This is a genomic window from Lysobacter sp. Root916 (assembly GCF_001429785.1).
In the GTDB taxonomy this organism is placed as follows: domain Bacteria; phylum Pseudomonadota; class Gammaproteobacteria; order Xanthomonadales; family Xanthomonadaceae; genus Lysobacter.
Genome location: NZ_LMJF01000015.1, coordinates 1 through 115,343, shown reverse-complemented (window position 1 = coordinate 115,343; position 115,343 = coordinate 1). Strand labels below are relative to the sequence as shown.

The window sequence follows — 115,343 nt, the reverse complement described above, 5'->3', positions numbered from 1 at the left end:
ACCTGCACGCCCGAGGTGTGGGTACGCAGCAGACGCGCCACGCCGGCCTGGTCGGGCGGGAAATAGAAGGTGTCGTGCATCGCCCGCGCCGGATGGTGCGGCGGGAAATTCAGCGCCTCGAAGTTGTGCCAGTCGTCCTCGATCTCGGGGCCGTCGCTGAGCGCGAAACCGAGCCGGCCGAAGATGTCGGCGATGCGCTCCATGGTGCGGCTGACCGGGTGCAGGCCGCCGACGCTGACGTCCAGGCCCGGCAGGGTCACGTCGATCGATTCGGAGGCCAGGCGCGCGTCGAGCGCGGCGTTGTCCAGGGCCTGCTTGCGCTCGTTGAGCGCGGCGGTCAGCTCGTCGCGCGCGCGGTTGATCGCCTCGCCCGCGGTCTTGCGTTGCTCCGGCGGCAAAGCGCCCAGCTGCTTGAGCTGCGCGGTGACGCTGCCGGACTTGCCCAGCAGGGCGATGCGCAAGGCCTCGACCGCGTCGGAACTGGTGGCCGCCGCGATCTGCGCGAGCGAGTGCTGGCTGAGTTGCTCGATTTCACCCATGGGGGTCTGCTTCCTGGTTCGCTTACGCAGCAACGGATTACGGGAGCCCAAAAACGGCAATGGGGAAGGACTTGCGCCCTTCCCCATGCCTTAACCACGTTGTCCCTCGCACCGAACCAGTGCGGGGCACGTGGCTCGGGACGGGGATGGAAACAGGTTACGCCGCGAGCGCGCTCTTCGCCTTTTCAGCCAGCGCCGCAAAACCCGTCGCATCGTGCACGGCGATGTCCGCCAGCACCTTGCGGTCCAGGGTGATGCCGGACTTGAGCAGGCCGTTCATGAAACGGCTGTAGCTCAGGCCGTTGATGCGGGCCGCCGCGTTGATGCGGGTGATCCACAGCGAACGGAAATTGCGCTTCTTCTGCTTACGACCGATGTAGGCGTACTGCAGCGCCTTCGTGACCGCCTGCTTGGCGACGCGGAAGACTTTGCGGCGGGCGTGATAGTAGCCCTTGGCCTGCTTCAGGATTTTCTTGTGACGGCGGCGCGCCGTAACACCACGCTTAACTCGTGCCATTGTTCAGTCCTCCTCAGAGATACGGCAGCATGCGAACCAGACGGCCCGCGTCCTCGGGACGAACATGGTTCGTCTGCCGCAGGTTGCGCTTCCGCTTGGTGGCCTTCTTGGTGAGGATGTGGCTCTTGTTGGCGTGGCCGCACTTGAACTTGCCGGAAGCGGTCTTCCGGAAGCGCTTGGCTGCCGCCCGATTGGTCTTGATCTTGGGCATTGCGATGTCCTTTCGGAGTTATGTCACTGGCCTGGGCGGTGGCATGGCCACTCTTTCCGTCCTGCCCTTGCCGGCTTGTAAGTCATTGATCTGAAACGAGATCAGCAACAGGTCCTGGGTAGTGCGCACAACAAACCCGGCGAACCGGGCCGCACATTATGCAGACCCGCGGATTCCGATGCAAATCAGCGGTTTAGTCGGCGCCGGGCGAGAGCCGCCCGGGCGCGGGCTCAGCGGCCGCGGGCGGCGCTGAGCTGGGGTTCCAGGGCCGGCGCGGCCGCGGCCGTGCGCTGCGCCAGCTGCAGGGACTGCTCGCTGCTCTGGGCCAGCGGCTGTTCGCGCCCGCTGGCGACGTCGACATGGGCGACCCGCTGCGATTCGGGGCGCTGGCCCTCGACCGCGAATGCGCGCCGGCCGTCCTCGCCGAACACCACCTGGTCGATGCGGTTGAGGCCGCCGCGCTGGGCTTCCAGCGCCAACGCCCCGGCCAGCTGCTCGGTCTGCGCGCCGTTGAGGCCGCGCGCCGCGGCATGGCCCTGCACGCCGTCGTAGGACTGGCGATACAGCGGATTGGCCGGATGCGCGGGATCGTTCATGCGCGCGTTGCGGGTTTCGAAATCCTTGCCGAACACCTTCTCCTGGGCCTCGATCACCGAGTCGATGTAGTGCATCTCGACGCCGTGCTTGATCGACTTCACCGGGTTGAGCTTCTGCCAGAAACTCAGCGGATCCGGATCGGGCAACTCGATCTTGTGACCGAGCGCGTCCGGCATCAGGTGGCGGATGATCGGCTTGTTCTCCTGCAGCTCGGTCAGGATTTCGTTGTCCACCGCGTAACGGCGGATCAGCCCCTGCCCAGCTTCGCGCTTGACCGCGTCCGGGTCCAGGCCCACGCGCTCCAAGGTCTTGTCGTGCACGCCCGAGGCGTTGAAGGTCACCGCCGGGGTGTCGGTGGCCACGGCCGCGGCGGCGGCGAGGCCTCCGCCCAGCGAGTGACCGGTGATCACCATGTCCTGGCCGAAGGCGACCTTGGCCTGGCGCGCGAGCGCCATTGCCTGGTTGTACTGCGAAGTCTCGAAGCCCAGGCCCTGGCCGAAGTTGGTCAGCCAGTCCTTGGCCTCGTCGGTGCCGCTGTAGGCCAGTACATGGCGGCCCTGGCCGTCGCCGTAGACCACCGCCAGGAAACCGCTGCTCTGGTTCTTCAGCAGGGTCGGATCGATGCCGACCTTGCGCAGCTCGTCCTCGCCCAGCGGCTTCCACGGGCCCACGCCTTCCTGGCCGCCGCTGCGGTCGTAGTCGTAGACGTCGCGCATCAGCTTGGCCAGGGTCATGTCCACCGGCAGCGCGCCCTGCCCGCGCACCTCATCGGCGAACGAAGGCCGCTGGGCCTGTCCGCGCACGCGGTCCGGATCGATCTGTGCATTCATCCTTGACGCTCCCCTAACCCCTCACCCCGGATATGGCCGGCCGCGGTCGGCCGACGCCCTGTCCTGCTCTCACGCGCTCAGCGCGCGCCTTCCAATGCAATGCCATGCGCGCTCAGCCAGGCCTCGACCGCCTCGCGCTGCTTGCGCGTGGGCGCGTTCAACAGCGAGGCGCGGGTCATGAACAGATAGCGCTGGAACGTCTGTCCCTGGGCGTTGCGCGCGTTCGCGTCGGCACCGGCCTGGAGCAGATCGAGCGCGCGCTCGGGATCGTTGATCTGGCCGGCGATATGCAACGGCGTATTGCCAACGCGGTCGGCCAGGTTCGGATCCGCGCCTGCGGCCACCAGCGCGCGGAACTGGACCTCGCGCTCGCCCATCAGCGCCGAGCGCAGCGGGCCGGCGCCGGATTCGGGATTGCGCACGTTCGCATCGACGCCGCGCGCGAGCAGCTCGGTCAGATAGGACGCATCGTTGGCGGCCGCGGCCATGTGCACCACGGTGTCGCCGTCCACGCCGGGCTGCTTGGGATCCGCGCCCGCGTCCAACAGCGCCTTCAGGCTGTCCAGGCGCTGATTGAGCAGCGCCCACTGCAGCAGGGTCACCTGCTTGTCGCCGCGCGCGGACAGATCGGCGCCAGGCGCCAGCGTGCGGATGCGCGCGGTATCGCCCTCGGCGACAGCTTCGGCCAGGACCGCGACCGCCGGGTCGGCGAAGATGTCTTGTGCGCGCGGGCGCGCTTGGGTTGCGAGCATTGCGTTCTTCTCCATGGCGCAAGTCGTACATGCCGCGCATGCGGCGATCGTCAGCAGGATGGTCGTCGCCATCCTTCGGGCCTTCGCGCGATCCAGTCGCATCAGCACCTCTGTGGCGCGCGCAGTGCGCACCTACCCCACCGCATGGTGCCGTGTAGGGATGACCGGGACAAGTCGTGGCCCGGGGCGGCGGGCGCCGACTGCGCCACCGATCACAATTCCGGCGGCCCGCCCCTGCCGTCTCGCCGCGCGGCGCGACGGGCGGCGCGGAGGGGCCGGGGTCAAACAAAAACCCCCGCGCGAGGCAGGGGCTTTCGGACCGACCCGGCGGCGGCCGGGGATCAGGTCTTCTTCTTCGGCGCGATCATCATGACCATCTGCCGCCCTTCCAGGCGCGGACGCGACTCGATCACGATGTCCTCGCCCAGGTCGGCCTCGATCCGGGCCGCCATCTCGCGACCCAGTTCCTGATGGCTCATCTCGCGGCCACGGAAGCGGATGTTGACCTTGACCTTGTCGCCTTCTTCCAGGAACCGGCGCATGTTGCGCAGCTTGATCTGGTAGTCGCCTTCGTCGGTCACCGGACGGAACTTGAGTTCCTTGATCTCGACCTGCTTCTGCTTCTTCTTGGCCTCGTTGGCCTTCTTCTGCTGCTCGAAGCGGAACTTGCCGAAGTCCATGATCTTGCAGACCGGCGGATCGGCGTTGGGCTGGATTTCGACCAGATCCAGGCCTTCCTCTTCGGCCTGGCGCAACGCTTCGTCGCGCGTGAGCACGCCGATCATTTCGCCATCGCTGCCGATCACGCGCACGCGCGGTACGCGGATTTCCTGGTTCTTACGGTTCGGCTTCTCGGGGGTACTGATTGTTGCAATCTCCAATGTAGACACGGCTTTCCGTGTCGGGCCGTCCCGGATCACACCGGGACGGAGTCTGAACAAGCTGGCCTGAAACTGGGTGCTGCGCGCTTAAGCGACGCTCTCGTCGTGCAAACGCGAGGCGAACTCGGCGACGGTCATCGTCCCCAGGTCCTCCCCTCCCCGAGTGCGTACCGCAATCATGCCATTTTCCTTCTCGCGATCGCCGGCCACGAGCAGGTACGGCACGCGCTGCAGCGTGTGCTCGCGAATCTTATAGCCGATCTTTTCGTTCCGCAAATCGGACTGAACCCGGAACCCTTGATTTGCAAGGAGTTTCCGGACCTCGTCCACATAATCGGCCTGGGCGTCGGTAATGTTCATCACCGTGGCCTGGATCGGGGCCAGCCAGGCCGGGAATTGGCCGGCGTGGTGCTCGATCAGGATCCCGATGAACCGCTCCATCGAGCCCACGATGGCCCGGTGCAGCATGACCGGGGTCCGGCGCTGGCTGTGCTCGTCCACGTATTCGGCGCCCAGACGGCCCGGCATCATGAAATCGACCTGCATCGTGCCCAGCTGCCAGGTCCGGCCGATCGCGTCCTTGAGGTGGTATTCGATCTTGGGGCCGTAGAAGGCGCCCTCGCCGGGTAGCTCCTGCCATTCCACCCCGCACGCGCCCAGGGCGCTGCGCAGGGCGGCCTCGGCCTTGTCCCAGGTGGCGTCGTCGCCCAGGCGCGAGTCCGGGCGCAGGGCGATCTTGATCTGGATGTCCTCGAAGCCGAAATCGCCGTAGACCGCCAGCGCCTGCTGGTGGAAGGCGGTCACTTCGGCCTCGATCTGGTCCTCCAGGCAGAAGATGTGGCCGTCGTCCTGGGTGAAGCCGCGCACGCGCAGGATGCCGTGCAGCGCGCCGGAGGGCTCGTTGCGGTGGCAGGAGCCGAACTCGCCGTAGCGGATCGGCAGGTCGCGGTAGCTGTGCAGGCCCTGGTTGAACACCTGGACGTGGCCCGGGCAGTTCATCGGCTTGACCGCGTAGGTGCGCTTCTCCGACTCGGTGAAGAACATGTTCTCCTTGTAGTTGTCCCAGTGGCCGGACTTCTGCCACAGCGACACGTCCAGGATCTGCGGGCAACGCACCTCGCCGTAGCCGCTTTCGCGGTAGACGCGGCGCATGTACTGCTCCACCACCTGCCAGATCGACCAGCCCTTGGGGTGCCAGAACACCAGGCCGGGCGCCTCTTCCTGCAGGTGGAACAGGTCCTGCTGCTTGCCGATGCGGCGATGGTCGCGCTTCTCGGCTTCCTCGATGCGCTGGATATAGGCCGACAGCTGCTTCTTGTCGGCCCAGGCCGTGCCGTAGACGCGCTGCAGCTGCTCGTTCTTGGAATCGCCGCGCCAGTAGGCGCCGGAAATGCGGGTCAGCTTGAAGGCCTTGAGGAAGCGCGTGTTCGGCACGTGCGGGCCGCGGCACATGTCGACGTATTCCTCGTGGTAGTACAGGCCCATGGCCTGCTCGTCGGGCATGTCCTCGACCAGGCGCAGCTTGTAGTCCTCGCCGCGCGAGGCGAACACGTCGATCACCTGCGCGCGCGGCGTGACCTTCTTGATCACGTCGTAGTCCTTGTCGATCAGCTCGATCATGCGCGCTTCGATCGCGGCCAGGTCCTCGGGCGTGAACGGGCGCTCGTACCAGATGTCGTAGTAGAAGCCTTCCTCGATCACCGGGCCGATCACCATCTTCGCGCTCGGATACAGCTGCTTGACCGCGTGGCCGACCAGGTGGGCGCAGGAGTGGCGGATGATCTCGACGCCTTCCGGATCCTTGGGCGTGATGATGCGCAGCGTGGCGTCGTGGTCGATGCGGTCGCTGGCGTCGACCAGCTTGCCGTCGACTTCGCCGGCGACGGTGGCCTTGGCCAGGCCGGCGCCGATCGAGGCGGCGACCTCCATGACGGATACGGGCTGTTCGAATTCGCGGCGGCTGCCGTCGGGGAGGGTAATGGCGATCATGGCGTTCGGGATCTGGATTCTTGTAGGGAAGCGGCGCCGGTGGCGCCCGGGAGATGCGGGGGCCGTCGCCTGGACGGCGGGGGCGCGACCCGGGTCGCGGGCGCCCTGACGTTCAGGGAAGGCGGTTCAAAGCGGTTCGGGAGCGGCGGCAAGAAAAAAGCGCCGCGAGGGCGCCTGCGTACGCAGCTGCCTCGGGCGGCTCAACGATGGGCGCGGGTAGTGTCCATGTCGCACGCTAGGCCGGCGGTTAAGCGGGCCACCTGTTCGCGGGACGCAGCCGGATGCCGCGTCGATACCGCTAATAGTTGGGGACGGAAGGGGGCCAAGTCAACGAGCGCGACGCCGGCGGCGGCGCTGGCCCGCCCTGGAGCGCAGCCGCGCGCCCGCAGCCTGCCGGAGCGCGGAAACAGAAAGGCCCGGCTCGCGCCAGGCCTTTCGTCACCGAATTGGTGGGCGATACAGGGTTCGAACCTGTGACCCCTACCATGTCAAGGTAGTGCTCTACCGCTGAGCTAATCGCCCGTCGCCGAACTTGCGTGAAACTCCCCGGCGAGGGGCGCGCAGTGTAGCCCAGCGGCGCGCGGCCGACAAGCGTCCGCGCCGCGCACGCGACCGGCGCGCGAGCCCGTCCCGGCCGCCGACCTCAGGCCGCGAAACCGGCGTCCTTGAGCTTGCGCAGCTGGTCGCGCACGGCCGCGGCCTCCTCGAATTCCAGGTCGCGGGCGTGCTGGTACATCTGCTGCTCCAACGCCTTGATCTTGGCCGAGAACTGGGCCGGGCTGAGCGCGGCGTAATCGGCCATGGACTCGGCGACCTTGCGGGTCTTGCCGCGTCCGCGCGCGGTCTCGGAAGGGTCGGCGCGCGCGCCCTCGAACAGGTCCACCACGGTCTTGGACACCGACTTCGGGGTGATGTTGTGCTCGAGGTTGTACTCGACCTGGCGCGCGCGGCGGCGGTCGGTCTCGTCGATCGCCGCCTGCATCGAGCGGGTGACCTTGTCGGCGTACAGGATCGCCTTGCCGCGCAGATTGCGCGCGGCGCGGCCGATGGTCTGGATCAGCGAACCGGTCGACCGCAGGAAGCCTTCCTTGTCGGCGTCCAGGATCGCCACCAGCGACACCTCGGGCATGTCCAGGCCCTCGCGCAGCAGGTTGATGCCGACCAATACGTCGAACTTGCCCAGGCGCAGGTCGCGGATGATCTCGACGCGCTCGACCGTGTCCACGTCCGAATGCAGATAGCGCACGCGCACGCCGTGCTCGCCGAGGTATTCGGTGAGGTTTTCGGCCATGCGCTTGGTCAGGGTGGTGATCAGCACGCGATCGCCCATCGCGACGCGCTCGTTGATCTCGCTGAGCACGTCGTCGACCTGGGTGCCGACCGGACGGATCTCGACCACCGGATCGATCAAGCCGGTCGGGCGCACCACCAGCTCGGTGATCTGCCCTTCCGACTTCTGCAGCTCGTAGGGGCCGGGCGTGGCCGAGACGAAGATCGCGCGCGGCGAACGGCCTTCCCATTCCTCGAACTTCAGCGGCCGGTTGTCCAGCGCCGACGGCAGGCGGAAGCCGAACTCGACCAGGGTTTCCTTGCGCGAGCGGTCGCCTTTGTACATCGCGCCGATCTGCGGCACGGTCACGTGCGATTCGTCCACCACCAGCAACGCGTCCGGCGCCAGATAGTCGAACAAGCACGGCGGCGGCTCGCCCGGCATGTGCCCGGTCAGATGGCGCGAGTAGTTCTCGATGCCGTTGCAGTAACCGACCTCGGCCAGCATCTCCAGATCGAACTGGGTGCGCTGGGCCAGGCGCTGCGCCTCGACCAGCTTGTTCTGCGCGTACAGCTGTTCCAGGCGCAGCCGCAACTCGTCCTTGATCGCGTCGATCGCGTCCAGTACGGTGCGGCGCGTGGTCACGTAATGCGACTTGGGATAGATGGTGTAGCGCGGCAGCTTGCGCAGGGTTTCGCCGGTGAGCGGATCGAACGCGGTCAGGTTCTCGATCTCGCCATCGAACAGCTCGATGCGCAGCGCCTCCATCTCCGATTCAGCCGGATGCACGTCGATGACCTCGCCGCGCACCCGGTAGGTGCCGCGGCGCAGCTCGGTATCGTTGCGCGCGTACTGCATCTCGGTCAGGCGGCGGATCAGCTCGCGCTGATCGATGCGCTCGCCGCGCACCATGTGCAGGACCATGCGGAAGTATTCGTTGGGATCGCCCAGGCCGTAGATCGCCGAGACCGTGCACACGATGATGGTGTCGCGACGCTCCAGCAGGGCCTTGGTCGCCGACAGGCGCATCTGCTCGATGTGCTCGTTCACCGAGCTGTCCTTCTCGATGAAGGTGTCGCTGGACGGAACGTAGGCCTCGGGCTGGTAGTAGTCGTAGTAGCTGACGAAGTACTCGACCGCGTTGTGCGGGAAGAAAGCCTTGAACTCGCCGTACAGCTGCGCGGCCAGGGTCTTGTTGGGCGCCATCACCAGGGTCGGCTTCTGCACCGACTGGATCACGTTGGCGATGGTGTAGGTCTTGCCCGAACCGGTCACGCCCAGCAGAGTCTGCTGGGCCAGGCCGTTCTCGAAACCGGCGATCAGGCTATCGATCGCGAGCGGTTGATCGCCGGCCGGCGAATACGGCGCGACCAGTTGGAAACCTGCGGGATGAATGAGCTCGTTCATGGTCATCGGCTGCGGTCGATCCTCAAGTGTACCCAGACTGCGCGAAGCGCGATCGGGCGGTTTTGCTGCACGACCCGGAGGGCCATTTCGATGGTTCTGCGCCACGCCCGCATGGATGCTGGCGTCCAGCCCGAATGTCGTCGGGCGAGATGAATGCAGGGCAACGAAGCCGCGCACGCGGCCTCGCGTCGACGGAATTTCCGCGGGTCCCGGGCCTGCTCAACGGCGGCCTGGGATTGGCCGCTGCGGCCATCAGCGACACGCCTGAGCGCAGGCTGGAGCGCCAGCAACCGGCCCGCACCCTGCAGGCGCTCGGCGCCGACGCCGCCTACGCAAGAAGTGCGGCCGCCGCCCGCCGGACTCAAGGCGTGCGGCGCCTGCGCGCCGCCGACCGACACTGTCAGTCGAATGGACCCTGGGATTCGTGCCAGCCGACCTTCGCCGACCGCGCCGGTGATCGGCGCCCAGACGTTGTCGACGCCAGATTGCGCGAGGCCTTCCACGAGCGGCGCACGCTGGGTATTCGCTCCATTCGCGGCCACCCCGCTGCGCTCGGCCACAGCGGCCTGAATCCAGCCAGCAGCCCTTGGCAGCCGGCCTGTCTCGGCGAGACCCTGCGACTCGAAGTGCGCATCGACGCCGCTGGCCGCGCTCGGACCCAGCAGCCCTATCGCTGCCCGCTGTGACCGCACCGCGCGCGAACGCGCGCCCAGGGCTTGACCCTCCGGAGGCCTCCCCCTAGGATATGCGTCCCCGCCCGAATAGCTCAGCCGGTTAGAGCACTTGACTGTTAATCAGGGGGTCGTTGGTTCGAGTCCAACTTCGGGCGCCAAGATTCGCGTTATGCACCAAGGCTCGCAGCGATGCGGGCCTTTTTGCTTTTGTACGCGGCGGTCCAAAACTATCGCGCTCGTCCAAAATCGCGCGATCTGAAGCGCTCGCAGCCGCCACCCTGCGCGGCCTGCCGCCCGCCCCCTACCCGCCCTGCCCGCTCAGGACGAGCACTGGCAGTCCCCGGCGTAGGTCTTGCAGTCCGAGGGCACCATCCATTGCTCGCGATAGCCCTCGCTGTCGCGGGTGAGCCGGATCACGCCGCGGCGCGCGCCGATGTACCAGCGCCCGCGATGCTCGACGATGCTGGACGGATTGACTCGCCACCACTGCATGTTGTTATGCAGGCGCGTGGCCTGCATCGTCTGCAGGTCCAGCCGGGTCACGCCCACCACGGTCAGCAGGTACCAACTGCCGCCGCGCGCGTAAGCCGCCAGCGGCGGCTCCTCCAGGCGCAGCACCTGCTCGACTTGCCAGCCCTTGCCGTCGACAGAACGCAGGCGATGGATGGAACCGTCGCGAAACGTGCGATTCGACAGGCCCACGACATAGACGTCGCCGCGATGCTGGGCGAAGCCGATCGGATTGACGTCGAGCAGCGTGCGCCGCTGCCGCCCGCCGTCGCTCACCCACTCCACGGAACCACCGAGCATGCCCTGATTGCGCCCCACCAGCCGACCGCGCTTACCGACCGACCACACCAGGTCGCCGTTCTTGGCGTCCTGCGCACGCGGCGCGAACATCAGCTTGTCCCCGGCCACGCGCGCGCCCCACTCCTGCTGGGCCATGCTGGTGCAATGCCAGTCCAGCTCGGTCCGCGCCGGCGCGACGACCGTCCAGGACGAAGCTGCGGCGGCCGCGACCAGTGCGATGCCGGTCAACACCTGAGACCACTCCCTGTCATGCCACGCTCCTTCTACTTATGGGTAACCGGCCGCGACCGTTCGCGGAACTTGGCTTCGTACAGTCGGTAGCTCCCCGCGTACGGAAAGAACACCAGTTCCTCCAGCTCGGCATCGGCGGGAAACTTGAACACCATGCCGATCCCCATGGTATCCGTGAGGCGCACGCTTTGGTCCGGCTCGAAACGGCGCAGGGCGGAGACCAGGCTGCGGCGGTCGCCGACCAGGGCCTGTCGCATTTCGGCATCCGGCGCGGACACGTAATCGCGATAGCGCCGGTCGATCCACAGGGTCTTGCCGTCGCGATACACCTCGACGTCCGGCCGCAGCCATGGCTCGATCCGAGCGAACTCGCCGGAAAGCACGGCGGCGCGAAACTCCTTCCAGAAATCGCCCTCGCCCTTTGGGAATCCGAGCAAATGCTCGTCGCTTTCCAGCTTGATGCTGTACAGACGCCCCGCCGCATCGATCTCGACGCTGTAGTTGCGGTCGTCGTAGGACCATTGCGTGACCTTGGGCGATTCGATCTCGCGCTTGGCGCTGGGCGGGCCCAGCGCCGCCAGCACCCGTTCGCTGCTGTCGCCCAGGCTAAGTCCCTTGAAAGGCAAGGTCGCAGCGCGGGTACCGGTCAACTGCAGGCTATCGACATAGCGTGGCCTGTCCTTGAGGACGGAAATGACGAAGTAGGCATCGTCGCCGAGCTTGTAGGCCCGATTTATGTGGCCCTCGCTCTCGAACGTCTTGAACGGCTCGCCCAGCCCGGTGTCGCCTTTCGGAAGCAACTGCTGCACGCGCCAACCGTGCAGTTCGACCTGCGGTTCCGCGGCGCACACCACGCTCGTCGCGACGACCAGCATCGCGCCCACGATCCATTTTTCCCACCTTCCGGCCATCGTCTTCCCCTCGATCCCCAGTCCATTCGCGCGCATCTTGGCAGAAGGCCGGAAAGCCGGAAGCGCCATGCGCCAGCCCGTTCGGCTAGCGCGCCGCGTCGACCTTCGGGGTCGGAATCAGCCGCACCGGCGTCGCTTCGCTGCCGCCGGATACCTCCTGCAGGTATTCGTACCACTCCCGTTGGATGGTAGCGACCGGCCCGATCCGGCGTTCGAAATCCGCCAGCGTGCCGCCGTCGCGGATCAGGGCGCGGAAGCCGGCGGCGTACTTGCCGTCCTCGTAGTGGAACAGGAAGTGGGTCAGGCTCCAGTAGCCGATGTAGTACTGGTTGAAGCGGCGGTTGAGGTCGGCGCGGTCGTTGCCGGCGATCAGGGTGCGCAGGGCGACGATGCGCCCCGCGCGGATATCGGCCTCGGGGTCGCCGCTCAGGCCCAGCTCGCCCAGCCACCAGATCGGATAGGTGTCGGGGTCGATGCTGCCGGGTCGCAGGCGTTGGCCCTCCAGGCGACTCGCTCCGAAGTAGCTGGCCAGGCCCTCGTTGACCCATTTCGCCGGCTTCAATCCCGCCAGTTCGTGGTTCAACTGGTGGGTGGCCTCGTGGACCATCCAGTGATACGGATTGGCGACGCCTTCGGCGTAGTATGCATAGCAGGTTGGGGCCAGGTAGTAGGCCTCGGCCCAGGCGCTGCTGCGGTTATGCGCGCGGAACTGCGCGCGATCGCCGTAAAGCACGAGCTGGTGCTTGGCGCGTCCGGCTTCGTCCTTCAACTCGAAGGTTTGCAGGTAAGCCGCATGCAGGGCCTCGGCTGCCGCCAGCACAGCGCGCGTCTGCTCAGGCGTGGCCGTGCTGGTCGCGCGGTAGTGCGCGCTTTCGTAGCGCGGGCCCGCGGGCAAGGGTGCGCCCGACGCCGACACTGGGCCCGCGAGCCGGTCGCGCGACCACCAATACGCGCCGCCAGCGATCGCCAGCAACGCGACCGCACTCCAGATCCACCGCGATCCCCACATCGCCGTCCTCCCAGGCCGCAGGCGCGGCCCTGAGCGCACCTTCGCCGAACCGGTAACGCGATTCAACGCCCGCAGCGCATAAACGAACGGAGCCGCGGTTTCCCGCGGCCCCGTTCGTGTCCTGGCGAGTCTTGCGCCTTACCAGCAGCGCGAGATGTCCGACGTGGCCGCCGTCTTCACGCCCGCAGCGTTCAGGCCCAGCGTGCCGCACAGCGTGTCCTGCGTCTGCGGCCCCTGCGGCGTGGCCGTGAGGGTGTAGGCATTGGCGGTCTGGTTGGCGATCGCGATGTTGTAGTAGGTCGTGCCCTGGCGTGGCGACACATCCATACCGGCCGGAAGCGCGAAACCCGCATAGGTGTTGTTGACCGAGCGGAAACGCTCGGCCAGCTGGGCGATCTCGACCAGGTCGGCCTTGGCCTGGCCGCGTCGCGCCTTGCGCACGCTGTCCTGGTACGCGGGCACCGCGATGCCGACCAGGATGCCGACGATCGCGATCGCGATCATCAGCTCGATCAGGGTAAAGCCTCGGATGGCATTGTGGCGATTCATGTCTCTGGCTTCCTGATTGCGTTAACGGACCTGGCGCCACGACTGGCGACCGCACATGCCCCACTTGTACAGCGGCGGGCCACCTGCGGCTTGGACGATGCGCGAGCAGGTCGGCATGCCCAGGCGTGCGGCGATCTCGGCCGCCGTGGCGTTGGCCGGCAGATCCGGCGGCGGCGGCGGGCTGAAGATGTTCACGTCGGTGATCGGGCCGCTGGTATCGGCCTCCAGCTTCAAGGCACCGGCGTTGCCAGACATGGGATCGGCCGTGGGCGAACCGGGCCGCACGCTGCTCATGTAGGCACTGCCGCTGAGCGCACTCAGACCGTACAGCCAGTTCGTACCGCCCGCCGCGCAACCGGTTTCGGTGGAGTTGGCCGCGGACGACGTGATCGGTTCGAAGGTCGGGAAGAAGAAGGTGCCGTCCTGGATGCGCGGGCGTCCGACCATGCGCTCGCCGGTCTGCACCGGGGCCGCAGCGCCGGTCTTCACCGCCAGGTCCAGGTACCAGCCGGACTTGGTGAGGAAGTTGACCGAGTTCTGAGTGACTTCTCGGATGCCATCGGTGTTGTCGTTGCTGAGCACCTGCTGCTGCAGGGCCGTCGCACGCGCGGCGGTGATGCGCGCGCCGTTGTCGACCACGCCGTACACCGACTGCATGTCCTTGTTGTCGGAGTCGCCGCCGAAGGAGTAGCTGCCGGTACCGAACAGGATCATCACGCCGCTGGACGGGCCGGCCACGGCATTCAGGCCGCCGGTGATGGGCTGACGCTTGCCGTTGGCGTCCTTGGCGGTGAAGAAGGGCTTGTCGGCGCCGAAGACGACGGTGTTGTCTCGCAGGTCGAACTTCCAGATATTGCCGTGCAGGTCGCCGCCGTAGACGGTGTCGACGTAGCCGTCGCTACCGGCCGTGTAGGTACCGCCGCCGGCTGCATCATAAACGTAGCGATCCAGCGCCATCACGTTGCCCATGCCGTTGGGATCGGTCGGCACGCCGGTGCCGGCGGCCTCGGCGACTTCGATCGTCGCGACCGAACCATCCGTGATGTCGACCACGAACAGCGAGGCCTTACCGCCGATGCTGCCGTAGCCATTGCCGAAGATCGCCTTCCAGCGCGTGCCGCCCGAGGTGCGCACCGGCACGATCAGCGGCTTGCCCAATACATGGCCAATGCGCTGGCCGGTAGTGCCGGTGACCTTGTCGTTGACTTCCCACATCACATTACCGGCGGTGAACAGGGTCGGATCGGTCACGTTCAGACCGAACACGCTGCGTCCGCCCGCGCCGGAACTGCCGACCAGGACCGTGGCCCAACCGCTGCCGGTATAGGCGTCCGAGACCGTGATCGGACCATCGACGAAATAGCGATGCTGGAAGATCTGGTCGCCCTTGCGGTCCGGATCGTAGGGGAATAGCAGATTGCCCATATGCCCGACCGAGGTCGCCGGGATGTAGCCGAACGATTCGCCGCCGTTGTCGCCGCGGAAGGCGTGCAGCATGCCGTCGTTGGCGCCGACGTAAACCATCGGCAGGCGGTTCTTCTTCAGCGTCAGATAGGCCTCGTAGTTGTACGGGTCGAACTCGGTGGCGTTGGCGCCGCGCAAGGTCATGTAGCCGTAGTTGTCGAACGCGGAGGACACCACCGGCGAGGAATTGATGACGTCGCCCAGGCGGGTGGTGCGGTCGCGCATCTTGCCGCCGTTCTTCTTTTCGCCCGTGTCCTGACCGGCCAGGTAGGCCACAGCCTCGGACTCGGTCACGCCCAGGGTGGTGACGGCCGCCTTGGTGCAGGTCGAGAACGTATCGGCGCAGAGCGTGGTGAACACGTCGCCCAGATTGCTGGAAGAGAACGCCTTGACCACCGGCTTGACGGCGCCACCGGTGGTGGTGCCGAACAGCAGGTTGCGCCCGGTGCGCGGCAGCTGAGCGCTAGCCTCCCACTTGGCGGTGAAAGCGATCTGGCCGGCGGTATTGACGCTGACCGAGGACGCGTTCAGACGGCTGTACCAGTCGGTATTGTTGTTCTTGGCCTCGTAGAACGGCACCACGGACAAGGAATTGCTGGAGATACGCGCGCCGCTCAGGCCGGTGCTGCCCGAGGGGCTGGCGCCGCCGGCGACCGAGGCCAGCACGCGACGCATCGCCGCGGTGATGTCGGCCGGGGTCTTGGCGTTGATGTATTCGCCGCGGGTGTTGATCGAGGCGTGCCAGATATCGTCGACCGTGGTCGGGTTGTCGTTCTGCCAACCGGGCCAGGTCGGATTGGTCACGAACGGATCCTGGGCGACGTCCGGGTTGAAGATGGTGCCGCGGGCGCCCAGCGTGATGCCGTAGAAATTGATGTGCAGACGGCGCTCGCAGTCCAGCTTATTGCTCGGCGACGGGCTCTTGCACTCGTCCGGCACCGGCACGCGGCCGGCGCCGCCGTTGAGCGCGAAGTTGCCGTCGGTGCGCAGCGGCACCACGCCGCCGGCCTCGGTGCCCAGGTAGTACTGGCTGACGATGTCGGCCATGGTGTCGCTATTGTTGTCGGCGAACGGCGCGCCCATGTTGCCGTCGATGTTGCCGGTGGTGATGGTGCCGCCGTTGCTGTAGCCGTCGGTGAACAGCATCACCGCGTTCTTCTGGCACACGCGCTGAACCGGAGCGCCGCCCTTGCCGTCGGCGACCGCGTCGGTGCGCCGGAACTGACTGGCCGCCGCGCTGACCGCCTGGCGGTTCGGCGTGCCGCCGCTGGCGCCCAGCGCGAACACCCCGTTGGTGTACAGGTCGTCGCGTCGGGCCTGCACGCTCATGTCCTGCATGTAGACGCGTTCGGCCGCGGTGTTGATCGGGTCGTTGAAGCTGCCGTTGGAGTTGATCGGGAAGAAGCCGACGCGCATATCCTTGATGTCGGCCAGCGACCGGCTCATGCCCGCGACCATCGCGCGGTTTCGGTTGCCGTAGTAGCTGAACCAGTTGACGAAGTTCTGCAGCTGGGCGTTGTAGTTGGCCGTGGTGTCGAAGTTGGCCGACGCGATGGTGTAGCGCCACATGTTGCAGCCGGTGCCGCAGGCATCGGCGATCACCGGACGCGAGACCGCGTCGGTCTTGTAGCCCACCGGCTGCTCGGCCGCCGGCGTGGTCGTCTTCATGTAGAAGGTCGCCGGGTAGTACTGCATGTAAACGGTGGTGGTGCCGCCGTTCCAGGTCTGGCCGCCCGCGGGGACGGTGAACGCGTTGCCGCCCACGATCTGGTAGTTGGTGCCGGCCGGCATGAACATGCCGTTGCGCATGGTGAAGATTTCGGCCGTGGTGTAGCGGGTGGCGGCCAGGTTGACGGTGGTACCGGCATTGCGCGGATCGACCTTGGTGGCCGTGGTCGATGCGTTGCCGTTGGGATTGCCCGCGCTGTAGTCGTACGGCACCTTGGTCGGCGGCATCGACGAGGTCAGCCAGGCCTCGTACTTGACGTTGGGATTGAAGAACGAGGGATTGAAATCCGACGAGCGCGCCGCGCCCAGCGAATCCAGCGGCGGCAGGCCGAGGAAGCCGCCGCCCGCGCGCGGGCCCGGCAGCAAATAGAAATGATCGCAGCCGCCGTCGGTGCGCGGCTTACCCGCGTTGGCGCCCGTGGTGTAGAACAGGCCGTAAGGCTGAGTGTTGCTGTCGCGGCCGAAGCAGACCTCGCCGTCCTGACCGGGGAACATGGTCTGGAACGTCATCGAGCCGGAGTCGTCCACCGCCATCATGAAGGCCGGCGGCACGCCGTCGCCGCCCAGATTCAGCGGCGCCTGCGCGAGCGTGCCGGCACCCTGGGTGGTCGTGTTCGCGACCAGGCTGGGTATGCGGACGCCGAGCACCACCAGACCGGTCGCGGCGATAGTGAGGAGAATGCGATTCGCGTTCATGGCCAGGGCCCTCAACGGCCGATGAAAATGGTGTCGACGACAGCGTCGGACGACGGTTCTGCGACGCGATCGGCGCGGTAGGCGGTGATGCGATAGCGCACGAACACCTTCTCGCTGGCCGGGATCTCGCCGATGTTTAGCTGTCCGCCGCCGATGCATTGGTCGATGTTGCGCACGCGCGCGGGCGGTTCGGGGGTACCGGCAGGCGCGATCGACGCCGCGGTGCCGAACGCCGCCGGGTCGAAGCCGCCGCAGCGCTCTTCCAGGCGGGTCGAAGCGCCGACCAGCGTTTCGGCCTGACGCGCCAGATCCTCGGCGCGCTGGAAAGCCACGTTGGTGGCCAGGTAATTGGCCGACATGCGCTCCTGCATCGTCGCCACCTGCATGCCCGTGATGCCGAGCAGCGCCAGGATGATCAGGAAGATCAGCGCCACGTAGAGCGCGGCACCTTGTTGCTTGCGCGGACCGTTGAATCCGGAACGACTCATGGGCCTGTCTCCTCAGTTCTCGAACAGGCGGTTGCGCTGGGCAACGGTGGTTTCATAGACGGAGCGGTAGAAGCCGTCGTTCTGCGGGGTCACCAAGGTGCCCAGTACCGACATCCGCTGCACAGTCGGATCCATTTGCGCGGATACCGCGCCTTCGGAGCTGCGCATCACCAAGCCGACCTGGACCGAGCCAATACGGCGCCAGAGGCTGGCGTTGTTGCCCGCCGGATTGGTGACGCCGCCACCGACCTGATTGGCGGTCCAACTGGTGGTGATATAGCCGCTCGGCGGCGCATCGGCGGCCACGACGCGGTCCTGGCCGTACAGGAGCTGCAACGATTCCACGCCCTCGACCAACTCTTCGCGCCGATCCGGCCCGACCGCATCGAGTCCACCGGCAGCGTTGCGCACGAAGCGCGCGCGGTACAGCGACGGTCCCGTCGTGCCGGTACCGCCGGTACCAGCGCCGATACCAACGAAGTACACCACCACCTCGGCGCGGTACAACGTCGCCTTGGCCGCATCGTAAAAGTCGCGATCGCCCATGAAGTTGGAGAGATTCAGCGGATCGCCCGCCGAAGAAACGGTGATCGCGCCCGTACCCGCGTTCACACCGCCAGCGAACACGCTGGCGCGCTTGCAGTCGCCGATGCCGAACAGGCCCGATCCGCCGGTGGTGACATCGGTCGTTTCCGGAGTAATGGTGCTGGTCGGATCGCCGCCGGTGAAATTGGTCATGCCGGTGCCGATCGGCCAGAAGTACCGCAGCACCAGGATGTCGCTGCCCGCCACCGGCTGCAATGCGCCTATGTCGGCCGGCAGGGCCGGATTCCACTGGTTCACGTTGCCCAGCACCGGCGCACCGCTGGCGACGTTGATGGTGTCGCCCGGCGAGGTGTTGACCGCCTCGAAACCCTGCATGCCGACGTCGAAGCGCAGCAGATAAGGCGCGTTGGCGAAGTTGTTGGCGACGCGGTCGGCCTGATTGAGGAACAGCAGGTTCAGGCCTTCCTCGGCCGGCACCGCCGCCTGCAGCAGGGCGGTATCGTTGATGCAGCCCAGGTGCCCGGCCATGCGCAGATCGCGCTCCAGCGAGTCCATCGCGAAGCGCGCGTTCTCCTGCGCGCGCCCCATGCCTTCAGCCAGACGGTAGGCCGACCTTGAGGCCGACATCACCTGCACCAGGCCCAGCATCAGCACCATGCCGATCGCCAGCGCGACCATCAGCTCGACCAGCGACAAACCCTGGGAGCGGTAACGAATATGCGAATGACGAGTCATAGCCGTGTGGTCACCACGTAGGTCGATTGGGCCTGGCCCAAGGCGGCCTGGTTGAGGTCGTCGGCCCAGCGCAGGGTCACGGTCACGACGTCGCCGTTGAACACCACCTCGCCCTGCCCGCCCGGCAGGCTGGAGCTGACTTCACAGCGCCACACGTTCATGTTGGCGTTGAAGTCGATCGCCGCGCCGCGGCCGCAACCGCCGACCGCGGGCGTGGCCGGGAAGCTGTTGAAGGTCAGCGCCGTGTATTGGCGCGACACCACGCGATTGGTACGCATCATGTCGATGACCTGATGCGACAGGTTCACCGCGGTGGTGCGATGGTTCGCACTCTGGGTGTAGCGGATGTTGAGCGTCTGCAGGAAGGCCAGGCCGAGCAGGCCGAAGGCCAGCACCAGGAGCGCGATCAGCACTTCGATCAATGAGAAACCGCCGACGGAACGCCGCGACGGCGCCCGGGCGCGCGAAGTAGACCGGCTCATGAGCAGCTTTCCTTTTGAATACGCACCTGGCCGGCGCGGCTCACAGTCAGGCGACGTTGCTTGTTGATGGCGCCGGTCGTGCAGTCCACGACGTGCGCGTTGAACACGGCATTGGCGGCCGGCGCGCTCATGCGGCCGCGACGGTCGAATACGATGTTTGGCACCGCGGCCCCGGCCGACGCCAGGGCCACCTGCGCCGCGTTGCCTTGGAAGTAGCGGATTGCCGGCTCGTCGGCGCCCTTGGCGCCGTCGGTGTTGGCGTCGTTCCAGACCAGCCAGCCCGCGCTCCAGTCGTTACCGCAGGTGGCGCCATCGGCACTGGGGCAGACGCCGCCGGCGCGATTGCTGCGCATGGCCTCGCTGCGGGCCAGGTTGACGCCGGCGATCATGGAATTGGACGCCGCGGCCAGGCGGTTATTGCTCAAGGCATCGGTGAACGACGGCCAGCCCAAAGCCAGCAGCACGCCCAGGATGGCGATCGCGATCATCAACTCCATCAGGGTAAAGCCCTGATTGGCACTCATTCTGGACATGCTCTCTCCCCAGCATTCACGAAAACGATGCTAAAGGAGTGTTCTCAAGTAGCAAGCAATGACCGGACAGGCGGTCCAGCGGTGTGGATAGGCGTGCCAGAAGGCGTCAATTTGTGACAGAAGGCGGCGCACAAATGCGACCCAAACCCAAAGCAGCGGAGCACGATGTCCGAATTGCGCGGTTCTCGACCGTTCGTCCCGACGCACACAAGCACTGCAATTGCTTGCACTGCAGGCCCGCGCATGCGGCCGCGCGAGGCATCGCTTCGGCACCTTTCGAGTGCCGAAGAAGCGAAATTTTAACGTCGTAGTCCGATCAGTGGGCTTCGCGCACCAACGATGCTCAGCGGTCGGCCGGGGTACCGCGACCCGTTGCAACCGCCTCCCCCTGCCCGCGCGCTAAGGCGGACCGGGGTCGATCACCCCGGCCGCGGCCGGCCCGGCGCGAGCCCGCCGGGCCTGGGCGCTATCAGGTCACGACCCGATAGCAGGGCCGGTACTCGCCCGCGATCTTCATACGGCGCTGCTCGACGAAGGCGCGCAGCAGCGCGTCCAGCGACTGCATCATGTCGGCGTCGCCGTGGATCTCGAACGGGCCGAACTCCTCGATGCGGCGCATGCCGTCCTCCTTCACATTGCCGGCGACGATGCCGGAGAAGGCGCGACGCAGATCCGCCGCCAGTTCGTGCGGCTTGCGGCCGTGGTGCAGGTCCAGACCCGCCATCGCCTCGTGGGTGGGCACGAAGGGGTGCTGGAACTCGACCGGGATATCGATCGACCAGTTGAAATAGAACGAGTCCTTCTGCGCGATGCGGTGCTCGCGCACCTTGCGGATGCCGATGGACATGCGCTTGGCCACCGCCTCCGGATCGCCGACGATGATTTCGTAGCGCGAGGTCGCCGCCTCGCCCAGGGTCAGACGGAGGAAGCGGTCGATCTGTTCGAAGTACGGCGCCGAGGCCACCGGGCCGGTCAGGATCAGCGGGAACGGCAGATGCGCGTTCTCCTCGCGCAGCAGGATGCCGAGCAGGTACAGAATCTCCTCGGCGGTGCCCACGCCGCCCGGGAACACGATAATGCCGTGGCCCAGACGCACGAAGGCCTCCAGGCGCTTCTCGATGTCCGGCATGATCACCAGGTGATTCACGATCGGGTTCGGCGACTCGGCCGCAATGATGCCCGGCTCGGTGATGCCGATGTAGCGCATGCGGCGCTTACGCTGCTTGGCATGGGCGATGGTCGCACCCTTCATCGGCCCCTTCATCGCGCCCGGGCCGCAGCCCGTGCAGATGTCCAGGCCGCGCAGGCCCAGCTCGTAGCCGACCTGCTTGGTGTAGATGTACTCGTCGCGCGAGATCGAATGGCCGCCCCAGCAAACCACCAGGTTCGGGTCGGCCGGGTGCAGGATGCGCGCGTTGCGCAGCAGGCCGAACACCGCGTCGGTGATGCCGTCGCTGCTCTTGAGGTCGCGGCCGCCGTCGGCCGCCAGCTCGATCGCCGTGTAGGCCAGGTCGCGGACCACCGCGAACAGCAGCTCGGCCACGCCGCGGATGATCTCGCCGTCCACGAAGGCCATGGCCGGCGCGTGGGCCAGGTCGATGCGCACGCCACGGTCCTGCTGGTGGACCTGAATATCGAAATCCGGGTACAGCTCGCGCGCCGCGCGCGGGTCGTCGGACGCCGAGCCGCTGGTCAGCACGGCCAGGGCGCAGCGGCGCAGCAGATCGTGCATGCCCGTGGAAGCGTCGCGCAGGCGCGCGACCTCGTCGCGGGACAGGACGTCCAGCCCGCCCTTGGGGTAGATACGTGCGTTCACCGTCGGCAGGGCGGTGGTGATGGTTGCGGTCATGCTTGCTTCTCTTCCTTCTTCATCGTCATATATCAACATGATTCTAGCGACTTCGATGTCGTGCTGTGGAACAGGGATGATGGGCCTAGAAACCTTACCCGCAAGCTGCGACATCCCGCCCGGTCGAACTGACCGGATCATCTCAGGAATTACGGGCAGGCCACTGGCCTACTTCACTCCTGACCCATTGCCTGAGCTGCTGAGTCGTCTCCCGCAAAGCGAGCATGGCGCCATTTCGACCGGCGACGCCGACGCGGCGTTTGCCTTAGTCCAGGCAGCCGCCCAACGGAACGCCGGCGATACAGACGTGTCTCAGGCCGTCCGATACTGCGAAGTCCTGACTGGATATCGCCACCTGAACACCGTTGCAGACATGCTGGGGACCGGGGGCGACATATCGCCCAGAGCGGCTTGCCTTAGAGAAGAAATAGTCTTCAGCGGCGGACGAACCGCTAGCTTGGCCGAGCAGATATTTGCACCTGCCCCGGTCCTCCGACACCTAATCGAATCCCTGGCCGAAGGAATGCAAGCATTGCCCGGGAGCGACACCAATGCCAACGCCATCCTATTGGCCGCGACGGTTGGCTTCTATGCGGTGCATACACACCCATTTCTCGACGCGAACGGCCGCTGGTCCCGTTTACAGAGTGCTTATGCTGCCAAGACCGTAGGCAACCCGCTGGACGGCATGATCTCCGCAACGATGCAGAGCTCCGCGAAGAATCGGCTTTCGAATGACATCTGGCCTGTGACCAGGCAAGCCGGATTCCGTGGCTACTTCAGGTTTGCCATGGAATTTGGCTGCAAGTTTTCGGCAATGATCTCACCCGCCCTCGTTGCAACAACGAAGATCAATGGAGTACTTAGAAACTCCATAACTAGTCGACGCAGTTGCAACACGGCCATCACCCAACTTCACTCGACTGGGAGTCTCGAACTTTCAGATTTACGCTCTATCGCTGGAATATCCATGAAATCTGCTTTGGGGATTAGCCAAAAGATTCGCGAAGCCGCCGGGGACTTCACCGAAACCACCTCCTCATCAATACGAATCCACACTCTGCACACGCTAATAAAAGAAGCCGCAAATCATTGTGCGACTAAACAGTACAGCGATCAATCAGAATAATGAAGACCCAGGGGAACGCATGAGCATTAACTCTTTAGGCAATGAACTACCACTAGGCGCACAAGGAAATTTAAAACTCGCCTTAATTTCGATCCTGGCAATTACGAGCGCCACACATACATTCGATGCCAATGCACAAACAACACTTGACACAGTGGTAGTGCAAGGCGTGAGGCCTCCAGAGCCGAGAACACCGGATTACTCAATCCTCACCTGGTCGATCAACCGATCGCAAAACTCGATGTCTCGTGGATACAACGACACAACGGGTCACCAGGAACTCACATACAACTACCCGAATTTCGATCACTTAATAGACGCCACACCGGGCAGTTGCGACACACTGAAGAGCAACCCGATCAATATCTCGAACGGCGCTAAAGTAGAAGATGAAATTGACTTCTCTTCAGCAGTCACCGAAATGCCTCTTTACTTCGAACGGCACTACAACTCGAGAACCTACTCGGGTGGCATCCTCGGAGAAGGCTGGACCACCAATCTCGAATACAAATTCGGATGGGACGGAATAGACAAGATTGACTTGTACAGACCTGATGGCCGCCAATTGCATTTCACGAGACAGGCGGGCTCTGATAGGTGGACAGAAGACGCCCCTGACTCCGCCGCCTACATAACCAGGGACCTGCCTACAAACACCTTTAAGCACTTCACAAGTAATGGCCTAGTTGAAACATACGCAGCAATTGGAGCCGGCTCTGGCTCATACCAGCCATATCTGATTTCAGAGATCAAAAATAAAGCTAACGTCGGCTGGACGTTTACGTATGGTCCAAATACTTATGGAAGCGGCTACCGTCAACCTATAGCGGTGACACATACCTCTGGAAAGACAATGACCCTGACGTGGCAAAACAAGCGCGTCATTGCAGTCACCGATCCCGCTGGAAACTCTTACCAGTATTCGTATCAGAATGTTTTTACGGACGCCCAGGACCCTCTTCATAATTATTTCGCACTGAGCACAATAACAATGCCGGACGGCATGGTCAAGCAGTATCACTACGCCTTCAATCAGGGTGGATTGATCGGCAAGTCTATCAATGGAATAAGGTATTCAACATTCGGATATCAGCGTTATGAGTGGATGGTATACGACGGAGCTGGAAATGGTGGCCCGGCAACCGTTTATCACGCGTCATCCTCCGAACATGCAGGTGGTGTCGAACGATCCACCTTTGAGTACACCCTAAAACTTGACGACCAGTCCGGTCGCATCATCGCGACCAAGGAAACAAACCCGCTTGGAAAACAAGCGACGTACAATTTTGTTGACGGGAAATTGATTTCCACTATTGGACACGCAAGTGGCTCCTGCCCGTCGTCGTACAAGGAAAAAACATACGATGCAAATGGGTTTCCAGATATCGTGTCCGACTTCAATGGCATCCTGACCAATTTCGATTATGCACCTGATGGGAAAATCTTACGTGAAGTAGCCGCCGCCGGAACTCCGCAGCAAAAAGTCACCGACTACATATGGAATGAGCGCCGGCTACCTTCCAAGGTTACGGTACAGGGACAGCTCGAATCGAGCTACACCTACGACGACAAGGAAAAATTAACGTCGGTAACGGCTAAAAATATTTCTACGACTGGCGTACCCGGGCAAACCCGAACCACTAGTTACACATATACCCGCCACCCTAATGGATTAATCGCCACTGTAAAGGTTGACGCTCCCGCGCCGGGGGATGGGGATAGCGAGACTTTTACCTACGATGTAGAAGGCAATTTAACGTCGCTAAAGAACTCGTTGAACCACACTATTAGCTACGCAAACTACAACGGACTTGGGCAGCCAGGCCGAGTCATCGGAGCAAACGGCGAAGTAATCGACTATGGCTATGACTCACGAGGTCGGCTCACGTTGATCAGGAACTACTTCGATGGAACCAATCCTGCCGATACGAAATTCAAGTACAACTTGAATGGCCTTCTAGAGTCCAAGACAACGCCTGACGGCATTGAGATCAAATACGTCTACGACAACGCTCGAAGATTGTTGCGTGAATATCGCCGTATCGCCGACGGCACATACATCCAGAAGCGTTATACCTACAACAACGCGTCTCTAGTGACTTCAATTGTCACCGAACGCACCACAACTATCGCTCAGTGAGGGCCAAGACCATGTTCGAACGCTCTCACCAAATCCAGACGGCTCAGACTAACGCCACGAATAGGCTAAGCCTACTAGCCCTATCCTTGATAGCGGCAATGTCGCCGGCAAATGCAGCGACGACTCCAGTTTCCAGTACCTACTTCGAGTACGACGAACTGGGCCGCGTCATCCGACAATACGGGAACAACGGCCAAAGCACTCGCTACAGCTACGATGGCAATGGCAATCTGACATCCGCCCGAGACGCGGCGAATCGGACGACGTCATACGAGTACGACGCATTGAACCGCGTCAATAAGATTCTGGCTCCCGACAACACCGCCACGACAATTACCTACGATGGGGGCGATCGAGTGTCCAGTGTCACAGACCCGCGAAGCTTGACCACCAGCTATTCGTACGATGGTTTTGGCCAGCTATGGAATCAGATGAGCCCAGACACGGGCACGACCAGCTTTCAGTATAGCGGCAGCGGTCGACGCACGAAGATGACGCGCAATGACGGCAGTGAGCTGATCTATACGTACGACGCGCTCGGTCGACTTACCTCCCAAACTGGAGGCGGTGAATCGCGGGAGTATGGTTACGACTGGTGCGGGTACGGAATTGGTCGCCTTTGTGGCGCAGTAGCACAAGGCACGATTCATTTCGGTTACACACCGGACGGCCGACTCGCCGTAACGAGGGAACTGTGGGGTGGCCACGATGATTGGATGCTCTACGACTACGACACTCTGGGGCGTGTGATTGGCGTCAACTATGGCGGAGCATACGCGAACTACACGTATGCCGACGGCCAGCTATCGGGCGTATACCTGTACGACGGAACCACCAACAACCCCATAGCAACGAATATTGTCCACCGCCCTTTTGGCGGCATTGAAAGCTGGACCTACGGCAACGGCCTAACTCGTCGATATAACTACGACCTAGACGGCCGAGTAACCGGCATAAGTGTCGGCGATTCTCATTCGGTCATTCAAAGCCTGACCTATGCGCATAACGCGAGTAACGAGATAACTGCCATCACCAATGGCATTGACGCCGGCATGAACCAGAACTTGGGATATGATTCGCTATCTCGATTGACGAACGTCGCATCCGCAAAGAACGAAACCATCACCTACGACAGCAACGGAAATCGAACGCTAACCGATTGGATTGCGCCGATCTATAACATAGTCGACGCTACGAGCAATAGAATTAGTAGCGACTACAACAATACCCCTGGAGCCGGAATCAGTTACACACACGATGCTCGCGGCAACCGATCAAGCCAGCAATGGAGCGGCTCAACCGCTACCTATTCTTACGACCTCTTCAATCGATTGCGTAGCTTGTCACGGACGGCAGACACGACATACCTGAGCCCCGGCTACGTAATGACCACGTATCCAGCAGGCACAACAACTTATGTAGTAAATGCCCTTGACCAGAGAGTAGCGAAATCTGGCCCACTCGGGACGCATCGCTTTGTGTACGGAGGCTCGGGCAATAGGTTGATGTCTGAATACACGAATGGCGCATGGCACCGTTACATCTGGCTTGGCAGCGAACCCATTGCACTACAACGCAACAATCAAATTTTCTTCATCCACAACGACCATTTGCTTCGTCCCGAACTAGTGACTGATAGCGCCAAAGCCGTGCAGTGGCGGGCAAAAAACTATCATTCTGACCGTGGCGTTGTGCTGGACAACATAGGAGGATTGAACCTTGGATTTCCTGGCCAGTACTTCGATGCGGAATCCGGCCTGTGGCACAACGGATACCGAGACTACGACAGTCGACTCGGAAGATTCGTCCAGTCAGACCCCATCGGGCTGGCAGGCGGGTTAAATACATACTCGTACGCGGGCGGGAACCCCGTTAGCTGGACTGACCCTCGCGGCCTCGACCGAGAAATAATTTTTTGGTCTCCGATACTGCGGAGCCCGGGCTCATGGTTTGGGCACGTTTCAACCGTTGGCGGCGAGGGGCAGAACTACTCGTTTGGCACACATGGATGGGATAAGACATATCCTGCCGCACAAGACTACGTCAATCGTCAAACAAGCAAAGCGGGCCCCAACCGATCTGGCACTGGGCTCGTTGTCGCTATGGATCTTGAGCAGGATGCTATCTTCGATCAATGCATGATCGATAAGAAACTTGATAATCACGCATATAACGGAACCTCCAACAATTGCACTACCGCCGCACAGCAGTGCTTGAATGCAGCCGGCATATCCATTCCGAGCACAACCATCTTCCCCCAGGACTTGCAGGAATCCCTGTGGCGATCAGGTCAAGTTATTGATGTAACCGGATATCCGGCTGAATGAGTAAGCTACGCATCTCCGCGGGACTTATTGCGTTATCTTTCCTTCTTGTCGCTTTGACGCTGGACCTCATAGTCACGACCAACAGCGACTCAGCCGTGTACGAGGATGATTCAAAGCGTCCCTTAGCCGAACGTCACTTAGTTGCGTCACTAGTGAGAGGTAGCAGGGCCAGCGTTCTCCGATGCATTGACGACAAGAGTGATCAATACATAGAGATTCTTACACCGGACAACAACCATGGGTACATATATAACCTGGACGTGACCGCTACTCTCTCCCTGTCACGCTCGCCAAAGATTGCGCGGAAAGCGCTGCCGGCATGTTTGCTTTTCTTACTCGATAAAATATCCCTCACTCCACCCTAAGGCCACACGCAGATTATCGGTGGCCGCCGAAAGAAGTTAAAAAAAAGGCCGGGAAAACCCGGCCTCTTTTTTTCAAACTAGCACAGCCATTAGAACTTGTAGCGGAAGCTGATCTGGGCGGCCCAGCGCGAGATGCCCTTGTCGTCGTAGATGTTCAGGGCGTCCGGACCGTTGTAACGGTACACGTACTTGCCGGCGTTGCCGACGCAGGTACCGGTCAGCGGAGCGCCACCGGCGCCGCAAATGCCGCCGTACTCGACGATGCCGCGATAGCCCGGGAACGACTGCTCTTCGACGCTGCCCCACTTCTTGTTCAGCAGGTTGCCGACATTGAGGATGTCCAGGGCGATTTCGGCCTTGTGGCCTTCCATGAAGCCCGGGATCTCCTGCGAGATGCGCATGTCGAACTGGTTCACCCAACGACCGTGCGCCGCGTTGCGCTCTGCGACTTCGCCCAGGTGCTGCTTGAGGTAGTCGTTTGAGTTCACGAACGCCCAGAAGCCGGCGGCTTCCGCCGCGCTGCCGAACACCACGTCGGTGAGGTCCTTGGGGATGTACAGCAGGTCGTTGGCGCGGCCGTCGCCGTTGGCATCATTGTCGAAGGTGTAGCTATACGGACGGCCCGAACGGCCTTCGTAGAACATCGACACGCTGGTGTTGTAATCGCCGAAGAAGGCGTGCTTCCAGCTGATCGCCGCGGTGAAGCGGTTCTTGATCTCGTAGCTGGAGGTGGCCGAGACTTCCTCGTTGGACTGGAACACCGCCACGTTGCCCAGCTGCGAGCCCGAGGTCGAGCTGGTCAGCGGGCTGACTTCGTTGGCGTTGGTGTAGGTGTAAGCGAGCAACCAGGACCAATCGCTGTCGTTGAACGGCTTGTTCAAGGACAGGGTCAGCTGCTGGCTTTCGCCCTTGCTGGTCGAACGGGCGATGATCGCGTCGTTGTAGCCGCGGTTACGCAGGGTACGAGCGTCCGTGCCGCTGCCGACGCAGGAGCTACCCGGCTGCACGCCGGTTTCGTTGCGGCAGGCAGCGCCCAGCGAATTCCAGCTAGCCGGGTTCAGGCCTGCATTGTTCCAGTACATCGCGCGGCCGTCCTGAGCCAGGCGGGTGGAGTTGCCCAGATTCAGCTGCTGGTAGTAGATGCCTTCCTTGACCGAGGTCAGCACGACCTCAGCGGCGCCGACGATGCCCCACCACGGCAGTTCGGTATCGAACGCCAGGTTGGCCTTCCACACCGACGGCTGGCCCAGGTCCGGATCGATGAAATCGACCGATTGCGTGCCGCCCGTGCCCGGAACGAACAAACTCAACTGATTGTTCGGATCGGCGCTGAACTCGGGAACGCCCGGACGATCCGGCAGGCCATTGCTGAAGAAGTAATCGGTGTACGACACGCCGTTGTTGGCGTACGGGTTAGCCAGCCACACGGTCGCGGCCGAGCCCTGGAACAGGCCGATACCGCCGCGCAGCTGGGTCGGACGCTCGCTGTCGAAGGTGTAATTGAAGCCGAAGCGCGGCGAGACCAGTCCGTTGCCGTCGATGGTGGCATCGTTACGGTAGCCGAAAGCGGTGGACGCGGCAGCGTTATAGGTCGGCTTCTGATCGACCATCGGCTCGTCGTAGCGCAGGCCGAAGGTCAGGGTCAGGTTGTTGTTGACCGCCCAGCTGTCCTGCACGAACAGACCCAGGTTCTTAAGCTTGAACTCGGCGGCCATGTTGTTGAGATCGCCACCGCGCGGGTAGAACAACTGATAGCGGCTGGAACGGCCGGCCTGGTAGTCGGCGATGCTGTTGAAGGTGTAGACGCCGTTCACGCGACGACCGAAGAGGTTGTAGACCTCGTTTTCTTCGTAGTCGACGCCGAACTTCAGGGTGTGATCGCCGAGGAACCAGTTACCAGCGAAGAACGCGTTCTTCGTAGTGGTTTCCAGTACGTTGGCGTGGGTGTTCTCTTCGGTACCCAGGTTCAGCGTGGCCGAACCGATACGGACCGCGATCGCCGGGAGGTCGGCGAGCGGACTGCGCACGGCCGAGTAGTCGCGGTACGAAACCTTGGCTTCGGTGGAGAAGTTGTCGGACCAGTCGCTGAACAACTGCGCGGTGTACGACTCGAGTTCGAAGTCGCGTACGTAATGGTAGGTATTCAGCGCCAGCGTGGTGTTGCCGAAGCCCTGCAGGTTGGCGGTGTTCTGCTCGGACTTGCTGTAGCGGAAGCTGGCGCGGTGATTGTCGGTGATGTTCCAGTCAATCTTGATGCCGTACTCTTCGGCTTCCGAATTCAGCGCCGGCTTGGCCAAAGTGCCCGGATCGAAGCCCCAGACGTTCTTGGAAATGTCGATGACTTGTTGAATCTGCGCCTGGGTGATGTTGACGATGTTGCTCTCGCCCGAACCCTGCGGACCGAAACCGGAGTTACCGGTGAACAGGCCCTTGCCCTTGTAGTTCTCGTAGTTGGCGAAGAAGAACAACTTGTCCTTGATCAGCGGGCCGCCGAAGGTGGCGCCGTAGGTGGTCTCGTTGTCGAACAGCTTCGGGCGGATGTTGTTGCGGTTCTTGCCCGACCAGTCGCCGTCGCGGTAGATGCCGTACAGCGAGCCGTGGAACTCGTTGGTGCCCGACTTGGTCACGGCGTTGATCACGCCGCCGGTGCCGCCGGAGATGGTGACGTCGTAGTTGGCGACGTCGACCGCCACTTCGTCGATGGTGTCCATCGAGAACGGCTGGCGCGGGGTCGGCAGGCTGTTGGATTCCAGACCGAAGGAGTCGGCGGTGCTGATGCCGTCGACGCGGACCACGTTGTAGCGCGGGTTCTGGCCGCCGACCGAGATTTCGTTACGCGACTTGTCGGTCTGGGCGACGCGCGGGTCGAGGCGGACGTAGTCCTGCAGGTTGCGGTTGATCGACGGGAACGATTCCAGCTGCTGGCGGGTCACGTTCGAGCCGGCGCCCATCTTGGTGGCGCTGAACACTTCCGAGCCGCCGTAGGACACGGCCTGCACCGATTCCAGCGTGGTGACCGAGTTGTTCAAGGACACGTCGACGTTGTTGACCTTGTCGAGGTTCAGGAACACGCCGTCCTGCGAGCCCGTGCCGGCGCCTTCCTTGGTGGTGGTGATCACGTACGGACCGCCGACGCGCAGACCGCGCGCGTTGTAGCGGCCGTCGGCATCGGTCACGGCACGGCTGACGGTGCCCGACTCGGTGTGGGTGATCGTGACTTCGGCGCCCACGACGGGTTGACCATCTGCGCCGACCACGCGACCGGCGACGCCGGCGGACGTGCTCTGCGCGAATACGGGCGCTGTGGCGAGAACGGCGAGCAGACCAAGCGTGAGCTTGGACAACCGGACGCTATTCGGATGGGTCATTACGATGGCCTCGGTAGCTTGGAAGACGTGGAATTCGTGGCGTGAGTCGGCGGGCGCTATGCGCCATACGCCGAAGACTGGTGGTGTTCCGCCCCTACCCGGGTGCAGCGCGTGCAGCCCCGCCGGGTTAACAGCAGTTTAACAGGCTAAGGGCGCTGTGTGACAGAGACGTGACCAGCGTCAAGGCTTGTCACACGGTGACGGCGGTCCAAGCTGAACGGGCTAATCGGGCAAAGTTCGGGGCTGGCGACTCGGGGACGCATACGTCACACGCCTGCCACTACGGCACTTGGGAGTCACGGCCAGAGCGCTAGCCCGCGAGCCCCAGGAAGGCATCGCCACCCTCAGATTGGCACTCCAGGCACCGAAACTGTGGACGACCCTACCCCGCCCCGAAACGCCTCAGGGCGGCGAGATCTGCAGATACGTGCCCAGACCGTCCAGGAACATCTGCACCGAGATCGCCACCAGCAGCATGCCCATCAGGCGCTCGATCGCGATCAGGGCGCGCCGGCCCAGCAGCTTGTACAGCAAGGTCGCCGAGAACAGGATCGCCGCGGTGGCGCCCCAGGCGATCATCAGGGCCAGGCTCCAGTCGCCCAGGCGGGTGGGCTCGTTGCTGCCCATCAGCATCACCGCGGCCATGCCCGAGGGGCCGGCCACCAGCGGGATCGCCATCGGCACGATGAAGGGTTCGCCCTCGGGCAGCTCACCCATCAGGCCTTCCGGCGGCGGGAAGATCATGCGGATGCCGATCAGGAACAGGACGATGCCGCCGGCGATCGAGACCGACTCCTGGCGCAGGTGCATCAGCTCCAGGGCGTACTTGCCGCCCCACAGGAACAGCATCAGCACGCCCAGGGCGATCAACAGCTCGCGCGCCAGCACGATGCGCTGGCGCTTGGGCGGCAGCCCGCGCAGCAGACTCAGGAACACCGGGATGTTGCCCAGCGGGTCCAGGATCAGGAACAGCAGCAGCGCGGCCGAGGCGATGGTCACGGCGTCGCGCGCTCCGGCAACGGATGCCAGACCTGGCCGCGATGGACCGCGCCGGCGGGCGCCAGCAGGGTCACGCAGGCGGCCGCGTAGTCGCCGGGATCGCGCGCCTCGCGGTCGTTCTCCTCGACATAGGCCTTGCCGCGCAGCGCGGTGCGCATCGGTCCCGGCTGCAGGCCGGCCACGCGCACCGGCGAGTTGCCGAGCTCGGCGTGGAGCATGCCTATCAGTGCCGTCAGCGAATGCTGGGCCAGGCCGTAGCCGCCCCAGTAGGCGCGGCCGACGCGGGCCGGATCGTCTAGGGCGAACACCAGGGCCGAGTCCGGCGCCTGCGCCAGCAGCGGCAGGCAGGCCTGCGACAGCCACCAGCGGGCGGTGAGGTTGACGTGGATGGCGCGCGCGAACGCGGCCGGATCGGTCTGCAGCAGCGGGGTCAGGCCGGGGAAGTCGGCCGCGCAATGCAGCACGCCGTCCAGGCGCCCGAACTCGTCGCCGATGCGCTGCGCCAGCTCGGCGTAGTCGTCGGGCGCGGCGCCTTCCAGGTCCAGCGGATACAGCACCGGCTCCGGCCCCAGCTTGGCGGCCGCGTCGTAAACCCGGTTCAACTTGGCCGGCTTGCGGCCCAGCAGGACGACGGTGGCGCCGGCGCGCGCGCAGGCCTGGGCCGCGGCGGCGCCGAGGCCGCCCTGCGCGCCGCTGACCAGCACGACGCGATCGGCCAGGGCCTGGTCGGCGACGGGTGCTGCGAATGCGCTCACTGGCGCTGGGTCTCGCTGATCATGCGCGCCAGCTCGCCGGACTCGAACAGCTCCAGGGTGATGTCGCAGCCGCCGATCAGCTCGCCGTGGATGAACAACTGCGGGAAGGTCGGCCAGTTCGAGTAGCGCGGCAGGTTGGCGCGGATCTCCGGATCCTCCAGCACGTTGACCGTGTGCAGCACGGTCGCGCCGGCGGCCTTGAGGGCCTGCACCGCGCGGCTGGAGAAGCCGCACATCGGGAACTGCGCGGTTCCCTTCATGAAAAGAACGATCGGATGGCCTTCGACTTCGGCCTGGATCCGCTCCATAACTGACATGTGGACAACTCCTGCAATGCTCTGTTGCGCCGTATACGTTCAGGCAACAGGGCGTGGGGATAGAATGAGCGATTGTAAGCCTTCACGGCAGCGGACACGCGACCCGGCACCGGTAAGCGGCCCGTCGCCACCCCCTAGCCAGCCCCCAGAATCCAGCAAGGAGCCCGCCAATGGCCATCGAACTGCCCGCCCTGCCCTACGACCGCACCGCGCTCGAGCCGCACATCTCCGGCGAGACCATCGACTTCCACTACGGCAAGCATCACCAGGCCTACGTGACCAACCTCAACAACATGATCCCCGGCACCGAGTTCGCCGACATGTCGCTCGAGGACATCATCCGCAAGTCGCAGGGCGGCGTGTTCAACAACGCGGCGCAGATCTGGAACCACACCTTCTACTGGAACTGCCTGTCCCCCAAGGGCGGCGGCGAGCCGACCGGCAAGCTGGCCGAGCTGATCGCCAAGTCCTTCGGCGACTTCGCCAAGTTCAAGGACGAGTTCACCAAGGTCACCATCGGCACCTTCGGTTCGGGCTGGGGCTGGCTGGTGCAGCGCCCGGACGGTTCGCTGGCCCTGGTCAGCACCTCCAACGCCGCGACCCCGCTGACCGGCGAAGACACCCCGCTGCTGACCTGCGACGTGTGGGAGCACGCCTACTACATCGACTACCGCAACGCTCGCCCGAAGTACGTCGAGTCGTTCTGGAACCTGGTCAACTGGGACTTCGTGGCTTCGAACCTGAAGTAAGCGACGGACCCATGCGGTAAGCGAAACGGCCAGGGAAACCCGGCCGTTTTCGTTGCGCATCGGCGATGTCGGCGCCGGTTCGCTCAGTCGCAGCTGAGGCCGAACTCGCGCTTGAACGCCTCGGCCTGTTCCGGCGGTTCGTGACTCAGCAAAGCGCAGCCGGTGAAGTTGCCCAGCGAGGCCTGGCGTTGGTCGTCGCGGTAGGTCCAGTCGACGATCTCGTCGCGTGCGAACGCGTAACGCTGCCCCATGCGCACCCTATCCACGCGCTCGGGCTGGTTGTCGATGATCGCGGAGTAACCGCTGGCGGTCTCTTCCAGATCGGACAGCCAGAAAAATTCGGTGTAGCCGTCCTGCTCGATGCCGACCTTGACCGAGAACGCCGACAGCTGCGGCGGCGGGTCCTTTTCGAGTTTCAGGAAGCCGTCCAGCGAGGCGCGCGCCTTGGCGAATGCGGCTTCCATGGCGGGATCGCCGGTCGCCACCTCGGTGACGTTGTCGTCCTTCGCGCGTTCCAGCACGGTCTTCGCACCGTTCGCCTCGGCGCAACCGGCCAACAGCATGACGATCAACAAAACTCTGCGCATCCATGCCTCTCCAGTGAGTGAGCGCCCGCGTACATCAGCGCAATTCGTAGGATGCGGTGAGCCGAAGGCGAACCGCATCGTCGCGCAAGCAGACACGCTGCGATTGCCACGACGGGCAATCGTCGCCGTTCGCGATCAACCTAAGCGCGTAATCACCGGCGCGACTTGTTCATCGCGCCCCAAGGCGCGACCGACGCGCTCCAACGCCGCCGCGAGCTCGCGCGCATCATCGGCGCGCAGCGTTGCGTGTCCGACCTTGCGCCCGTCGCGCGGCGACTTGCCGTAATCGTGCCAATGCCCGCCCGCTTCGTTGAGCACCGCGGTCGCGTCGGGCATCTCGCCTATCCAATTGAGCATGCAGGCCTGGCCGAGCATGCGCGTATCGCCCAGCGGCAGGCCGAGCACGGCGCGCAGGTGGTTCTGGAACTGCGAGGTCTCGCTGCCTTCGATGGTCCAGTGGCCGGAGTTGTGCACGCGCGGCGCGAGTTCGTTGGCCAGCAACTGGCCGTCGCGGCAGAACAGCTCCAGCGCGAACACGCCGACGTAGTCCAGGGCCTCGGCGAGCTTGCGCGCATAGCCGTGCGCGGTGGCCGCGAGCGCCTCGTCGGCCTGCGCGGGCGCGAGGCTGGCCGAGAGCACGCCGTCGACGTGCCAGTTCTCGGTGAGCGGCCAGGCGCGGAATTCGCCGTCGCGGCCGCGCACGGCGACCACCGACAGCTCGCGCTCGAAGCGCACGAAACCTTCCAGGATCAGCCCGACCGTGGCCGCCTGCGCGCCCAGCGCGGCCCAGGCCGCGTCGGCGTCGGCCGGCGTCTTGATGCGGAACTGGCCCTTGCCGTCGTAGCCCAGGCGGCGGGTCTTGAGGATGCAGGGCGTGCCGATCGCGGCGATCGCCGCGTCCAGCGCCGCGCGCGTGGCGACGTCGGCGAACTCGGGCACCGGAATGCCGAGCTCGCGGAACAGGGTCTTCTCGGCCAGACGGTCCTGGGCCACGGCCAGCGCGCGCGGGCTCGGGAACACCGGCACGCGCTCGGCCAGCCACTGCCCCGACTCGGCCGGCACGTTCTCGAAATCGAAGGTGGCCACGTCGATCTTGGACGCGAACTCGGCCAGCGCGGCCTGGTCGGTGTAGTCGCCCACCACCATCGGCGCGAACTGGCTGGCGCAGGCGTCGCCGGCCGCGTCCATGACCAGGAAGCGCAGGCCCAGCGGCGCGCCGGACAGTGCGAGCATGCGGGCGAGCTGCCCGCCGCCGAGGATGCCGACCGTCGTCATTTACGCGGATCGTCGTTGGCGAGCACGTCGTCGGTCTGCTTGGCGCGGAACGCATTCAACGCCTGACCGATCGCGGCGTGCTCCGGCGCCAGCAGGGCGGCCGCGAACAGGGCGGCATTGGCGGCGCCGGCGTTGCCGATCGCGAAGGTCGCCACCGGAATACCGGCCGGCATCTGCACTATGGACAGCAGCGAATCCATGCCGTTGAGCGCCTTGGACTGCACCGGCACGCCCAGTACCGGCACCGCGGTCTTGGACGCCAGCATGCCCGGCAGGTGGGCGGCGCCGCCGGCGCCAGCGATGATCGCGCGCAGGCCGCGCGCGGCCGCGGTGTCGGCGTACTCGAACAGCACGTCCGGGGTGCGATGGGCCGAGACCACGCGCACTTCATGCGGCACGCCCAGGGCCTCCAGCTTGGCGGCGGCGTGCTGCATGGTCTCCCAGTCTGAGCGCGAGCCCATGACGATGCCGACCAGCGGCGGCGCTGCGGAAGCGGACGAATCGGGTGCGGACATTGGTCGGGCCTTGGCGCAAAGACGTATTCTAACGCCCTGTCCCGTCGTATCGGCACCGCACCGTATGGATCGCAAACTGTTGGACCTGCTCGTCTGCCCCCTCACCCGCCAGCCCCTGCTGCCTCTGGACAATCGCGGCCTGCAGGCGCTGAACGCCGCGATCGCGGCCGGCGGCGTGGTCCGCGGCGACGGCAGCGCGCAAACCCAGGCGCTGCGCGAGGGCCTGATCACGCGCGACCGCAAGACCGTCTACCGCATCGACGACGGCATCCCGGTGCTGCTGACCGAGGAAGCCATCGCCACCGCCCAGCTCGACGGCTTCCCCTCGGCATGAGCGCGCCCGTCGCGCCGCCACCGGCCGAGCAGGTCGAGTCCGACGTCGCCCAGGCCCTGGCCGAGGACCTCGGCAGCGGCGACGTCACCGCCGCCCTGCTGCCCGACATGGCCGACAGCGCCTATCTGCTGTGCAAGGAAGCCGCGGTGGTCTGCGGCCGGCCCTGGTTCGACGCCTGCCACCGCGCCCTGGACCCGGATGTGCGCGTCGATTGGCGCGTGGCCGAGGGCGACCACGTCGCCGCCGGCACCGTGCTGGCCACCCTGCAGGGCCGCGCGCGCGCGCTGGTCAGCGCCGAGCGCGCCTCGCTGAACTTCATGCAGACCCTGTCGGGCACGGCCACGGTCACCGCGGCCTATGTCGAGGCCGTGCGCGGCACCCGCGCCAAGATCCTCGACACCCGCAAGACCCTGCCCGGCCTGCGCCTGGCGCAGAAGTACGCGGTGCGCGTGGGCGGCGGCGTGAACCACCGCATCGGCCTGTACGACACGGTGATGCTGAAGGAAAACCACGTGCGCGCCGCCGGCTCGCTGACCGCCGCTATCCAGGCCGCGCGGGCAATGCATCCGGATCTACCGCTGATCGTCGAGGTCGAGTCGATCGCGCAATTGCACGAGGCGCTGACGCAAGGCTGCGACCGCATCCTGATCGACGACTTCGACGCCGCCACCCGCCGCGAGGCGGTGCGGATCGCGTCCGGCGCGCCCTACCTGGGCAAGATTCCGTTGGAAGTTTCCGGCGGCGTCGACCTGGCCGGCTTGCGCGCGATCGCCGAGGACGGCGTGGACTGCATCTCGATCGGCGGCCTGACCAAGCACGTGCGCGCGATCGACCTGTCGCTGAAGCTGGGTCCGCCGCCGGGCGAGGCCTGAGCGCTACCAAACGGCTCTGGGGTAGGAGCGGCGTGAGCCGCGACCGTCCTCCACCGTGGCCCGCGCCGTCGCAGCAACTGCGGTGACGCGGTCGCGGCTCACGCCGCTCCTACACGAAGCAGCCCGTAGGATGCGGTGAGCATAGCGAACCGCATCGTCGCGAATCGCCCCGCACTCGACGTAGCCGTAGGATGCGGTGAGCGCAGCGAACCGCATCGTCGCGAGCCGTCACACGCTCAACGCAACAACACGAACCCCACCAGCGCCAGCAGCGTCACGCCCGCGAGCGCGGCCCAATGCCAGGTCGGCCGGCTCAGCTTGAGCGGCGTGGTGGTCGGTGCCGACGCGGCGGCGCCTTCGCCGGCCGGCGCCTCCTGTAGCGAACCGGTCAGGCGGAAACGCAGCTGGTCGAAGCCGATCTCGTCGCCGGTCTGGGCGATCGCGCGCAGCACGCGGCGGCCGTTGATGCTGGTGCCATTGGTCGAGCCCAGGTCTTCGATCTGCAGGCCGTCGTGGGTCGGAATCAGGCGCGCGTGCTGGCGCGACAAGCCGGGCTGGTCCAACTGCAAACCGCAATCGGCGGAGCGCCCGACCACGGTCGCGGCCAGCAAGGGGAAGCTTCGGCCGAACAGGTCGCCCGAAACCCCGCGCAGCACATAGCGCGGCAGCACCGGCCGCACCGCGGTCACGCCGGGATCGTCGTTGGCCGAAGGCGGCAACACGACCGCCACACCGCCCTGATGGCGCACGGCCGACGGCCCGATCGCGGCCAGGCGCGCGCGCACTTCGTCGAAGCTGACATCGTCGCCGGGCCGCAGCGCGATCAGGCCGGCCGCGACCTGACGGCCGTTGACGCGCACCTGCGCACCGGGCGGCACGTCCAGCATCACGCCCTGCGCACTCACGTGCAGCTGGCAGTGCTGGGGCATGACCCCGGGGCGATCGAGCACGATGGTGGACTCCGGGTCGGAGCCGACCCGGTTGACGCCGTGGCCCAGCAGTACCTGCGGATGCTCGCCGTCCGGAAAGACCAGTTTCATAGAATTTGCGTTTTCCCCTGATGCGCGACAGCGTAGGGCATAACCCTTGCGAGTTGCGCATACCGAGGCCACATTAAAAGCATGCCTACTTTGATTCTGTTAATGATCCTGGGCGCCGCCGCGTTCTCGTTCTGGAGCGCCGGGCGCGCCGCCGCCGAACGCGCCGAGGCGCTGGGCCGCGACGCCTGCAAGGCCGCCGGCGTGCAGTGGCTGGACCAGAGCGTGCATGCGATCGGGATGCGCCTGTGCCGGCACGAGAGCGGCTGGCTGGGCCTGGAGCGCACCTTCCGCTTCGACTATTCGCTGGACGGCGAGGACCGCCACATCGGCCGCATGGTCCTGCGCGGCGAACGCCTGATCGCCTTCAGCGGGCCGGTGTCGCGGGCGCCTACGCAGTTGCATTGAGGGCGGGCCCGTTCGCCGCCGCGCCCCGGATGATTTCTGTGGGAGCGGCGTAAGCCGCGATTGCGCCACCGCGAGCGGCGACGCAACTGAGGGTTCGCGATCGCGGCTTACGCCGCTCCCACAGGAAGCAGGGGCGGCGCAGGTGACTGGGCTGGCGATGCCGATCCAGGGGGCGCGATCACGGCCTACGCCGTTCCTACCCAAGAGCGAGAATCGCGCGAGGGCTTACTTCACCACCCGCAGATGCCCGCCGCGGCGCGGCGTGGGGGTGTGCGGGCCGTCGTCGTCGCCGTCGGGCAACGGTTCGCTGGGCACGGCCGCCAGCGGCGCATGGGTCGGCGACATCGGCTCGTCGAAATCCTCGGCCGGGTCGTCGTGGCCGCCTTCGTTGGTGGTGGCCTCGTCCGGCAGGGCCATGCCCTGCCCGGTTTCGCGCGCGTAGATCGCCAGCACCGCGCCCACCGGCACCGAGACCGGGTGGCTGACGCCGCCGAAGCGGGCGCTGAAGCGGATGGTGTCGTTGCCCATTTCCAGGCGCGAGACCGCGCGCTCGGCCACGTTGAGCACGATCTTGCCGTCCTTCACCGCATGGGTGGGGACCTGGACCATCGGGCGGGTGGCGTCGACCAGCAGGTGCGGGGTCATGCCGTTGTCGGCGATCCACTCGTACAGCGCCCGCAGCAAATACGGGCGGTGGCTGGTCATGCTGGGGGCGTTCTCATCACTCATGCCCGCCAGTTTAGCGCCTGGCCGGCGGTCCCGACGTGCCTGTCGTCCGCGATCCGGCGACTGCCGGATCGCGCAAGGCGACGGAGGGCTGCTGCGCCGCGTTTAGGCGGGCATGTCGCGCAGCTTGCGTTCCTGGTCGGTCAGGCTGCGGGTGAAGCCCGGATTGCGGAAAATCCGGTTGCCGTAATCCTCGATCGCCTTGCCGTCCTTGGGCAGCGGCACGCCCAGCGAATCCAGGCGCCAGATGATCGGCGCCATGGCGCAGTCGGCCAGGCTCATTTCCGGATTCAGGAAGAATTTGCTGGCCTTGAACAGCGGCACCGACGCGGTCAGCAGCTCCTTCAGACGCTTGCGCGCGGCCTCGGCCTGGGCCTTGTTGCCGAGTTGGATCGCCTGCACCTGCGGCACCCAGTCGTGCTCCAGGCGCAGGGTCGCCAGGCGCAGACGCGCGCGCGACAGCGGATCGACCGGCATCAGCGGCGGATGCGGGTAACGCTCGTCCAGGTATTCGCTGACCACGCTGGCCGCATACAGCACCAGATCGCGCTCGACCAGGGTCGGCACCGAGTGGTACGGGTTGAGATCGACCAGATCTTCGGGGGGATTCTGCGGGTCCACCGGAATCAGGTCGTAGGTGACGCCCTTGGCGGCCAACACCAGGCGCACGCGATGACACAGCACGCAGTCGGTGGAGGAAAACAGGGTCAGGGCATTACGCATACGTGGACTCGCCGCCATCATCGACCTCTCCAGCAACCGGAATCCGCCGGTCGCAAGACGCCCCCCACCCCGTGTGGGCGGTCGTCACGGTCCCCGAGCGTATGCGGTTTCCCGCCTTCAGCGAAAGGCTTGGGCATCCCGGCCGGCCTGACGAAGAAGGCCCGCGCATTGCTGCGCGGGCCGTTCGGGGAAATCGCTTAGTGCTCGACGTCTCGCCAGTACTCGCTCTTGAGCAGGTAGGCGAGGAAGGTGAACACCGCCAGGAACAGGATCACCCAAACGCCCAGACTTTCGCGCTTGAGGGCGGCCGGTTCGCCGGCGTACTCGAGGAATGCGGTGATATCGCGCACCGACTGGTTGAACTGCTCCGGTTCGAGCGTGCCGGGGCTGCCGGCCTCGAACTTGGTGAAGCACTTGCCGTCGATTTCGCTGGTGCCGTGCGGGCACTCCATGATGGGCTTGCCCTTATCGTCCTTCTTTTCGCCGAACAAGCCGTGCGCCGGCTCCTTGTCGGTGAACTTCGGGGTCTGGGTGCCCTGCATCTGCCACAGCGGGTTGGGCATCGAGGCGTTCGGGAACAGGGCGTTGTTCCAGCCCAGCGGACGCGCCTCGTCCAGGTAGAAGGACTTGAGGTAGGTGTAGATCCAATCGCTGCCGCGCACGCGGGCGATCACGCTCAGGTCCGGCGGCATCTTGCCGAACCACTGGTTGGCGTGCTCCGGGGTCAGGCTGACCTGGATCTGCTCGCCGAACTTGGCGCCGGTGAAGTTGAGGTTGGTCATCACCTCGTCTTCGGTCAGGCCCAGGTCCTCGGCGATGCGCGAGTAACGCAGGTACTTGAGCGAATGGCAGCCCGAGCAGTAGTTCATGTACAGCTGGGCGCCGCGCTGCAGCGACGCGCGGTCGCCCAGGTCGGTACCGGCCTGCATCAGGTTGCCGCCGCCGGAAGCGAAGGCGGTGACCGACACGAGCATGCCGGCGGCGAAGGTGGCGAGCTTCTTCACGATGCGGTTCTTCATCAGAGGCTGGCTGGTCTTAGTCATGCATCGTCACCCGTTCCGGGACCGGCTTGGTCTTGTCGAACTTGGTCCACAGCGGCATGGTGATGAAGAAGGCGAAGTACAGGAAGGTCAGCACGCGACCGACGATGGTCTCGACCGGGTCGGTACCCGGGCCGGCGCCGATCTTGCCCAGCCACACGAAGCTCAGCGCGAACACGCCCAGCAGCACCTTGGACAGCAGGCCGCGGTAGCGGTAGGACTTGACCTTGGCGCGGTCCAGCCACGGGACCAGGAACAGGATCGCGATCGCGCCGAACATCACCAGCACGCCCGACAGCTTGTGCGGGATCACGCGCAACATCGCGTAGTACGGCGTGTAGTACCACACCGGCTTGATGTGCTCCGGCGTCACCAAGCGGTTGGCCTCGGTGAAGTTGTCGTGCTCCAGGAACCAGCCGCCGAACGCCGGCGCGAAGAAGATGATGAACGCGGCCAGGATCAGGAAGAAGCCGACGCCCACCAGGTCCTTGACCGTGTAGTACGGGTGGAACGGGATGCCGTCCTTGGGCTTGTTCGCATCCCAACGGTTGCCCTTCGGACCCTTCTTGATGTCGACGCCGTCGGGGTTGTTGGAACCGACCTCGTGCAGCGCGCCCAGGTGCAGCACGACCAGCAGCAGCAGCACCAGCGGCAGCGCGATCACGTGCAGAGCGAAGAAGCGGTTGAGGGTGGCGTCGCCGGGCAGGTAGTCGCCCATGATCCACTCGGTCAGGCCGTTGCCGATCACCGGGATCGCGCCGAACAGCGAGATGATCACCTTGGCGCCCCAGAACGACATCTGGCCCCACGGCAGCACGTAGCCCATGAAGGCTTCGGCCATCAGCACCAGGTAGATCAGCATGCCCAGGATCCACACCAGCTCGCGCGGCTTCTGGTACGAGCCGTACAGCAGGCCGCGGAACATGTGCAGGTAGACGACGATGAAGAACAGCGAGGCGCCGGTGCTGTGCATGTAGCGGATCAGCCAGCCCCACTCCACGTCGCGCATGATGTATTCGACCGACGAGAACGCTTCGGCCGCGGACGGCTTGAAGTGCATCGTCAGGAAGATGCCGGTCAGTATCTGGTTGACCAGCACCAACAGCGCCAGCGAACCGAAGTAGTACCAGACATTGAAATTCTTCGGCGCGTAGTACTCGGTCATGTGCTTGCGGTAGACCGGCATCATGCCGGGCGCGCGCGCGTTGACCCAATCCCAGACGCCGGTGGCGGTGCGGGTAATGATGTTGGACATGACTTACGCCGCTCCCTTCGGATCCACGCCGATGATGATCGTGGTGTCGTTCTCGTAGTGGTGCGGCGGCACCAGCAGGTTGATCGGCGCCGGAACGCCCTGGAACACGCGGCCGGACATGTCGAAGCGCGACTTGTGGCAGGGGCAGAAGTAACCGCCCTTCCACTCCGGATCGAACGGTTCGGGACGAATCTCGGCCTTCATTTCCGGCGAGCAGCCCAGGTGGGTGCACAGGCCGACCAGGACCGAGATGTCCTTCTTGATCGAGCGGAACTCGCCCTTGATGTAGGACGGCTGCTGGTCGAGGTTGGTCGACAGCGGATCGCGCAGATGGCTGTCCAGGGTCGGCAGCGCTTCCAGGATCGCCTTGGAGCGCTTGACGATCCAGATCGGCTGACCGCGCCATTCGAAGACCAGGCGCTGGCCTTCCTCCAGGGCGCTGATGTCGGCCGTCACCGGAGCACCGGCGAGCTTGGCGCGCGCGCTGGGGTTCCAGGACTTAATGAAGGGCACCGCCGCAAAACCGGCCCCGACTGCGCCGACCACTGCCGTGGTCGCCGTCAGGAACCGACGGCGGCCCGTATTGATAGGATCGTTGACCCCTTGGTTGGCCATCCGGCACTCCGCAAAGCTGCAATTCGAAGTTACGCCGCACAGCGCGCCGCCACTGGCGACGGCTCGCGGCTCAAAAGACGGGGAAGTGTAACGGAACGGTTAACGGCCCGACAATCCGCCGCTGCGGCGAAACCCGGCCGCAGGCGCCGGCCCGAGGCCGTCGCCCCCCTGCGCCGCAAGCGCGCGGGGGCGCCGATCGCGCCGCGACCGTCGCGGAAACGTCCACGGGACGGGGATCAGCGCACCACGGGGCCGGCGCGGTAACGCTGCGCCAGCAAGGCCACGCGCTGCACGTAGCGCTGGGTTTCGCTGTAGGGCGGCACGCCCTTGTACTTGTCGACCGCGCCCTCGCCGGCGTTGTAACCCGCCGCGGCCAGGGTCAGATCGCCGTTGAAACGCTTGAGCAGCCAAGCCAGGTACTGCACGCCGCCCTGGATGTTCTGGCTGGCGTCGAAGGCGTTGGAGACCCCGAACCGGCGCGCGGTGGCCGGCATCAGCTGCATCAGGCCCTGGGCCCCGACCCGCGACAGCGCATTGGGGTTATAGGCCGACTCGGCATGGATGATCGCGCGCACGATCGCTTCTTCGACCCCGTGCTGGCGGGCCGCGGCCGCGATTTCGTCGCGGTAGGCCTCCATGTTCAGGCGGATCGAGCCGAAATTGACCCCCGGCCGCGCCGCGCAGGCGTAGCAGGTCTCCATGAAGCTGTACTTGATCGTGCGCACCGCCGAAGCGTTGGCCAGGCCCTTGGGGCGCTTGCTGGTGTAGTGGCGGACGCCGTCCTTGATATAGGAATAGACCTGGCCCTGGACCAGACGCGAGCTGGGCGCCGAGGGCGCGGCCGGCATCGCGGCGACGGGGGCCGGCGCCGCCTGCGGCGCGCTGGCGGCGGTCGCGACCGTGGCCGACGTGCCCATGAAGGTGGCCGGCGGGTTGGAATGGATCGAGGCGGGCGAGCCCGCGACCGGGTTGGCCGGCGTCGCGCTGCCGGCGCCGCTGGGCGCGCGCGCCGGCACGTAGGCCGCCGAGCGGCTGGGCCGGTACTGGCTGACCACGGTGCACTTGGCCCCGGGCACGCGCTTGCTCACGTAGCTGCGTTCGCCGCTCGCGCTGTCGCAGCGGTACACGGTGCCGGCCACGGCGGGCGCCACGGCCAGCAGGCAGACGATCCCCAGCAGTAGCGAGCCCCCCCTCATGGCGGCGAGTGTCTCCCTTCGGGCACGGGTTGCCAAGTCCTTGATTCGAAAACGTGACGGCCGCCTCCGACCGGCCCAAGGCGCTAAACTGGCGCCCCTTTCCGGCGCGGATTAACCGCCGCCCTCCCCGGACACCGCCATGACCGACACCGTTTTGCCCGTCGCGCCCGAAGCCGACGCGGCCCCCACGCCCCGCGGCAAACTCTTCATCGAGACCCACGGCTGCCAGATGAATGAGTACGACTCGGCCAAGATGGCCGACGTACTCGCCGCCAGCGAAGGCCTGGAACTCACTACCGACGCGGCCGAAGCCGACGTCATCCTGATCAACACCTGCTCGATCCGCGAAAAGGCCCAGGAGAAGGTGTTCAGCCAGCTCGGGCGCTGGAAGCAGCACAAACAGGGCGACCGCCCGGTCATCATCGGCGTCGGCGGCTGCGTCGCCTCGCAGGAAGGCGAGGCCATCGTCAAGCGCGCGCCCTACGTCGACCTGGTGTTCGGCCCGCAGACCCTGCACCGCCTGCCCGAGCTGATCGCCGCCAAGCGCGCCACCGGCAAGCCGCAGGTCGACATCAGCTTCCCCGAGATCGAGAAGTTCGACCGCATGCCCGAGCCGCGCGCAGAGGGCCCCAGCGCGTTCGTCTCGATCATGGAGGGCTGCAGCAAGTACTGCTCGTTCTGCGTGGTGCCCTACACCCGCGGCGAGGAAGTCAGCCGCCCGTTCGAGGACGTGCTGGTCGAGGTCGCCCAGCTCGCCGCCCAGGGCGTGCGCGAGGTCAACCTGCTCGGCCAGAACGTCAATGCGTATCGCGGCCCCTACGGCGAGGACGGCGAGATCGCCGACCTGGGCCTGCTGATCCGCACCATCGCCGAGATCGACGGCATCGACCGCATCCGCTTCACCACCTCGCACCCGCTGGAGTTCAGCGACTCGCTGGTGGAGGCCTATCGCGACGTGCCGCAGCTGGCCAACTACCTGCACCTGCCGGTCCAGGCCGGCAGCGACCGCGTGCTGGCGGCGATGAAGCGCGGCTACACCGCGCTGGAGTTCAAGCAGAAGATCCGCAAGCTGCGCGCCGTGCGTCCCGACATCTCGATCTCCTCGGACTTCATCGTCGGCTTCCCCGGCGAAACCGAGGCCGATTTCGAGAAGACCATGAAACTGATCGAGGACGTCGGCTTCGACCAGTCGTTCTCCTTCATTTACTCGCGCCGCCCCGGCACGCCCGCGGCCGATCTGGAAGATGCCGTCAGCGACGCCGAGAAGCACGCGCGCCTGTCGCGCCTGCAGGCCACCATCAACGTCAACGCGATGCGCATCTCCCAGGCCATGGTCGGCAGCGTCCAGACCGTGCTGGTGGAGGGCCCCTCGCGCAAGGACCCCAACGAACTCACCGGCAAGACCGAGAACATGCGCTCGGTGAACTTCGCCGCGCCGGCGCGCCTGATCGGCCAGTTCGTCGACGTGGTCATCACCGATGCCCTGTCCAACTCGTTGCGCGGACGCGTGCTGACCGAACAGGACCGCGACGCCGCCTGAGCCCACGGAGCCCCGCATGGACCGCGACTTCAACATCCGCGAGATCGGCCCAGACGAGTTCGACCGCTTGTGGCCGATCTTCCACGAGGTGCTCGCGCGCGGCGAGAGCTACAACTATCCGGCCGAGCTGTCGCTGGAACGCGCGCGCGAAATGTGGACCGCCCCGCCCTACCGCTGCTACATCGCCCAGGGCGACGACGGCGAAACCCTGGGCGGCTACAAGCTCGGCCCCAACTACGCCGGCCGCGGCGACCATGTCGCCAACGCCAGCTACATGGTGGCCGAACGCTGCTGGGGCCAGGGCGTGGGCTCGGCGCTGTGCGAGCACTCGCTGGCGCAGGCGCGCCAGGCCGGCTACCTGGCGATGCAGTTCAACTACGTCGTCAGCAGCAACGCGGCCGCCGTGCACCTGTGGCTCAAGCACGGCTTCCAGATCGTCGGCCAGATCCCCGGCGCCTTCCGCCACGTCAGCCTGGGCCTGGTCGACGTATACGTGATGCACCGCCTGCTATGAGGCGGCGCGTCGTCGCGCCGCCTGTGCGCTAGACCATGAAGCCCAGATCGCGGCTCGGGTAGTTGCGCAGGTTCGGGAAGATCAGGTCCAGCTCCGAATCGCCCACGCCGAACCAGCGCGCCAGGGTCGCCGCGTACTGATCCACCGAGGTGGTCGGGATGATCTGGCCCCAGCCGGCATCGTCGGGCCCCTCGTTCTGCAGGGTCGGCATGCGCCCGTAGAAACGCCCGCCGCGCACCGCGCCGCCGACCGCGAAGTGATGGCTGCCCCAACCGTGGTCGGAGCCGTCGCCGTTGGACGACAGCGTGCGGCCGAAGTCCGAGGCGGTGAAGGCGGTGACGTTGTTGGCCACGCCCAGCTCGACCGTCGACTGATAGAACGCGGTCATCGCCTGCGACAGCTGCGACAGCAACTCCGGCTGCTCGGCCAGCAGGCGGTCGTGGTGATCGAAGCCGCCCATCGACACGAAGTAGACCTGCCGCTTCAACCCCAGCACGCTGCGCACCTTGATCAGCCGCGCGACCATCTTGAGCTGGCTGGCCAGGTCGTTGTCGGGGAACGCCGTGGTCAGCGGCGTCGAGCTCTCCAGCGCCGTGGACACGGCCTCGGCGTTCTCTCGCGCGCGCCGGAACGCGTCGGCGTAGCTGCGTTCGAACACGTGGCCCTGCGTACCCTGCTGCATCAGCCCCAGCATGGCCTCGCGGGTGTCGCCGTCCCATTCGAAATAACTGAACCTGCGCGGGCCGTCGCTGCCGATCACGTACTGGCTGCCGCTTTGCGCGCGGTGCAGGATGCTTTCGAAATTGAGGGCGATGTTCATCGGAATGAAAGCGCCGGGGTTGGCGTCGTGCAGCAGGTCGGCGATGCGACCGCCCCAGCCCAGGCCGCTGCCGTCGTTGGCGCGCGAGATCTGCCAGTACGACTGCTGGTCGTTGTGCGAGAACAACTGCGGCGGCACGTCGGCGCCGCCGGCCTGGTACTGGGCCTTGGTCACCGGCCGCACCAGGGTGCCGACGTTGCCCAGGATCGCCGCGCGGCCGTTGTTGAACAGGCCTTGTAGGCCGCTCATGCCGATCGCGTCGTTGCCGTTGGTGGAGGCCTGCAGGCCGTAGTCGGCGCCGTCGGAGGCGCCGCCGCCGGCTTGCGGCGTCAGCGCCAGCAACTGCGCCTGCGGCACCGCCAGGGTCGCGCGCGCGGTGGCGTAGCGCTGGTAATGGGTGGCGCTGCGCGGCACCACCATGTTCAGGCCGTCGTTGCCGCCGAACAGGAACACGCACACCAGCGCCTTGTAGTCGGAGAACGCGTTCGGGCCGTAGGCGCGGGTCGCCGACTCCAGCAGGCGCAGATTGCCGCGCGCCGAGTACAGGCCAGCGCCGCCCAGGCCCGCGAGGATGGCCCGGCTCAGAAAGTCGCGACGGTTCATGCTTCGTCTCCTCGTGCGTTCATTTCTGCACCACGTATTCGGGCGAGTTGACGATGATGTACAGCGCTTCCTGGATCCGCACGCGGCGCTCTTCGTCGGTGCCGGCCGGCATGCCGTTCAAGCGGTGCAGCAGCACGCCGCGCATGCGCGTGGACATCTGTCCCGACAGGAACAGGGTGTTGTAGCGCTGGATCAGATCGGCCGGACGCGTGGCGTAGGGCATGTCGTCGGCCAGGTCGATCGCGACCTCGTGCGGGCTCAGGTCCGGCGCGCCGACGAACACCTCGTAGATCTTGGCGCCGAAATAGCCCTCGGTGCCGGGCATCTGATAGTCGGTGGCCAGCTGCATTTCCGGCACCGCCAGCCCCAGTTGCGCGGGCTCGCCGATCGGCGAATAGCTCGGGCTGAAGAAGTTGAACACCGACGGCGAGGACAACGGCGCCTGGCCCATGCCGTAGCCGATGGTCCAGAACTCGTCCATGAAGCCCGACTGCGAACGCGCCTTGGTCGCGCGCCACACATGGGTCAGGCGCAACAGGGGCTCGCGCACCTTGCCGAAGTGGGCCGGGCGTTGGTTCGGATCGCGCGCTTCCGGATCCAGCAGGATAGCTTTGACCACCGCCTTCATGTCGCCGCGTACGCCCTGGCCGTTGTCGTTGAAGCGCGCCGCGACCCGACCGACGTAGGCCGGGCTGGGATTGCTGGTGACCAGGCGCTGGATCAGCTGCCTGCCGATGTAGGGCCCGACGTTGGGGTGCTGAAAGATGTTGTCCAGCGCCGCACGCAGATCGGTGGGGCCGTCGCCGCCGGCCGGCAACACGCCGCCGGACAGAGCCACGCCCGGGTACACCAGCAACTGTTTGGCCTGCGCCGAGGCGTGGTAGGCGGCGTGGTTCTGCATCGGCTTGATCCAGGCCGGCGCGTCGGAGTCGTAGTAGTAGCAATCGAACTCGCGGCAGCCGTTGAAGGTCCAGCCGGTGAACACGTGGGCGAAGCCCTTGACCGTGTCCTGGTTGTAGGTCGGCACGTTGCGGCCGTTCTCCAGCAACGGCGTGCCGTCGGGATTCAGCCGCAACAGGCCGACGCTGAACAGCTGCAGCACCTCGCGCGCGTAGTTCTCGTCGGGACGGATGTTGCGCGCCGGGTCGGGCTTCTGGTTCTGCATCATCGACAGGTAGATGCCCATCGCCGGATGCAGGGTCACGTCCTCCAGCAGTTGCCGGAAGTTGCCGAAGGCGCCGCGCGCGAGGGTGTCGTAGTAATCGGTGACGCCATGCGGCGCGTTGCCGAGCAGGTCCGAATTGGCGTCGGACACCACCAGGATCTCGCTGAGCGCGAACGCCACGCGCTGGCGCAGTTGGTCGCGGTGCACCAGCTGCGGATCGAATGGATCGCGCCCGCCCAGCGCGTGCAGGAACCAGGCGTCCATGCGCCATTCGCGGCGCAGGTCGCCGCCGGTCGCGGCGCTGGCGGCGTTGAGGAAGCGCAGCTGCGACGACAGCGGCACGGTCGCCTGCTCATCGATCCAGCCCGAGTAGCCCAGTTGCTGGACGCGGTCGATGTCGGCCCAGGTCGGGCCGAACGTGGCCTGGGCCAGGAAGTTGGCGGCCTGTGCATCGTCGATCACCAGTTGCGCCGGCAGTGGTCCGGACTTCGGCGGCGCCGGTTTGGCCGCGTTCGCGACGGCCTTGGGCGCGGGCGGCGGCGACAGCGCGCGCCACCAACGATCGGGAACCGACACCACACCCAGCACCAGCAGCAGCACCAACAGACGCGGCCAGACGGTCGCCCATCCTGCGCGCAATGCGATCCATCTCATGCAGCCGCCCCCTTCGCTGATGGGCGGTGATGCTAGCGCGCCGGCATGTTCGGATTCTTGATAGCACGCACAGTAATCGATGCGCGCGCGCGTCGGATCGACTTGATCGAAGACCGCGGTCGCGGTAGCCATGCCGCGTTCGCATCGCGACGGTATCGCCAGTCGCAGGCCCGCCAAGATCGGCATACAACAAGCGACGACGACGTCGCCTATTCGCGCACGCATCCAACGATGTCCGGCATCGCAGCGACATCGCGGCGCGCCGCGACAGGCCGGCTGCGGCGCGTGAACCTGAGCTGTCCGCGTCGTTAACTATAAATTAACAACATTCCCGGCCCGGCCATGCTGCGGGCCGCGAGGGTGCTAGAACACATCCACCCCACCCCTCCGCGGTTTTAAGGAAAAGACGCCATGAGCAGGAACGTACTGTCTAGGAACGAACTGTCCGGGAACGTAATTCTGTCGATCGGTTTGTCGCTGGCACTCGCGACCGGTACGGCCTGGGCCCAGGAGCAAGACGCGGCGCGCGCCACCGAATACGCAGGCGCCTCCTTCGACGCCAAGAGCAGCGCCGACCCCGACACCAATGTCGATCCTGCATCCAAGAGCATCAGCACGAAGGGGGTGAGCTCCACCAAGCCGGAGCCCGGCATCGAGACCGGGGCCGAACCCGAGTCCAAGAGCATCCGCGAAAAAGGCGTCTCCTCCACCAAATCGCGGCGCAACGATGGCACGGCCGTGGAGCCAGCCTCCAAGAGCATCAGCGAACAAGGTGTCGCCGCCCCTGCCAAGCCGCGACACAACCAGGCCATCGAGGTCCTGCCCGCGTCCAGGAGCATCAGCGAGAAGGGCGTCAGCTCCACCAAGTCGCGGCGCAACGAGTGATCCATCGGTCGCACTAGCGCAAGCGGACGCCCTGCCGGCGTCCGCTTGCTGGCGACACGGCCGGCTCAGTCCAGGCGTTTGCGGAAGCGCAGGATCGCCAGCGTCATCATCACCGCGATGAAGGCCAGCAGCGCCAGCACGTCCGGCCATAGTTCCCACAGCGGTGCGCCGCGCAGCATCACCCCGCGGATCAGGCGCAGGAAGTGGGTCAGCGGCAGTGCCTCGGCCAGCCATTGCACGACTTTGGGCATGCCCGCGAACGGGAACATGAAGCCCGACAGCAGGATCGAGGGCAGGAACACGAAGAAGGCCATCTGCATGGCCTGGAACTGCGATTGCGCCCGGGTCGAAATCAGCAGGCCCAGGCTCAGGTTGGCGACGATCAGCAGGATCGCGGCCCAGTAGACGTCCAGCACGCTGCCGCGGATCGGCACGTCGAACAGCCACTGGCCCAGCAGCAGCACCAGGGTGGTCTGGATCAGGCCGATGCCGGCGTAGGGCAACACCTTGCCGACCATCAGCTCGCTGCGGCTGAGCGGGGTGGCGATCAGCAGTTCCATGTTGCCGCGCTCGCGCTCGCGCACCACCGCCACCGCGGTGAACATCACCATGGTCATGGTCAGGATGATGCCGATCAGACCGGGGACGATATTGATCGCCGAACGCCGCTCGGGGTTGTAGAACGCGACCACGCTGATCTGGCCGCCGCCCTGCCCCGGGCCCGCGCGCAGCGGGCGGTCGTTGCTGGTCGGGGTCGAGTTCAGGGGCAATTGCGCCAGCTGCGAGGCCGCGGCCTGGACGGTGGTGTCGCTGCCATCCACCAGCACCTGCACGGCCTCGCGGCCTTCGTAGCGGCGACGTTCGAAGTCGGGCGGAATCACCACGCCCACGCTGATCTCGCCGCGGCGCAGGCGTTGCATCAGTTCCTCGGGCGTGCGCGCGGCGACCGTCGGAGCGATCACGCCGGTGGCGACCATATCCATGACCAGCGCGCGCGAAGCGGCGGTGTTGGCCTGATCGGCCACGCCGGTTTCCAGGCCGCGCAGGTTGAGATTGATCGCGTAGCCGAACAGCACCAGCTGCATCACCGGGATGCCGACGATCATCGCCAGGGTGACCCGGTCGCGGCGCATCTGCCGCAGTTCCTTCAACACGATCGCGAACAAGCGGCGCAGGTTCATGCGGCGCGCTCCTTGGTCGCGTCCTGTTCGCGGCCGCGGGTGGCCGAGACGAACACGTCCTCGAGGTTGGGTTGCGAAGGCGCGACCTCCGCCTCGATGCCGGCCTTGGCCAGCACCTCGCGCAGGCGCGCGGCGGTATCGCCGTCGCGGTCGGCGAGCACGCGCAGGCTGTTGCCGATCTGGGCGACGCTGAGCACGCCGGGCACCTGGACCAGGGCCTGCTGCGCGCGCCGCGGCTGCGGCGCCAGCACTTGCACCGTGCGTCCGACGAGTTCGCCGGTCAGCTCCAACGGGGTGCCGTCGGCCACCAGCACGCCGCGGTCGAGGATGGCGATGCGATGGCAGCGCTCGGCCTCGTCCATGTAATGGGTGGACACCAGCAAGGTGGTGCCGGCGTCGGCCAGGTCGAACAACTTTTCCCAGAAGTCGCGCCGCGACTCCGGATCGACCGCGCTGGTGGGTTCGTCCAGGAACAGCAGTTCGGGTTTCTGGATCACCGCGCCGGCCAGGGCCAGGCGCTGCTTCTGGCCGCCGCTCATGGTGCCGGCCAGTTGCTTCTGGCGATCCTGGAAGTGGTACTGCTCGACCAGCTCGTCGATGCGCTGGCGCGCCTGCGCACGCGGGATGTCCTGCACCGCCGCCAGGAACTCCAGGTTCTCGCGCACGGTGAGGTCCTCGAACAGCGAGAACTTCTGGGTCATGTAGCCGATCCGCTTGCGCAGCGCCTCGGCCTGTTCGGGGATGCGCAGGCCCAGCACTTCGATGTCGCCGGCGCTGGGCGTGAGCAGCCCGCAGAGCATGCGGATGGTGGTCGACTTGCCCGAACCGTTCGGGCCGAGGAAGCCGTACACATGCGCGCGCGGCACGGTCAGGTCGACGCGGTTCACCGCGGTCAGGGCGCCGAATTGCTTGCTCAGGCCGCGCGCGCGGATCGCCGGCTCGCCGGCCGGATCGGCCCCCTGGCGAACGGTCGCGCCGTCGGCATTCATGGCAGGGGCTCGCTGGTTTGGGCCGGTTCGGATTCGTTCGGATCGAACTCCACCCGCACCGGCAGCCCCGCCGGCAGGTCGGCGGCGGCGCGCGCGGTCAGTTCGACCTCGGCCAGGTAGCTCAGACGCGCGGCGTCCTCGCCGGTCAGGGCGTAGTAGGGCGTGAAGTTGGGATCGCTGCGGATCGCGCGCACGCGCCCCGCGAACGCCTGTGCGCGGCCGTCGACGTAGACCCGCGCGCCCTGGCCGATGCGCACGTTGGCGCGGATCGGCTCGGGCACGTAGACACGCGCGTACGGCGCCGCGCCGACCAGCATCACCGCCAGCGGCGCGCCCACCGGGGCCTGATCGCCGAGCTTGTACGGCAGGCTGTCGACCACGCCCGCGCGCGGCGCGACCACGTCCAGCTTCTGCAGATTGACCTGTTGGGTGGCGGCCTGGGCCTGGGCCGCGGCCAGCGCGGATTCGCCCTGCGCGATCCGCTCGCTGCGGGTGCCGCGCTCGAGTTCCAGCAGCGCCGCCTGCGCCGCGCGCACCTGCGCCTCGGCATTGCCGGCGGCGGCACGCGCGCGGTCGACGTCGGAGGCGGCGACCAGCTTTTGCCGGCCCAACGGCTGCAGACGCGCGTAGTAGGCGCGCGCATCGGCGGCCTGCGCCTGCGTCGCGCTCAGCTGGGCGCGTGCCTGGGCGATCGCCTCGCTGCGCGGACCGGCCTGCAGCTCGGCCAGGGCATCGCCGGCCTGGCGCGCCTGCGCCTGCAGCGCATTGAGCTGCGACTGGGTGCGGCTGAGCTCGAGCTGCAGCAAGCGCGCGCCGGCGGCAACGCGTTGGCCCTCGCGCACGTCGATGCGCACCACCTTCTCCGCGGCCGGGGCCGGCAGGGTGATGCGGTCCCATTCCAGCGTACCCAGCGCCTGCGGACTTTCGTCGCCGCAGGCGGATACGGTCAGCGCCAGCAACAGCGGCGCGCCCCAGCGGAAATGGCGCTTGATCGGATGACTCATCGGAGGGCTCCGGAAAACCTCGGGTGTCGATGCGCTCAGCCGCAGCCCAGGCCGCGATCGAGCAAGGCGATGGTGTGTTCGTGCAGGGCCGCGCTATCGAAGGTCTCGACCCCGAACACGCGCTGCCAGACCGGCGCGCCGGCGATCGGGAACAAGGTCAGGCCGACCAGCGACACCACCAGGAAGCGCGGGTCCAGATCGGGGTTGAGCTGGCCGTCGCGCTGCGCCTGGGCGAAGCGCTGCGCCATCATCTGCGGCAGCTGCGGGCCGATCTGGTGGACCAACAGGTCGCGCAAGGCCCCGCCCTCGCACAGCACTTCTCGTACCCACAACGAGGGAAACCAGGGGTGTTCGGCCACGGTCTCGCCGACGCCGCGCACGAAGGCCGCGATCAGACGCGCGGTGTCGTCGCCGGCGGTGCGCAGGTGACCGCTCAGCGTCGCGATCGCCGGCATCACCCGCTCCTGGATCACCGCCGCCTGCAACTGCTCCTTGTCGCCGAAGTAGTAGTGCAGCAGGGCCGGATTCACCCCCGCCTCGACCGCGATGCTGCGCAGCGCGGTGGCCGCGATGCCCTGGCGGGTGTAGCAGACGATGGCCGCGTCCAACAGGCGCGAACGCAAGTCGGGGCCGTCGGCGACCGGTCGCCCGGGGGCGCGGCGGGTGGCGGGGGTCTTGCGCGGACGGCGCGGGTTCGGGGGTTGATCGGTGCTCATGGGCAATATTTAATTCAATGATTAATTAGTTGACAAGCGCGAGCCGACGAGCGGTCGTAGCGAGCCCAGCCCAGGGAGCCGCGCGCGCAGGCGCGGTGGCGGCGGCCTGGCCGTCGCGGTCGGCCTCGGGCGGCCCCCCTTAGGCATGGCGCGGCGCAGGTCCTTGCGTGCGCCGGACAGCGATGCGTATCGCCAACAGCGCCGCGACGCCATCGCACGGCGAATGCGAGCGATCCGCGACGCAGCGGCTCGCCCGAACGCGCAAGCCGCGCGTGCGTCCCACTCGCTAAGCTCTGGCTACTCCGCTCCGGTTCGTCCGCCGCCATGCCCAGCACCTCCCCGCCCAGCCTGCTCTCGCGCGCCGCCGTCGGCTTCTGGTTCCTGGGTCTTGGCGCGCTCGGCCTGTTGCGCGGCGCGATGCGCGCATTCCGACACGGCGCCTTCGCCGCCGACAGCGTTACTTGGTTGTGGCTGGTCGGCTCGGCGCTGCTGGTGCTGGCCGGCGCGATCGCGGTCGCGCGCGCGGCCCGCCGGCATCGCGACCGCGACAGCGACTGAATACCGTCGCGGTCGGGCTTTGCGAAACCGCGCCGACGGGCGCAAGCTGATACACCGGCGCGCGATGACGCGCGCGGTCCATGGAAGACATTCGCTCCCGATGCAAGCACGTACCGCCTCCGAATTCGTCCTCGAACCGGCCGAAACCGAACGCCTGGCCAACCTCAGCGGCCCCTTCGACGGCCACCTGCGCCAGATCGAACTGCGCCTGGGCGTGGAAATCGCCAACCGCGGCAATGTGTTCCGCGTGGTCGGCCCACAGCTCGCGGTCGGCAAGGCCGAGCGCCTGCTGCGTCAGCTGTGGAAAGACGCCGCCGAGGAGACCCTCGACGACGGCGCGATCCACCTCGCCCTGACCGAGTTCGACGCCGAACAACTGGTCAACGACGACATCGAACCGCAGGAAGTCGCGATCCGGGTCAAGCGCGGCACCATCCGCGGGCGCGGCGCCAATCAGGCCAAGTACCTGCACGCGATCGCCACCCACGACATCAACTTCGGCATCGGCCCGGCCGGTACCGGCAAGACCTTCCTGGCCGTGGCCAGCGCGGTCGAAGCGCTGAACGAAGCGCGCGTGCAGCGCCTGATCCTGGTCCGCCCCGCGGTCGAGGCCGGCGAAAAGCTCGGCTTCCTGCCCGGCGACCTGACCCAGAAAGTCGACCCCTACCTGCGCCCGCTCTACGACGCCCTGTACGAGATGCTGGGCGTGGAGAAGGTGGTCAAGCTGCTAGAAAAGAACGTGATCGAGATCGCGCCGCTGGCCTACATGCGCGGACGCACGCTTAACGATGCCTATGTGATCCTCGACGAAGCGCAGAACACCACGATCGAGCAGATGAAGATGTTCCTGACCCGCATCGGTTACGGCAGCACCGCCGTGGTCACTGGCGATCTCACCCAGATCGACCTGCCCAAGCACATGAAGTCCGGGCTCAAGGACGCGCTGGACGTGCTGCGCAACGTCGACGGCATCAGCTTTACCTTCTTCGAGGCGCGCGACGTGGTCCGCCATCCGCTGGTGTCGCGCATCGTCACCGCCTACGAAGCCCGCGACGCCCAGGACGCCCACACCGGCCCGTCCGCCTGACCCGCCCTATTCCCATTCCGACACGCCGATGACCCAAGGCCCCGTCCGTCTCGATGTCGCGATCAGCTACGCGGTCCCGCGCACCGGTATTCCGGCCGCGGTGAGTTTCCGTCGCTGGGTCGCGGCCGCGCTCGACAGCCGTATCCGCGAAGCCGACCTGGCGATCCGCATCGTCGGCAGCAAGGAAGGCCGCGCGCTCAACCGCCACTACCGCGGCCGCGACTACGCGACCAACGTGCTCAGCTTCCCGGCCGAAGTGCCCGAGGGCCTGCCCAAGGGCGTCAAGTTCCCGCTGCTGGGCGACCTGGTGATCTGCGCCCCGGTGGTCGCGCGCGAGGCGCGCGAGCAGAAGAAGGCGCTGGCCGCGCATTACGCCCACCTCACCGTCCACGGCGCCCTGCACCTGCTGGGCTGGGACCACGAGGACGAGCGCGAGGCCGAGTGCATGGAGCAACTGGAACGCGAGATCCTGGCGGGGCTGGGGATCGCCGATCCCTACCTGGAAGATTGAGCCGCAGCGGCGCGCCGCATCGCCATCGCGCTCGATCCGGCAACGACGAATTGCGCGTTACGCGCGGCCCCATGGCCGCCGCACGATAGGCCGGGACCGTGCCGGTCTGTCGCTGGAACGAGGGTGACGCCGCAAGCCGGCGTCACGCCGCTCGCGCTTACTCCGCCTGCGCCTTCACCACCTCGCCGTAGTTCAACTCGCGCACGCCGGCCTCGATCTTCTTGAGGTCGCCGACCACGATCCACACCAGTTCGTCGGGCTTGACCGTCTTGCCCGCGCGCGCCAGCGCGTCGGCGTCCAGCGCGCGCAGGCGCTGGGCGTAGTCGTAGTAGTACTCCGGCGCGCGACCGGTGTTGGCGACATCGGTGGCCGCGGCGACCAGCGAGTCCAGGGTCTCGAAGCGGCCCGGCAAACGCGCGACCTGGCTGCGCATGATGCTGTCGTACTCCTCGCCCACCAGCGGCCGCGCACCGGCGACGCCGCGGATTTCCTTGAGCACCTCGACCATGGACTCCTTGGTCTTGTCGGTCTGCACCGGCGCGATCACGGTGAAGGCGCGCGGACCGCGCACGCCGGACACGCCGCCCGAGGTGCCGTAGGACCAATGCTTCTCCAGGCGCAGGTTGCGGTTGAGGCGCGAAGTGGCCATGCCACCGAAGTTGCGCATCACCGTTTCCAGCGCCAGATCGTCATCGCCTGCGCCGGTCGGCCCCAGATGCGCGGCCAGGATCACCGACTGCGGCGCGTCCGGCCGATCGATCAGCACCACCTTGCCGCGACCCGGCGAGCTCGGCGCGCTCAGTCGCTTGCTCGGCGCGGCGCCGCCCTGCCAATTGCCGAAGGCGCGTTCCAGTTCGGGCTTGAGCGCATCCAGGGTGACGTCGCCGGCGACGATCAGGGTGGCATTGCCGGGCACGAACCAGCGCGCATGCCAGGCCTGCAGCGCCGAGCGCGGCAGCGCCGCGATCGTCGCTTCCTGGCCGAGGCTGCCGCCGGCGTTGCCGTAGGCATGACCGGGCCCGTACAGCAGCGGCGGCAAAGTGCGGGTGGCGGCACCGGTGGGGCTGGCGCGTTGCTGCTCGATCGCGGCCAGCTGTTGCTTGCGCTGGATCTCGACCATGTCCTCGGGAAAGGCCGGATTGCGCGCGACGTCGGCCAGCAGATCCAGCGATCCGCCCAGGTTCGGGCGCAGCGCGGTCATATAGACCAGCGACTGGTCCAGCGAATTGCCGACGTTCAAGGTCGCACCCAGCGCGTCGCGCTCGTCGGCCAGGCGGAAGGCATCGCGCGTGGCCGTGCCCTTGAGCAACAGATCCAGGGCGAAGCGCGAGGTGCCCGGCGCATCGGCGGGATCGGCGCCGACGCCGGCGTCCACCGTCAGCGCCACGCTCACCAGCGGCGCGGAATGACGCTCCAGCAGCATCACCTTGAGGCCGTTGGACAGGGTCGTGCGCTGCAGCTTGGGAAAATCGACCTGCGGCGGCGCGCCCAGCGCTGGCAACTGCTTGCGATCGAAGCCGTCGCGCCCCGCGCTGAGCTCGGGCATCGGCGCCACGGTCAAGGTGGCATGGTGCCGGCCCAGCCATTCGCGCGCGGTCGCCTGCACTTCCTTCGCGCTCAGCGCCGACAGATCGCGCAGCCGGCGCAGATAGGCCTCGGGGTCGCCGAAGTAGGTCGCGCTTTCGGCCAGCACGTCCGAGCGCCCGCCGAAGCCGCCCAGGCGCTGGCTGTTGCGCGCGAACTCAGCCAGGTAGCGGCTGCGCGCGCGCTGCAGGTCCGGAGCGGGCGGCCCCTGTGCGATCAGGCGCGCGAGCACGGCATCGAGCTCACGCTCGGCCTCGGCCGGATCCACGCCCGGCTTGACGTCGACGCTGACGATGAAGGTGCTGGTCAGCTGCTTGTCCCACACCGAGGCCGACACGTCCGTGGCGAGCTTGCGCTCGAACACCAGGTGCCGGTTCAAGGGCGCGCTTTCGCTGCCGGCCAGCACGCTGGCGAACAGCTCCATCGCATGGGTCTGGCGCTCGCCCATCGGCGGCAGGTGCCAGGCGCGGTAGATGCGGTGCTGCGGCACGCGGTCCTGCACGCTGTCGCGCAGGTCCTGCTCCAGCGTCGGCACCCAGGCTTGCACGCGCGACAGCGGCGGGCCCGGCGGAATCGCGCCGAAGTACTTGGTCGCCAGCGCGCGCGCCTGTTCGACGGTGATGTCGCCGGCCAGGGCGAGCACGGCGTTGTTGGGGCCGTAATAGGTCGCGTACCACTGTTTGATGTCGTCGAGCTTGGCCGCCTGCAGGTCCTCCATGCTGCCGATGGTCGGCCAGCTGTAGGGATGCGAGTACGGATAGATCAACTGCACTATGCGGTCGAACACCCGCCCATAGGGCTGGTTCTCGCCCTGGCGCTTCTCGTTCTGGACCACCCCGCGCTCGCGCTCGAGCATGTCCTGGTTGATGTTGCCGGCCAGGAAGCCCATGCGGTCGGCCTCCAGGTACAAGGTGCGCTCCAGGCCCGAGACCGGCACATCCTCGAAGAAGTTGGTGCGGTCGGTGTTGGTGGTGCCGTTGCGATTGTTCGCGCCCAGATCGTCCATCGCCTCGCGGAAGCCGTGCGGATAGTTCTGGCTGCCGTTGAAGAAGAAGTGCTCGAACAGATGGGCGAAGCCGGTGCGGCCGCGGCGCTCGTCGCGCGAACCGACGTGGTACCAGACGTTGACCGCGACCAGCGGCACGCTGTGATCCTCGTGCACCAGCACGGTCAGGCCGTTGGGCAGCACGATGCGCTCGTGCTTGATGCGCAGGCTTTCGACGTCGGGCACGGTGGGTGCCGCCGCCTGGGCGGTGGCCGCGAACGCGGCGGTCAGCAACAGCAAGGTTAGGGCTCGGCGCATGGTCGGTACCGGTGTCTAGGAACGGAGGCGGAGAGCCCGCGCAGCCTCGCCCGCGCCGTCGCGCTGCGATCCGACCACGTAGTCCCCGAGCGCACGCTAGCACCGCCCACGCACCGCCGGCCTGGGCCGAAGGGCAGGGGTGAGCGGCCCGCACGGCTGCGGGCGGAGCCGTGCGGCGGGTGCAGATGCGCACCAAACAAATGCTAATCGCGTGACCTAATGTCGATAAATAAACAAACTCACCCGCAATTAATCATTACAAACAGAACCAATCGGCACACAACATACTCAAACATAAAAACAACACACCAAATACACACCCCGTCGAAGCGGATATTCCATACCGCCCATCGGCCTTCGCAAGTAAATAAACGCCCGTCATTGCTAGCATCCACGCGCCACCCACATCGCAGCGCGAATATTCATGGCGACGCCGAACGCAATATCCGCCTCGACGCAGCAACGGCCCGCAATAATCCAGGTAGCCAGCGAAGAAGATAATCGCCGCGACGCTCACCGAAATGGTGCCTGGCGCCGCGGTTTTATAAGCAAGCCCTCCGCCACACGCCGCGCGCCCACGGCCAGCGCGGGCTTCAGCCTGATGGAGCTGCTGGTGGTCCTGACCATCATCGCGGTGCTGATGGGCCTGGCCTTTCCCAGCTTCATCGAGTCCCTGCGCGCCAACCGCCTGGCGTCGACCACCAACCTGACCCTGGCCACCCTGGCCTACGCCCGCAACGAAGCGCTGCGCGCCAAGTCCGGCTCCACGGTCTGTCCGCGCGGCGCCGACGGCACCAGTTGCGGCAAGGATTGGAACGCCGGCCTGCTGGTCTGGACCGACGACGATCGCGACCAGACTTTCGATGCGGCGGAAGTGCGCCGCACTCTGGAGCCCAGCGGCAACATTGCGATCAGCGCCAACAACGTCGACCTGATCGCCTTCGACCATCAAGGCCGCTCCACCTCCACCACCCCGCGCAGCCTGCGCCTGCAGCCCGATCCCTGCACGCCGGGCCAGCACCAGGTACGCAGCATCAGCGTGGGCGCGATCGGCCAGGCCAGCGTCAGCAAGGAGACCTGCCCATGAACACCCTACGCACGCTCGGCGCCCGCAAGCGCAGCGCCGGCTTCAGCCTGATCGAGGTGCTCATCAGCCTGCTCGTGCTCGGCTTCGGCCTGCTCGGGCTGGCCATGCTGCAGGTGACCAACCTGCGCCTGACCCAGAGCGCCAACACCCGCACCGTGGCGACCAACCTGTCCTACGAACTGATGGACAGCATCCGTTCCAACCGTTTCAACGCGATCAACTACGCCGGCACGATCAAGGCCGCCGACGCCGACAAGCGCGGCTGCACCGCGGCCGGCGCCACCGGCTCCAAGGAGCAGAAGAAGGAATTCGCCTGTCGTCTGTTGTATGCGCTGGGCGAGGACGCGACCGCCCAGGTAACCATCAATGTGGTGAACCGCATCAGCCGGGTCACCGTGACCCTGGATTGGGGCGACGCCAAGCGCTGGCGCAGCGACGACAGCGGCACCCGCTTCAGCGTGAGCAGCGACCTATGACGCGCGCCCCACGCCACCTCCAGACCGGCCTGTCCCTGGTCGAACTGATGATCGCCGTCACCCTCAGCATCGTGCTGGTGTTCGGCCTGGTGCAGGTGTTCGCCGCTTCGCGCGCCTCCTATGTGATGGCACAGGGCATGGCGCGTGCGCAGGAGGGCGGACGCTTCGCGGTCGAATACCTGCAGCGCGATGCCCGCATGGTCGGCCACATGGGCTGCGTCAACGACCAATCGCATCTCATGTCCAGCTTGCCCAGCTTCGGCCAGCTGTTCCTGACCGACCGCGCCAACTTCGAATCGCTGCCGGCACGTACCTACACCAACGCACTGCGCTTCGATTTCGCGCTGCGCGGCTACGAAGCCAAAGGGACCGGCCCCGGCGACACGCTGAGCCTGGGCGCAACGCCGGTGGCGGGCGCTCCCGACGGCGATTGGACCGAGGCCTTGCCGAGCTTGCTGCGCACCGGCGCCGGCGAGCCGGCACCGGTCAAAGGCAGCGACCTGCTGCTGATCCGCAGCCTGTCGGCGGAAAGCGCGCAGGTCAGCAGCCTGACCGTCTCGGCCGACGGCAGCGAAGCGACCATCCTCGTCGACGGCACCGGTTGGGCGTCGATGAAGCGCAACGGCGTTCAGCCCGGTCTGCTGGCGATCGCCGACTGCCGCGGCGCCACCACCTTCCACGTCGACAGCGTGAGGGAGCCCGGCGGCGGCGCGAATGTGACCCTGACCGTGATCGCCGGCGGCGGCAAGTCCGAACTCAACCGCAGCGCATTCAATCTGCGCGACAGCATCGACCCCACGCTCATGCAGATCCGCGTCTACCGCGCGGACAGCCTGGCCTACTACGTCGGCGTCAGCGGCACCGAAGCGACGCCGGCCCTGTACCGGATGCGATTCACCGCCGCGCCGGGCGCCAACGCGATCCAGCGCGACATCGAGGAACTGGTCCCCGGCGTGGAAACGCTGCAGCTGCTGTACGGGCAGGACAACAGCGCCAAGCAGACCCCGGCCGGCGTGCCCAGCGGCTACATCGACGCCCAGGTCACCGCCAGCAACATTCTGCCCAACGCCACCGGCCGCGAAGGCTGGCAGCGCGTGGGCAGCCTGAAGCTGGGAATGATGATCCGCAGCAACGACCCCGCGATGGCGGCCCAACGCAGCGAGGCGCCGTCGGTGCTCGGCGTCAAGGTCGGCGCGCCGGACGACCAGCGCTACCGCGGCGTCTACGAAACCAACGTCGCCTTGCGCAACCGCCTGTTCGGCAACTGAGAACCTGCCGATGACCCCGATCGCCTCCCGCCCCGCACGCCGCAGCCTGCCGCGCAGCCGCACGCACCAACGCGGCTCGTCTTTGTACGTCGCCCTGATCCTGCTGATCCTGCTGTCGCTGATCGGGGTCACCGCGGTCCAGGTCACCGGGCTGCAGGAGCGCATGTCGTCCAACTATCGCGCCACCCAACAAGCGTTGGAGAACGCCGAAGCCAGCGTGCGCCAGCGCGAGAACGACCTGGACCGGCAACTCGACAGTCAGGGCGCGGAACTGATCGCGGTGGACGAGCCTTACTGCCAGAAGACGTATTCGCCCAGCGACTGGGCCGCCGACAAGAACTTCTCCGCCCCGCCCACCGGCGGCCGCGCCAGCATTACCCGTCGCATCGACCAGTGCATCAGCGGCTACAGCTCGCTCAAGCAGGGCGAAGTGCTGAACAAGGAGCCCAACCTGGTGTTCCAGATCACCGCTTACGCCACCGACCGCGACGACAACGCCAGTTCAGATGCGGTGCTCGACACCGTCTTCATTCCCTGAGGCCCATACGATGGCATCCCGCACTCCACTGATTTCCATCGCGCTGGTCCTGGCACTCACCGGGTTGGCCCGCTGGGCCCCTTCCGTGGCCGACCAGGGCGTGGGCGAACTCGCCCAGGCGCCGATGAACGCGCAAGCCACGATCAAGCCCGCGCTGATCATGGCGGTCGACGATTCGAACTCGATGATGTTCGAGGTCATGCTGGCCGGCATCCGCGATGGCGAATCGGCCTGGATACCGGCCAGTCGTGCGTTTGGCGGCACCACGGCTGCCGCTTGCGCGAGCAATAACAACTGCTATCTGTTCCTGTTTCCGCACAGCGGCTATAACGCCGCATTTCCTGCGGGCGCGCCGCCGCCGTTCGACAGCATGGGGCTGTTCCGCTGGCCCGCCTTCAACCGGGAGTACTTCAACCCGACCGTGCGCTACGACCCCTGGATCGGATCGGACGGTGTGCGTTGGGCGAACGCCACCATCACCGATACGCGCGCGGATCCACGCGCCGGCAACACGGGCAATGCGGTCAGCTACAACCTCGAGGTCAACCGCCAGGTCGCCGGCGAGGGCTTCCTCATGCTCAACAACATGACGGTGCCGGCCGGCGCCGTCGTTCGCACCGCGCCGAACACGCAATGCATCGCGGTCCGAGACGGCACCCCCAACTTCGCGGTCAATACCGGTGGCACTTGGCAGAACGTGACCAAGGACTTCCGCATCGTGGGCGAGTGCATGCTCGGCGTCTCCTACTATGTCCCGACCTTCTACCTGATGACGGCCACACCGGTAGCAGGCGTCGACCTACCCGTCGGCTACGGCTACCTTCCCGCCAAGGTCACCGCGGTCACGGCGCTGAATGTGCCGAACAACACGCTTTATCGTTACGAAATCCGGTCCGCCAACTTCTCCACGACTGCCCAATACACGGCGGCGATGCAGAATTTCGCCAACTGGTTCCAGTACCGCCGCAACCGCCTGCTGTCGACGATAGGCGCCATGCGCGACTCGATGGACGGCATACGCGACCTGCGCGTCGGCTACTTCACGATCAACGGCCGTAACGACGTCACCATGCACGATACCTCGACCACCGCGGGTCGGCTCGCCCTGTACACGGACAATTTCAACGCCCTGGTCCCCAATGGCGGCACCCCCAACCGCGACGCGGTCGCGTACCTGGGCGAACAGTTCCGCCGCGTCGGCGGCAGTGAAGTGCCGGTAATCAGCGCCTGCCAGAAGAATATCGGCGTGCTGTTCACCGACGGCTACACCAACGCCAACACCGGCCCGATCGGCTACGGCAACACCGACGGCGCCCTCGGTGCGCCGTTCGCCGACATCCATGCCGACACGATCGCCGACATCGCTACCGCGTACTACTCGGGCAACGGCACGCCGCTGCGCACAGACGGGGCCTTCGCCACGCTGCAAGGTCGCGTGCCGGTGGCCGACGAAGCCTGCGCCAATGCCGCCGCCAACCCGTCGGTCGATTGCCAGCGCAATCTGCACATGAACTTCTACGGCATCACGCTGGGTGCGGTCGGCAAGATCTATGGGCAGAACGCCGACTCCACCCGCGATCCTTACACCTTCCCTCCGCCCTGGAGCGCGGTGCACCCGCGTACCGTGGACACGGGCGAGGTGATCGATGAACTCTGGCACGCCACCATCAACGGCCGCGGCCGCATGTTCAACGTCAGCAGCCCAGACCAGATCACCCAGGCCATGCGGGAAGTGCTGTCCAGCGTGGGCAACGCGGCGTCGCCGTCGGCCAACATCGGCTCCACCGGCACCCGCCTCGGCAGCGGCAGCCTCAGCGTGCAACCCAACTACGCCGCGACCAACAACGGCACGGACTGGTACGGCCGCCTGATCGCCTCCACCGTGGGCTTCGACACCGCGACCAAGAGCGCCACGCTCACCGAGAAGTGGCGCGCGGAAACCCAGTTGGTCGGCAGATCGGGCTCCCGCGCGATCCGGTTCGCGCGCGCCAACGGCACCGTCAAACCCAAGGTCGAAGCCTTCCTGCCAGCGGCGTTCACCGGCACCGGACTGGAGACCTACAACGAGCTGTGCGCGGACACGTTGTCGCCCTGCAAGGGCCTGTACGACCAGCTGCGGGCGCCGGCCACGGCGTTGCCGCTACTCGCTACATATCCCAGTTCGGCCCAGATGATCCAGTACCTGCGCGGCGACCGTACGCTGGAAGGCGATGCCGACAGAACCAACCTACGCTTGCGCAGGCGCACCACCTTGTTGGGCGACATCGTCAATTCCGATGTGGTGATTTCCGCGCGCGGCGACGACTATGGGCACGGCAACCTGTACACCAACGGCAAGTACGACGAGCTCAATTACGCCGCCTATCTGAAGAGCAAATACGCCACCCAGACCAGCATGGTCTACGCCGGCGCCAACGACGGCATGCTGCACGCGTTCAATGGCGACACCGGCAGCGAGACCTTCGCCTACATCCCCACCACCTCGTTGGGGCACATGGGCAACCTGCTGTTCCCGTTCGATCGCAGCCGTACCGCGCAGCTGCATCAGCACCGCTACTACGTCGACGGGCCGGTCGTGGTCTCCGACGTCTACGACGGCAGCTGGAAGACCGCGCTGGTCGCCTCGTCCGGCGCCGGCGGCAAGAACGTGTTCGCCCTGGATGTCACCGCGCAAAGCAGCTCGCCGGCCGTCATGTGGGAGCTCAGCGACAAGGTCACCGCCAACGACAGCACGGGCGTCCCGATCCAGAACCGGCTGGGCTACGTGCTCGGCCGCCCGGTCGTGGTGCCGGTGGCCGACGCCAGCGGCGTGAAATGGAAGGCGATCCTGGGCAACGGTTACAACAGCACGCGCGGCAAGGCCGCCCTGCTGGTGGTCGATATGTCCACCGGCGCCGTCACCAGCATCGAGGCCAGCGAAGCCGAAGTCACCGCCAGCAACGGCCTGGGCAACCTGGTCGCGATCGACCAATGGCAAGGCCGCAGCAAGAACCGCGGCCGCGACGGCCTGGTCGACACCGTCTACGCCGCCGACCAGCACGGCAGCGTGTGGAAATTCGATCTGCGCGACTACAGCCTGGCCCTGGGCGGCAAGCCGCTCTACACGGCGCGCGACCGCGCCAACAAGCGCCAGCCCATCATCGGCGGCCTGGAAGTCAGCGCAGCCGGCTCCGGCGCGATGGTGTTCTTCGGCACCGGTAGCTACTCCTTCACCGCCGATGCAACCGACACATCGATGCAGACCGTGTACGGCATCCTCGACAGCGGCGTCGCGGTCTCCGGCCGCGGCGCGCTGCAACAGCAGTTCATCCGCTCCGAAACGGGCGGCATGCGCAGCGCCAGCCGCACCATCGGCGGCTTGAATACGCGCGGCTGGTACCTGGACCTCGGACTGGACGCGAACGGCGACGGCACCACGGTCGCCAGGGGCGAACGCTTCCTCGGCTACCCGAGGCTGCAGAACGGCATCCTGTTCTTCCTTACCTACACGCCCAATACCGATATCGGCGGAGTCGGTTGCGCCTTGGGCGGCGACAACTATCTGTACGGGCTGGACGCCTTGAGCGGCGCCGCACGCCTGCAGGACACCCGCATGCAGTCCATCGATGGCACTGCGCCGCCCGAGGGCACCGCGGCGATGAAGACCGACACCGGCGGTTCGGGCGCAGCCAAGGAACTGGCGACCTTCCTGACCAGCAACAGCGATCCCGCCGTGGCCCCCGGCGACGACAAGCCGCCGCCGACGCAATGCTCGGTCATTCTCCAAGCCCCGGGCGCTCCGTCGCTGTACATGCTGCGTCCCTGCGGACGTCTGTCCTGGCGCCAGATCCGATGAGGAGCGCGACAATGACTCTCCATGCCCCGCTACAACGCAACGCAGGCTTCACGCTTATCGAATTGATGATCGTGGTGGCGGTGATCGGCATCCTCGTCGCTATCGCTGTTCCGACGTATCAGGACAGCGTGCGCAAGAGCCGGCGCGGCCAGGCCCAGGCCGACTTGGCCGAGGCCGCACAGGCGATGGAGCGCTACTACACGGTCAACGGCAAGTACACGGGCAAGACGCTGAAGGAGATCGCCGGCTTCGACCAGTCGCCGCGCAGCACCGGAACCGCCTATTACAGCTTGAGCCTGCAGGCCGACACGCGCAGCTACACCGTCACCGCTACGCCTGCCAGCGGCTCCGACCAAAGCCAGGACAAGTGCGGCACCATGAGTGTGGACGCGACCGGCAAGAAGACTGCGAAGTCCTCGGACTATTGCTGGAAGTGAAGACGCGCGCGGCGGCGTCGGCCCAAGGCCGGCGCTGCTGCTGCGGCCGCCAGTCGCAAACGCGGCATCGTCCGCACCACAATCGCGAATATCGCTTGCGGCTCCGCGAACGTTTCGATATGGCCGGACCGGGCGTATCGGCCATCGGCCCCGCAGCGCTGGGGCCATTTCGCCTCGACCGAAGCCCTGCTCGCCTGCCCGCACGGCGGCTAGCTTCGGTGCTTCCTCGTTCATACGCTCGCGATCCGGCAATCCGGTAACCCGGTAACCCGACGCCGTCGAACGACGCCCAGCATCTAGCGTCCGGCACCCGCATTGATGCCCGCGCCGGTACCCGCGCCCGCGCCGGTCCCGGTGCTTATGCCGGTGCCGGTGCTTGGATCGCAAAACCCGGACGTCGCAACTCGCATCCAGCCTCACGAGCTACAGGCAGGACATCAGGCCGTCGTAGATCGAAGCTTGTGTGCCAGGTAACGGCGCGTGCAGTACCGAGTCCGCGTCGGACAGCGACAACAGCGCCTCCATGGCTGTCCGAGGCGCCAAGGGGATTTGGCACTGCCAGGATCGCGCCTCCACATACACACGGCCACTCGCCGGATCGATCTCTTCCTGGCTGCCCGCGAACAGCCATACGCATTGGCCGACAAGGCCGCTTGCGCGGTCCACCGAACAAAGGAAACCCAAGGACTGGATATTGCTGTACTCGCCCTCGCAGAACGTATCGCCGCAGATCTGGTCGAACTCCACGCGCAGGCGTTGGCGCAGACCGTGCCAGACCTGGACCGCCGCCTCGTTGCGCAGGTAACTTCCTGCGTCCACGTAGTCGTAGACGCGGCCTTCCGCCTCGGCATGGCTTGCGAAGGCGAGCAATGCCGTCAATGTGAGCCAGCAGCTTGCCGAACGGCACCGCTGGTAAGAATCTTGCTTTCGCATGGATGTCCTCCTCTATCGACTCAAATGCGCCGACGATCCTCGTCGACGACATCAGCGTGCATGAGGCCGATCGCATCCGGTATCGGAGTTTGCACGCGCCGTCGGGTAGGAATATCCCTAACCGCACGAGAACCGCGTTCGCATGCGTGAACGACACCCAAGCTTCGAATCCGGATTGCCGCCCGATTCGCCATTGGCGCAATCACTCGCGTATAACGCGCGCGCCGATCTAACACGCTCCCGAATCGCGCTAATGCCGCAGTTCCTTCGTCGCAGTTACCGAAAGCGCGGCGTTCCCTGACCCGATGTCGGGAAGATTTCCTACGGACAAGCTCGTTCGACGCATCGATACTGGCGCTTCGTCGCAAGGAGCGCCGCATGAACCGTGTGAAAGGAATCACTCTCATCGAAATGCTGTTCGCGTTGACGGTTGCAGCCGTGTTGATCGGCATTGCCGTACCCGGCGCCAGCCGGGCCATCGTCCGGGTTCGCATGGGCACGGTCGCCACGGCCATGACCGAGAGCTTTCTGGACTCGGCGCGCATGGCGGTCTCCACCGGCAGCGCCATGATCGTGTGCCCGGCCGCGCGCGACGGTCGCTGCGAGGAGAGCGTCGACTGGAGCCAGGGCTGGGTCGTCTACGCCGACGTCGACGGCGACCGTCGTTACGGCCAGGGCGACCCGGTGCTCCTTCGTCCGCAGGGACCCGTGAAGGGCCTGCGCATCTACAGCACGCAAGGTCGTCGTCGGGTGGTGTTCCAATCCGACGGCGGCAACGAGGGCAGCAACGTCAGCTTCAGCGTCTGCAGCCACGACGGCATCCCGGTCGGCGCCCTGGTGCTGTCCAACGCCGGCCGCTTCCGCGTCGCCGAGGCGGACAGCGAACCGCAACCCCATTGCCCTCAGACCTGAGCCCCCCCGCGCCGTCTCGGCGGCGCGGTACGGACCCCGCGCCGGCGCATTCCCCGGTGTCGGCGCGGGGCACCGTTTGGCCACGCTCCTGAGCGGGCAGATCCTGGCGCTGTACTAGGCCGGCGCAGCGCCCGTAGCGCGGCCTGTGCAGGCCCTGGCGGCCCGCAGGGACGTGCGATCGGGCATCCGGGCGAGGCCGATTCGAACCGCCTACCCGCCCTGCGCCGGGACCCGGCAGCGATCCGGCCGGGCATCCGGGTTAAACTGGCGGCCTCGCCCTGCCCCCAAGGGCTTAGTGCACGCATCGAATGTCCGAGGACGACAGTAGTCAACACAGCGAACATCCGGAGAAACGACGCTCCTGGCTGGAGCGGATCAGTTCGGCGCTGTCCGGCGAACCCACCACCCGCGAAGACCTGGTCGAGCTGTTGCGCGACGCTCAGGCCGATGGGCTGATCGCCGCCGATACCCTGCGCATGATGGAAGGCGCGATCGCGGTGTCCGACCTCACCGTGGGCGATGTGATGATCCCGCGCTCGCAGATGGTCGTGCTGCCCGCCGACGGCAAGTTCCTCGACCTGATGAAGCTGGTGGTCGAATCCGGCCATTCGCGCTTCCCCGTTCACGGCGAGGACAAGGACGAAATCCTGGGCGTGCTGTTGGCCAAGGACCTGCTGCGCGGCGTGGTCGCCGACAACGGCCCCGGCACCATCCATGAGCTGCTGCGCCCGGCGGTGCTGATCCCCGAGTCCAAGCGCCTGGATGTGCTGCTGCGCGAGTTCCGCCAATCGCGCAACCACATGGCGATCGTGATCGACGAACACGGCGGCGTCGCCGGATTGCTGACCATCGAGGACGTGCTGGAGCAGATCGTCGGTGAGATCGACGACGAGCACGACGATGCCGAGGACCCGAACGCGCTGATCGCGGCCCAGGCCGACGGCCAGTACGTGGTCGACGCGCTGACCCCGATCGCCGATTTCAACGAGCGTTTCGGCGCCGACTTCGACGACGACGAATACGACACCATCGGCGGCTTGATCACGGCCGCGATCGGGCACCTGCCCGAGGCCGGCGAGGAACTCACCTTGGGGCGCTTCGTGTTCCGTGTCGCCAGCGCCGATGCGCGCCGCGTGCACGCCTTCCACGTCGGCGTGCTCGGCAAAGACTGACCGCCCTGAATAAGCTGGCAATGACTCGACTCACTGTCATCGCCGGCTTCGCAGTCCTACCGGTCCCGCTCGCGGGCTGCCCCAGCACCAGAACCTGTCAGCAGGCCGGTCGTCGCTCCGGACGAAAAGTACAGCGCGTCCTATCCCTGAGCGAAGAGCATGACCGGCCGGGCCACGGCGGCACCCAGGCCGAAAGCTGGTGCAAGGCCGGCTCCGAGCGCTTGGGCAGCAGGGTCGTCGACTTCGGTTCGCTCAAGCACGGCATCGGCCTGCGCTGGCTGGACGCGCACTTTGGAAATCGCGGTACCGGACGGCGTGGCGCTGGACTACCCGCACCGGATCAACTTCCATCCGGTGCAGGGCCTGACTTACCGTTACCCTGACTTACCGTACCGCAGCCTGCGCGCCGACGATCCGGACTATGCCGGTTGCAGCCACGATCCCTAGGCGCACTATCCCGACCACGTCTCCACCGAGTCCGCCCGACGAGCGCGAACCGCATCCGTCGCGCCCCGATCATGCCCCCGTCAGCCGCGCCGCTTAGAATGGCCCGACCCGACGACCGGCTGTCCGCCTTGAACTCCATACGCCGCGCCCTGCCCTCGCTGTTCGCCGTCGCCGCACTGTGGCTGTGCGCCATGGTCGCCTCTGCCGCGCCGCCCGAGCAGGCCGCGCCGCAGGACGCCTCGACGCAAAGCGAGCCGCCGACCGTCGCCACGGCATCCGCGGCCGTACCGCGCATCGGCATGGCGACCATGCAGCCGGGCGAGATTTTCTGGGAACGCTTCGGCCACGACTCGATCGTGGTGCTGGATCCCGACACCGGCGCGGCCACCTCCTACAACTTCGGCTTCTTCGACCCGGAAGCGCCGGACTTCGTCGCCCGCTTCATGCGCAACGACATGCGCTACCGCCTGGCCGCGCTGCCATTCGAGCAGGACCTGGCGCTGTACCGCGAGGAAGGCCGCGGCGTGTCGATCCAGTGGCTGGACCTGGACGACGATCAGGCGCGCACGCTTGCCGCCACCCTGGCCGAGAACGCCAAGCCCGAGAACGCCTACTACCGCTACCAGTACTTCGACGACAACTGCGCCACCCGCGTGCGCGACGCCATCGACCGGGCGCTGGGCGGCGCGCTGCGCCGGCAGATCGAGGGCCGCTCGCACGGCAGCACCTTCCGCAGCGAGGCGGTGCGCCTGGCCTCGCCCGCGCCGTGGATGTGGCTGGGCTTCGACATCGGCCTGGGGCCGTCGGCCGATCGCCCGTTGCCGGTGTGGAGCGAGTCCTACGTGCCGATGCGCCTGGCCGCGGCGCTGCGCGAGACCAAGAACACCCAGGGCCGCCCGCTGGTCCTGTCCGAACAGGAAATCCTGCCGCATCGGATCGCGCCCGAACCGGTCGACGCCCCGATCGACTGGGTGCCCTGGGCCCTGTCCGGCGTGGTCGTCGGGCTGGGCCTGGCCTGGCTGGGCCGGCGCCGCCCGCGCCTGCTGGCGGCGATCGCGCTGCCGTTGTGGACCCTGTGCGGCATCCTGTCGGCGCTGATGCTGTTCATCTGGTTCGGTACCCAACACACCTACGGCTGGGCCAACCAGAACCTGCTGCTGTTCAATCCGCTGTGCTGGCTGTTGTGGCTGGGCGGTTGGCGCGTGCTGCGCGGACGCGATGCCGGGCCCTGGTTCGGGCGCATCCTGGCGGCGGTCGCGGCCTGCGCGGTGCTGGCGCTGTTCGCGCATTGGCTGCCGATGCAGCCGCAGCGCAACGTGCACTGGATCAGCCTGATCCTGCCCCTGCATTTGGGCCTGCTCGCGGGCTTTCGCAAGCGCTGAGGGAACGCGCGCGGCTTGCCCGCGCGGCCTCGCACGGGCACGATGCGCGGGATGAAGGATCCCAACCTGCCTCAGTGCGTGATCAACTGCGCGGCCTACAGCCGCGAAGGCGTTCGCAGCGACATCAGCCTGGACCAGATCAGCGACGTGCTCGCGGTCGACGACGGCAGCTTCGTCTGGGTCGGCCTGTACGAGCCCGACGAAGGCATCCTGGAGAAGCTGCAGGAAGAATTCTGCCTGCACGATCTGGCGATCGAGGATGCGCACAACGCGCATCAGCGCCCCAAGATCGAAACCTACGGCAATTCGCTGTTCATCGTCGTGCACACCGCGCAGACCGTCGACAGCCATATCCGCTTCGGCGAAACCCACTTGTTCGTCGGTCCGCGCTACCTGGTCTCGGTGCGCCACGGCGCCTCCAGCAGCTACGCGGCCGCGCGCCTGCGCCTGGAGCGCGAATCAGAGGAACTGCGGCACGGCCCGGCCTCGGCGCTGTACGTGGTGCTGGACATGGTGGTCGACAATTTCACCCCGATCGTCGACGAGTTCAGCCAGGAGCTCAACGAGCTGGAAAAGGACGTGTTCGCCGAGGACTTCCGCAAGGGCACGGTCGAAAAGCTCTACGACCTCAAGCGCGAACTCACCCGCCTGCGCATGGCGGTATCGCCGCTGCAGGACATCCTGGGCCAGCTCGCGCGCTCGCGCAGCGCCCTGATCGACGAGGAAAGCCAGCTGTATTTCCGCGACGTGCTCGACCACGCCGTGCGCATCAACGAAACCACCGACACCCTGCGCGAGATGCTGACCGCGGCGATGAGCGTGAACCTGTCGCTGGTGACCATCCGCCAGGGCGAGGTGGTCAAGCGCCTGGCCGGCTGGGCCGCGCTGCTGGCCGCGCCGACCCTGATCGCGAGCTGGTACGGCATGAACTTCGTCCACATGCCGGAACTCGCGGGCGAGCACAGCTACTGGATCGTGATCGGCATAACCGCCGTGGTCTGCGTGGTCCTGTTCGGCCTGCTGCGCCGCGCCAAGTGGTTGTAGCCCAAGCGGCACCCGACATCCGCCACGCATCCGCTTTGGGGTAGGAGCGGCGTAAGCCGCGACCGCGCTATATCCCATAGCCGCGCAACCGCGATCCGCGACCGCGTCGTCGCCGAAGCCTCACGGTCGCGGCTCACGCCGCTCCTACCCCTGAGCAGAGCCTGGGCCGTCGCGCGCCGATGAATAGCGGCCATCGCCCGGCCTTAGACCAAAGTACTAGCCCCGATGCCGCACTGCGCATTGACCCCGGGCGGACCCAGGGGCGACGCTGCCCAAGTCCATTTGGAGAGGCGTCGATGAAAGCTCTGTCCTGGCTCGGTTGGGGCCTGCTCGCGGTACTGGCGGCGTTCTGCCTGGGTACCGTGGCCCTGAACCGCGGCGAATCCATCAGCGCGATGTGGCTGGTGGTCGCGGCGGTCTCCACGTTCACCATCGCCTATCGCTTCTACGGCCGCTTCATCGCCCAGCGCGCCCTGCTGGTCGATCCCAGCCGCGCGACCCCGGCCTGGCGCCGCAACGACGGCCTGGACTACGTCCCCACCGAGAAGAGCGTGGTGTTCGGCCACCACTTCGCGGCCATCGCCGGCGCCGGCCCGCTGGTCGGCCCGGTGCTGGCGGCGCAGATGGGCTACCTGCCCGGCACCTTGTGGATCCTGTTCGGCGTGGTCCTGGCCGGCGCGGTCCAGGACATGCTGGTGCTGTTCTTCTCCACCCGCCGCGACGGGCGCTCGCTGGGCGAGATGATCCGCGCCGAGATGGGTCCCGCGGCCGGCGTGATCTCGATGATCGGCATCCTGATGATCATGGTGATCCTGCTGGCGGTGCTGGCGCTGGTGGTGGTCAAGGCCCTGGCGGAAAGCCCCTGGGGCACCTTCACGGTCGCCATGACCATCCCGATCGCGATCCTGATGGGCGTGTACCTGCGCTACTTCCGCCCGGGCCGCATCCTGGAAGTGTCGATCATCGGCTTCGTCCTGTTGCTGCTGGCGATCTGGCTGGGCGGCAAGGTCGCCGCGGACCCGACCTGGGGCGAGATCTTCCACCTCAAGGGCACGACCCTGGCCTGGCTGATGATCGGCTACGGCTTCATCGCCTCGGTGCTGCCGGTGTGGTTCCTGCTGGCGCCGCGCGACTACCTGTCGACCTTCCTCAAGATCGGCACGGTGCTGGTGCTGGCCCTGGCGATCGTGATCGCCGCGCCGCATCTGCAGATGCCGGCGATGACCCAGTTCGTCGACGGCACCGGCCCGGTGTTCTCCGGCAAGCTGTTCCCGTTCCTGTTCATCACCATCGCCTGCGGCGCGGTGTCCGGCTTCCACTCGCTGATCTCCTCGGGCACCACGCCCAAGATGATTTCCAGCGAAGGCGACATCCGCCTGGTCGGCTACGGCGGCATGTTGATGGAAGCCTTCGTCGCGATCATGGCCCTGATCGCCGCCTGCGTGCTGCAGCCGGGCGTCTATTTCGCGATGAACTCGCCGGGCGCGCTGATCGGCACCACCGCCGAATCGGCCGCCCTGGCGATCTCCAACTGGGGCTTCGTGATCACCCCCGACGTGTTGACCGCCACCGCCAAGGAAATCGGCGAAGGCACGATCCTGTCGCGCACCGGCGGCGCCCCGACCCTGGCGGTGGGCATGGCCCAGATCCTGCACGGGCTGATCCCGGGCGACGGCATGATGGCCTTCTGGTACCACTACGCGATCCTGTTCGAAGCGCTGTTCATCCTGACCACCATCGACGCCGGCACACGCGTGGCGCGCTTCATGATCCAGGAACTGGTCGGCCTGGCCTACGCGCCGTTCCAGCGCACCGACAGTTGGGCCGCCAACATCGCCAGCACCCTGCTCGCGGTGTCGATGTGGGGCTACTTCCTGTACCAGGGCGTGGTCGATCCGCTGGGCGGCATCAACACCCTGTGGCCGCTGTTCGGCATCGCCAATCAGATGCTCGCCGGCCTGGCGCTGGTGTTCTGCTGCGTGGTGATGGTGAAGATGAAGCGCGAGAAGTACCTGTGGATTCCGCTGATCCCGACCGTCTGGCTGCTGATCTGCACCCTCGCCGCGGGCTGGCAGAAGCTGTTCGACCCCAACCCCAAGATCGGTTTCATCGCCAACGCGCGCAAGTTCGCCGACGCCGCAGCGCGCGGCGAGGTGCTGGCCCCGGCCAAGTCGGTCGAGGAAATGCAGCGGGTGGTGTTCAACAACTACCTCGACGCCGGCCTGACCGCGCTGTTCGTCGCGGTGGTGGTGGCGACGGTGTTCTTTGGCCTGCGCGCGGCCTTCGCGGCGCGTCGCAACAACGTGGCCACGGCCAAGGAGAGCGATTATGTCGCGCTCGATACGCTGGCTCGCTGAGGCCGGTCTGCTGGTCTGGTCGCTGCTGTTGCGCTGGTGGCGCACGGCGGCGCAGACCGCGCGCCTGGCGATCGGGATACCCGACTACGACTACTACGTCGAACACATGCGGCGCGCGCATCCGGATGTAGCACCGATGTCGCGCGATGCCTTCTTCCATGAGCGGATGTTGGCGCGGTACGGGAAGGGCCGGTCGCGCTGTTGTTGAGGGCGCCGTATCGCCGCAAAGAAAAGGCCGCCCTTGGGCGGCCTTTTTTCGAGATTCGTAGGATGCGGTGACAACCGCATCATCGCCATGCCGAACGGCTGCGTGCGATGCGGTGCGTCTGCGACTTAGGCAGCCTACACTGTCGCGCACACGCACACGCACCCTCGCCCTAACCCTCTCCCGCGCGCGGGAGAGGGGCGCAAACTCACTGACCGATGTGCTGCTTCAGCCAGCCATTGACCGTGTCGTGCCAGAGTACGCTGTTCTGCGGCTTGAGCACCCAGTGGTTCTCGTTGGGGAAATACAGGAACTTGGACTCGATGCCCTGGCGCTGCAGCGCCGTGAACGCGGCCAGCCCCTGTTCGACCGGGATGCGGAAATCGAGCTGGCCGTGCACCACCAGCATCGGCACGCGCCACTTGTCGACGTGGTTGACCGGGTTAAAGCGCTCGTAGTTCTTCGGCACCGCGTAAGGCGTGCCGCCCTGCTCCCATTCGGTGAACCACAGCTCCTCGGTGGCGTAGCCCATCATGCGCTGGTCGAACACGCCGTCGTGATTGACCAGGCACTTCCAGGGCTGGTTCCAGTTGCCGGCGATCCAGTTGACCATGAAGCCGCCGTAGGACGCGCCCAGCGCGCAGGCTTTGTCGCCGTTGAGGAAGGAGTACTTCTTCTGCGCCGCCGCCCAGCCCTTCTGCAGGTCTTCCAGCGGACGATCGCCCCAATGCTGGCTGATCGCATCGGTGAAGGCCTGGCCGTAGCCGGTGGAGCCGTGGAAGTCGATCATGACCACGGCATAGCCCTGGCCGGCGTAGGTCTGCGGATTCCAGCGATAGCTCCAGCCGTCGCCGAAGCTGCCCTGCGGGCCGCCGTGGATCAGGAACGCGACCGGATAGCGCTGGCCTTCCTGGTAATTCCAGGGCTTGACCACGTAGCCGCGCACGGTGTCGCCGTTCCAGCCCTTGAACTCGAACTGCTCGTAGTCGCCGAAAGCCACGTCCTTGAGCATCTCGCTGGCGCTGGGCGTGATCGCGCGCACCGGCGCGCCCTCGACGCCGCCGACGAAGACCTGATCGCCGCTCTTGAGGCTGTTACGGGTGAAGGCCAGGGTCGGGCCGCCGCGCACCAGCGAGGACACGCTGCCCTCGCCGATCACGCGGGTCGCGCTGCCGTTGGCGATGTCGACGCCGAACACCGGCAACTGGCCCAGGTCCTGGGCGGTGGTGTAGATGGTCTTGCCGTCGGCGGACAGCACGATGTTCTCGGCCGAACGGTCCCACTTCGGCGCGATCTCGCGGCGCTGGCCGCTGCCCAGGTCCAGCGCCATCAGGCCGAAACGGTCGGCCTCGAAGCCCGGACGCTTCATCGCGCGGTAGTACAAGGTGCCGCCGTCGTCGCTGAACACCGGGCCGGTGTCCCAGGCGGGATTGTCGGGGGTGAGGTTCTGAGCGGCGCCGCTGCCGTCGGCGCGCACGCGATAGAGATCGAAGTTGGTCGACCAAGGCTCCTTGGCGTCGGCCTGGCGCGCGCTCAGCACCAACGACTCGCCGTCGGGCGCCCAGGCGTACTCGCTGCTGTCGCCGAACGGGCGCGAAGGCACGTCGCCGATCACGTCGGCGCCGATCAGGGTGGCGGTGGCGACCGGCTTGATCACGCCCTGCTTGTTCGCCTGCGGCAGCGCGACCACGAACAGGCGATTCAGGCGACCGTCGTTCCAGGCGTCCCAGTGACGTACGAACATGCGGTCGAAGACCACGCCGCTGGCCTTGCTGGCCGCGCGCTCGTCGACGCGCTTCTTGCTGCAGGCCAGATCGGCGTCGCAGTCCACGTAGGTCTCGGCGCTGAAGGCCACGCGCTTGCCGTCGGGCGAAAGCTGGAAGCTGCCGACGTCGGCCGCGAACGCGGTGAGCTGCTTGGGCGTGCCGCCGGTGGCCGGGATCGAGTACAGCTGCTGGCTGCCGGACTTGGCGCTGAGGAAGTAAACCGTGCGGCCGTCGGGCGAGAAGGCCGGCGAGTTCACGCTCCAGCCCGCGGGCGTGAGCGGCTGCGGCGGCGCCGCATCGCGCGCGAACAGGTCTTCGACGAACAGGCCGGTGCTGGACTTGTTGGCGGCGAAATCGACCTTGCGCTTGGCGAACACCAGCCGGCGCCCGTCCGGCGACACGGTCGGCGAGGACACGCGGTCCATGGTGGCCATGTCGCGCACTTCGAAGCCGCGCGGGGCGGCGGTGGCGGGCAGCGCGGCCGCGATCAGCAACGGCAGGACAGCGTGACGCAGGTTCATGGGAACTCCGGGCGGGGCCAAAACGTCGATGGTAGGGGTCCGGGCGGGGACCCGCAAAGGCCGGGGGCGGGCCCGGGCCGGATCGGGCGACCGGGCCGGCGCCGCTATACTCCCCCGATTGTCCCGAATGCCGTCCCGCAAGCCCCTCCCTACGGAGCCCGTTGTGACCGTACCTGCAACCGCATCGACGCCGGCCCACGGCGAGTTCTTCGGCCATCCCAAAGGCCTCTACGTCTGCTTCTTCACCGAGATGTGGGAGCGCTTCTCCTTCTACGGCATGAAGGCGCTGCTGCTGCTGTATTTGCTGAAGTACCACCTGTTCACGGACGACGCCGGCTACGACCTGCTCGGCGCCTACGGCGGCCTGGTCTACGCCATGCCGGTGATCGGCGGCGTACTGGCCGACCGCTACCTGGGCATGGGCAAGGCGGTGGTGCTGGGCGGCGTGCTGCTGGTGCTGGGCCATCTGGGCATGGCCTACGAGGGCCACCAGGCCGTTCGACTGGCCGACGGCACGATCCAACGCGACGCCGCCGCGCTGCAGGTGTTCTACCTGTCGCTGGCGCTGATCATCATGGGCGTGGGCTTCCTGAAGCCGAACATCTCGACCATCGTCGGCAAGCTCTACCCCGAAAACGATCCGCGTCGCGATTCCGGCTTCACCCTGTTCTACGCCGGCATCAACGTCGGCGCGATGTTCGCCAGTCTGATCTGCGCCTTCCTGGGCGAGACCTATGGCTGGAAGTACGGCTTCGGCGCCGCCGGCGTCGGCATGGTCGCCGGGCTGATCATGTTCATCTGGGGCCAGAAGTATCTGTACGGCCATGCCGCCCCAACGAATCCCGGCTTGCTGCGCGAACGCATCGCAGGCCTGTCGCGCGAGTGGTGGATCTACCTCGGCTCGTTCGCCGGCGTAGCCGTGGTCTGGCAGCTGATCCAGCGCACCGCGACCGTGCATGGCGCCATGCACCTGATCGCAGCCGGCTTCGGCCTGTGGTTCATCTACTTCCTGATCACGAAATGCAACAAGGTGCAGCGCGAGCAGATGATCTCGCTGCTCCTGATGATCGTCGGCGTACTGGTGTTCTTCACGCTGTACGAGCAGACCTACGGCAGCTGGATCACCTTCAGCGACCGCCTGCTGACCAAGGACATGTTCCCCAGCCTCAGCGGCATCAGCAGCGGTGCCTTGCCGTGGTCGCTGTTCCTGCTGGCGGCCAGCCCGTTCCTGATGATCGCCGCGCTGAAGGCCAGCGATCGCGGCAACGCCGGACTGGCCAAGACCATGGTCGGCCTGCTGGCCTTGGGATTGGCGGTGGCCTCCTTCCACGACGTGGTGCTGAAGCCGCAGACCGCCAGTTCGCTGACCTTCCTCGGCGCGTTCTTCATCATCGTGCTGTCGCCGATCTTCGCCTGGCTGTGGCCGTGGCTGGAGCGGCGTGGGCTCAACCCGAGTAAGCCGGCCAAGATCGCCATCGGCCTGATCGTCGCCGGCCTGGCCTTCGTCCCGCTGATGCTGGCCGCACAGGCCACGGCCGGCGGCACGATGGCCAGCGTGTGGTGGCTGGTGCTGGCTTACTTCGTGCTCGAAGTCGGCGAAATGTGCCTGTCGCCGATCGGCCTGTCCGCGGTCACCCAGCTGTCGGTGGCGCGCGTGGTCGGCCTGATGATGGGCGGCTTCTGGCTGGCCACCGCCTACTCGGAAGTGCTGGCCGCGCAGTTCGGCAAGCTCGCCTCGCTGGACCTGCCGGAAGGCGCTGCGGTCGACTTCGTCACCGCCAGCGCCAAGTACGGCGAGCTGTTCCAGCTGATGATGTGGATCGGCATTGGCTCGGGCGTGCTGTACTTCCTGCTGTCGCCGTTGCTGCGCAAGTGGATGCATGGGGTGAAGTAAGCCCCGTTCGCCTAAGCGATACCGCAAAGAAAACGGCGCCTTGCGGCGCCGTTTTCTTTTGCCTGATGGCTGCGGCCGGCCCCTAACGAATCCGAGCGCAAGACCGCTGGCTTACTTGGCCGCCGCAGGCTTCGTCGCCGGTGCCGTCGCCACTTGGCCGCCAAGACTACGCGCCAGGAACGCCAGCAGCTTGGTGTAGTACTCGCGTTGGTGCGCCTCGGTGTAGAAGCCGTGGCCTTCGGTGTCGTAGTACAGGGTTTCCACCGGGGTGCCCGCTTTACGCAGCGCCTGCTCCATCATCTTGCTGTGCGAGATCGGCGCGCGTTCGTCCTCGCCGCCCGCCGCCAGGAATACCGGCACCTTAATGCGGTCGGCCATGCGCGTGGGCGACACCGCGCCGAGCTCCTCTCGACTGCCGATCCACTCGCGCAGATAGGTCTCGCCGGAACCGCGCCGCTGGATGTCGCCGGTGTTGTGCATGCTCGGCAGGTCGTAGACACCCACATAGCCGGCCGCGCACTTGTACAGGGTCGGTTCCTTGGCCGCGCCCATCAGTGCGGCGTAAGCGCCGTAGCTGGCGCCGTAGATGCAAATGCGGCCGCTGTCGGCGATGCCCTGCTGGATAGCCCAGCGCGTGGCGTCGGTGACATCGTCCTGCATCTTGCCGCCCCATTCGCGCGCACCGGCCTGCACGAAGGCCTGACCGTAACCGCTGGAGCCGCGGAAATCGACCTGCAGCACCGCGTAGCCGGCCGCGGCCAACATTTGCGCTTCCTCGTCGAAGCCCCAGGGATCCTGGATGTCGTAGGGCCCTCCGTGCGGCATGACCACCATCGGCAGGTTCTTGCCGCTGCTGCCCTTGGGTAGGCTGAGGTAGCCCTGCAGCGCCAAGCCATCGCGCGCCTTCAGCGAAATGCCACGCTTCTCCGCCATCTGTGCCGGGTCGAACCAATCGCGGCGACTGAGCAGGTGCTCGGCCTTCTTCGCGGTTGTGTCGAACAGGAAGAAATCGCCTGGGTTGTTACCGCTGGACACTTCGACCAGAGCCAGGCGGCCGTCGCTGCTGCGAGAGGTGATGCGCACCGGGTCGCCGCCGAACGCGGATTCCAGGCTCTTGTACAGGCGAGCCTCGGGAGCCGCCGTATCGAAGAACTTGGTGACCCGCTTGCCATCGATGAAGAAGGCGCCGACGGGGGTATACGAGTTGCCGCGATAGATGAAGGTCGACGGGTCGACCTTGGCATCCTGCAACACATCGCTGCGCTTCTGGGTCGCGATATCGTAGGCCACGATCGCGTCCGGCCCCTTCTTGCGCTCGGCCCGGAAATAGGCGGTCTTGTCGTCCGCGGAGAAACCGACCGGGATCTCGATGCCCTCGCCGATGTTGTCGGCGCTGATCAACTCCCATTCCGCGCTCTCGGTCTTGCGGTAATAGAGCTTGCGGACGTTGTCGGTGCCGTAGCCGATCGCGAAGCGGACCAAGCCTTGATTGTCGGTGATGAAATCGGCATTGCGCACCGGTGCGCGCGCCAGCGGCGAGCGACGTCCCGTGTAAACGTCGATCTTTTCGACGCGGGTGTAAGGGTCGTCGCTGAAAGGCTGCACCGAGATTACGATGTTCTTATCGTCGTTGGCCAATTCGTCGACCATGAAGGCGGCGATCTGCTCGACCTTCTTCGGCTGGATCTTGGTCCCCAGGCCCGCGCCTTGCACGCTCTGTCCCACGAGCAGACCGGGCTGGGTTCCATCGGCGTTGATGGCATACAGATTGCCGTCCCACTGAGGTTTGTCCAGCGCGCCGATCTTGCGCGCCATGCTGATCACGACGCGTTCCGGATTGACCCACCAGAACCCAGCTACGTGCGTATTCTTCTCCAGCCTGAAATTCGCCGTGACCTTGTTGTCCGACCGGCGCAGGATCACCAGCGCCGTCTTGTCCTCGAAGGGCACCGTCGCCGCAAGGTAGTCGCCATTGGGCGAAATCTTGACCTCGTTGAACCGGTCCTTCTTGATGTAGGCATCGACGTTGACCGCCGATGCGACCGGCGCGGCTATCATCCCGGCGCACAGCAATGCTGCACTGAGGTATTGCTTCATTTCGTCTCATCCCCGTGATTGCGATACGCCTGACGGCGCATCCATAAAACAATTGTAGCCATCGACGCAAGCGATCTCGCAGCATGTGCGCGGATGCCTTTAAATCACGCGAAACAAGCGCCATTTCACTTGCGACCGGCAGGCTCCAGCGGCGCGGCGGTCAGACCGCCCAGGCTACGAGCCAGAAAATCCAGCAGCCGGGAATAGTACTCGCGACGATGCTCTTCGGTGTAGAAGCCGTGGCCTTCCATATCGAAGTACAGGGTCTCCACCGGCACCCCGGCTTTGCGCAGGGCCTTTTCCATTCCAATGCTGTGCTCTATCGGCGCGCGCATATCGCGCCCACCGGCTGCAAGGAACACCGGAACCTTGATACGGTCGACCATTCTCACTGGTGACACGGAAGCGAGTTCCTCGCGCACTCCTATCCATTCACGCAGGTAGGCCTCGCCGGAACCGCGATTCTGGATATCGCCGGACGTGTGCATCGCCGGCAGGTCGTACACACCGACATAGCCGACCGCGCAGCGATACAGACCGGCTTCTTTTGCAGTCCCCATCAATGCGGCGTAGGCGCCGTAGCTGGCGCCGTATATGCATATCTTGTTCGCATCCGCGATGCCCTCCCGTACGGCCCAGCGGGTGGCATCGGTCAGATCGTCCTGCATCTTCCCGCCCCATTCGCGGGCACCTGCGCGCACGAACTGTCGCCCATAGCCGCTGGAGCCCCGAAAATCGACCTGAAGTACGGCATAGCCCGCGGCAGCAAGCAGTTGGGCCTCGCCGTCGAAGCTCCAGACGGTCTGGACATCGAAGGGGCCGCCGTGCGGCAACAGCACCATAGGCAGATTCTTGCCCGAGCTGCCGCTCGGCAGGGTCAAGTATCCGCGCAGGCTCAAGCCATCGCGAGCCTGCAGCGAGACCTGCTTCTTCTCCGCCATCTTCTCGGGGTCGAACCAATCCCGCCGACTCAGCAGATGGTTGGCCTTCTTGGTGGTCGTATCGTAGAGATAGAAGTCGCCCGGATTTCGCCCACTGCTCACCTCGACCAGCGCCAGCTTCTGGTCGTCGGTGATCGAAGTGACACGTATCGAATCGGCGCCGAATGCGGGAGCCAGCGCGCGATAGATGCCGGCTTCCGGAGCGCTCGCATCGAAGAACCTAGCCTCGCGCTTGCCGTCCACAAAGAAGGCTCCCACCGGAATCGTGCCTTTGCGGTAGACGATCTCGTCCGGGTCTACCCGGGCATCGCGCATGACTTGAGTGCGCGAGCGCGCGACAGGGTCGTAAGCGACAATGGCGTCGGGGCCGTTGCTCTGCTCGGCCAGCAAGTAGGCGATCTTATCGTCTTCGGAGAAGCCCAACGGCACTTCCGCCATGCCGGTGCCGGCCTCGTCGCCGATCTGCTCCCAGGGAGCATCCGCACCGCCTCGGTAATACAGCTTGCGCACGTTATCGGCACCGAAACCGAACGCGAAGCGAACATTACCGCGATTGTCGGTGACGAAACTGGCGTTTCTGACGGGCGCTCGCGCCACAGTCACACGGCGACCCGTGTAGACGTCCATTTCGTCCGCCCGCGAGTAGGTGTCGTAACCGAAGGGCGACACCGAAATGATGACGTTCTTCTCATCCTCCCGCAGTCCGTCGGCCAGGTATGCCGCCACCTGCTCCACTTTCTTCGGCTGAATCCGAGTCTTTGCGCCCTCTCCGCGCACGGACTGCCCGACCAGCAGTTCTGGATCGGTTCCATCGGCGTTGATCGCGAGCAGATTCCCGTCCCGGAATGGCGTGTCTCTGTCGCCGAAAGTTCGCGTCATGCTGATCAACACGCGCTGCGGGTTCACCCACCAGAACTCGGCCACATGCGTGTTCTTCTCGAGCCGGAAGTCAGCCGTCACCTTGTTGTCGGAGCGACGAATGATCGCCAGTGCGGTGCGGTCCTCCAGCGGCACCGTCGCGGCGAGGTACTCGCCATTCGGGGAGAGCTTGATTTCGTTGAAGCGGTCCCGACGAACGAAGGCCTCCACATTGACGGCGGAGAACGCCGGCATGGCGATCAACAGTCCTGCACCCAGGACCACGGCATGCAACAGTTTCATCATTGAGCCCCCCTGATTCTTCAAGCCATCTACTTCGGCGCTCCATGCCGGAAACGACCGCGGCCACCGATGAAGGTGGCCGCGGCTTACTGCCTGGATACTCGCACCTAGGCTCATTTCGCCTTGGATGCGCCCCCGACGTTGACCTTGCCGCCGATATGGCGGTCGAAGAAGCCCAGCATCTCGGTGTACAGGCGCTGGTTGTTTTCTTCCTTGTAGAAACCGTGCATTTCGCCGGACTGGATGATCATGCCTTCCGGCGGGTTGCCGGCCGCGATCAGGGCCTTGTTCATCGACTCGGTGTTCTCCGGCGGGCAGCGCGGATCGCGTGCGCCGGCGGCGAGGTAGACCGGGATCTTGAACTTGTCGGCGTGCTTGACCGGCGACATCGCGTCCTGCTCGGCCTTGGTCTTGCCGAAGGCGCGCGCCATGTAGCGACGGCCGCTTTCGCGATCCGAGGTATCGCTCTTGGTCAACTGCACGTCGATGTCGTAGGCGCCGACGTAGCCGAACGCGCACTTGAACAGCTTCTGGTCGATGGTCGGCGCCATCAGCGAGGCGTAGCCGCCGAAGCTGCCGCCGTAGATGCAGACTCGATCCTCGTCGGCATAGCCCTGGTTGATGGTCCACTTGGTGGCATCGATGATGTCGTTCATGATGCCGGTGGCCCAGGTGCCGTAGCCCATGTCCTGGAAGCCCTTACCGAAGCCGCCCGAGCCGCGGTAGTTGATCTGCATCACCAGGTAGCCGCGGCTGGCCAGCAACTGGGTTTCCCAGTTGAACGCCCAGTTGTCGCGCGGGCCCATCGGGCCGCCGTGCACGTTGACGATCATCGGCAGGTTCTTGCCGTCGGAACCGTGCGGAATGGTCAGGTAGCCGTAGATCTTGAGACCGTCGCGGGTGGTCATCGAAAACGGCTTGACGCTGGCCATTTTCTTCGGGTCCAGCCACTTGCGGCCCTGCATCAGGAAGCGCGCCTTGCCGGTGTCGCGGTCGTACAGGTACAGCTCGCCCGGGTTCTTGTCGCTGACCACCGAAACCACGATCTTCTTGCCGTCCTTGGTGGCGCTGGAGAAGCGCACCAGCTGGCCCGGGAAAGCGCCCGCGAGCGAGGCGTAGATCTCAGCGTCGGCGTGCTTCTCGTCGACCATGGTCACGCGCGGCGCGCCGGCCTCGGTGATCACGCCCAGGATGGTGTCGCCGTCGGCCGAGGTGATGTAGCTGGCCGGGTCGGAGACCGGATCCTCGAACAAGGTATTGAACGCGCCAGTCACCGGGTCGATGGTACCCAGCGCCTCCGGCTTCTTGCCGTCGCTCTGGTTGGCATAGATCAGGCCGTCGGTGGAGGTGCCGATCACGCTCAGGTGCTTGCCCGAGCTCTTGGAGCTGTTGATCAAGGTCCACTTGCCGTCGTCGCCGCGGCGGTAGAGCTCGTTCTGGCTGTCGAAGTTGCCCTGCGCATCCTCGTCGTCGTAGCAGATCGCGAAACGCGGCGCCTTGGCGACATCGAGCGCGATTTCGCAGTTCTCGCGCGGCGCACGCGCCAGCGACTTGCGGCGGCCGGTCAGGGTGTCGAACAGCACCAGTTCGGTGCCCACACCCTCGTTCGAACGCGGCGAGGTCACCGCCATGATCACGTTGACGTCGTCGTCGGGCAGCGTGTCGAGCAACTGGAAGCGCTCGTTGCCGACCTGCTTGCCGCGCTGGGTGGCGTCGCGGGTGCCGTAGAACACCAGCGGACGCGGCTGGGTACCGTCGGCGTTGACGCCGTACCACTCGCCGGTGCCGAAGGGCTGCGCGTAACGGCCAAGCTTCTTGACCGAGTTGAAGATCAGGCGCTCGGGGCTGACCCATTCGAACTGGCCGACGCTCTTCTCGTCAGGCAGCTGATTGACCTTGACCAGGCTCAGGTCCTTGGTGCGCAGCACGGTCAACACGTCCTGGTCGCCGCGGTCCACGGTCAGCGCCAGGTACTCGCCGCTGGGCGAGATCTTGGCGCCGCTGTAGGTCGAATGGCGGACGAAGTCGGCGATCGAGGGCGCGCCGGACGGCGCATCGGCGGCTTGTGCCGAGGCCGCGCACAGCGCCAGGCCCAGCACCGCTAGGTGCAGCTTTTTCATTTCGGTTATCCCCTAAAACGACGCGAAAAAACGGCTCGCGCCTAGCCTAACCCATCCAACGGCTCAGGGCATACAGGCCCCTACCCGTCAGCGGGTTCAGGCTGGAGACTTTGCCGAATCTGTCGACAGCGTCCTATCCAGGGCGGTCCGCCAGTCCGGCAGAGCCAGCGCGTACTCGCCGCGCAGGCGGGCGGTGTCCAGCACCGAATAGGCTGGGCGGCGCGCGCGCGTGGGGTAATCGGCGGTCGCGATCGGGTGGACGACCGGCTTGCGCGCGATCAGCCCCTGCGCGAACGCACGCTCGAAAATGGCCTCGGCGAAGCCGTGCCAGGTGGTTTCGCCGCCGGCGACGAGGTGACGCACACCGGACTCGGCCAAGCCCTGCCGCAGGATGACCGCGCTGACGTCGGCGATCAGCCAGGCCGGCGTCGGCGAGCCGATCTGATCGGCGACCACCCGCAGTTCGTCGCGCTCGGCGCCGACGCGCAGCATGGTGCGCAGGAAGTTGGCGCCATGGGTGGCGTAGACCCAGGCTGTGCGCAGGATCAGATGAGACGCGCCGCTGGCCGCGATGGCCTGCTCGCCGGCGAGCTTGCTCGCGCCGTACACGCCCAGCGGCGCGGTGGCGTCGTCCTCGCGATACGGGCGTGTGCCGCTGCCGTCGAATACGTAGTCGGTCGAGTAATGCAGCAAGGTCGCGCCACGCGCGGCGCAAGCCTGCGCGATCCGGTCGGGCGCCCGCGCATTGGCCCGGAACGCGACCTCGGGTTCGTCCTCGGCGCGATCGACCGCGGTATGGGCGGTGGCGTTGACGACCACGTCGGGCCCCACCCGCTCGATCAGGGCCGCGATCGCGTCGAGCTCGGCCAGATCCAGCGCCTCGCAGCGGCCGCCGTCGGGCAGCTCGCCGCTGCGCGTGGTCGCCACGACCTCGCCCAGGGGCGCCAGACTGCGCCGCAGCTCCTGGCCGACCTGGCCGTTGGCGCCCAGCAGCAGGATCTTGCTCATGCGCTGTAGATCGGCAGGCGGTCTTCGGCGACCTCGGCCAGCAGCGGCGCGCGCGCGTCCTTGTCCGACAGCGAGGGCTCGCTCACCGGCCAGTCGATCGCCAGCGCCGGATCGTCCCAGCGGATGCCGGCATCGGCCTTGGCGTCGTAGGTCGCGGTGCACAGGTAGGTGAACACCGCGCGCTCGCTGAGCACGCAGAAGCCGTGGGCGAAACCTTCCGGTATCCAGAAATGGCGCCGGTTCTCGGCGCTCAGCAGCACCGCCGTCCAACGGCCGTAGTGCGGCGAGCCGCGACGGATGTCGACGGCGACGTCCCAGACCTCGCCCTCGATCACCGACACGTACTTGCCCTGCGGATTGGGCCATTGGTAGTGCAGGCCGCGCAGCACGCCGCGCGCCGACGAGGACACGTTGCCCTGGACGAAATTCGGCGACAGGCCGTGCGCGGCCAGCTTGTCGCGATTGAAGGACTCGAAGAAAAAGCCGCGCGCGTCGCCGAACACTTGCGGTTCGATCACCACGCAACCGGGCAGATCGGTTTCGATGACCTTCACGGTACGAAACCCCGCTTGGCCAGACCCAGCAGGTACTGCCCGTAGCCGTTCTTGGCCAAGGGCGCGGCCAGTTCGACCAAGCGGTCGGCGTCGATCCAGCCGTTGTTCCAGGCGATTTCCTCGGGGCAGCAGATGCGCAGGCCCTGGCGCGCCTCGATGGTCTCGATGAAATTGGAGGCTTCCAGCAGCGACTGATGGGTGCCGGTGTCGAGCCAGGCGTAGCCGCGACCGAGCTGCTCCAGATGCAAGGAACCTTCCTCGAGGTAACGCCGGTTGAGATCGGTGATCTCCAACTCGCCGCGCGGCGAGGGCTTGAGCTCGGCGGCGAAATCGCTGGCGCGGCCGTCGTAGAAATACAGACCGGTCACGGCGTAGTTCGAACGCGGCTCGGCCGGCTTTTCCTCCAACCCGATCACCCGGCCCTCGCCATCGAACTCGGCCACGCCGTAGCGCTCCGGATCGTTGACCCAATACCCGAACACCGTGGCGCCGTGCTCGCGCTGATCGGCGCGCTTGAGCATCGCGGTCAGGCCGGGGCCGTGGAAGATGTTGTCGCCCAGCACCAGGCAGCTGGGACCGCCGGCGAGGAACTCGCGCCCGATCAGGAAGGCCTGCGCCAGCCCGTCGGGGCTGGGCTGCGCGGCGTATTCGATGTTCATGCCCCAGCGCGAGCCGTCGCCCAGCAGGTGGCGGAACAGCGCCTGCTCGTGCGGGGTGTTGATGATCAACACGTCGCGGATGCCCGCCAGCATCAGCACGCTCAGCGGGTAATAGATCATCGGCTTGTCGTACACCGGCAACAGCTGCTTGCTGATCGCCTGGGTGATCGGATACAGCCGGGTGCCGGAGCCGCCGGCCAGGATGATGCCCTTGCGATTCATCAATTGAACTCCGAATAGTCTTGCCGCCATCCCTGGCGCAACCCCATCACTTGCGGATGGTCCTGCCCGGCCAACCATGGCCGGGCGCTCGACGGCGCAGCAGATGCCTTGTCGGCATCTGTTATCACGCGCCGTCTCCCCCGATGCGTTCGAGTCGGTAGCTGCCGTCCAATACGCGCTGCACCCAGGGCTGGTTGTCCAGGTACCAGTCGACGGTGAGCGCCATGCCCTGCTCGAAGGTCACGGTCGGGGCCCAACCCAGCTCGTCCTGCAGTTTGGAGGCGTCGATCGCGTAACGGCGGTCGTGGCCCGGGCGGTCCTTGACGTAGGCGATCAGCGACTCGCGCTTGCGGCCGTCGGCGAGCGGGCGGCGCTGGTCGAGCAACTCGCAGATGGTCTTGACCACGACGATGTTCTGGCGCTCGGCGTCGCCGCCGACGTTATAGGTCTCGCCCAGGCGTCCGCCCGCGAGCACGCGGCGGATCGCGGCGCAGTGGTCGCCGACGTATAGCCAGTCGCGCACATTCAGGCCGTCGCCGTACACCGGCAGCGGCTCGCCGGCCAGAGCCTTGGCGATGATCAGCGGGATCAGCTTCTCGGGGAACTGATAGGGGCCGTAGTTGTTCGAGCAATTGGTGGTCAGTACCGGCAGACCGTAGGTGTGGTGAAAGGCCCGCACCAGATGATCCGACGCGGCCTTGGACGCCGAGTACGGCGAGTTCGGCGCGTACGCGGTGGTCTCGGTGAATTTGCCGGTATCGCCGAGGCTGCCGTAAACCTCATCGGTGGACACATGCAGGAACCGGAACCCGTCGCGGCCCGGCGCGTCCAGCGACTTCCAGTAATCGCGGCTCTGCTCCAGCAGGCTCAGGGTGCCGACCACGTTGGTGTGCACGAACGCGGCCGGGCCGTCGATCGAACGGTCGACGTGGCTCTCGGCGGCGAAATTGATCACCGCGTCGGGGCGGTGTTCGGCGAGCAGGCGCGCGACCAAGGCCGCGTCGCCGATGTCGCCCTGTACGAACTGGTGACGTCCGTCGCCGTCGAGCGGGCTCAGGGTGTCGAGGTTGCCGGCATAGGTCAGTGCATCCAGGTTCACGACTTTGACGCCGCGCTGCACCGCTTCGAGTACGAAATTACCGCCAATGAAACCGGCGCCGCCGGTGACCAACCAAGTAGACACTCAGACACTCCCTGCTTAAGAAATTAGTCGCTGCACGCCGACCTGCGCCGGCAAGACGGAAGATCGGACCGAGCCGGCCGCACCGGACGCCAAAACCGCCCGAACGATACGGCAGGCCAGCCGAAAGGACCCATCACGCCAGCGCCCGTCCGTCGTCCGATGACGGCCGAGTCGTGCAAGCGAATGATTCTAATACTTTCTTTTTGCAGAAGGCGGCGTGGAACAGGCACAACGGGGCGGCCCGCGCCGGTCCGTTCAGTCGCATCCGGACGCGCAAAGCCTTACGCGCCAATGACCTGCGTGCGGGAAATCGGCGCGGCCTGGGGCCAGCCTGAACGCGCGCGCGCCCAAGCCCGGCCGCGGTGGCGCCGGGCTTGAAGACGGACGCGGCAAACTAGACGCCTAAAAAGTGACTAACTGGTGCCGATCGGTCCGCTCGGCGTCCGGCCGGCGGTTTGCGACGGAGCTCTCATTCCGGCCGCTCATTCCAGCCGTCGGCGCCCTACTCCGCGCCCTCGCCGGCCTCGACCGCCGCCCGCACCGCCTGCGTGTCCTGATCCAGCATCGGCGCGGCGAACGGCGCCGGGCCCGGGGTGCGGCCGAACTTGATCGACTGCGCGACCGCGCGGTAGCGACCCACGCGCGGGTGTTCGATGGTGCCGACGATGCCCTCGGCCAGCACTTGCGGATGTTCGAACATGTCCTCGATGCGGCGCGCGGCCGCGCACGGCACCTCGTCGCCGAACAAGGCCTCCCACTCCATCGCGCCGCGCTGCGCCAGCGCCTCGTGCAGGCGCGGGACGATTTCAGCGGCGTGCTCGGCGCGCTTACGCACGCTGTCGTAGCGCGACTGCGCGGCCAGGTCTTGCAACCCGGTCTTCTCGCACAGCGCCTTCCAGAAGCGCGGCGTGTTCGCGGAAATATAGATATGACCGTCGCGGGTGGGATGGATGCCGGTGACGCCGCCGGAACGCATGTCGCGGCCGATGTCCAGCGATTCGCCCTCGGCCCAGATCATGCGCGCCGACTGCATGGTCAGGGCGCTACGCAACAGCGACACCCCGACGAACTGGCCCAGGCCGCTGCGTTCGCGCTCGTACAGCGCCGAGGACACGCCCGCGGCCAGCAGCGCCGCGGTGTAATAGTCGACGACCGAACCGTAGATGATCTCCGGCGGCCCGCCGCGCCGGCCCTGCAAGGCGCACATGCCGGTCATGGTCTGCAGCACCTGGTCGTAACCGGCCTTGTCTTTCATCGGCCCGGTCTCGCCGTAGCCGGTGACGGCGCAATAGATCAGGCGCGGATTGATCAGGCTCAGGCGCTCGAAATCGATGCCCAGCCGCTGCGGCACGCTAGGCCGGAAGTTGTGCACCAGCACGTCGGCATCGCGCACCAGGCGCAACAGCACAGCGTGATCGGCGGCCTGCTTGAGATCCAGCACGATGCCGCGCTTGCTGCGATTCACGCCCAGGAAGGCGCGGCTTTCGCTGGGCAGGGTCGACGGATACTGGCGCAGATTGTCGCCGTCGGGCGGCTCGATCTTGATCACGTCCGCGCCCTGGTCGGCCAACAGCGCGCAGCCGTAGGGGCCGGCGATGTAAGCGCTCAGGTCGAGCACGCGCACACCCGCGAGCGGCCCCGCCGGCGCGCTGCGCCCGGTGCTGGGGTCAGGTCGGAATGCGTCCATACGCTGCGCGTCCATGAAACTCCTGGCGTGATGCTGGCTGCACTTTGCCGCGTGCCCGCGAAAAGAAACAGGCAGGCCGCATATGTTCTGGCGCCACAAAATCTTGCTTGGCGGCGCTCATGACTTGGGCTCCGGCGCCAGACTCATCCAGGTCAGGCGCCAGGCGCCGTCGACGCGGCCGCCGGCGCGGTAATAGGGCGCCAACACCAGCGGCGAGCGGTAGCCCAAGCGCAATTCCACCAGCGGCCCGCCTTGCTCGTCCTGCGTCGCCAGCAACCAAGTCGCCTCCGGCTGCGCGGGCAGACGCAGGGTCTCCTCGGTCTTGAAACCGTCGATCAGGCCCGAGGCGTAGACCAGCGGGCCGCGGGTGACGCCCAGGTATTCGTGGCGCAGCACTTCCTGGCGGACCGGGCTGCCGTCGGGCGCGCGCGATTCCTGCACGTTGCGATTGAGCGCGCGATGGCTGCGCGGCGCCATCGGGAACCGCGCCGTCACCGTATCGCCGTCGCGCCAGACGCGGTCGAGCACGGCATAGCCGCCGTGCTCGACCACGGCGCTGGCCGTATCGCCGTCGACGCGCACGGTCGCGTCTTCGGCCCAGGACGGCATGCGCAACCTCAAGGCGAACCGCGCTTCGCGCTCCAGGCTGATGCGCAGGCGCACCTCGCCGTCGAACGGATAGCCGGTCGCCTGTTCCAGACGCACCCGACCGGCTGCGCCCAATTCGATCTCGGCCCACCCGGGGCCGTACAGATTCACCGCGATCCCATCGTCGCCGCTGCGCGCGTAGGCGATCGCGGGCAGTTCCTCCAACGCCATCGCCCCGCTGGACTTGCAGCAGCGCCAATAGGTGGTGTGCACGCGGCGCCCGTTCGGGAACACGTAGTAGCACCAGTCTTCACCGTTGGGCGCCTGCGCGCCCAGCAGATCGTTATAGGCCGAGCGCTCGACCTCCTCGGCATAGCGCGCGTCGCCGCTGATCGCGAGCAGCTCGCGGTTCAACTGGATCCAGGCCAGGGTCGAACAGGTCTCGACATAGCCGTGCGGACTGAACACGCCGGGCGGGTTGAACACTTCGCGCGAACGATGGGCAACGCCGCCCCAGGGGCCGCCGCCCAAGCTCAGATGATGATCGCGGATGCTGCGCCACAGGCGCTCGACCGCATCGCGATAGACGGCGATGCCGGTGGCGCGGTGCAACTTGGCCAGGCCGACCAGGTTCCAGGCCAGCTGATAGGCCTTGCCGGTCGCGATCTCGGCCGCATCGACGCCGGCCAGAGCGCGGCTGAGCAGGGCCAGTTCGGGATGGCGGTCGGCCTGCTCCAGCACCGTCGTCGCCAGATCCAGATAGCGGCGCTCGCCGGTGGCGAAGTACAGCTCCGTCGCCGGGTCCATCAGCACCGTCGCCGACATGCCGTGATGGTTGCCCAGCTCGGTGATGTCGATGCCGCCTTCGCCCAGCGTGCGCGCGCACAGATCGCCGATGCGGCGCGCGGCCTCGAGATATCGCGGCTCGGGGAAGTGTCGGTGGATTTCGAGAAAGCCGAGGATCAGATAGGCGTGGGTCCAGATATCCCAGGTCCGCACGCTGGGGGCGCCGTCCCAGCTCAGCGGCTTGGGCGGCTGCTTGCGCATGAAGCGGCGTTCCGGCGCGTAGGTGCCCAGGTAGCCGTCGGCTTCCTGGCTGTCGGCCAGGAAATCGGCCACGCGCCGCAGTCGCGCCAGCAACTGCGCATCGCCCGAGCGTGCGGCGGCCTTGGCCGCGGCCACCATCCACTTGCCGGCGTGCTCGCCGTACCAGTCGCCCTCGCGGTTCTGCGCGCGCCGCTCGGGGGCGAAGATCTCGATCGCCGGGCTGCGCTCGTCGACGATGAAATGCGACAGGCGCCCGGCGAGATTGGCATCCAGGGCCTCGCCCAGCAGACCTTCCAGACGAACCGCGGCGGCGGGAATGCGTTCCATGGTCTCAGGCCGCATCCACGACGCAACGGAAGCCGACGCAGCCGGAACGGTCCTTGCTGGGCGCCATCAACAGATACTTGCCGTGCTGGTCCAGCCGGTGCGCCTGCGGAAAATACCAATGCGAGGTCTGCGGCTGGTACGAACTGCCGCCGCGCAGGATCGCGGCGCGGGTGTGCTCGTCCTGGTACTCGTCGGTCCACTGCCAGACGTTGCCGACCAGGTCCAGCACGCCGAACGGGCTGGCGCCGCCCGGATGCGCATCGACATCGTCGGGCGCGCGCAGGCGGCGGCCGCGATTGGTCGCGGGCACCGCGTCCTCGCGCCAATCGTTGCCCCAAGGATAGCGGCGGCCGTCGCCGCCCTGCGCGGCGTACTGCCACTCCCATTCGCGCGGCAAGCGCTTGCCGGCCCATTGCGCATAGGCGCGCGCGTCCTCGAGCGCGACCCAGATCACCGGCTTGCGCTCCCAGCCCGGCGGCGGCGCACCGTCGATCCAGTGCCGCAGGTAGTTGTGGGTGTCGCGCGGACGATAGCCGCTGGCCTGGACGAAGCGCAGGTAGTCCTCGTTGGTCACCGGCGTGCGGTCGATATGGAACGGGCGCATGCGCATGCGCTGGCGGTGGTTGCGGCGCGCGCTGGGCTCCCAGGGGTACTGCACGTCCACGCCTTCCCAGGTCTGGCCTTCGATCTCGACGCCGCCGACCACGAAATCGAAATCGCCGCCGGGGATGGCGATCATGCCCGCGGGCGCGGTCGGCGCTGGAGCGGTAGCCTCGATAGCGACCAGTTGCTGCGCGAGCGCGCGCCATTGATTGGAATAGTCGCGCAAGGGCGTGGCCGCGCGTTCAGCCATGTCGCTCAAGAAGGTCTGGAAACCCTCGCCCTCGGCGCCGGGCGCCAGTGCCGCAACCGCGCCGAAACCGCGGCCTTCGATCGCGAACTCGAACACCGCCCGCCCGTCCTGCAGGCGCGGGCTCAGGGCGACGCCGTTCCAGACATCGAAGTAGCGCTGGCCCTCGAAGTGCGGCACCGCGAACTGCTCGCCCGCGACTTCGTACTCGTTACGGTTGACCAAGGTCCACAAGGTCGCGCCCGCGTGCGGGAAGCGGCTGGCGAACACGCCGGCCTGCAGCGTGCGCTCGTAAGGCCGCCAGTCCAGGCTGACCATGCAGGCCGCGAAGCGGCGCTCGATCGCGGCGATGCGGCGCAGGCTTTCGGCATCGCGCGGGGTGAGCTGGTTCCACAGGCCCCAGATGTTCTCCCAGGCGTTGTAGCCGACGCCGTTGAAGAAGATGTACTGCAGATCGTGGTTGCGGTCGCGGCCCCAGCGGTTCTCGTAGTTGATCATGTGGCGCGGTTCCAGCCACTTGAACTTGGCCACCGGCGGCACGAGCTCGTTGGGCGCCTTCTTGCCCCAGCTCTGCACGTTCCAGATCAAAGCCTCCTCGGCGCTGATGGTGGACTCGGGTTGCAGCACCACCGGATGGCCCAGCGCATCGCAGGCGTCGAAGAACGCGCGCGGCACGCCGTTGTAGGTGTCGCCGTTGATGCCGTCGGCGCCCACCGCCTTGACCAGTTCGGCCATGGACTCCCAGTCGTTGCGGCCGTCGTCGCGGGTGCCGTTGTCCCAGGGCATGGTCGGCAGCAGCACGCGCACGCCGTGGCGATGGAAGTCGGCGATCGCCTCGCGCAGGCCGTCCAGGCCGCCGGGCAGGTCGCCGGCCAGATCGAACTGGTTGCGGTCGTCGATGCCGATATTGGGATAGACATGCCAGATCAGCACGCTGTCGATGCCGCCGTAGCGCTGCTTGAGATCGTCCAGATAGCGCCCGACGGTGTAGCGGCCTTCGACCGGGTCGTAGAAGTAGCGATCCTCGGCCATCATCTGCGCATGCACGAAGTTGCGCTGCGCCCACTGCAATTCGGGACGACGATAGTTGGCGTCGTCGTAGCCGATCCGGGTCAGGTGCTCGCGGCGCCAATCGACCAGTTCGGCGATCCAGTCGTCGACCGAGCCGTCCACATCCATCTTCCAGTGCCCGATCTCGGCGAACGGCCAACCCGGCGCCTTGCCCGGCAGGGGCAGATAGCGCTGGGTAGTGACGTGCGAGAACTTGTATTCGCTACGCACCGGACGGCGTTCGTCGGCATCGGCGGGTTCGGGAGCTCTGGGATCGGTGCTGGAATTCATCGGATCGGGTCGTATCGGAAGGTGCGAAATGGGGGACTGAGGCCAGGCCTGACTTCAGGGTGACGCGGCTCGCGTGGCCGGCGCGTCGTCAGCGTGCACGCGGGCCAGCAAGGCCTCGACCTCGTCGCGACTGGGCACGCTGGATTGCGCGCCCGCGCGGGTGCAGGCTAGGGCCGAGGCGGCGCTGGCGCGACGCAGGGCCGTGGCGCCGTCCTCGCCCGCGGCCAACGCCGCCGCCAGTGTGCCGCAGAATGTGTCGCCGGCAGCGGTGGTGTCCACGGCGGTCACCGGATAGGCGGGTTGATCCAGCAAGGCATCGCCGATCCGCGCACAGCAGCCGCGCGCGCCCAGGGTCACGATCACCCAGGGCGTGCGCAAACGCGCCAGGGCCGCGGCGCGGTCGTCGTGCACGCCGGTGATCGCGGCCAGCTCGCCTTCGTTGACGATCAGCACATCGACGGCGGCCAGCAGTCGATCCGGCAACGCTTGTGCTGGCGCAGCGTTCAGGATCACGGCCACCCCTGCCGCGCGCGCCGCCAGCGCCCAAGCTTCGACCGTCGCCAGTGGCGTCTCCAGTTGCAGCAGCAGATGACTGACGCCATCCAGGTCCGGCAGATGTTCGGGCCGCAGCGCGGCGTTCGCGCCGGGGGCCACGGTGATCGCGTTCTCGCCGTCGTCGGACACGCAGATGAAGGCGGTGCCGGTCGTGGTGTCGGCCACGCGCAGCGCCATCACGTCCACACCGGCCGCCTGCAGCGAGCGTTCGATCGGTGCCGCGTAGTCGTCGTCGCCGAACGCCGCCAGCAAGCGCGTCGGCGCACCCGCGCGCGCGCAGGCGACGGCCTGGTTGGCGCCCTTGCCGCCCGGATAGGTCGCAAAGCCCTGGCCAAGCACGGTCTCGCCGGGCGCCGGCACATGCGCGGCGCGGACCACGAAATCCAGGTTGGCCGAGCCCGCGACCAGCACACTGCCGCCACGCGTGTTCATGGCACCAGGCCCTGATAGACCAGACCGTAGAAACGGCGTGCCACCCGCGGCAGGTCGGCGCGATCCTCGCGCGGCAAATGCTGCAACAGCAGGATCGCCACTAACCGCTCCTGCGGATCGATGGTGTAACTGGTGGACGCCGCGCCCGACCAGCCGAACTGCCCCACCGAGCCGGGCTGGCCGCGCAGCGCCGGGTCCAACACCACGTAGCCGCCCAAGCCGAAACCTTCGGCATCGCTGAACTGCGTGACCGGCGGATTCAACATGGTCAGCTGGTTGCGCATCATCAGCTCGACCGTCTTGCGGCCCAGCAGGGTCTGGCCGTCCAGCGTGCCGCCGGCCAGCAGCATCTGGCAGAAGCGCAGATAGTCGCCTGCGGTGGAGTACAGGCCACCCGCGCCGCTGGGATAAGCATTGAGCGGCGCGCCGGGCTCGCGCGCGCTGGGGCCATCGTCCAGGCGCAGATGGCCGTCGTCGCCCATGCGGGTGATGTCGACCACGCGCGCGCGCTGCGCGGCGGGCACGCTGAAGCCGGTGTCGCGCATGCGCAGCGGCGCGAATACGCGCTGCCGTAGGAAGTCGTCGAAACTCAGGCCGCTGCCGACCTCGACCAGGCGCGCCAGGGTCTCCAAGGCCGCGCCGTCGTAACCGAAGCGCGTACCCGGATCGGCGGCCAGCGGCACCCGGCTCAAGCGCTCGACGAAGCCACGCAGATCGCGCGCGGCGTGAGGATCGGCGCGTTGCAGCAGGCCCAGGGCGATGTCGTCGCCCGGACGGACGGCGGCGAAACCGGCGGTGTGGGTGAGCAGATGCCGGATCGTGATCGGCCGCGCGGCCGGACGCAGCCGCGGCGCGTCGATGCTGCCGCCGGCCACGACCCGCGGCGCCTCGAAACCCGGCAGATAACGCGAGATCGGGTCGTCGAGGGCGAACTTGCCCTCCTCCATCAGCATCAGCACCGCCACCGAAGTAACGGTCTTGCTCATGGAATAGATGCGGAAGATATCGTCGCGTTGCAGCGGCCTGCTGCGCGCGAGGTCGCGGTAGCCGTAGGCGCGCCAGTCGACGATGCGGCCGTTGCGCGCGATCAGGCTGATCCCGCCCAGGTAGCCGTCGGCGCCGGTGGTCTGGTCCATGAAGGCGTGCAGGCGTTGCAGGCGGGGCGCCGAATAGCCTTGCGCTTCGGGCGCCGACTCCGGCAGAGGCGAAGGCTCGGCCGCCTGTACCGGTGCCAGCGTCGTAGCGCAGACCAGCAGGCCGCACAGGCCTGCGCACCGAACCAGCGCGGAGAAAAGAGAGCCGCCGCGGGCCACGGACCCGTCGGCGGCAGTTCGGGAGTGTCGCGCCACTTCTTATGAATCAGAACTTGATGGTGTGGGTGAGCGAAACCATGCGGCCCCGGCCGGCCCAGTAGTTCTGGAAGCCGCCCGGCGGCTGCGACCAGCTCAGGATGTACTGCTTGTCCAGCAGATTCTCGATACCCAGCGAGAACCGGCCCCAGCGTTCGGTCTCGTAGTTCATGCCCAGGTCGAACAGGGTGTAGCCGTGGGTCTCTTCGGTGAAAGTGAAGCGCTGGCCGTCGAAGGGACGCACCTCGCTGCCCGAGAGCTTGCGCGAGAACAGCGTGGTCGCGCCCAGGGTGATGTCGCCGCGCGGCACGAAGTTCCAGGTCACCGACCAGGCGAACTTGTCGGGGTTGATGTCGAGCACGCCCATGGGACGGTTCAGGCCGCCGGCCGGATAGCGGCCGGCCGCGTCGGCGGACCAGAACGAGGTCTCGCCGCGGGTATGCGAGTACACCGCGCTGACCTTCCACTTCTCCGAGAACCGGTAATCGCCGGACAGCTCGTAGCCCTTGATCCGCACCGGCGCGCGCAGCAGCACGAAGTCGTTGGTGACCGGATCGATCGACAGCGACTGGCCGAAGTCGGACTTGGAATCGTAGTGCGACGCGCTCAGCGAACCGCGGCTGCCGCGCCAGTTGAAGCCGAACTCGGTGTTGTCCACCACGATCGCGTTCAGATCCAGCAGGTCGGCGACGCTGATCTGCGGGTCGTTCGGGCAACCGTCGGGCTGGGTGCCGTCGGGGCTGTCGTTGGAGCACTGGATGTTGCGCAGCGGGATACCGACGTTGGCCAGGGTGAAGCCCTCGCCGTAGGAGCCGAACACGGAGAAGCCTTCGTTGATGCGCCAGACCACGCCGGCGTTGACCAGGTTTTCCTGGTAGTCCAGGGTGCCGCCGCGCACGAAGCGACGGTCGCGGAACCAGGTGGTGGTGTAGTCGTCTACGTGCAGCTCGCCGTCCTCGCGGCGGATGCCGCCGCTGAAGGTGAGCGGGCCCACGTCCCACGACAGCTGCAGCCACGGCGCACGGCTCTTGTACTCCATCGGCGGCACCCAGACCCGGTTGGTCAGGGCCAGGCGCTGCTCGGCGGTGTCCTCGACCAGGTCCAGGCCCACGCGCAGCTCCAGGCCTTCGACCGAGAACAGCGAGGGCCGGGTCCAGGAGGTGCGCAGGCCCTTCTTGTTGGTCACGATCTCGGACTGGTCGTAGATGCTGCCGATCGGGGCGATCAACGGGTCCTGACGGTCGGAGGAGTTCTCGACCAGGTAACGCATGGCCTGATCGGCCTTGTAGCCGTTGAGCACCAGCGTGCCGCCGAAGAAGTCGAAATGGGTGTAGCTGAGCTGGTACTGCTTGAAGTCGTTGAAGGCGGCCTTGGAACCGAAGATCTGACCGCGCTCGGAGGTGTTGGTGCGGGTCTGTCCGCAGATCGCGAACTCCTCCGGCCGGCAGCCCAGCACCTGGACGTAGTTGGCCTTGCCTTCGATCTTGAAATGGCTGACCGAGCCTTCGATGCGCTGGGTGCCGTCCTCGCCGAAGTTGTAGCCGGCCTTGAGGAACAGGTTGCGCGCCTCCGAATCGGCGACCGAACCGCTGGTGTTCATGCCGACGCGGCGGCCATCGGCGTCGTAGCTGATGCCGCGGTCGATGATCGAGGCGCTGGCGAGCATGTCGAAATCGCCGTCCTTGCGGGCGAAGTTCAGGCCGAGCTTCCAGCCGTCGCTGTCGTCGCCGAACTGGGTCGAGTAGCGCGAGATCAGGGTGACCTCGTTGCCTTCCTTGGTCGGCGCCGCCGACAGGTAGTTGATGATGCCGCCCGCCGCGCCGATGCCTTCCGAGGCCGAGGGGCCGTTGATGACCTCGATGCGGCCGACGATGCCCATGTCGGTGAAGGTCGCGTTGCGCGTGCCCTCACGCAGCGGCGAGCCCTGCGGCACGCCGTCGAACAGGCGCAGCGCGACGCGGCCGCGCAGGTTCTCGCCGGTGTTGCTCATCGCCTGCGAGGACTCGGCGTAGCCGGGCACCGAGCGCGCCAGCACCGCGGTCGCGTCCTCGGTCAGGACCAGGCTGCGCTGCACTTCTTCCTTCGACACCAGGGTGATCGCGCCCGGAATCTTGTCGACTGCCTTCGGGCTGCGCGTGCCGGTGACGACCACGTTGTCCAGATCGACCGCCGAGGAGTCCTTGGTTTCGCTTTCGGCAACCGCTTCGGCGTCCTGCGCGCGGGCATTTCCGGAGATGACGGAGAGCAGCAGGATGCTGCTGATCGCGGCGCTGAGTGGCTTGACCATGTCGTGTCTCGTGCTGGATTCGGATGGCGACGGTTCGCGCCGTCGCGGCGCGGTCGTTGATCGATGATGCGTGGAACCGCGCGGATCGCGCTTCGCTCTGGCGACGCCCCCGACGTCCCCGCAGCCCTGTTGGTGCAAACGAGCGTATGCGCTCGGACGCAGGCATAGAACCGGCGCGGGCTATGTTCAGAGACTAGGTTTTGTTGCTTGAGTACGCAGGAAAAATGTCGCGTTGCAGCATTTTTCCGCGACGAAGCGCGACCTGACGCTCAGCCCTTCTGCGCCGCCTGCATCGCCTTGCGGCTTTCCTGCAGGAACACCGTGACCAGGCGCACGCGCACGCTGGAACGCGACCAGACGATGCCGATCCGACGCGTGGCCGAGGCGTCGGGCAGCGGGATGCGCGCGAGTTTCAGCCCTTCCGGCCACGGCTTGGCCCAATCCGGGACCAGCGACACGCCCAGGCCGCGGTCGACCATGACCGCGATCGCGTTGAGCGCGTTGAGCTCGAAACGCTCGCGCGGGACGATGTTTGCCGCGCGCAGGTACTCGTCGGCCTGGCGCCCGCCCCACTGGTGGCGGTCGTAGCGGATCAGCGGCTGGGTCGCCAGCAGCTCGTGCGGGTCGCGCTCGGCCATGCTCTGCGGCGCCAGCACGATCAGCGGCTCCTCGCGCAGCAGCTGCCATTCGCAGGTCTTGGGCAGGGGGAACGGCGCCTGCAGCACCACCGCCGCGTCCAGGTCGCCCTTTTCCACCGCGTGGTAGAGATCGGCCGAATAGCCCGGCTTGATGAACACGTTGATCTGCGGAAAGGTCTCGACCATGCGCGCGAGCACGTCGGGCAGCATGCCGGCCAAGGCGGTCGGGCATGCGCCCAGGCGCAGCTCGCCCGAGACCCCGCTCTCGTTGGCCACGCTGCGCAGGTCGGCGACGCTGCGCAGCAGCTCGCGCGTGCGCGACAGGATCCGCGAACCTTCCTCGGTCACGCTGACGGTGCGGCCGACGCGCGCGATCAGCGGCGCACCGATCTCGCGTTCCAGGGTGCGGATCTGCTGGGCGACCGCGGCCGGGGTGATCCCGAGCACGCGCGCCGCCGCGGCCATCGAGCCCTGGTCGACCACGGTTACGAAGGTGTGCAGGAACTGAGTTTCCACGTGACCCTATCCCTTGAAGGCTGGAGGTTACTCCAGCGCCGATGCCGGCACCATGCTCGCCGCGCCGCGCCGCGTACTTCCGTGCGGAACGACCGCCGAAGCCAAGCTGCGCCAGCGTCTGAATATAGCGTTCGTGCCTTGGCGACCCATGCGGGCAGGCCAACGATCGATGTCATACCCAACCCAAGGCGGACGCAGCGCGCCCGGCGGCGGCGCGCACTATCCGGACACGATGGGCGGGCAGGACGGTTCGCGCGACGCGCGAACGCCCTACGGCGTCGCGATACCTGGCCGCGGGCCGCGACCGAGATGCCATCCTCCGCCCCTGGATCATCTCGAACCCCTAACCGGCACCCGCGAACGCGCGCCGCCCGCGCGCGCCCGGCTCAGACATCGCTGGCGCGGTCGCGATAGATCGTCAGGCCCTTCAGCGACCGCGTCGGCGCCGGGAAGAACAGGCTGGCGACGTAGCCGATCACGATGCACAACAGAATCGAGATCGCCAGGTAGAAATACGGGTGCACCATGTCGAACGACCAGATCACCAGGGTCAGCACGATGCTGGCGCCGATGCCGATCGCCACACCCGGCGAATTGGCGCGGCGGGTGAACATGCCCAGGGTGTAGGCGCCGGCGAAGCCGCCGCCGAGCAGGCCGGCCAGCTCGATCGAGACGTCGAACAGCGAATGGATGTCGAAGCGCGACAGCACCAGCGCCGTGCCGATGCCGACCAGGCCCACCACCACGGTCATGATCTCGGCGAAGAACACGCTCTGCTTGGGCGTGCGGTTCTTGGCCAGCTTCTCGTAGAAGTCGACCGAGATCAGGGTCGCGACCGAGTTCATGATGCCCGACAGGGTCGCCATGGCCGCGGCGAAGATGCCGGCGATGATCAGCCCGGTCACCCCCACCGGCAGTTCGGCGGCGATGAACATCGGGAAGGTCGCGTCGATCGGCAGCAGCGGGTTCATCCGCTCCGGGTTGGCTTTGTAGTAGACGAACAGGGCCGTGCCGATGGTGTAGAAGATGATGCCGCCGGGAATCATGATGGCCGCGAAGGCCCAGATCGAACGCCCGGCCTCGCGGTCGGACTTGGTCGACAGGGTGCGCTGCATCAACACCTGGTCCTTGGGGAAGGTCAGCACCACCTCGAACAGCACCAGGAAAATGAAGCCCCAGACCGTGGCCTTGGTCAGGTCGAAGCTGAAGTCGAAGGTGTGCATCTTGTTCTCGGCCATCGCCGCCGACCAGAACTCTCCGAAGCCGCCGCGCAGGCTCCAGATCATGAAGCCGATGGCGAAGATCGCGCCGCCCATCTTCACGATCACCTGCACGAAATCGGTCCAGATCACCGCCTTCATGCCGCCCATGGCGGTGTAGACGATGGTGAAGCCGCCCATCAGGATCACGCTCCAGAACACGCTGATGCCGGTGATGGTGGCGATGGCCAGCGCGGGCAGGAACAGGATCACGCTCATGCGGCTGCCGATCTGCACGAACACGCACAAGGCGCTGGCGAGCATGCGGATCGAGGGATGAAAGCGGGTCTCCAGGTAGGAGAACACCGACATCAGGTCCAGGCGCCGCAGCAACGGCACGATCCACACCGCCACGAACATCAGCCCGAACACCGCGATGACATTGTTGGCCATGTATTGCCAATTGGTCTCGAAGGCCTTGGCCGGGATCGCGATGAAACTGATCGAGCTGGTGTTTGCCGCGTACAGGCTGATGCCGGCGGCCCAGAACGGAATGGTGCGGCCGCCGACGAAGAAGTTGGAAGTCGAGCTGCGCTTCTCGCGCAGGTAGAAGTACAGGCCGATGCCGATCATGCCGGCCAGATAGACCACGATCACTACCCAGTCCAGCCAGTGCAGGCGCAGCTTGCTGGACTGCACCTGGGCGCTGGCGAAAGCGATCTCGCGCCCGTCCGCGCCGGCCTGCGCCCAGATCAAACCGTCGGGCCAGGCCGCCGTGGCGATGCTGTGGGCGGCCTGCGCGCCGGGCAGGGTCGCCCAGCTGGCGGTGATGGTCTGATAGGTGGCGATCTTTGCGGCGGCGCCGGCCTCGGCGCCCTCCTCCACCAGATACAGAATGTGGGCCTGGCCGATGGCGCGGCCGGAGCCGGGCACGACGCGCCCCGGCGCGCGGCTGGCTTCGGTCCAACCCGGCTCCGCCGACCAACGCAGCACGCGGTCGCCGCCGCTGGCGGCCGGCACCACCGCGAACAGGGCCTTGGTCTGCGCGACCAGCGAACTGGCCGCACCGCCGCCCGGCCAGGGCGTCAGCGGCGCCCAATGCGGACGTTCGTCCTCGAAGTTCAGCTGCAACAGATGCGCCGTACCGTCGCCGGCGGTGCCCGCGACATAGAAGGCCTCCGCAGACAGGGCCCCGCGCGCATCGCGCAAGGCCAGCGGCAGCGGCGCCAGCGGCCGCAGGACAATCGCGCCGTCGCGCAGGCTCAGCTGCACCACCTGCGTGGCCATGCGCTGCGCGCCCTGCCCCAGCAGCAGATAGGCGCGCTCGCCGTCCTGCACCAGCGACACGACTTCGGACGCCTTCGTCTGCGCAGGCCAAGGCAACGGCGCCCAGGCGCTGGCGCCTTCCTCCAGCGACCAGGCACCATCGCGCGTGAGCGCGATCGCGCGTCCCTGCACGCGCGCCAGGCCGATCAGCGGCGACTCGGTCTTCAGGCTGGGCAACGGCTGCGCGCGCATCGGCGTCAGCGCTTCGGCGTGCAGCGGGCCGACCACCGCCAGCAGCAACAACAGCAGCACCGTGCGCCACGACCTCCGCAACGCCGACGCGCCGCCAATCCATCCACGCATCGTCCGCACGCTCATGCACGCCCCTTCGCAGCCAGCAGCGCCTGGGCGCGTTTCAAGAATGGCAGATCGATCATGCGCCCATCGACCACGAACACGCCGCGCTGCGGCGCCCGCGCCGCGGCATCGACGATGCGCTGCGCCGCCGCCAACTCGGCCTCGGTGGCCGCAAAGGCCGCATTGGCCAAGGCGATCTGGCGCGGATGCACGCAGGTCTTGCCGAGGAAGCCCAGACGCCGCGCCATCTCCGCTTCGGCGCGATAGCCTTCGTCGTCCTGCAGGTCCGCATAGGCCCCGTCCAAGGCGAACACGCCAGCCTGGGCCGCGGCCATGCGCAGCGCGAACATCGCCGCGTGCACATTGGCGCGATCGCGCCGGTCCACACCCTCGGGTTCGAACAGATCGCCCAGGCCCAGTTGCAGCCCGGCCACACGCGGATGCGCGGCGGCGATCTGCGCCGCCGCGGCGAGCGCACGCGGCGTCTCGATATTGATCAGCAGCCCAATCGGACGTTCGACGCCGTTGCCGGCCTCAGCCGCCTCGATGCGCGCGACTGCCGCATGCAGCGCCTCGGCCGATTCGATCTTGGGCAGGTTGAGCAAGCTCACGCCCGGCCGCGCCACCGCGGCCAGATCGGCCGCGAACCAGGGCGAGTCCGGCGCGTTGACGCGCACGATGCCGAGCTTGGCGCTGGCGGCCAGCGCCTCCGAGGCCACGAACTCAGCCACCGCCGCACGCGCCTCGTCCTTGCGTTCGGGCGCGACCGCGTCTTCCAGGTCGAACGACAGCGCATCGGCCTCTCCGGCCAGCGCCTTGGCGAACAGCTCCGGCCGCGTTCCGGGCACGAACAATTTGCTACGCATGGAACGGCCGAGCCTGAGTCGTCTGGGTCATGGCCGGAGTGTGCGCCAAGGCAAAGATAGCGAGCGCACAGGCCAGGCATGTTCAAACGATAGGTTTTGTTTCGAATTCGGGCGCTCGGCGCCCCAGGGGCTGGAGCCGTTTGACATACTGTGCAACACACAGTACTGTGCGCCACATGGTCGACACAGACGCCTTCGGAAAACTGGAACTCGAGCTGCGGCGCGGCGTGGTGGTGCTGGCCACGCTGTCGCAGCTGCGAGCCCCGCGCTACGGCTACGAGCTGCGTCAGGCCCTGGCCGAAAAAGGCATGGCGATCGAGGAAGGCACGCTCTACCCGCTGCTGCGGCGCCTGGAAACCCAGGGCCTGCTGCAGAGCGAATGGCGCACCGAGGACGGGCCGCCGCGCCGCTACTACTCGCTCAATGCGAACGGGCGAAAACTGCTGAGCAAACTCACCGACTCATGGCAGGGGATGAACGACGCCATGCATCGACTGCTGCGGGAGGAATGAGGAATGAATGCGAACGAAGTGATCGAGTCCTATGTGTCCGACGTGGCCCTGCAGTTGCCGCGCAAGCAACGCAACGACGTGGCCTACGAGCTGCGCGCCCTGATCGGCGAAGGGCTGCAGGACCGCGCCGAAGCCGCGGGGCGCGAGCCCGACTCCGCGATGGCGATCGCGTTCCTGCGCGAGTTCGGACGCCCCGACGAGGTCGCGGCGCGCTACCGCCCCCACCTGAGCATCATCGATCCCGCCGACGCGCATGCCTTCCTGCGCGCTTCGGTGATCGGCCTGCTCATCATCTGGGGCCTGGGGCTGTGGTCCAGCCTGAGCCAACCCATCGACCCCGGCGTCAGCCTGCTCAGCGCCTTCGGCCATCGCTGGGGTTACTGGTGGGGCAGCGTGTTCGTGCCCTCGCTATGGTGGCCCGGCATGCTGGTGACGGGCTACGCCCTCGCCGCCTGGATCCGTCGACGCTGGCCGCAAACCGCGCAGTGGGAACCGCGCTCGGGCGACCGCATCCAGGGCGGCCGCGCCGCCATGGTGCTGGCGCTGGTCGGCATGGCTTGCGGGCTGTACATACTCACCCAACCGACCGTGGTGCTGGATCTGGCCTTCGGCGGCCGCGCCGCGCCGGTGGCCTACCAGGCCCTCACCTACACCGATACCTTCCTGCAGCGCCAAGCGCCCTGGATGTTCGCACTGCTGCTGCTCAACCTGCTCTTCTACGCCACCGTCATGATCCGCGGCCGCTGGTCGCCGGCGCTGCGCCGCATCGAAACGGTGTTCGTCCTGCTGACCTGCGCGGCGATGCTGTGGGTGATCGTGGACGGCCCGGTGATGATGACGCAGACCAGCGATCGCACGGCCAAGGCCTTGATGGCGCTGATCGTCGCGTTCTCGCTGCTCACCACCGCCCTGCTGGCGCTGCGCAAGGTCAAGCCGGCGCCGGATCGGGCGAAACAGGCGTGATGCCACAGCCCAGGACTCGCGCAACGCTTTGAGCGCCGGATAGTCCGCAGCGCCAGTGCGCGCCACGGCCAGCCAACTCCTGCGAGTGCGGCGAATCAATCGCAACGGCCGCGCACGCCGGCACCCGCAGTCGCAGCTGAATCGGCCTCGAAATCGACCTTGGCCGTTATTGGGCTCCGATCCCCCGGATCGATCTTCGCGCTATCGTGCGATACCGATCAGGCCTGTAACCGTCGACTCGACCTTGAGCCAAGCGCATGCAGGATCTGCTCGACAGCTGACGCCAACCCGAGGCCGCATGCGCATCCCGTTCCGTATCGCTCTGCTGATGCCGACCCTGCTCTTACTGGCCGCCTGCGCCAGCGCTCCGGGCACGAACGCATCCTCGCCCTGGGGCAACGCACGCCAGCTGGTGCTGGTGACCACCGACGGCTGGGACGCCAGCGCCGGGCGCCTACGCCGCTACGAACGCGACGGCGGCGATTGGCGCGAAGTCGGCGCGGCCACACCGGTCACAGTCGGGCGCAAGGGCAGCGCCTGGGGCCTGGGGCTGCACCCCGCCCAGTCCGACGGACCGCAGAAGCGCGAAGGCGACGGGCGCGCGCCTGCCGGCGTGTTCGCGCTGGGCACCGCGTTCGGTTACGGCGCGAGCGCAGCGACGCCCATGCCCTATCAGGCCATGGGCGCCGACGACTATTGCATCGACGTCAACGCCTCGCCGCTGTACAACCGCATCGTCGACGCCGGCACGGTCGGCCGCGACGCGGTCGCCGAGTCCACCGAGCCCATGCGCCGCGACCTGCATGCCGGCGGCGACCAGCGCTACCGGTTGGGTCTGGTGATCGAGCACAACCCGCAGCGCCTGAGCGGCGCCGGCAGCTGCATCTTCGCCCACCTGTGGAAGGCGCCCGGCGAGCCCACCGCGGGCTGCACGGCGATGGCCGATCCCGCCATGGAGGCCTTGCTGGCCTGGCTGCGCCCGCAGCAACGTCCGGTGTTCGTGCTGCTGCCGGAGGCGGAACTGCGCCGGCTGCGGCAGGATTGGCATCTGCCCGCGCCCTAGCCCAATCTGGGTCCACGCCCCTCCGGAGTCGCTGTCCGCATGTCGATGACCGCCCGCGTCCTGTTCGCCCTGATCGCCGGTGCCGCCGCCGGTCTGATCCTGGTCGCCTTGGCGCCCGAGGCCGCGCACGGCGCCGCGGCGGTGATGCAGCCGATCGGCAAGCTCTGGCTCAACGCCCTGCAGATGACGGTAGTGCCGCTGGTGGTGTCGCTGGTGGTGATCGGCGTGACCTCAGCCACCGACGCGGCCGCGTCCGGCCGCACGGCGCGGCGCGCGATGGTGGTGTTCATCGTGCTGCTCAGCCTGGGCGCAGCCTTCGCCGCGATCGCCGCGCCCGCGCTGCTATCGCTGCTGCCGCGCGACGAGGCGTTGGTGCAGGCCTTCCGCACCGCCACCTCGACCCCCACGGTCGCGCCGCCGGCGCTGGGCGACTGGCTGACCGCGGTGATCCCCAGCAACGTGATCGCCGCCGCCGCGGCCAGCGCGATGCTGCCGCTGGTGGTGTTCGCGCTGTTCTTCGGCTTCGCCCTGACCCGGATCGAGCCGGCGCGGCGCGCGCGCCTGGTCGAACTGTTCCAGGCCATCGCCGACACCATGATCGTGATCGTGCGCTGGCTGCTGTGGATCGCGCCGCTGGGCGTGTTCGCGCTGATGTTCGCGGTCTGCGCCCACGTCGGCGTGGGCATGCTGGGCGCGGTCGGCTACTACATCGTGCTGCAGTGCAGCCTGTATATCTCGGTGACCCTGATGTTGTACCTGGTCGCGGCCGCGGCCGGCACGCCGCTGCGGCGCTTCGCCGCCGGAGTGCTGCCGGCGCAGACCATCGCGGCGAGCACGCAGTCCTCGCTGGCCTCCTTGCCGGCAATGGTCGACAGCGCCCGCGTGCGTCTGGGCTATCCCTTGGAGATCGCTTCGCTGGTGTTGCCGATGGCGGTGTCGCTGTTCCGCATGACTAGTCCGATCCAGTACATCGGCGTGACCGCCTTCGTGGCCTGGATCTACGGCGTCGATCTGAGCGCCGCGCAACTGGCCGGCTGCGCCGCGCTGGCGGTGGTGATCAGCCTGGGGTCGGTGGGCCTGCCCGGGCAGGTCAGCTTCATGGCGACCAATATGCCGGTGGTACAGGCCGCCGGCCTGCCGGTGGAACCGATGGGCCTGCTGTTGGCGGTCGACACCATCCCCGACGTGTTCGCGACCTTGGGCAACGTCACCGGCGACCTCGCCGCGACCGGCGTGGTGGCCGGTCGCGAGCGGGCGGCGAGCGCGGACGACGGCACCGCCTGAGCGCCAGGACACGGCCATGCGCGCCAGGCGCCATTAGTAGATGACGAGGCCCGTAGCGCTTTGAAGCCTTAGCCGATCCGCATCGAGAGCTCGACGTCGTCGGCGAAAGCGATGGACAGATAGCGCGATACCGGCGAACGCACATACGCTAGGTATTCGGGGCTGTAGTCGGCGTTGTCGGCCACGATCAGGGCGCCCGGCCGCAAGCGGGATTCCACCCGCGCCAGCAAGTCGATGGCATCGGGCAGATCCGAACCCAGGGTCCGCATGCGTTTCCTTCCACCCGATCCAGCAGCCCGCCCTCGGCGAGGTAAGGTCTGACGGACAGACTCCTATTCGTTCTCTGTCAACGCCCACCACGATGCCATTAGCGACATCCCCATGAGGGTCAGCAGCATGATCACGGCCGCCGAGGAAAGACTCCCGCGCATCCAATCCTGCCAGCCATCACGGATCAAGGGCGTGGACGAAAGGCTCCAGAGGCACGCGCCAAGTCCCGCCAATATGCCGACCGGCAACTGCCAACGGCGTGCGCGCCGACGTGCGGGCAATTGCCGCATGACGCGATCGCTAAAGCCGGCGTCGGCGACGGGGCCATCGAAATGTTGGCGCAGCAGCGCATCGATGGATGAATCATGCGGGTCGTTCATGAGAGTTGCCTCTTGGTCTCGGATCCTTGCCAGATTGACAGCCACTTTTGCAGCTTTGCCTTGCCGCGCGTCGCGTGGGTTTTCACCGTGCCGAGCGGCATGTCCAGCACGTAGACGGCTTCTTCGTGACTCAACCCCAATTGCACGCAATGCAATAGCACGGCCTGCTCGGCAGGGGACAGGCGCTGCATCGCACGCTCCAGATCTACTTGCAGGTCGACGGTCTGGGCGGGGGCTGCCAGCGCTTCGTGCTCGCCGCCATCGGCATCTTCGAGCGTCCCCGCCTTCTTTCGACTGGCCTGCAGAAAGCAGGTGTACGCGATGCGGTAAAGCCAGGTGGAAAAACGCGCGTCGCCGCGAAATTGGTCGAGTTTTCGCCATGCCAATAGAAACGTCTCCTGCGCCAGGTCGTCGGCACCGGCTTCGTCGCCGTGTAGCAGGCGCCGCAATTGCGCGCGCACCATGCCCTGATGACGCCGCACCAGTTGCTCGAACGCGCGACCCTCGTTGCCGAGCAGAACTCGTGCAACGAGGGCCTGATCTATGCGCGCTTCCGCGTCGTGATCAGGCATGCTTGTCGTCGCGGCGATTCAGCCACCAGCTGGCGAGGTAGCCGAACCCGGTGAGCAACGGCAACAGGCCAATCCCCCACAGTTCGCCGATCCCTCGCCCGTTTTCGTAGTGTCCCGGCAAGGCGGCGAACATGGCGATGATGCCCAAGCCGATACTGATCAGCACCAGGGCCCGTCGCCGTTCGCAGAACGCCGCGCGCGGCTCGATCAACAGCTCCACCGGCGGCGTCACGCCCTTGTCCGCCAGATGCATCACGACGTTGTAGCGCGCCTGCGCCTGCTGATAGCGATAGCGCAGGACGATCAGCACGATGGCGATCGGCGCAAGTCCCAGCACGAAGAGAATGATGAATTCGGGTTGCATAAGGGTTCTCTCAGTAGTTTGTCTAGGTTAATGACGAAAGCGACTCATTCATACCGCATGCCTTCGGCCGGCTCGCCGCGCAGGATCCTGCGGGTGGACAGRTAGGTGGCCATGCCCACCAGCAGCGTGATCGTGATCGCCACGCCCAGCCCGATCGCCACCGGCACCACGGCTCCCAGCCCGGCCAGACGCGAGAGCAGGAACAGCCCCGCCCCGCCGATCAGCGTCGCGAGCACCAGGCCCACCGCCAGACGCCGCGCGCCCTGGCGCAGGAACAGACGCAGGATCGATCCGTCGCTTGCACCGATCGCGCGGCGCAGCCCCACCTCCTGCCTGCGCAGGATCACTTCGTTGCTGCACAGGCCGTAGATGCCGGTCAGCGCCAGCAACAGCGCGAACAGACCGCTGTACACGAACAGCTTCGCCAGGCTCCGGCTCAGGGCCACCGTGCGGTCGCGCAGCGCCGTGTAGCGATCCACCGCCACCCCGGGCGCCGCATTGGCCTGCCACGCCAGGTTCAGCAGCGTTGCGCGCGCCGACGTAGGTGGCCATGCCCACCAGCAGCGTGATCGTGATCGCCACGCCCAGCCCGATCGCCACCGGCACCACGGCTCCCAGCCCGGCCAGACGCGAGAGCAGGAACAGCCCCGCCCCRCCGATCAGCGTCGCGAGCACCAGGCCCACCGCCAGACGCCGCGCGCCCTGGCGCAGGAACAAGCGCAGGATCGATCCGTCGCTTGCRCCGATCGCGCGGCGCAGCCCCACCTCCTGCCTGCGCAGGATCACTTCGTTGCTGCACAGGCCGTAGATGCCGGTCAGCGCCAGCAACAGCGCGAACAGACCGCTGTACACGAACAGCTTCGCCAGRCTCCGGCTCAGSGCCACCGTGCGGTCGCGCAGCGCCGTGTAGCGATCCACCGCCACCCCGGGCGCCGCATTGGCCTGCCACGCCAGGTTCAGCAGCGTTGCGCGCGCCGACGGCTCGTCGCCGCGGTAACGCACCAGATAACGCGCACTGACCGGCGCCGCCTGGGCGAACGGCAGGTAGATCGCCGTCACCGCACGCGCATCCGCCTGCATCAGCTGGCTGTCGTCCAGCACATCGCTGACCACGCCCACCACGACCCGCTGCTCGCGCGCCTTGCCCTTCGCATCGAACAACTGGATCGACCGGCCGATCGGCGAGCTACCCGGCCAGTAACGCTCGGCCAGCGTCTTGCTCACCAGCGCCGATCGGCTGCCGTCGCTGCCGTCGCGGGAGTCGAAGTAGCGTCCATCGAGCAGTCGCGCACCCAGCGATACCGGCGCATCCGAACTCAGCCGCACCGTCGCCTCCGGGTAATCGCCCGCCACCGGATAGTTCATGCCATCCACCCCGAAGCGCCGACTGGCCGCGCCACTCCACAGCATCGCCCCCTCGACGTCCGACTGCGCACGGATGCTCGCCAGCAGGCGCTCGTGGTACTGCGCCTTGCTGGCCGGCGTGCCGTCGCTGCCCTTGGGCGCGGCCACGTCCAGCGCCAGCAGCCGCTCGCCATCGATGCCCGTGTCCAGGTTCGACGTGCGCCAGGCCACGAAGGTCAATGCGCTGCCGACCGCCATCACCACCGATATCAGCACGATCTGCACCGTCAGCAGCAGCCGCGACAGCCGCCCGCTCAAGCGTCCGCGTGCGCCGCGCGTTCCGTCGCGCAGCAAGGTCGTGCACGGCACGCGCAGCACCCGCCAGGTCGGCAGGATCGACACCACGCACACGGCGAACAGCACGAACCCGAACGTCATCAGCACCGACTGCGCGTCCACGCCCCAGCTCGCCCAGAACGGCAGACGGTCGCTCCACCCGTGCAGGAACTGGTCGGTCGCCTTCAGCCAGTACGCGATCAGCAGCAGGGCCAGCCCGCCGCCCACCACGCAGATCAGCAGGCTCTCCAGCATCATCTGCCACAGCAGCCGGCCGCGCGGCGCACCGATCGCCATCCGCACCGCAATCTCCTTCAACCGTTCCTGCGTGCGCGCCAGCAGCATGTTGCCCACGTTCACGCACGACAGCAGCATGATGAAGCCGGCCAGCAGGTTCAGCACCGCGAACATCACGTTGCCCGCGCCGCCCCCGGCCAGACTCATCTGGAAGGTTTCCAGCGCCATCGCGTTGTACTCGTACGGCTTGCCGTCCACGCGACGATGCCGCTGGCGCAGGCCGGTCAACAGGTCCGTCAACTCCGCCGACGCCGACGCCCGCGTCGCACCCGGGCGCAGCCGGGCATACGCGCCCACTTCGCTGGAGGCCGCCTCGTTCACCGGCTGCGACTCCTGCTGCGGCATCGGCAGCCACAACCGCGACCATACCGGGAAGGTCACACCCGCCGGCATCACACCGACCACACGTACCGGCTTGCGGTTGACGTGGATGACCCGACCCACGATGTCCGGCGAGCCGGCGAAGGCCGACTGCCACAGCGCATGGCTGACGATCGCCACCGGCTCGGCACCGCCGATCGTATCGGCCGGCAGGAAGCTGCGACCCAACTGCGGCTGCACCCCGATAAAGCCGAACATGTCCCACTGACCGTACGTGGCTGGCACCATCTGGCTCAGCTCACGATCGCTCACTTCCACGTCGGTGTCGCTGTAGACCCCGATCGCTTCCAGTTCCTTCACCTGCGGCGCGATCTGCGCCAGCTCGTAGGCATCCAGCGTCTGCGTCGGCAGACCGCCCGAACGACCCTCCAGGCGCATCACCCGATCCCCGTCGGTAATCGGCAAGTCCTTGTACAGCGCGGTGTTCAGCAAACCAAAGGTGTACAGACTCACCGCCAGACCGCCGGCCAACACCAGGATCGTGGTCAGGGTGAACACCGGAGTCTTGCGCAACAGGCGCAGCGCGTATTTCACATCCGTCCAGTACGACATCGTCCGCTCCTCAGCCGACCGTCCGCAACGCGGCGTGCTGCGACCGGTCGGCCACAATGCGCCCGTCGAACAGCTCGATCTGGCGCGGACAGCGCGCCGCCGTCTCCGGGTTGTGCGTCACCATGCAGATGGTCGCGCCGTCCTGGTGCAGGCCGTCCAGCAGCTCGATCACCGCCTCGGCATTCTTCGAGTCCAGGTTGCCGGTCGGTTCGTCCGCCAGGATCAGCGACGGACGCCCCGCCACCGCACGCGCGACCGCCACGCGCTGCTGCTGGCCGCCCGACAGCTGCGCCGGGAAGTGCTGCGCGCGATGGGTCATGTCCACACGCGCCAGCGCCTGCGCCACCCACTGCGCGCGCTCGGCCTTGCCCAGGTCCGTCCGGTACGTCAGCGGCAGTCCCACGTTCTCTTCCACCGTCAGGTCGCTGATCAGGTGGAAGGCCTGGAACACGAAGCCGATCTCACGGTTGCGGATCGCCGCCCGCTGGTCGCGGCCCAGCGACGACACGTCGTGGCCGTTGAGCGTGTAGCTACCCGCGTCCCACGTATCCAGCAGGCCCAGCAGCGACAGCAGCGTCGACTTGCCCGAGCCGGACGGGCCGGACAAGGCCACGTACTCGCCCTTCCCCACCCGCAGGGAGATGTCGTCGAGCGCCCGGGTCTCGACCTTCTCGGTGAGAAAGGATTTGCGGATCGCCGACAGTTCGATCAGGGTTTCGCCGTTCATAACGCGTTTCACTCCTTGGATACCCGCTCGCAGGCGGGTGCGTGATGGTTCAAAAATGAAAGGAGGGGGATAGGGCTACTTCAGCAAGACCCGGCTGTGCTCGCCCCACGCCGATACATCGGAAACCACGATCTGGTCGCCGGCCTTCAGCGCACCGAGCACCTCGATGTCGCGCGTGGACACCAGCCCGAAATCCACCAGCGTGCGCACCGCCGTGTCGCCTTCCACGCGGTAGACCGCCGCCTGTCCGTGCCCCTGCGCCAACGGCGGCCGGCTGACGAACAGCGCGTTGGGTTTGCGCGCGATCTCGATCACCCCTTCCACGCTCTGGTTGGCGCGCAGGCTCGCCGGCACGGAACCGTCCAGCTTCACCTCCACCTTCACCATCCCGTCGGTCACCGCCGGATCGATGCGCGTCACCCGGCCCGGCACCACGTTGCCGCGCGTGTCGATACGCACCGCCTGGTTGACCCGCACATCCCGCGCCTGGTAGTCCTGCACGTCCAGCAACGCCACCAGGTTGTCGTACGGCGCGATCCGACCGATCTCGTCCCCGCTCACCACCTGCTGGCCCAGCTTCAGGGCCATCTGCCCCACTACGCCATCAATCGGTGCGCGCACCGACAGGTCGGCGATCTGCTGGCGAAGAATGTCCAGCGTGTTGCCCATCTTGTTCAGCCGCGCCGTGTCCGCTTCCCGCTGCGCGCTCAGGCGCTGCTGCATCATCCGCACGCGCTCCTGCGCCGCCACGATGCGCAGCTTCTGCTGCTCCACCCCACGCTGCGTCTGCTCGTAGGTCAGCTTCGACACGATGCCGTCGGCTTGCAGCTTGGCCTCGGAGGCCTCGCGCAGGGACAGCACCTTCAACTCCGACTGCGCGATCCGTGCGTCCGTCTGCAGGTCGACCAGCTCTGCCTGCATGCTGGCGATGTTGGCCTGCTGTTCCTTCTTCTGCGCCGCCAGCTCCCACTCGCTCTCCGACAGCTGCTCGTGCAGCTTCGGGTTGGCCAGGCTCGCCAGGATGTCGCCCTTCTTCACCGCCGCGCCGGCTTCCACGGCGATGCGTTCCACCTGGCCCTCGACCTTCGCGCCCAGGAACTGCATGTGCTTGGACGTAAGTTCGCCCACACCGCGCACCTGCACCAGGAACTCGCCTTGCTTCACCTTCGCGAGCACCACCCGGTCGCGCGACGCCAGCTGGTCGGCACGCCCCAGCACGCTCATCGCCGC

95 protein-coding genes, 2 tRNA genes and 1 pseudogene (1 of these 98 running past the window's edge) are annotated in these 115,343 nt (G+C 66.6%); 33 read left to right on the top strand and 65 right to left on the bottom strand.

What is annotated here, in order from left to right:
• From pheS to uvrB, 9 genes are all read right to left on the bottom strand, one after another.
• Positions 1-539, bottom strand: the 5' portion of a protein-coding gene (gene pheS, locus ASE35_RS17135) for a phenylalanine--tRNA ligase subunit alpha (protein ID WP_057164606.1). It extends 472 nt beyond the left edge of the window; only the first 539 of its 1,011 coding nucleotides appear in the window; its start codon is at positions 537-539; its stop codon lies off the left edge, out of view.
• A gap of 157 nt (positions 540-696) precedes the next feature.
• A complete protein-coding gene (gene rplT / locus ASE35_RS17130; protein WP_056181730.1) occupies positions 697-1,056 on the bottom strand; it encodes a 50S ribosomal protein L20 in 360 nt (119 codons plus the stop codon).
• Positions 1,057-1,069: 13 nt separating this feature from the next.
• Positions 1,070-1,267 carry a 50S ribosomal protein L35 gene (gene rpmI / locus ASE35_RS17125; RefSeq protein ID WP_055902747.1) on the bottom strand — a complete coding sequence of 66 codons (198 nt, stop codon included), beginning with the start codon at positions 1,265-1,267 and terminating at the stop codon, positions 1,070-1,072.
• Between the two features lie 230 nt (positions 1,268-1,497).
• Positions 1,498-2,694, bottom strand: coding sequence for an XVIPCD domain-containing protein (locus ASE35_RS17120; protein ID WP_057159719.1), 1,197 nt, complete (start codon positions 2,692-2,694; stop codon positions 1,498-1,500).
• Positions 2,695-2,771: 77 nt separating this feature from the next.
• Complete coding sequence (locus ASE35_RS17115) at positions 2,772-3,446, bottom strand: ankyrin repeat domain-containing protein (protein WP_057164716.1); 675 nt, start codon at positions 3,444-3,446, stop codon at positions 2,772-2,774.
• Between the two features lie 341 nt (positions 3,447-3,787).
• Positions 3,788-4,312: a translation initiation factor IF-3 gene (gene infC, locus ASE35_RS17110; protein ID WP_082576627.1), complete on the bottom strand. Its 525-nt coding sequence runs from the start codon at positions 4,310-4,312 to the stop codon at positions 3,788-3,790.
• Between the two features lie 102 nt (positions 4,313-4,414).
• Positions 4,415-6,316 (bottom strand): threonine--tRNA ligase, encoded by a 1,902-nt coding sequence (gene thrS, locus ASE35_RS17105; RefSeq protein WP_056181721.1) that lies wholly within the window; start codon positions 6,314-6,316, stop codon positions 4,415-4,417.
• Positions 6,317-6,763: 447 nt separating this feature from the next.
• A tRNA-Val gene (locus ASE35_RS17100) sits at positions 6,764-6,838 on the bottom strand.
• Positions 6,839-6,959: 121 nt separating this feature from the next.
• Positions 6,960-8,993, bottom strand: a complete 2,034-nt coding sequence (gene uvrB, locus ASE35_RS17095; protein ID WP_057164715.1) for an excinuclease ABC subunit UvrB — start codon at positions 8,991-8,993, stop codon at positions 6,960-6,962.
• Between the two features lie 134 nt (positions 8,994-9,127).
• On the opposite strand from uvrB, the gene ASE35_RS17090 reads away from it, so the two are divergent.
• Positions 9,128-9,679: a hypothetical protein gene (locus ASE35_RS17090; protein ID WP_057164605.1), complete on the top strand. Its 552-nt coding sequence runs from the start codon at positions 9,128-9,130 to the stop codon at positions 9,677-9,679.
• Between the two features lie 69 nt (positions 9,680-9,748).
• A tRNA-Asn gene (locus tag ASE35_RS17085) sits at positions 9,749-9,825 on the top strand.
• A 160-nt stretch (positions 9,826-9,985) separates the two neighbouring features.
• On the opposite strand, the gene ASE35_RS17080 is transcribed toward ASE35_RS17085, so the two are convergent.
• The 10 genes from ASE35_RS17080 to ppnN all read right to left on the bottom strand — a co-directional run bounded on the left by ASE35_RS17080 (position 9,986) and on the right by ppnN (position 21,698).
• Positions 9,986-10,705: a hypothetical protein gene (locus ASE35_RS17080; RefSeq protein WP_057164604.1), complete on the bottom strand. Its 720-nt coding sequence runs from the start codon at positions 10,703-10,705 to the stop codon at positions 9,986-9,988.
• Between the two features lie 35 nt (positions 10,706-10,740).
• A complete protein-coding gene (locus ASE35_RS17075; protein WP_157489536.1) occupies positions 10,741-11,688 on the bottom strand; it encodes a hypothetical protein in 948 nt (315 codons plus the stop codon).
• A 16-nt stretch (positions 11,689-11,704) separates the two neighbouring features.
• Entirely contained in the window at positions 11,705-12,628 is a 924-nt protein-coding gene (locus ASE35_RS17070; protein ID WP_157489535.1) for a hypothetical protein, read from the bottom strand.
• A gap of 138 nt (positions 12,629-12,766) precedes the next feature.
• Entirely contained in the window at positions 12,767-13,177 is a 411-nt protein-coding gene (locus ASE35_RS17065; RefSeq protein ID WP_057164601.1) for a type IV pilin protein, read from the bottom strand.
• A gap of 21 nt (positions 13,178-13,198) precedes the next feature.
• Complete coding sequence (locus ASE35_RS17060) at positions 13,199-17,065, bottom strand: PilC/PilY family type IV pilus protein (RefSeq protein ID WP_057164600.1); 3,867 nt, start codon at positions 17,063-17,065, stop codon at positions 13,199-13,201.
• 11 nt (positions 17,066-17,076) lie between these two features.
• Positions 17,077-17,553, bottom strand: a complete 477-nt coding sequence (locus tag ASE35_RS17055; RefSeq protein ID WP_057164599.1) for a PilX N-terminal domain-containing pilus assembly protein — start codon at positions 17,551-17,553, stop codon at positions 17,077-17,079.
• Positions 17,554-17,565: 12 nt separating this feature from the next.
• Positions 17,566-18,834 (bottom strand): PilW family protein, encoded by a 1,269-nt coding sequence (locus tag ASE35_RS17050; protein WP_082611361.1) that lies wholly within the window; start codon positions 18,832-18,834, stop codon positions 17,566-17,568.
• Positions 18,831-19,316, bottom strand: coding sequence for a type IV pilus modification protein PilV (pilV, locus tag ASE35_RS17045; RefSeq protein WP_082576611.1), 486 nt, complete (start codon positions 19,314-19,316; stop codon positions 18,831-18,833). Before pilV (ASE35_RS17045) ends, ASE35_RS17050 begins: the two co-directional genes overlap by 4 nt.
• Positions 19,313-19,849 carry a GspH/FimT family pseudopilin gene (locus tag ASE35_RS17040; protein ID WP_082611360.1) on the bottom strand — a complete coding sequence of 179 codons (537 nt, stop codon included), beginning with the start codon at positions 19,847-19,849 and terminating at the stop codon, positions 19,313-19,315. Before ASE35_RS17040 ends, pilV (ASE35_RS17045) begins: the two co-directional genes overlap by 4 nt.
• 469 nt (positions 19,850-20,318) lie before the next feature.
• Positions 20,319-21,698, bottom strand: a complete 1,380-nt coding sequence (ppnN, locus tag ASE35_RS17035; protein ID WP_057164596.1) for a nucleotide 5'-monophosphate nucleosidase PpnN — start codon at positions 21,696-21,698, stop codon at positions 20,319-20,321.
• On the opposite strand from ppnN, the gene ASE35_RS21370 reads away from it, so the two are divergent.
• From ASE35_RS21370 to ASE35_RS20830, 3 genes are read left to right on the top strand one after another with little or no spacing between them, the layout of a single operon-like run.
• Positions 21,685-22,827, top strand: coding sequence for a Fic family protein (locus ASE35_RS21370; protein WP_157489534.1), 1,143 nt, complete (start codon positions 21,685-21,687; stop codon positions 22,825-22,827). The two genes, ppnN and ASE35_RS21370, sit on opposite strands and share 14 nt — an antisense overlap.
• A 19-nt stretch (positions 22,828-22,846) precedes the next feature.
• The gene (locus tag ASE35_RS21365; protein WP_157489533.1) at positions 22,847-24,967 is read left to right on the top strand and encodes a DUF6531 domain-containing protein; all 2,121 of its coding nucleotides are present in this window, start codon (positions 22,847-22,849) and stop codon (positions 24,965-24,967) included.
• 11 nt (positions 24,968-24,978) lie between these two features.
• Positions 24,979-27,294 carry an RHS repeat-associated core domain-containing protein gene (locus tag ASE35_RS20830; protein ID WP_082611345.1) on the top strand — a complete coding sequence of 772 codons (2,316 nt, stop codon included), beginning with the start codon at positions 24,979-24,981 and terminating at the stop codon, positions 27,292-27,294.
• A gap of 454 nt (positions 27,295-27,748) precedes the next feature.
• On the opposite strand, the gene ASE35_RS17030 is transcribed toward ASE35_RS20830, so the two are convergent.
• The 4 genes from ASE35_RS17030 to grxD form a co-directional block, all read right to left on the bottom strand.
• Positions 27,749-31,027 (bottom strand): TonB-dependent receptor, encoded by a 3,279-nt coding sequence (locus tag ASE35_RS17030; RefSeq protein ID WP_057164595.1) that lies wholly within the window; start codon positions 31,025-31,027, stop codon positions 27,749-27,751.
• A gap of 402 nt (positions 31,028-31,429) precedes the next feature.
• On the bottom strand, positions 31,430-32,026 hold the full coding sequence (locus ASE35_RS17025) for a YhgN family NAAT transporter (protein WP_055902790.1): 597 nt from the start codon (positions 32,024-32,026) through the stop codon (positions 31,430-31,432).
• Positions 32,023-32,781, bottom strand: coding sequence for an SDR family oxidoreductase (locus tag ASE35_RS17020; protein ID WP_057164594.1), 759 nt, complete (start codon positions 32,779-32,781; stop codon positions 32,023-32,025). The genes ASE35_RS17025 and ASE35_RS17020 overlap by 4 nt, the downstream gene beginning before the upstream one ends.
• Entirely contained in the window at positions 32,778-33,098 is a 321-nt protein-coding gene (gene grxD / locus ASE35_RS17015; protein WP_056181547.1) for a Grx4 family monothiol glutaredoxin, read from the bottom strand. The genes ASE35_RS17020 and grxD overlap by 4 nt, the downstream gene beginning before the upstream one ends.
• Positions 33,099-33,268: 170 nt before the next feature.
• On the opposite strand from grxD, the gene sodB reads away from it, so the two are divergent.
• Complete coding sequence (gene sodB / locus ASE35_RS17010; protein ID WP_057164593.1) at positions 33,269-33,847, top strand: superoxide dismutase [Fe]; 579 nt, start codon at positions 33,269-33,271, stop codon at positions 33,845-33,847.
• An 83-nt stretch (positions 33,848-33,930) separates the two neighbouring features.
• Here the strand turns inward: sodB and ASE35_RS17005 are convergent, their stop codons facing one another.
• From ASE35_RS17005 to purE, 3 genes are all read right to left on the bottom strand, one after another.
• Positions 33,931-34,434: a DUF2314 domain-containing protein gene (locus ASE35_RS17005; protein WP_162259069.1), complete on the bottom strand. Its 504-nt coding sequence runs from the start codon at positions 34,432-34,434 to the stop codon at positions 33,931-33,933.
• Between the two features lie 135 nt (positions 34,435-34,569).
• Positions 34,570-35,709 (bottom strand): 5-(carboxyamino)imidazole ribonucleotide synthase, encoded by a 1,140-nt coding sequence (locus ASE35_RS17000; RefSeq protein ID WP_057164591.1) that lies wholly within the window; start codon positions 35,707-35,709, stop codon positions 34,570-34,572.
• A complete protein-coding gene (gene purE / locus ASE35_RS16995; protein WP_056181535.1) occupies positions 35,706-36,224 on the bottom strand; it encodes a 5-(carboxyamino)imidazole ribonucleotide mutase in 519 nt (172 codons plus the stop codon). The genes ASE35_RS17000 and purE overlap by 4 nt, the downstream gene beginning before the upstream one ends.
• Positions 36,225-36,288: 64 nt before the next feature.
• Here purE and ASE35_RS16990 point away from each other — a divergent pair, with 64 nt between their 5' ends.
• Positions 36,289-36,558 carry a Trm112 family protein gene (locus tag ASE35_RS16990; RefSeq protein WP_056181532.1) on the top strand — a complete coding sequence of 90 codons (270 nt, stop codon included), beginning with the start codon at positions 36,289-36,291 and terminating at the stop codon, positions 36,556-36,558.
• Positions 36,555-37,430, top strand: a complete 876-nt coding sequence (gene nadC, locus ASE35_RS16985; protein ID WP_057164590.1) for a carboxylating nicotinate-nucleotide diphosphorylase — start codon at positions 36,555-36,557, stop codon at positions 37,428-37,430. Before ASE35_RS16990 ends, nadC begins: the two co-directional genes overlap by 4 nt.
• A gap of 236 nt (positions 37,431-37,666) precedes the next feature.
• On the opposite strand, the gene ASE35_RS16980 is transcribed toward nadC, so the two are convergent.
• Entirely contained in the window at positions 37,667-38,470 is an 804-nt protein-coding gene (locus ASE35_RS16980; RefSeq protein WP_056181526.1) for an FHA domain-containing protein, read from the bottom strand.
• Positions 38,471-38,551: 81 nt separating this feature from the next.
• Between ASE35_RS16980 and ASE35_RS16975 the strand changes: the two genes are divergently transcribed.
• Positions 38,552-38,875, top strand: a complete 324-nt coding sequence (locus ASE35_RS16975) for a DUF3301 domain-containing protein (RefSeq protein ID WP_056181522.1) — start codon at positions 38,552-38,554, stop codon at positions 38,873-38,875.
• Positions 38,876-39,100: 225 nt separating this feature from the next.
• Here the strand turns inward: ASE35_RS16975 and ASE35_RS16970 are convergent, their stop codons facing one another.
• From ASE35_RS16970 to ASE35_RS16945, 6 genes are all read right to left on the bottom strand, one after another.
• Positions 39,101-39,580, bottom strand: coding sequence for a ClpXP protease specificity-enhancing factor (locus ASE35_RS16970; RefSeq protein ID WP_091631520.1), 480 nt, complete (start codon positions 39,578-39,580; stop codon positions 39,101-39,103).
• Positions 39,581-39,706: 126 nt separating this feature from the next.
• Positions 39,707-40,342, bottom strand: a complete 636-nt coding sequence (locus ASE35_RS16965; protein WP_056181943.1) for a glutathione S-transferase N-terminal domain-containing protein — start codon at positions 40,340-40,342, stop codon at positions 39,707-39,709.
• Positions 40,343-40,521: 179 nt separating this feature from the next.
• A complete protein-coding gene (locus tag ASE35_RS16960; RefSeq protein ID WP_200957051.1) occupies positions 40,522-41,367 on the bottom strand; it encodes a cytochrome c1 in 846 nt (281 codons plus the stop codon).
• Positions 41,360-42,619 carry a cytochrome bc complex cytochrome b subunit gene (locus ASE35_RS16955; RefSeq protein WP_056181515.1) on the bottom strand — a complete coding sequence of 420 codons (1,260 nt, stop codon included), beginning with the start codon at positions 42,617-42,619 and terminating at the stop codon, positions 41,360-41,362. Before ASE35_RS16955 ends, ASE35_RS16960 begins: the two co-directional genes overlap by 8 nt.
• A gap of 3 nt (positions 42,620-42,622) precedes the next feature.
• Positions 42,623-43,234: a ubiquinol-cytochrome c reductase iron-sulfur subunit gene (petA, locus tag ASE35_RS16950; protein WP_056181512.1), complete on the bottom strand. Its 612-nt coding sequence runs from the start codon at positions 43,232-43,234 to the stop codon at positions 42,623-42,625.
• A gap of 236 nt (positions 43,235-43,470) precedes the next feature.
• Entirely contained in the window at positions 43,471-44,430 is a 960-nt protein-coding gene (locus ASE35_RS16945; RefSeq protein ID WP_057164588.1) for a lytic transglycosylase domain-containing protein, read from the bottom strand.
• A gap of 193 nt (positions 44,431-44,623) precedes the next feature.
• Between ASE35_RS16945 and miaB the strand changes: the two are divergent.
• Together miaB and ASE35_RS16935 are read left to right on the top strand one after the other, a co-directional pair.
• Positions 44,624-45,970: pseudogene (miaB, locus tag ASE35_RS16940) on the top strand (tRNA (N6-isopentenyl adenosine(37)-C2)-methylthiotransferase MiaB); the annotation flags it as partial.
• 16 nt (positions 45,971-45,986) lie between these two features.
• Positions 45,987-46,484, top strand: a complete 498-nt coding sequence (locus tag ASE35_RS16935) for a GNAT family N-acetyltransferase (protein ID WP_057164586.1) — start codon at positions 45,987-45,989, stop codon at positions 46,482-46,484.
• Positions 46,485-46,512: 28 nt separating this feature from the next.
• Here the strand turns inward: ASE35_RS16935 and ASE35_RS16930 are convergent, their stop codons facing one another.
• Together ASE35_RS16930 and ASE35_RS16925 are read right to left on the bottom strand one after the other, a co-directional pair.
• Complete coding sequence (locus ASE35_RS16930) at positions 46,513-47,907, bottom strand: DUF1501 domain-containing protein (protein ID WP_057164585.1); 1,395 nt, start codon at positions 47,905-47,907, stop codon at positions 46,513-46,515.
• 19 nt (positions 47,908-47,926) lie between these two features.
• Entirely contained in the window at positions 47,927-49,726 is a 1,800-nt protein-coding gene (locus ASE35_RS16925) for a DUF1800 domain-containing protein (protein ID WP_162259068.1), read from the bottom strand.
• A gap of 411 nt (positions 49,727-50,137) precedes the next feature.
• Here ASE35_RS16925 and ASE35_RS16920 point away from each other — a divergent pair, with 411 nt between their 5' ends.
• A complete protein-coding gene (locus tag ASE35_RS16920) occupies positions 50,138-50,611 on the top strand; it encodes a hypothetical protein (RefSeq protein WP_157489532.1) in 474 nt (157 codons plus the stop codon).
• A 65-nt stretch (positions 50,612-50,676) separates the two neighbouring features.
• On the opposite strand, the gene ASE35_RS16915 is transcribed toward ASE35_RS16920, so the two are convergent.
• Genes ASE35_RS16915 through ASE35_RS16900 form a run of 4 tightly spaced genes read right to left on the bottom strand, consistent with a single transcriptional unit; the run spans position 50,677 to position 54,501 of the window.
• Complete coding sequence (locus ASE35_RS16915; RefSeq protein ID WP_057164582.1) at positions 50,677-51,792, bottom strand: ABC transporter permease; 1,116 nt, start codon at positions 51,790-51,792, stop codon at positions 50,677-50,679.
• Entirely contained in the window at positions 51,789-52,724 is a 936-nt protein-coding gene (locus ASE35_RS16910; RefSeq protein ID WP_057159890.1) for an ABC transporter ATP-binding protein, read from the bottom strand. Before ASE35_RS16910 ends, ASE35_RS16915 begins: the two co-directional genes overlap by 4 nt.
• A gap of 53 nt (positions 52,725-52,777) precedes the next feature.
• The gene (locus ASE35_RS16905; protein ID WP_057164581.1) at positions 52,778-53,785 is read right to left on the bottom strand and encodes an HlyD family efflux transporter periplasmic adaptor subunit; all 1,008 of its coding nucleotides are present in this window, start codon (positions 53,783-53,785) and stop codon (positions 52,778-52,780) included.
• A 35-nt stretch (positions 53,786-53,820) separates the two neighbouring features.
• Positions 53,821-54,501 (bottom strand): TetR/AcrR family transcriptional regulator, encoded by a 681-nt coding sequence (locus tag ASE35_RS16900; RefSeq protein ID WP_057159741.1) that lies wholly within the window; start codon positions 54,499-54,501, stop codon positions 53,821-53,823.
• Positions 54,502-54,825: 324 nt separating this feature from the next.
• On the opposite strand from ASE35_RS16900, the gene ASE35_RS16895 reads away from it, so the two are divergent.
• The 3 genes from ASE35_RS16895 to ybeY all read left to right on the top strand — a co-directional run bounded on the left by ASE35_RS16895 (position 54,826) and on the right by ybeY (position 56,657).
• Complete coding sequence (locus tag ASE35_RS16895) at positions 54,826-55,059, top strand: hypothetical protein (RefSeq protein WP_057164580.1); 234 nt, start codon at positions 54,826-54,828, stop codon at positions 55,057-55,059.
• Positions 55,060-55,159: 100 nt separating this feature from the next.
• On the top strand, positions 55,160-56,146 hold the full coding sequence (locus ASE35_RS16890) for a PhoH family protein (protein ID WP_056181478.1): 987 nt from the start codon (positions 55,160-55,162) through the stop codon (positions 56,144-56,146).
• 28 nt (positions 56,147-56,174) lie between these two features.
• Complete coding sequence (ybeY, locus tag ASE35_RS16885) at positions 56,175-56,657, top strand: rRNA maturation RNase YbeY (protein ID WP_056181476.1); 483 nt, start codon at positions 56,175-56,177, stop codon at positions 56,655-56,657.
• 157 nt (positions 56,658-56,814) lie between these two features.
• On the opposite strand, the gene ASE35_RS16880 is transcribed toward ybeY, so the two are convergent.
• Positions 56,815-59,544 carry a pitrilysin family protein gene (locus ASE35_RS16880; RefSeq protein ID WP_082611342.1) on the bottom strand — a complete coding sequence of 910 codons (2,730 nt, stop codon included), beginning with the start codon at positions 59,542-59,544 and terminating at the stop codon, positions 56,815-56,817.
• A 424-nt stretch (positions 59,545-59,968) separates the two neighbouring features.
• Here ASE35_RS16880 and ASE35_RS16875 point away from each other — a divergent pair, with 424 nt between their 5' ends.
• The 6 genes from ASE35_RS16875 to ASE35_RS16850 are packed head-to-tail and all read left to right on the top strand — an operon-like array spanning position 59,969 to position 67,185.
• Positions 59,969-60,631 (top strand): GspH/FimT family pseudopilin, encoded by a 663-nt coding sequence (locus ASE35_RS16875; RefSeq protein WP_082611341.1) that lies wholly within the window; start codon positions 59,969-59,971, stop codon positions 60,629-60,631.
• Positions 60,628-61,107 (top strand): type IV pilus modification protein PilV, encoded by a 480-nt coding sequence (pilV, locus tag ASE35_RS16870; RefSeq protein ID WP_057159745.1) that lies wholly within the window; start codon positions 60,628-60,630, stop codon positions 61,105-61,107. The genes ASE35_RS16875 and pilV (ASE35_RS16870) overlap by 4 nt, the downstream gene beginning before the upstream one ends.
• Positions 61,104-62,375: a PilW family protein gene (locus ASE35_RS16865; RefSeq protein ID WP_057164577.1), complete on the top strand. Its 1,272-nt coding sequence runs from the start codon at positions 61,104-61,106 to the stop codon at positions 62,373-62,375. The genes pilV (ASE35_RS16870) and ASE35_RS16865 overlap by 4 nt, the downstream gene beginning before the upstream one ends.
• A gap of 10 nt (positions 62,376-62,385) precedes the next feature.
• Entirely contained in the window at positions 62,386-62,913 is a 528-nt protein-coding gene (locus ASE35_RS16860) for a PilX N-terminal domain-containing pilus assembly protein (protein ID WP_057164576.1), read from the top strand.
• Positions 62,914-62,923: 10 nt separating this feature from the next.
• On the top strand, positions 62,924-66,748 hold the full coding sequence (locus tag ASE35_RS16855) for a PilC/PilY family type IV pilus protein (protein ID WP_057164575.1): 3,825 nt from the start codon (positions 62,924-62,926) through the stop codon (positions 66,746-66,748).
• 11 nt (positions 66,749-66,759) lie between these two features.
• A complete protein-coding gene (locus tag ASE35_RS16850) occupies positions 66,760-67,185 on the top strand; it encodes a type IV pilin protein (protein ID WP_056181457.1) in 426 nt (141 codons plus the stop codon).
• Positions 67,186-67,608: 423 nt separating this feature from the next.
• Here ASE35_RS16850 and ASE35_RS16845 read toward each other — a convergent pair whose 3' ends face one another.
• Complete coding sequence (locus tag ASE35_RS16845; RefSeq protein WP_057164574.1) at positions 67,609-68,118, bottom strand: hypothetical protein; 510 nt, start codon at positions 68,116-68,118, stop codon at positions 67,609-67,611.
• 378 nt (positions 68,119-68,496) lie between these two features.
• Between ASE35_RS16845 and ASE35_RS16840 the strand changes: the two genes are divergently transcribed.
• The 7 genes from ASE35_RS16840 to ASE35_RS16815 all read left to right on the top strand — a co-directional run bounded on the left by ASE35_RS16840 (position 68,497) and on the right by ASE35_RS16815 (position 75,640).
• Complete coding sequence (locus tag ASE35_RS16840) at positions 68,497-69,030, top strand: GspH/FimT family pseudopilin (protein ID WP_082611339.1); 534 nt, start codon at positions 68,497-68,499, stop codon at positions 69,028-69,030.
• 308 nt (positions 69,031-69,338) lie between these two features.
• On the top strand, positions 69,339-70,202 hold the full coding sequence (locus ASE35_RS16835; protein ID WP_056181447.1) for a transporter associated domain-containing protein: 864 nt from the start codon (positions 69,339-69,341) through the stop codon (positions 70,200-70,202).
• Positions 70,203-70,493: 291 nt separating this feature from the next.
• Positions 70,494-70,649: a hypothetical protein gene (locus tag ASE35_RS21360; RefSeq protein ID WP_157489531.1), complete on the top strand. Its 156-nt coding sequence runs from the start codon at positions 70,494-70,496 to the stop codon at positions 70,647-70,649.
• A gap of 98 nt (positions 70,650-70,747) precedes the next feature.
• Positions 70,748-72,031 (top strand): DUF4105 domain-containing protein, encoded by a 1,284-nt coding sequence (locus tag ASE35_RS16830; RefSeq protein WP_235570102.1) that lies wholly within the window; start codon positions 70,748-70,750, stop codon positions 72,029-72,031.
• A 42-nt stretch (positions 72,032-72,073) separates the two neighbouring features.
• Positions 72,074-73,075, top strand: coding sequence for a magnesium and cobalt transport protein CorA (locus tag ASE35_RS16825; RefSeq protein WP_056181441.1), 1,002 nt, complete (start codon positions 72,074-72,076; stop codon positions 73,073-73,075).
• 296 nt (positions 73,076-73,371) lie between these two features.
• Positions 73,372-75,432, top strand: a complete 2,061-nt coding sequence (locus ASE35_RS16820) for a carbon starvation CstA family protein (protein ID WP_056181438.1) — start codon at positions 73,372-73,374, stop codon at positions 75,430-75,432.
• Positions 75,404-75,640 (top strand): YbdD/YjiX family protein, encoded by a 237-nt coding sequence (locus ASE35_RS16815; protein ID WP_082607122.1) that lies wholly within the window; start codon positions 75,404-75,406, stop codon positions 75,638-75,640. The genes ASE35_RS16820 and ASE35_RS16815 overlap by 29 nt, the downstream gene beginning before the upstream one ends.
• 205 nt (positions 75,641-75,845) lie before the next feature.
• Here ASE35_RS16815 and ASE35_RS16810 read toward each other — a convergent pair whose 3' ends face one another.
• Positions 75,846-77,924 carry a S9 family peptidase gene (locus ASE35_RS16810; protein WP_057164572.1) on the bottom strand — a complete coding sequence of 693 codons (2,079 nt, stop codon included), beginning with the start codon at positions 77,922-77,924 and terminating at the stop codon, positions 75,846-75,848.
• A gap of 163 nt (positions 77,925-78,087) precedes the next feature.
• Here ASE35_RS16810 and ASE35_RS16805 point away from each other — a divergent pair, with 163 nt between their 5' ends.
• On the top strand, positions 78,088-79,818 hold the full coding sequence (locus tag ASE35_RS16805) for an oligopeptide:H+ symporter (RefSeq protein WP_056181433.1): 1,731 nt from the start codon (positions 78,088-78,090) through the stop codon (positions 79,816-79,818).
• A gap of 111 nt (positions 79,819-79,929) precedes the next feature.
• Here the strand turns inward: ASE35_RS16805 and ASE35_RS16800 are convergent, their stop codons facing one another.
• The 16 genes from ASE35_RS16800 to ASE35_RS16725 all read right to left on the bottom strand — a co-directional run bounded on the left by ASE35_RS16800 (position 79,930) and on the right by ASE35_RS16725 (position 105,068).
• On the bottom strand, positions 79,930-81,642 hold the full coding sequence (locus ASE35_RS16800) for a S9 family peptidase (protein ID WP_235570101.1): 1,713 nt from the start codon (positions 81,640-81,642) through the stop codon (positions 79,930-79,932).
• Positions 81,643-82,040: 398 nt separating this feature from the next.
• Entirely contained in the window at positions 82,041-84,020 is a 1,980-nt protein-coding gene (locus ASE35_RS16795) for a S9 family peptidase (protein WP_082576600.1), read from the bottom strand.
• Positions 84,021-84,130: 110 nt separating this feature from the next.
• Complete coding sequence (locus tag ASE35_RS16790) at positions 84,131-86,137, bottom strand: S9 family peptidase (protein WP_057164570.1); 2,007 nt, start codon at positions 86,135-86,137, stop codon at positions 84,131-84,133.
• A 96-nt stretch (positions 86,138-86,233) separates the two neighbouring features.
• A complete protein-coding gene (rfbD, locus tag ASE35_RS16785) occupies positions 86,234-87,145 on the bottom strand; it encodes a dTDP-4-dehydrorhamnose reductase (RefSeq protein WP_057164569.1) in 912 nt (303 codons plus the stop codon).
• Positions 87,142-87,699: a dTDP-4-dehydrorhamnose 3,5-epimerase gene (gene rfbC, locus ASE35_RS16780; RefSeq protein ID WP_056181425.1), complete on the bottom strand. Its 558-nt coding sequence runs from the start codon at positions 87,697-87,699 to the stop codon at positions 87,142-87,144. Before rfbC ends, rfbD begins: the two co-directional genes overlap by 4 nt.
• The gene (rfbA, locus tag ASE35_RS16775; protein ID WP_157489530.1) at positions 87,696-88,583 is read right to left on the bottom strand and encodes a glucose-1-phosphate thymidylyltransferase RfbA; all 888 of its coding nucleotides are present in this window, start codon (positions 88,581-88,583) and stop codon (positions 87,696-87,698) included. Before rfbA ends, rfbC begins: the two co-directional genes overlap by 4 nt.
• 121 nt (positions 88,584-88,704) lie before the next feature.
• Positions 88,705-89,763: a dTDP-glucose 4,6-dehydratase gene (gene rfbB, locus ASE35_RS16770; RefSeq protein ID WP_057164568.1), complete on the bottom strand. Its 1,059-nt coding sequence runs from the start codon at positions 89,761-89,763 to the stop codon at positions 88,705-88,707.
• A 502-nt stretch (positions 89,764-90,265) separates the two neighbouring features.
• Complete coding sequence (locus tag ASE35_RS16765) at positions 90,266-91,465, bottom strand: CoA transferase (protein WP_235570100.1); 1,200 nt, start codon at positions 91,463-91,465, stop codon at positions 90,266-90,268.
• A 102-nt stretch (positions 91,466-91,567) separates the two neighbouring features.
• The gene (locus tag ASE35_RS16760; RefSeq protein ID WP_057164567.1) at positions 91,568-93,412 is read right to left on the bottom strand and encodes a beta-L-arabinofuranosidase domain-containing protein; all 1,845 of its coding nucleotides are present in this window, start codon (positions 93,410-93,412) and stop codon (positions 91,568-91,570) included.
• Positions 93,413-93,416: 4 nt separating this feature from the next.
• Positions 93,417-95,603, bottom strand: coding sequence for an SUMF1/EgtB/PvdO family nonheme iron enzyme (locus ASE35_RS16755; protein WP_057164566.1), 2,187 nt, complete (start codon positions 95,601-95,603; stop codon positions 93,417-93,419).
• A 54-nt stretch (positions 95,604-95,657) separates the two neighbouring features.
• Entirely contained in the window at positions 95,658-96,590 is a 933-nt protein-coding gene (locus ASE35_RS16750; RefSeq protein WP_057164565.1) for a ribokinase, read from the bottom strand.
• Positions 96,587-97,903, bottom strand: a complete 1,317-nt coding sequence (locus ASE35_RS16745) for a serine hydrolase domain-containing protein (RefSeq protein ID WP_235570099.1) — start codon at positions 97,901-97,903, stop codon at positions 96,587-96,589. The genes ASE35_RS16750 and ASE35_RS16745 overlap by 4 nt, the downstream gene beginning before the upstream one ends.
• 46 nt (positions 97,904-97,949) lie before the next feature.
• Positions 97,950-100,226 carry a TonB-dependent receptor gene (locus tag ASE35_RS16740; RefSeq protein WP_057159762.1) on the bottom strand — a complete coding sequence of 759 codons (2,277 nt, stop codon included), beginning with the start codon at positions 100,224-100,226 and terminating at the stop codon, positions 97,950-97,952.
• Positions 100,227-100,495: 269 nt separating this feature from the next.
• The gene (locus tag ASE35_RS16735) at positions 100,496-101,380 is read right to left on the bottom strand and encodes a LysR family transcriptional regulator (RefSeq protein WP_056181402.1); all 885 of its coding nucleotides are present in this window, start codon (positions 101,378-101,380) and stop codon (positions 100,496-100,498) included.
• 386 nt (positions 101,381-101,766) lie between these two features.
• Positions 101,767-104,157: a sodium:solute symporter gene (locus ASE35_RS16730; RefSeq protein WP_235570098.1), complete on the bottom strand. Its 2,391-nt coding sequence runs from the start codon at positions 104,155-104,157 to the stop codon at positions 101,767-101,769.
• A gap of 62 nt (positions 104,158-104,219) precedes the next feature.
• Positions 104,220-105,068, bottom strand: a complete 849-nt coding sequence (locus tag ASE35_RS16725; RefSeq protein ID WP_057164563.1) for a CoA ester lyase — start codon at positions 105,066-105,068, stop codon at positions 104,220-104,222.
• A gap of 176 nt (positions 105,069-105,244) precedes the next feature.
• Between ASE35_RS16725 and ASE35_RS16720 the strand changes: the two genes are divergently transcribed.
• The 4 genes from ASE35_RS16720 (at position 105,245) to ASE35_RS16705 (ending at position 108,890) form a co-directional block, all read left to right on the top strand.
• Positions 105,245-105,580: a helix-turn-helix transcriptional regulator gene (locus ASE35_RS16720; protein WP_057164562.1), complete on the top strand. Its 336-nt coding sequence runs from the start codon at positions 105,245-105,247 to the stop codon at positions 105,578-105,580.
• A 3-nt stretch (positions 105,581-105,583) separates the two neighbouring features.
• A complete protein-coding gene (locus ASE35_RS16715) occupies positions 105,584-106,543 on the top strand; it encodes a hypothetical protein (RefSeq protein ID WP_057164561.1) in 960 nt (319 codons plus the stop codon).
• A gap of 298 nt (positions 106,544-106,841) precedes the next feature.
• Entirely contained in the window at positions 106,842-107,606 is a 765-nt protein-coding gene (locus ASE35_RS16710; protein ID WP_057164560.1) for a hypothetical protein, read from the top strand.
• 39 nt (positions 107,607-107,645) lie between these two features.
• Positions 107,646-108,890 (top strand): cation:dicarboxylase symporter family transporter, encoded by a 1,245-nt coding sequence (locus tag ASE35_RS16705; RefSeq protein ID WP_057164559.1) that lies wholly within the window; start codon positions 107,646-107,648, stop codon positions 108,888-108,890.
• A gap of 68 nt (positions 108,891-108,958) precedes the next feature.
• Here ASE35_RS16705 and ASE35_RS16700 read toward each other — a convergent pair whose 3' ends face one another.
• From ASE35_RS16700 to ASE35_RS16670, 7 genes are all read right to left on the bottom strand, one after another.
• Entirely contained in the window at positions 108,959-109,159 is a 201-nt protein-coding gene (locus tag ASE35_RS16700) for a hypothetical protein (RefSeq protein ID WP_057164558.1), read from the bottom strand.
• A gap of 63 nt (positions 109,160-109,222) precedes the next feature.
• Positions 109,223-109,540, bottom strand: a complete 318-nt coding sequence (locus ASE35_RS16695; protein WP_057164557.1) for a hypothetical protein — start codon at positions 109,538-109,540, stop codon at positions 109,223-109,225.
• Positions 109,537-110,112 (bottom strand): RNA polymerase sigma factor, encoded by a 576-nt coding sequence (locus ASE35_RS16690; protein WP_057159776.1) that lies wholly within the window; start codon positions 110,110-110,112, stop codon positions 109,537-109,539. The genes ASE35_RS16695 and ASE35_RS16690 overlap by 4 nt, the downstream gene beginning before the upstream one ends.
• Positions 110,105-110,476: a DUF6249 domain-containing protein gene (locus tag ASE35_RS16685; protein WP_056181354.1), complete on the bottom strand. Its 372-nt coding sequence runs from the start codon at positions 110,474-110,476 to the stop codon at positions 110,105-110,107. Before ASE35_RS16685 ends, ASE35_RS16690 begins: the two co-directional genes overlap by 8 nt.
• Before the next feature lie 48 nt (positions 110,477-110,524).
• Positions 110,525-113,386, bottom strand: coding sequence for an ABC transporter permease (locus tag ASE35_RS16680; RefSeq protein WP_057164556.1), 2,862 nt, complete (start codon positions 113,384-113,386; stop codon positions 110,525-110,527).
• A 10-nt stretch (positions 113,387-113,396) separates the two neighbouring features.
• A complete protein-coding gene (locus ASE35_RS16675) occupies positions 113,397-114,113 on the bottom strand; it encodes an ABC transporter ATP-binding protein (RefSeq protein ID WP_057164555.1) in 717 nt (238 codons plus the stop codon).
• Between the two features lie 75 nt (positions 114,114-114,188).
• A partial coding sequence (locus ASE35_RS16670; RefSeq protein WP_057164554.1) for an HlyD family efflux transporter periplasmic adaptor subunit occupies positions 114,189-115,343 on the bottom strand: 1,155 nt, incomplete at its 5' end.

What these genes read in the sequence shown, in the direction of transcription:
- rplT (WP_056181730.1), bottom strand. Translation starts at nt 1,056, where the DNA reads ATGGCACGAGTTAAGCGTGGTGTTACGGCGCGCCGCCGTCACAAGAAA.
- rpmI (WP_055902747.1), bottom strand. Translation starts at nt 1,267, where the DNA reads ATGCCCAAGATCAAGACCAATCGGGCGGCAGCCAAGCGCTTCCGGAAG.
- ASE35_RS17120 (WP_057159719.1), bottom strand. Translation starts at nt 2,694, where the DNA reads ATGAATGCACAGATCGATCCGGACCGCGTGCGCGGACAGGCCCAGCGG.
- ASE35_RS17115 (WP_057164716.1), bottom strand. Translation starts at nt 3,446, where the DNA reads ATGCTCGCAACCCAAGCGCGCCCGCGCGCACAAGACATCTTCGCCGAC.
- thrS (WP_056181721.1), bottom strand. Translation starts at nt 6,316, where the DNA reads ATGATCGCCATTACCCTCCCCGACGGCAGCCGCCGCGAATTCGAACAG.
- uvrB (WP_057164715.1), bottom strand. Translation starts at nt 8,993, where the DNA reads ATGAACGAGCTCATTCATCCCGCAGGTTTCCAACTGGTCGCGCCGTAT.
- ASE35_RS17090 (WP_057164605.1), top strand. Translation starts at nt 9,128, where the DNA reads ATGTCGTCGGGCGAGATGAATGCAGGGCAACGAAGCCGCGCACGCGGC.
- ASE35_RS17075 (WP_157489536.1), bottom strand. Translation starts at nt 11,688, where the DNA reads ATGGCGCTTCCGGCTTTCCGGCCTTCTGCCAAGATGCGCGCGAATGGA.
- ASE35_RS17070 (WP_157489535.1), bottom strand. Translation starts at nt 12,628, where the DNA reads ATGTGGGGATCGCGGTGGATCTGGAGTGCGGTCGCGTTGCTGGCGATC.
- ASE35_RS17065 (WP_057164601.1), bottom strand. Translation starts at nt 13,177, where the DNA reads ATGAATCGCCACAATGCCATCCGAGGCTTTACCCTGATCGAGCTGATG.
- ASE35_RS17060 (WP_057164600.1), bottom strand. Translation starts at nt 17,065, where the DNA reads ATGAACGCGAATCGCATTCTCCTCACTATCGCCGCGACCGGTCTGGTG.
- ASE35_RS17055 (WP_057164599.1), bottom strand. Translation starts at nt 17,553, where the DNA reads ATGAGTCGTTCCGGATTCAACGGTCCGCGCAAGCAACAAGGTGCCGCG.
- ASE35_RS17050 (WP_082611361.1), bottom strand. Translation starts at nt 18,834, where the DNA reads ATGACTCGTCATTCGCATATTCGTTACCGCTCCCAGGGTTTGTCGCTG.
- pilV (WP_082576611.1), bottom strand. Translation starts at nt 19,316, where the DNA reads ATGAGCCGGTCTACTTCGCGCGCCCGGGCGCCGTCGCGGCGTTCCGTC.
- ASE35_RS17040 (WP_082611360.1), bottom strand. Translation starts at nt 19,849, where the DNA reads ATGTCCAGAATGAGTGCCAATCAGGGCTTTACCCTGATGGAGTTGATG.
- ASE35_RS21370 (WP_157489534.1), top strand. Translation starts at nt 21,685, where the DNA reads ATGGTTGCGGTCATGCTTGCTTCTCTTCCTTCTTCATCGTCATATATC.
- ppnN (WP_057164596.1), bottom strand. Translation starts at nt 21,698, where the DNA reads ATGACCGCAACCATCACCACCGCCCTGCCGACGGTGAACGCACGTATC.
- ASE35_RS21365 (WP_157489533.1), top strand. Translation starts at nt 22,847, where the DNA reads ATGAGCATTAACTCTTTAGGCAATGAACTACCACTAGGCGCACAAGGA.
- ASE35_RS20830 (WP_082611345.1), top strand. Translation starts at nt 24,979, where the DNA reads ATGTTCGAACGCTCTCACCAAATCCAGACGGCTCAGACTAACGCCACG.
- ASE35_RS17030 (WP_057164595.1), bottom strand. Translation starts at nt 31,027, where the DNA reads ATGACCCATCCGAATAGCGTCCGGTTGTCCAAGCTCACGCTTGGTCTG.
- grxD (WP_056181547.1), bottom strand. Translation starts at nt 33,098, where the DNA reads ATGTCAGTTATGGAGCGGATCCAGGCCGAAGTCGAAGGCCATCCGATC.
- sodB (WP_057164593.1), top strand. Translation starts at nt 33,269, where the DNA reads ATGGCCATCGAACTGCCCGCCCTGCCCTACGACCGCACCGCGCTCGAG.
- ASE35_RS17005 (WP_162259069.1), bottom strand. Translation starts at nt 34,434, where the DNA reads ATGCGCAGAGTTTTGTTGATCGTCATGCTGTTGGCCGGTTGCGCCGAG.
- ASE35_RS17000 (WP_057164591.1), bottom strand. Translation starts at nt 35,709, where the DNA reads ATGACGACGGTCGGCATCCTCGGCGGCGGGCAGCTCGCCCGCATGCTC.
- purE (WP_056181535.1), bottom strand. Translation starts at nt 36,224, where the DNA reads ATGTCCGCACCCGATTCGTCCGCTTCCGCAGCGCCGCCGCTGGTCGGC.
- ASE35_RS16990 (WP_056181532.1), top strand. Translation starts at nt 36,289, where the DNA reads ATGGATCGCAAACTGTTGGACCTGCTCGTCTGCCCCCTCACCCGCCAG.
- nadC (WP_057164590.1), top strand. Translation starts at nt 36,555, where the DNA reads ATGAGCGCGCCCGTCGCGCCGCCACCGGCCGAGCAGGTCGAGTCCGAC.
- ASE35_RS16980 (WP_056181526.1), bottom strand. Translation starts at nt 38,470, where the DNA reads ATGAAACTGGTCTTTCCGGACGGCGAGCATCCGCAGGTACTGCTGGGC.
- ASE35_RS16975 (WP_056181522.1), top strand. Translation starts at nt 38,552, where the DNA reads ATGCCTACTTTGATTCTGTTAATGATCCTGGGCGCCGCCGCGTTCTCG.
- ASE35_RS16970 (WP_091631520.1), bottom strand. Translation starts at nt 39,580, where the DNA reads ATGACCAGCCACCGCCCGTATTTGCTGCGGGCGCTGTACGAGTGGATC.
- ASE35_RS16965 (WP_056181943.1), bottom strand. Translation starts at nt 40,342, where the DNA reads ATGGCGGCGAGTCCACGTATGCGTAATGCCCTGACCCTGTTTTCCTCC.
- ASE35_RS16960 (WP_200957051.1), bottom strand. Translation starts at nt 41,367, where the DNA reads ATGACTAAGACCAGCCAGCCTCTGATGAAGAACCGCATCGTGAAGAAG.
- ASE35_RS16955 (WP_056181515.1), bottom strand. Translation starts at nt 42,619, where the DNA reads ATGTCCAACATCATTACCCGCACCGCCACCGGCGTCTGGGATTGGGTC.
- petA (WP_056181512.1), bottom strand. Translation starts at nt 43,234, where the DNA reads ATGGCCAACCAAGGGGTCAACGATCCTATCAATACGGGCCGCCGTCGG.
- ASE35_RS16945 (WP_057164588.1), bottom strand. Translation starts at nt 44,430, where the DNA reads ATGAGGGGGGGCTCGCTACTGCTGGGGATCGTCTGCCTGCTGGCCGTG.
- ASE35_RS16935 (WP_057164586.1), top strand. Translation starts at nt 45,987, where the DNA reads ATGGACCGCGACTTCAACATCCGCGAGATCGGCCCAGACGAGTTCGAC.
- ASE35_RS16930 (WP_057164585.1), bottom strand. Translation starts at nt 47,907, where the DNA reads ATGAACCGTCGCGACTTTCTGAGCCGGGCCATCCTCGCGGGCCTGGGC.
- ASE35_RS16925 (WP_162259068.1), bottom strand. Translation starts at nt 49,726, where the DNA reads ATGAGATGGATCGCATTGCGCGCAGGATGGGCGACCGTCTGGCCGCGT.
- ASE35_RS16920 (WP_157489532.1), top strand. Translation starts at nt 50,138, where the DNA reads ATGAGCAGGAACGTACTGTCTAGGAACGAACTGTCCGGGAACGTAATT.
- ASE35_RS16915 (WP_057164582.1), bottom strand. Translation starts at nt 51,792, where the DNA reads ATGAACCTGCGCCGCTTGTTCGCGATCGTGTTGAAGGAACTGCGGCAG.
- ASE35_RS16905 (WP_057164581.1), bottom strand. Translation starts at nt 53,785, where the DNA reads ATGAGTCATCCGATCAAGCGCCATTTCCGCTGGGGCGCGCCGCTGTTG.
- ASE35_RS16900 (WP_057159741.1), bottom strand. Translation starts at nt 54,501, where the DNA reads ATGAGCACCGATCAACCCCCGAACCCGCGCCGTCCGCGCAAGACCCCC.
- ASE35_RS16895 (WP_057164580.1), top strand. Translation starts at nt 54,826, where the DNA reads ATGCCCAGCACCTCCCCGCCCAGCCTGCTCTCGCGCGCCGCCGTCGGC.
- ASE35_RS16890 (WP_056181478.1), top strand. Translation starts at nt 55,160, where the DNA reads ATGCAAGCACGTACCGCCTCCGAATTCGTCCTCGAACCGGCCGAAACC.
- ybeY (WP_056181476.1), top strand. Translation starts at nt 56,175, where the DNA reads ATGACCCAAGGCCCCGTCCGTCTCGATGTCGCGATCAGCTACGCGGTC.
- ASE35_RS16880 (WP_082611342.1), bottom strand. Translation starts at nt 59,544, where the DNA reads ATGCGCCGAGCCCTAACCTTGCTGTTGCTGACCGCCGCGTTCGCGGCC.
- ASE35_RS16875 (WP_082611341.1), top strand. Translation starts at nt 59,969, where the DNA reads ATGGCGACGCCGAACGCAATATCCGCCTCGACGCAGCAACGGCCCGCA.
- pilV (WP_057159745.1), top strand. Translation starts at nt 60,628, where the DNA reads ATGAACACCCTACGCACGCTCGGCGCCCGCAAGCGCAGCGCCGGCTTC.
- ASE35_RS16865 (WP_057164577.1), top strand. Translation starts at nt 61,104, where the DNA reads ATGACGCGCGCCCCACGCCACCTCCAGACCGGCCTGTCCCTGGTCGAA.
- ASE35_RS16860 (WP_057164576.1), top strand. Translation starts at nt 62,386, where the DNA reads ATGACCCCGATCGCCTCCCGCCCCGCACGCCGCAGCCTGCCGCGCAGC.
- ASE35_RS16855 (WP_057164575.1), top strand. Translation starts at nt 62,924, where the DNA reads ATGGCATCCCGCACTCCACTGATTTCCATCGCGCTGGTCCTGGCACTC.
- ASE35_RS16850 (WP_056181457.1), top strand. Translation starts at nt 66,760, where the DNA reads ATGACTCTCCATGCCCCGCTACAACGCAACGCAGGCTTCACGCTTATC.
- ASE35_RS16845 (WP_057164574.1), bottom strand. Translation starts at nt 68,118, where the DNA reads ATGCGAAAGCAAGATTCTTACCAGCGGTGCCGTTCGGCAAGCTGCTGG.
- ASE35_RS16840 (WP_082611339.1), top strand. Translation starts at nt 68,497, where the DNA reads ATGAACCGTGTGAAAGGAATCACTCTCATCGAAATGCTGTTCGCGTTG.
- ASE35_RS16835 (WP_056181447.1), top strand. Translation starts at nt 69,339, where the DNA reads ATGTCCGAGGACGACAGTAGTCAACACAGCGAACATCCGGAGAAACGA.
- ASE35_RS16830 (WP_235570102.1), top strand. Translation starts at nt 70,748, where the DNA reads ATGGCCCGACCCGACGACCGGCTGTCCGCCTTGAACTCCATACGCCGC.
- ASE35_RS16825 (WP_056181441.1), top strand. Translation starts at nt 72,074, where the DNA reads ATGCGCGGGATGAAGGATCCCAACCTGCCTCAGTGCGTGATCAACTGC.
- ASE35_RS16820 (WP_056181438.1), top strand. Translation starts at nt 73,372, where the DNA reads ATGAAAGCTCTGTCCTGGCTCGGTTGGGGCCTGCTCGCGGTACTGGCG.
- ASE35_RS16815 (WP_082607122.1), top strand. Translation starts at nt 75,404, where the DNA reads ATGTCGCGCTCGATACGCTGGCTCGCTGAGGCCGGTCTGCTGGTCTGG.
- ASE35_RS16810 (WP_057164572.1), bottom strand. Translation starts at nt 77,924, where the DNA reads ATGAACCTGCGTCACGCTGTCCTGCCGTTGCTGATCGCGGCCGCGCTG.
- ASE35_RS16795 (WP_082576600.1), bottom strand. Translation starts at nt 84,020, where the DNA reads ATGATGAAACTGTTGCATGCCGTGGTCCTGGGTGCAGGACTGTTGATC.
- ASE35_RS16790 (WP_057164570.1), bottom strand. Translation starts at nt 86,137, where the DNA reads ATGAAAAAGCTGCACCTAGCGGTGCTGGGCCTGGCGCTGTGCGCGGCC.
- rfbD (WP_057164569.1), bottom strand. Translation starts at nt 87,145, where the DNA reads ATGAGCAAGATCCTGCTGCTGGGCGCCAACGGCCAGGTCGGCCAGGAG.
- ASE35_RS16765 (WP_235570100.1), bottom strand. Translation starts at nt 91,465, where the DNA reads ATGGACGCGCAGCGTATGGACGCATTCCGACCTGACCCCAGCACCGGG.
- ASE35_RS16760 (WP_057164567.1), bottom strand. Translation starts at nt 93,412, where the DNA reads ATGGAACGCATTCCCGCCGCCGCGGTTCGTCTGGAAGGTCTGCTGGGC.
- ASE35_RS16755 (WP_057164566.1), bottom strand. Translation starts at nt 95,603, where the DNA reads ATGAATTCCAGCACCGATCCCAGAGCTCCCGAACCCGCCGATGCCGAC.
- ASE35_RS16750 (WP_057164565.1), bottom strand. Translation starts at nt 96,590, where the DNA reads ATGAACACGCGTGGCGGCAGTGTGCTGGTCGCGGGCTCGGCCAACCTG.
- ASE35_RS16740 (WP_057159762.1), bottom strand. Translation starts at nt 100,226, where the DNA reads ATGGTCAAGCCACTCAGCGCCGCGATCAGCAGCATCCTGCTGCTCTCC.
- ASE35_RS16725 (WP_057164563.1), bottom strand. Translation starts at nt 105,068, where the DNA reads ATGCGTAGCAAATTGTTCGTGCCCGGAACGCGGCCGGAGCTGTTCGCC.
- ASE35_RS16720 (WP_057164562.1), top strand. Translation starts at nt 105,245, where the DNA reads ATGGTCGACACAGACGCCTTCGGAAAACTGGAACTCGAGCTGCGGCGC.
- ASE35_RS16715 (WP_057164561.1), top strand. Translation starts at nt 105,584, where the DNA reads ATGAATGCGAACGAAGTGATCGAGTCCTATGTGTCCGACGTGGCCCTG.
- ASE35_RS16710 (WP_057164560.1), top strand. Translation starts at nt 106,842, where the DNA reads ATGCGCATCCCGTTCCGTATCGCTCTGCTGATGCCGACCCTGCTCTTA.
- ASE35_RS16705 (WP_057164559.1), top strand. Translation starts at nt 107,646, where the DNA reads ATGTCGATGACCGCCCGCGTCCTGTTCGCCCTGATCGCCGGTGCCGCC.
- ASE35_RS16700 (WP_057164558.1), bottom strand. Translation starts at nt 109,159, where the DNA reads ATGCGGACCCTGGGTTCGGATCTGCCCGATGCCATCGACTTGCTGGCG.
- ASE35_RS16695 (WP_057164557.1), bottom strand. Translation starts at nt 109,540, where the DNA reads ATGAACGACCCGCATGATTCATCCATCGATGCGCTGCTGCGCCAACAT.
- ASE35_RS16690 (WP_057159776.1), bottom strand. Translation starts at nt 110,112, where the DNA reads ATGCCTGATCACGACGCGGAAGCGCGCATAGATCAGGCCCTCGTTGCA.
- ASE35_RS16685 (WP_056181354.1), bottom strand. Translation starts at nt 110,476, where the DNA reads ATGCAACCCGAATTCATCATTCTCTTCGTGCTGGGACTTGCGCCGATC.
- ASE35_RS16675 (WP_057164555.1), bottom strand. Translation starts at nt 114,113, where the DNA reads ATGAACGGCGAAACCCTGATCGAACTGTCGGCGATCCGCAAATCCTTT.